Here is a 115,343-nt window from a genome sequence, read left to right on the forward strand (position 1 = left end):
GGCCCCGGGCACCTCGCCCCTCACGGCCGGCCCGACCCCGAGCCCCTCCCCCGGCCCGGCCCCGACCCTGCCCACCACCCGCTTGGACCGCCCGTACGAGCTCGGCGCCTCGGCCGGGATCGCCCGCCAGATCGCCACCGACCTGGACAACGCCAACGGCAAGGGCGGCAACAACCTCGCCGAGCACGCGAGCGGCGCGGCCGCGAAGATCCGCGGCTTCGCCTTCGGCGGCGCCCTCACCGGCTCCACCGAGCGCTGGCTGCAGCAGTGCAAGTCGCTGCACGACAAGCTCGCCGGCACGGCCGACAAGTTGGACGCCACCCAGCGCAACTACCAGGCCAACGAGCACTCCACGGCCGGCCAGTTCGGCCACTGAGCGCGCGGGCGCCGGGAGCGCCGAACGCAGCAGCACCGAGGACCAGCGAACCGCGAGAGGAATCCAGGGACATGGTGTCCTTCCAGGAACTGCACGAGGCCGACTTCTCCGGCGTCACCGAGACCGCCGAGGCCTGGGCCAACATGGCCAAGGCCCTCGACGGGCTCGACGGCCGGGTGGGCCGGGACCTCACCAACACCCCGCAGCGGGCCGGCTGGCAGGGAGGGGCGGCGGACGACGCGGGCCGGACCCTCCAGACCATCGACACGGACTTCACCCAGGCCGCGGGTGTCGCCCGGGCCCTCGCGGCGATCATCAAGGACGCCGCCGAGGACTTCACCGCCGCCCGCCGGGACCTCGACACGGCGCTCCACGACGCGGCCGAACAGAAGCTCACCGTCGCCGCCGACGGGGCGGTCAGCTGGCCGCCGATGTCCTCCGAAGGTCGCAACGACCCCGACTACCAGGAGGTCCAGCGCAAGTACCAGGAGGACATGAAGGGCAAGGCCGAGGCCATCTCCAACCGGCTGACCAAGGCCGTCGAGAAGGCCGCCGCAGCCGACCAGCGCGCCTCCACCGCCCTGCAGGGCGACGTCGGCACCGGCACCACCTCCTTCAACCCCCACCCGTACGGGGGCGGCGACGTCGCCGACGCCAAGCGCGCCACCGATCTGATGAGCAAGGGCGGCAGCCTCTCCGACGAGGAGCGCAAGCGGCTGCAGGACCTGATGGCCGCCAACTCCGGCTCCAAGGACTTCTCCACCACGCTGCTCAACGGCCTCAAGGCGGGTGACAAGACCGGCCCGGACGCGCTGCTGGTGTACGCGAAGGTCTACGGCGATCTGTCCCACGGGGACCGCAACGCCAAGGACTACCAGGACATCCACGGCAACCTCTCCCAGGTCCTCGCCACCGCCACCAAGGACGGCGGGATGGGCAAGGAGTGGGAGGACAACCTGCTGAAGGCCGCCCGCAAGCCAGGCGGTTCGGCCGCCGGCTTCAACGACAACTACCCGGCGCTGACCGAGCTGATGGGCGCCAAGGGCACCTACGACAAGGGGTTCCTGGAGAAGGTCGGCAACGACCTCGTCGACTACGAGCGCAACAGCAAGCGCAAGGGCGAGGAGCTCTGGGGCCCGCTCTACAGCGGCGTGACGGACAAGCAGGGCGATCCGATGGGCGGCCTGATGCGGGCGATGAGCCGCAACCCGGAGGCCTCCAAGGAGTTCCTCGACCCCGCCGCCAACAAGAACCTCGACTACCTGCTCAAGGAGCGGAAGTGGCCCAACCAGGGCTACGAGGACAAGCAGTTCGACGGCATCGCACGCAACACCTCCCGCGGCGCCTTCGGCGACGCCCTGGAGGCCGCCGCCACCGGCCGCGACCCGCACGGCAACCAGCCGCCCCGCCAGCACGACGCGGCGATGTCCCGGATCATGAACGAGACCGTCGCCACCCTGGGCGGCGACAAGGCCGGCGCCGAGAACAGCCTGCCCGCCGGCCTGCGCCGCCCGCTCGGCAACATGATCGCCGACTACGCCCCGGACGTGCACGAGATCCTCGGGAAGGAGATCCGCGGCGGCTCCGAGCCCGACGGCCTCACCTTCAGCCGCGAGCAGCTGCTGCGCACCATCCGCGGTGCCGCCGAGGACCCGGAGGCCTTCCGGGTCATCCACACCGCGGAGAGCCAGGAGATCGCCCGCCGGATGGACACCTACGGACCGGAGGACTTCAAGCCCGACGCGACCGGCCGGGTGAACCCGAAGTTCGCCGGCTTCACCCAGGAGGCAGGCCAGGCGCTCGGCGCCCTCGACGGCGTGCGCGGAGACGTCCTGATCGACCACCGGGAGGACGAGAAGTTCAAGAACAACTGGCAGTCGAAGATCGACTACCACATCTACGGCACGCCGGTGAACTACTTCCTCCCCGCCCCGTTCGGCGACATCGCCCAGCGCCTGGTCGACGTCGGCACCGCCGACTACGCCAACAAGGCCAACGCCGAGCTCGACACCAAGGCCCAGGGCGACCTCAGCAAGAACTACTCCGCGGGCGAGGAACAGCTCAAGGCCATGATCGAGTACAAGGCCGCCCTGTCGGGCCTCTCCCAGAAGGACATGGACGCGACCGGCGGCGTCCCGCAGCAGCTGATGGAGGAGGTCACGCAGAACTACTCGACCGCGATCGACCGCACCTACAACGGCGCACTCGGCAGGGGATGACGACAGCGTGACTGGAGAACGGAAACACGTGGACGAGCCGCACGGGGAGACCGAGACGGGCGGCGGACCCCTGCGGTGCGCCGACGACGCCCTCACCCGACGCGGGTTCACCACCCGGCGGCTGCGGCTGCGGGCGGCGGCCGTGATCGTAGCGATCGCGGCCGGTGTCTCGGGGGTGCTGCTGTACAAGCTGACCAATGTGCTCGGGCCGGACACGGTCTGCGGCGGCGCCGCGACCGCGGACCGGCTGCACGCGGCACTGGGGCCGGGACGGATCAGCGAGGAGAAGAGCGACGGCTACGCCCCCGGAGCCCACGACCGGACGGCCACCTGCGTGGCGAAGGTCTCGTCCGGGCTGTTCGGGGTGTCGGAGCGGACCGCGTCGTTCGCGCTCCAGGTCAACCCGGACGAGATCGCACCGCCGACGGCACCGGATGCCCGGCTGTTCGCCGGGGGTTCGGCCGGGGCCGTGCTGCCGTCCCGGGCCTGGGCCCTGCTCCCGGAGGGCTGCCCCCGGGGAATGCGCGCCGAGGTCGGTCTCGGCGGGGACACCGCGGACGGCGACCGCGGCCAGGAGCTGGCCGAGCTGGTGGTGGCCTACGCCGACACCGCCGCCAGGGCCAAGGGGTGCGGCACCGGGAAGCTGCCGGCGCCGACCGGACTCTCCGCGGCGGCCGCGCCGCAGCCGGTCGACTTCGGCAAGGTCTGCGGCCTGCCGGGGCTGGCCCCGACCCGCGGCCCCGGCGCCGACGGCGGCGGCTACCGGCAGCAGGCCACCACCGCGTTCGCGCCGGTGTGGTCCTGCGAGATCGGCTACGCGACCGCCGGCAGCCCGCTCGTCTCCTTGGCGATCGCCACCGACCCGCGGGCCACCGGCCTCGACCCGAAGGACGCGCGCACCGCGGCCTACGGGCGCGCGCAGTGGATCGGGGCGTCCGGCCACAACGTGGTCGCCGACTGCCAGGGCAGGCCGACGTACTTCCACCTGGACTGGCGGGGCGGTGCAGGCGTGGGCGACCGCGGGGTCTTCACGGACGGCGACGAGCTCTGGCGCCAGTTCCTCACCGCCGGGGGCAAGGCCGTCGGCTGCGAGCCGATCGTCCCGTAGCCGGGCGGCGGGCCGGTCGTCCGGGGGCGGACGCGCGTCGGGTGGCGGGCACGTGTCGGGTGGGTGGGCGCGCGTCGGGTGGCCGGGCCGGTCGTCGGGCAGGCGGCGGCGCCGGCCGGGGTCCGGGTCCGGGGAGGAGACCCGGGCCGGCGGATCCCCCGGCAGGGGGACGCGGATCGGGAGCCAGGGGGAGGCCGCGGCGGGCCCCTGCACGCAAGGGTGGGCCCATGACCACGGACAGTCCCCTCCCCCGGGTGCGTGCGGTGGCGGCCGGCACGGCCGTCGCCGCGACGGTGCCGTATCTGACGCTCAAGCTGCTCTGGCTGACCGGCCATCCGGTGGGGGCCGGTGGCACCACCGCGATGGACGACCTCTGGCTGGTCAACCTGCTGACCTTCGGCATGGACGCCGTCGCGGTGCTGCTCGCCCTCGCCTTCGTCCGGCCCTGGGGCCGGCGGGTCCCGGCCGGACTGCTGGCCTTCCCGATGTGGGTCGCGACCGGACTGCTCGGGACCATCCTGGTGGCGCTGCCCCTGATCCTGCTGAGCACGATGCTGCTCGGCCCCGACGCGTCCGCCGCCGACGACGGCCCGGGCGGCCTCAGCGACTGGGTCTTCACGGTGGTGTACGGCGGGTTCGCCGTCCAGGGCGTCGCGCTGATCCTCGGCTTCCTGCTCTACGCCCGGGAACGCTGGGGCGGCCTGTTGCGCGAGCGGATCGGCGACCTGCCCGATTCGCCCACGCTCACCGTGCAGCGGACCTTCGCCTGTGGGGCCGGCCTGCTCGCCCTCGGGGTGGCCGCGGCCCGGCTCTACTGGTCCGCCGGCGGGACGGCCGGGCTGCCCGCGGCCTGGGTCCAGGAGCGCAGCCGCAGCGTGGCGGTGATGGACCTGGTGACCGCCCTCATGGCGGTGGCCGCCACCGCGGCGCTGCTGGTGCTGGTGTTCCGGATCCGGCCGGAGCGGCGACTGCGAGTGCCGCTGGCCGTGGTGTGGACGGCGGCCGGGTCGCTGTTCGGCTGGGGCGCCTGGCAGTTGGTGGCCTTCGGGACCGTCACCCACGTGTCCGATCCGCGGAAGGCGGTGCCCGGGCTGCTCCCCCTCGTGGAGGCGGCGCAGGTGATCGCCGGGCTGCTGGTGCTGGCGGCGGGCGCGATCGCCCTGGCCGAGCGGGCCGCCGCGCGGGCGGCGGTGGCGCCGGCCGGGGCGGGCGCGGCGGTGGCGCCGGCCGGGCCTGCGGCGCTCCCCGCGGCCGTAGCTGACGTAGAGTCGGCCAGGTGAGCACCGGGGCGGGCGCAGCGGGAACAGGCACGGCAGCGGGCACGGAAGCAGCGGGGACGGGCACGGCAGCGGGCACGGGAGCAGCGGGAACAGGCACGGCAGCGGGCACGGAAGCAGCGGGGACGGGAGCAGCGGCGGCGACGGGCACCGGCCCCGGCACGGCACTCGGCCCAGGCCCCGAGCCGGGCCCGCCGCGGCACGGCCTCCGCCGCTGGCTGCGGCGGGCGGGGGGCGCCCTGCTCGGTCGGCGGGCCCGGCTGCGCTGGGTGCACCTGGTGCTCGGCGGGGCACTGCTGATGCCGTACTGGATGCTCTCCGTCGTCCTGCTCGGGGCGCTCGATCCGGAGAACGGCCCGCTGCACCAGGTCCTCCTCCAGCTCGCCTCGCTCGCCCTCTCCCTGCCGATGGCCGCCGTCACCGCGCTGGTGCCCACCGTCCGGGCGCTGGAGGGCGCGGCCGCCCTGGCGCTCGGCGCCCCGGAGCGGGCCGAGGAGGTCTCCACCGGGCCGGCCCGGTCCTGGGCGGCCCGGCGCCGCACCTCCACCTGGTACGTGCTGCACCTGCTGTTCGGCGGAGTGGTCAGCGGGATGACGCTGGCCGGGGTGCCGTTCGCCGTCGTGCTCATCTACTCACCGCTGGGCGGACCGCCGATCGACGACGCGCTGCGGTACTGGCAGGACCGCGGCGTCCCGGCCTTTCTGCCCGGCCCCGCGCTCGGTCTGGCCCTGTTGCTGCTGATCACCGCCGTCAGCGCGGGGCTCGGGGCGCTGCTGGCCCGCTGGGCGCCGGTGCTGCTCGGTCCGACCCCGGAGGAGCGGCTGGCGGCGGCCGAGCGGCGGGCCGCGGTGCTCGCCCAGCGCAACCGGCTGGCGCGCGAGCTCCACGACTCGGTCGGCCACGCACTCAGCGCCGTCGGCATCCAGGCCTCGGCGGCCGCGCGGGTGCTGCGCACCGACCCGGACTTCGCGGAGGAGGCGCTGCGGGCGATCGGCGAGACCGCGCGGGCCGCCGTCGCCGAGCTCGACGCCGTACTCGGCCTGCTGCGCGAGGAGGACCGGACCGACGCCGGGACCGCCGGCCCCACTCTGGCCGGGCTCGACGACCTGCTGCGCCAGCTGGCCGGCACCGGTCTGCGGGTCGATGCCGACCTCGCGCCCGGCCTGGACCGGCTGCCCACCGCGTTCTCCCGCGAGGCGTACCGGATCGTGCAGGAGGGCCTGACCAACGTGCTGCGGCACGCCGGGCCGACGGCGCCCGCCGGGCTCCGGGTGGGGCTGGCCGCGGGGCGGCTGGAGATCGAGCTGACCAACCCGCTCGGCACCGCCCGGCCCAGCCGGCCCGGCGGCGGGCGCGGGCTGCGCGGGATCGGCGAGCGCGCGGCCGTGCTGCGCGGCGAGTGCACGGCCGGGCCCACCGAGGACGGGGCGGACTGGCGGCTGTCCGTCCGGCTGCCGGTGGGAGGAGCGGGTTGAGCGGGCATTCGGCGGCGGGGCGCGGACCGGTGCCGGCAGCGCAGGCGGAAGCAGGACGGGTGAGAGCAGTGGAGACGAGAGCGGTGGAGGCGGGAGCGGTGGACGCGGGAGCGGTGCAGGCAGGAGTGACGGCCACGGGCGGGGCCGCGGTGGGCGGCCCGGGGTCGGCGGCCGGGTCCGTGCGGGTGGTGATCGCGGACGACGAGCGGCTCGTACGGATGGGCCTGCGGGTGGTGATCGACGCCGAGCCCGATCTGACCGTGGTCGGCGAGGCCGCGGACGGCGCCGAGGTCGTGCCGCTGGTGCGCTCGCTGCGGCCGGACGTGGTGCTGATGGACGTGAGGATGCCCGGCATCGACGGCATCCGCGCCACCGAGCAACTGGTCGGTGGGATGGACTCGCCGCCGAAGATCCTGGTGGTGACCACCTTCGAGCACGACGACCACGTGTACGACGCGCTGCGCGCGGGTGCCGCGGGGTTCCTGCTCAAGCGGTCCAGCGTGGAGGAGATGGTCCAGGCCGTGCGGCTCGTCGCGCGCGGGGACTCGCTGCTCTTCCCGGCCGCGGTGCGCGAGCTCGCGCTGCGGCAGGTCCCGGCCGGGCGGCGCGCCGCCGCCCCGCAGAAGGGCCCGATCGGCCGGCTCACCGAGCGGGAGGCCCAGGTGCTGCGGCTGATGGCCGCCGGGCTGAACAACGGCGAGATCGCCGGGCGGCTGGTGGTCAGCCAGGAGACGGTGAAGACCCACGTCGCCAGCGTGCTGGCCAAGCTCGGCGCCCGGGACCGTACCCAGGCGGTGATCGCCGCGTACGAGTCGGGCTTCGTGCTGCCGGGGTAGCGGGGGGCGGGGTAGCGGGGGCGGGGTGCCGGGGGCGGGGTAGCGGGGGGTGAGGTTCCGCCGGCCGGGCCCGGGGCGCAGGGGACGGCCCCGGGCCCGACCGGGTGTGCCGGAACGTTTCTTCCTTCTCGGACATACCAGCGAGTAGAGTGCGGCCTTCCCCCGTCTACCGCCCGATACCTCCCGTATCGGCCCGAACCGAACTGGTGGCCGCATGTCAGTCCGGACCAGCCCCGCGCTCTGGTGGCGCACGGGCATCGTGCTCTCGGCGGGCCTCGGCCTGACCCTCGGGACGTCGAGCCTGGTCTACTTCACCGTCCAGAGCAACGTGATCGTGCTCGGCTACTTCATCGGTGCGGTGTACTGGATGATCGAGCGCGGCACGGTCGACGCGCCCGCGCCCCGGCTGCGCGGGGCCGCCACGCTGTACATCCTGATAACCGGCCTGGTCTCGCACATCCTGCTGGAGCACGGCGCCAACCCGCTGCCGGGGCTGTTCGACGGGCCGGACAGGCTGCAGCACTGGTCGTCGTTCTTCCTGCACTACGTCACACCGGTGCTGGTGATCACCGACTGGCTGGTGCTGAAGCCGCGCAACGCCTCGGCCTGGCGGGACATCCCGCTCTGGCTGGCCTTCCCGCTCGGGTACGCGGCGATCGTCCTGACCCGCAACGCGCTGTTCTCGAACTACCCGCTGCCCTACCCGTACTTCTTCTTCGACCCGACCACCCGGGGCTACGGCTACGTCTGGGGCCAGATCGCGCTGTTGACCGTGGAGTTCATCGTGCTCGCCGCCGCCGTGGTGGGCCTGGACCGGCTGGGCACCCTGGTGGCCGGCCGGCTCCGCCCGGCCGCCGCGAAGCCCGGCACCGAGCCCGCGGCCTGACCCTCCGTCGCTCCGGCGTCGTCCGACCCTCCGTGGGCCGGTGTCGTCCGACCGTCCGTCGCGGCGGCCGCCTCAGATCCGCCAGCAACGGATCCGGTCGGCCGCCGCGTACACGTCCGCCCGCCCCTCGGCGATGTCCCGGGCCAGCTCCACCAGGGCGCCGTACGGCGGGTCGATGCCCTCCTTCGCGGCGTGCATGTACGCCGCAGTGGTCATGCAGGCGTAGAGGTTGTTGCGCACCGGCAGCGGCCGCAGCAGCACGATCGTGTGCATCAGCGTGGCCGCGCACCACGCCGGATCGGCGTCGTGGCCGAGCTGCGCGGTGTTGACCCGGTGCCGCGCCACCGCCGCCTGCAGCGCCGAGTAGTCCCGGACGCTCAGGTCCTCCGGCGAGGCCTGCTCCTGCACGTCGAGCAGCCAGCGCAGGTCGACGTGGAGCAGCGTCACCGCGGTACCCCTCCGCCGCCGTGCATCCCCGCGCCCGCCCGGCTCACGCCGCCGGCGCGTCCTCCGGGAACGCCGCGTCGAACTCCGCCCGGTGCGCCGTCCAGAACGCCACGGCGTGCTCGACGAAGTCCCGTCGCTGCTGCTCCCGCACGCTCAGGTCGTGGACATACGCCTTGACACTCTTACCGTCGGCGGCGGCCGCCGCCCGGATCGCGGCGAGTTCGTGCTCCGTGTACTCGATGTTGAGTGCAGGCATGGCGCCGATGGTACTGGAGCGGTACCGCCCGGGGAACCGGAACGGCGCCAACCGACCAGCGCGCCGGGCGGGTTGCGCGCCCCCGGCCGGATCGGCGATCCCTCCGGGGGCGCAGGCGCGCGCCTGCGCCCCCGGGGCCGAGGCCCGGACCGGGCCCGGGGACGGGGACGGGGCGGGGGCGGGGGCTGGCCCAGGGACTCGGCGCGCCCGCGGCCCGTCCCCCCTCGGCGGCGTCTCCCGCCGGTGACGCTCCGGCGACCGTCGTCCTACATCGGATCCACCGCCCGCAGTTCGCCGTCCAGCTCCAGCCAGCGGGTGATCCCCAGGCCGCGCAGGAACGGCAGGTCGTGGCTGGCGACGATCAGCGCGCCCCGGTAGGCGGCGAGCGCCTGGGTCAGCTGGCGGACGCTGGCCAGGTCGAGGTTGTTGGTCGGCTCGTCGAGCAGCAGCAGTTGCGGCGGCGGGTCGGCCAGCAGCAGGGCGGCCAGGGTGGCACGGAACCGCTCGCCGCCGGAGAGCGTGGCGGCGGGCTGGTCCGCCCGGCCGCCGCGGAACAGGAAGCGGGCCAGCCGGGCCCGGATCGCGTTGTCCCCCGCGTTCGGCGCGAACAGCTTGACGTTCCCCGCCACGGTGAGCCGGTCGTCCAGCAGGTCGAGCCGCTGCGGCAGGTGGCGCAGCGGCACCGGGGTGGTCACCTCGCCCTCCAGCGGGGCGAGTTCGCCGGCGATGGTGCGCAGCAGGGTGGTCTTGCCGGCCCCGTTGCGGCCGACCAGGGCGATCCGCTCGGGGCCGCGCAGGTCGAGGTCGGCGGTGGTGCCGTAGGGCAGCCGGACCTTCTGCAGGGTGAGCACCGTGCGGCCGGCCGGCACCTCCGTACGGGGCAGGTCGATCCGGATCTCGGCGTCGTCGCGGACGGCCTCCTCGGCCTCCGTGAGCCGCTGCCTCGCCTCCTCCAGCCGCTCGGTGTGCATGCCCTGGAGCCGGCCGGCCGTCTCCTGCCCCTGGCGTTTGAGCTTGCCGGCGAAGATGTGCGGGTCGTTGCGGGTGACCGAGCGCTTCTTGCCGTAGCTGGCGCTGCGCTCCAGCCGGATCCGGGCCTCGGCCAAGTCCCGCTTCTGGCGCTGGACGTCGGCCTCGGCGTTGCGCAGCAGCCGTTCGGCCGTCTCCTGCTGGGCGGCCAGGGTGCGCTCGTACTCGGCGAAGTTGCCTCCGTACCAGGTGACCTGGCCGTCCCTCAGGTCGGCGATCTGGTCGACGTGCTGGAGCAGCTCGCGGTCGTGGCTGACGATCAGCATCACGCCGTGCCAGCCCGCCACCGTCTCGTAGAGCCGCTCGCGGGCGGCCCGGTCGAGGTTGTTGGTGGGCTCGTCGAGCAGCAGCACGTCGGGCCGGCGCATCAGCAGGGCGGCCAGGCGCAGCAGGACGGCTTCGCCGCCGGAGAGCTCGGCGGTGGTCCGGTCGAGGCCGAGCCGCTGGAGCCCGAGCCGGTCGAGGGTGGCGCGGGCGCGCTCCTCGACGTCCCAGTCGTCGCCGACCGCGTCGAAGTGCTCCTGGCCGGTATCGCCGGAGTCGATGGCGTGCAGGGCCTCGCGGGCGGCCCGGATGCCGAGCGCCTCGTCGACCCGCAGCCCGGTGTCGAGGGTGAGGCCCTGCGGCAGGTAGCCGAGCTCGCCGCCGACCTTGACGGTGCCGGCGGTGGGGGTGAGCTCGCCCGCGATCAGGCGCAGCAGGGTGGACTTGCCGGCGCCGTTGAGCCCGATCAGGCCGGTGCGGCCGGGGCCGACGGCGAGGTGGAAGCCGTCCAGGACGGTCCTGCCGTCGGGCCAGTCGAAGGCGAGGTCGGTGCAGAGGACGGAGGTGCTGGGTTGTGCCATGAGTGGCCTCCCGGGTGGTTGCCTGCGGTCTGGGGAGCAACACGGGAGACACCGCGGGAGTGCGGGGAGCCTGGGGGGACGGCCGGGCCGTCACGGGGACGGGTGCCGGGCCGGCTCACCACTGAGGTCGCGCACTCGCACACTCGCACACCGCGCGCAGCGGGGCGCTGCACCAAGGCAACGGGCTGCACCAGGGCAACGGGCTGCATCGGGACAGCAGGGCTGCACGGGCAGCGCTGTCGCAGCACCGCTGCTTCGGCAGGCCTGCGTCAGCAGGGCTGCATCGCGGCGGGGGCGGTGTCTCGGGACCTCAGTAGAGCAACGGCCTTCTCCTGTTCCGGCGGGTGGCAGGGATCACGCTACGAAGGCCGGCCGGCGTCCGCAACGGGTTATTTCCGGCGCGCTTCGCGTGCCGATCACGTGCCGATCCGGTGACGGCCGCGTTCCAGTCCGGTCCGGGTGTAAGGACGCCTTTATCCGCATGGCAGACTCCTCCTGCCGTACCTGCGGGCCCGGGCGGTTCCGGTCCGTACGGCGTTCATCCACAGGGGGAATTGAACTCATGTCACCGATATCCCGGACGACGCGTGCCGCGCTGGGCGCCTCGGTCGTCGCACTGACGATGGTGGTCGCGACGGCGTGCGGGCCGGACAACGACCCGGCCGGGGCCCAGACCGCGGCTCCCACCGCCGCCGTCACCAGCACCGACAAGCCGGGCGCCGCCCCGATCAAGCTGCCCAGCCTCGACGAGCTGAAGAAGTGGAAGTTCGAGGACTGGGAGAAGTTCGCCCAGCAGAACGTGATCACCCCGGCCGTGAAGGGCTACTGGGACCTCCAGAAGATCCTGAAGGCCAAGCCGTCCAAGCCCGGCCCCGGCAACCAGCCCTCGGCGCAGCCCACCGCCCAGCCGACCGGTTCGGCGCCGGCCCAGCCGCCGGCGGACAACGGCAACGACCCGTTGCCGAAGCTGGTCGAGATGAAGCCGCTGCCCCACCCGTTCGCCAAGAACCTCCACGTGAACGGCAAGCTGTTCTTCCAGGACGGCAACCAGGAGTACGTCTGCTCCGGCACCGTGGTCTCCGACCCGGCCAACCCCGGCAAGAGCAACCTGGTCTGGACCGCCAGCCACTGCCTGCACGGCGGCAAGGGCGGCAAGTCCCACACCAACATCGTCTTCGCCCCGGCGTTCAACAGCAGCGGTGTGCTGAGCGGCGGCAAGCAGGCCTCCCTCGCGCAGGCCGAGCCGTACGGCGAGTGGGGCGCGGTCGCCGGCATCATCTCCCCCACCTGGGCGGGCGAGGCCGACGCGGAGTACGGCGGCGCCTGGAGCCAGTACGACTTCGGCATCATCAAGGTGGCCAACCCGGACGGCAGCAACAAGTCGCTGGAGGAGGTCGTCGGCGGCTCGGTGCCGGTCTGGTTCAACGCCCCCCGCGACCAGATCACCGCCGTGAGCAGCTACGGCTACCCGGCCGGCAAGCCCTTCGACGGCATGGAGCTGGACCGCTGCGAGGCCGGCAAGCCGGTCCGCCACACCATCGACCCGAGCCGTCCGGCGATGCTCACCATCGGCTGCAACGGCACCGGCGGCGACAGCGGCGGCGGCTGGTTCGCGGTGAAGGACGGCAAGCAGGTGCTGGTCTCGGACACCTCCATCGGGGGCAACGACAACACCTGGGAGGCCGGCCCGTACCTGGACGACGTCGCCCAGCACGCGCTGGAGTACATCTCCAAGAAGGCCAAGTGATCCCGGGCACGTCCTGAGGACGCGGGGGCCGCAGCCGACCGGCTGCGGCCCCCGCGCCGTTCCCCGCGCCGTCCCCGCGCTCCCGGCGACGCGCCCGCCTCTCCTAGAATCGGGGGCATCATGAGCGCCACACTCGTAGTCAAGGACCTCAGCGCCGGCCACGGCGACCGCACCCTCTTCTCCGGTCTGGACCTGGTCGTCGCCCCCGGCGACGTGATCGGGCTGGTCGGGGTGAACGGCGCCGGCAAGTCGACCCTGCTGCGGCTGCTGGCCGGGCTGGACACCCCCGAGGGCGGCTCGCTGCGGCTCAGCCCGGCGAGCGCCAACATCGGTCACCTGCCGCAGGAGCCGGAGCGCCGCGAGGGCGAGTCGGTCCGGCAGTTCCTGGCCCGCCGGACCGGCGTGGCCGCCGCGCAGGCGGCGCTGGACGAGGCCACCGAGGGCCTGGTCGAGGGCCGGCCCGGCGCCGACGACGCCTACGCGGCGAGCCTGGACCGCTGGCTGGACCTGGGCGGCGCCGACCTGGAAGAGCGCGCCGAGGAGGTCGCCGACTCGCTCGGGCTGAAGGTCTCGCTGGACCTGCCGATGACCGCCCTCTCCGGTGGCCAGGCCGCCCGGGCCGGCCTGGCCTCGCTGCTGCTCTCCCGCTACGACGTCTTCCTGCTCGACGAGCCGACCAACGACCTCGACCTGGACGGCCTGGAGCGGCTGGAGGCCTTCGTCAAGGGCCTGCGCGCCGGCACCGTGCTGATCAGCCACGACCGCGAGTTCCTGGCCCGCACCGTCACCCGGGTGCTGGAACTGGACCTCGCCCAGCAGCAGGTCAACCTGTACGGCGGCGGCTACGAGGCGTACCTGGAGGAGCGCGCGGTGGCCCGCCGGCACGCCCGCGAGGAGTACGAGGAGTACGCCGACACCAGGGCCTCGCTGGAGGCCCGGGCCCGGATGCAGCGCGGCTGGATGGAGCACGGCGTGCGCAACGCCCGCCGCAAGTCCAGTGACAACGACAAGATCGGGCGCGCGATGCGCGCCGAGTCCACCGAGAAGCAGGCCTCCAAGGCCCGGCAGACCCAGCGGATGATCGAGCGGCTGGAGGTGGTCGAGGAGCCCCGCAAGGAGTGGGAGCTGCGGATGGAGATCGCCACCGCGCCGCGCTCCGGCGCCGTCGTCGCGACCCTGCGCGGGGCCACCGCCCGGCGCGGGGACTTCGCCTTCGGCCCGGTGGATCTGCAGATCGACTGGGCCGACCGGGTCGCCATCACCGGCGGCAACGGCGCGGGCAAGTCCACCCTGCTGGCCGCGCTGCTCGGGCGTCTCGAACTCGACGCCGGCAGCGCCGTGCTGGGCTCCGGCGTGGTGGTCGGCGAGGTCGACCAGGCGCGGGGTCTCTTCCTGGGCGGCGAGCCGCTGGTGGAGGCCTTCGCCGCCGCGGTGCCGGAGCTCGCGCCGGAGGAGGTCCGCACCCTGCTGGCCAAGTTCGGGCTGAAGGCGGCGCACGTGCTGCGCCCGGCCGACACCCTCTCGCCCGGCGAGCGCACCCGGGCCGCGCTGGCGCTGCTCCAGGCCCGCGGGGTCAACCTGCTGGTGCTGGACGAGCCCACCAACCACCTGGACCTGCCCGCCATCGAGCAGTTGGAGTCCGCGCTCTCCTCCTACACCGGCACGCTGCTGCTGGTCACGCACGACCGGCGGATGCTGGACACGGTGGCGGTCAACCGGCGGCTCGAAGTCCGGGACGGGCGCGTCCACGAGAGCTGAACCGCCGCGGCGGGCGCTGCCCGGCCGCCCGGGGACCCTGACGGGCGGTCCGGAATTGGTCTCGACCTCTTCCCGGACCGCCCGTCATGTGCTGTGCTGTCGGCCATGGTTGACAGCACAGCAGCGGCCGGCACCTCGTACCCGAGCGTCCCGCACCGCCCGATGACGGTGCCCGCCCATGAGGCGGAGGCCCGCAGCAGGTCCTTCCACGACGTGATGGCGCAGCGCCGGACCGTTCGCGACTACTCGACGGCGCCGATCCCGGACGGCGTGCTGGAGTGGGCGGTCCGCACCGCCGGCACCGCACCCAGCGGCGCGCACGTCCAGCCCTGGCGGTTCGTGGTGATCACCGATCCGGCGCGCAAGCGGCGGCTGCGCGAGGCCGCCGAGGCGGAGGAGCGCGAGTTCTACGCGCACCGGGCGTCCGAGGAGTGGCTGGCGGCGCTGGCGCCGATCGGCACCGACTGGCAGAAGCCCTTCCTGGAGGACGCGCCCGCGGTGATCGTCGTCTTCGAGGTGCACAAGGGCCCGAACTCGCCACGCCCGTACTACACCAAGGAGTCGGTCGGCATCGCGGTCGGCCTGCTGCTCGCGTCGCTGCACCAGGCCGGACTGGCGACGCTCACCCACACGCCGAGCCCGATGAAGTTCCTCAACGAGGTCTGCGACCGGCCGGCGGAGGAGCGGGCCGCCTACGTCATCCCGGTCGGTTACCCGGCGGACGGCGCGCGCGTCCCCGATCTACGGCGCAAGGAGCTCGGCGACGTCCTGGTTCGCCTCTGACGCGCCCCGGGGCGGCGCCCGCGCTCCGGCGGTTCGCCGGTGGTCGCTTGACCGGACCACGACGATAATCGCCGCCATGAGCCGACCCACGCCACGGTCCTGTGAGAACGTCCCCGGCCACGCCGCCCGGACCGGCGCCGGCGGTCCCCCGGCGTGGACGCGCAGACCGGGCGAGGCCTCCCCCGGCCGTCCGCCGGAGCTGCTGCAGCTGGCCGGGGGCATCTCCCTGCACCGGCGTTCGGTCACGCACGCGGCCGCGCTCAACGCCGCCGTCCGGGCCAACCTGGAGCACCTGCGCCCCTGGCTGGAGTGGGCCGCCGCGGCGCCCAGCCCGGCCCAGACCGAGGAGCTGGCGCGGGCCGGCTCGGCAGCCTGGGACGCCGGCACCGACTTCATCTACCTGGTCGGCCTGGACTCCCGGCCCGGCAGCGTCATCGGCTCGTTCGGCCTGCACGGCCGGATCGGCCCGGGCGCGCTGGAGATCGGCTACTGGGTGAGCGCCGAGCACGTCGGCCGGGGCATCGCGACCACCGCCGCCGAGGCGCTGACCGCGGCCGCCCTCGCCCTGCCCGGCATCGAACGGGTGGAGATCCACTGCGACCAGGCCAACGGCGCCAGCGCCGCGGTGCCGCGCAAGCTCGGCTTCCGGCTCGACCGCACCACCGACGCGGCCGTGCGGGCGCCGGGCGAGACCGGACGCCAGCAGATCTGGGTCAAGGAGCGCTGAGGGGCGACGCGGGCCGGCGCCGGCAGGTTGCCGGTGCCGGCTCCCCTCCCCCGCCCACTCCGCCCCGCCCCGCCCGTCCCCGACGGCCGCGGCTCAGTAGCGGTCGCCGGTCGGCGCCGGCAGCGCGTCCAACTCGGCCAGGTCGGCCGCCGAGAGCACCACGTCCACCGCGGCCGCGTTGTCGGCGAGGTAGCGCGGCGTCCTGGTGCCCGGGATCGGCACGACGTGCCGGCCCTGCGCCAGCACCCAGGCCAGCGCCACCTGGGCGGGCGTCGCCCCGACCCGGGCGGCGACCTCCTGCACCTTGGCCACCAGCGCCAGGTTGGCCTTGAGCGCGTCCTGCTGGAAGCGCGGCAGCGACCGCCGGAAGTCGTCCTCGGGCAGCTCGTCGAACGAGGAGATGCCACCGGTCAGGAAGCCCCGGCCGAGCGGCGAGAACGGCAGGAAGGCGATCCCCTGCGCCTCGGTGTACGGCAGCACCTCGGCCAGCGAGTCCCGGGTCCAGAGCGACAGTTCGTTCTGGACCGAGGCCACCGGGTGCACCGCCTGCGCCCGCTCGATCTGCTCGACCGTCACCTCGGAGAGCCCGATCCGGCGCGCCTTGCCGGCCCGGACGGCCTCGGCGAGCGCGCCCCAGGTCTCCTCGATCGGCACCTCCGGGTCCACCCGGTGCAGCTGGTAGAGGTCCACGTGGTCGGTGCCGAGGCGGCGCAGGCTCTCGTCGATCGCACGCCGGACGTGCTCCGGCCGGCCGTCGTTGTCCGCCCGCCTGCCCCCGGTGCCGGGCACCAGGCCGACCTTGGTGGCCAGGAACGCCCGCCCCCGGTACGCGCCGGCCAGCGCGGCGCCGACGACCTCCTCGTTGTCGTACGGGCCGTAGATGTCGGCGGTGTCGATCAGGGTGACGCCGAGGTCCAGCGCCTGCCGGATCACCCGCACCGAGGCCTCGTCGTCACGGTTGCGGAGGTCGTAGGCCCAGGTCATCCCCATGCAGCCGAGACCGATGGCGCCGATCTCGGGCCCCTGGCTGCCGAATGTGGTGGTGCGCATGACGGTTCTCCGTTCGGGTGGCGGAACGCGCGGAAGGCGCGGCGAAGGTGCGGAAGGCGCGGGAAGGTACGGCCAGTGCGCCGGGTCCGCGCTGTCGAGCAACGGGATCCACCCTCCGCCTTCGAGTGCACTCGAGGTCAAGTCCGCTCCGCCGGAGCCCCTTCGAGCCACTCCCGCCAGCCGCCGTCCAGTACCAGCCCGGCCAGCCGCCGGTACCCGCCCGTGCCCGGGTGCGCGCCGTCGTCCGCGGTGGCCTCGGCCACCCACTCGGCGTCCTCGGCCAGCGTCCGGGTCACGTCGACGAACGGCACGCCGCGGGCGGCGCAGAGCTCGGCCTGCCCCCTGGCCAGCTCCAGCAGCCGTTCGAGGTGCTCCACGTCCCGGCCGACCACCGGCGGCGGCCCGACCAGCAGCACCCCGACGCCGCGTTCGCGGGCGCCGTCCAGCACGGCGGCGACGTTCGCCAGGCTCTGCTCGGCCGCCACCCGCGGCCGGCCGTCCTCGAGCGTGGCGTCGTTGCTGCCGACCGAGAGCACCAGCCGGTTGTCGGCCCCGGGCAGAAACCGGGAGCCGGCCTCGGTCCAGATCCGGGCCAGCACGTCGGCCGAGGTGTTGCGCCGGATCCCGAGGTTGAAGCCGGTGAGGTCGGACGGGGCCGCCGCCGGTACGCAGGTGGCCTGGAGCACCCGCCCGACCCACCCCCGGAACTCCGGGTCGCCCACGCCCTGCGTGAAGGAGTCCCCGGCGAAGCAGATACGCAGATCGCTGATCATCACGCCACCGTAGCGGCGGGGTCCCCGGCCCCGCCGAGGCGTCCACGGACGCGGCCACCCGGCCGCTGCGCGGGCAGGGAGGCGGAGCTCGTCGTTCACCCTGCCGCCTCCGGGCGCCGGGGGCCGGCGACCGTCCGCCCCGCTCCGCGCCCTGCCCGCTCCGCCCGGGGGGCCACCCCGCCGATAATGTGATCTCACTGCTACGGCGCGGCCGGTACAGTCCTGCCCACTGCCCGGGTGCGCGCGGCGACGGCGTCCACCCGGCAGGCCACGGTCCCGCGGCGGAGCGACCGCGCGCCGCCTCGGCCCGGACAGGGCCACAGGCGCTCGGCCGGCGGCGCGCGTCCGGTCGGGGCCACCGCAGCAGCGCACGAGGGGGCGGACATGACGGTCGGGACGGACCCGAGCACGGACTCGGACATGACGCACGAGGTCACCGCCGAGGAGCTGGCCGCGTTCGGCCGCACCCTCGGCCGCCTGCGCGCCATGCCCACCGACAGCCCGGTCCGGCAGCACGCCGAACGGCAGCTGAACTCCTACGTCCGCGAGAGCCGCAAGCGCCGGCGCCAGAGCGCCGTCGACGACGCCCGGCAGGCCGACGCCGCGCTGCTCGCCGCCACCGCCACCGGTGCCCACGACCGGCGCGAGGACGCCCCGCTCCGCGAGCGCGGCCGCGCGCCCCTCGGCGAGCTCCGACTGGGCCGCCGCTGCTACGTCTGCAAGCAGCCGTACCACCGGGTGGACGCGTTCTACCACATGCTCTGTCCCGCCTGCGCGGCCGACAACACCGCCCGGCGTGCCCTGGCCACCGACCTCCGCGGCCGCCGCGCGCTGCTCACCGGCGGCCGGGTGAAGATCGGCTACCAGCTCGCCCTGATGATGCTGCGCGACGGCGCCGAGCTGCTCGTCACCAGCCGGTTCCCGCACGACACCGTCCGCCGGTTCCGCGCCGCGCCGGGCTCCGCGGACTGGTGGGACCGGCTCACCGTGGTCGGCATCGACCTGCGCGATCCGCGCCAGGTGCTCGGCCTCACCGAGCGGCTCCGCTCCGACGGAGGGACGCTGGACATCCTGGTCAACAACGCGGCGCAGACCCTGCGCCGCCCGCCCGGGGCCTACGCCCGGCTGGCCGCGGGCGAGCAGGCCGCGCTGCCCGCCCGCGAGGCCGCCGCCGTGGTGCACGCACCCGGGTTCCGGCCGATGCCCGCGCTCGCCCCGGCCTGGCCCGTCACCGAACTCGCGGCGCCACCGGCGCCGTTGACGGCCGGGACCGGGCCCGTCGACGAGGCCGGACTGCTGCCCGACCTCGCGCCCGAGAACTCCTGGTCCGCCCGGCTGGGGGAGCTCGACCCGAGCGAGGTGCTGGAGACCCAGCTGGTCAACGCCGTCGCGCCCGCGCTGCTCTGCGACCGGCTGCTCCCGTTGCTGCTCGCCTCGCCGCACCCGCGCCGGTACGTCGTCAACGTCACCGCGGTGGAGGGCCGGTTCGCCGTCCGCAACAAGACCGGCGGCCACCCGCACACCAACATGGCCAAGGCCGCGCTCAACATGCTCACCCGCACCAGCGCCGCGGAGCTCGCAGCCCGGGGCGTGCACATGTGCGCGGTCGACACCGGCTGGATCACCGACGAGAACCCGGCTCCCAAGAAGGCACGCCTGGCGGACGCCGGTTTCCGCACCCCGCTGGACGTCGTCGACGGCGCGGCCCGCGTCTACGACCCGATCGTCCGCGGCGAGGCCGGCGCGCCGGTCTCCGGAGTATTCCTCAAGGACTACCGGGAGGCCGCCTGGTGACGGCCGCCTTCCCGGGCCGGGGCCCCGAGGCCCCGACCGCCTAGCATCGCCGCATGGGTGTGGACATCACGGTCCTGGTCGTGGACTGGGCGCGCTTGGCGGAGGTGCCCGCGGAGGACCGGCTGCGGGTGGTGCAGGAGGCGGCGTACGGGGACGACGACGCCGACGGAAACGGCGACGTCGTCGAAGGGTGGGTGTGGCCGGTCGCGGCGGAGCGGTCCTGGCTGGGGCGGTACGAGTTCCGGGGCACGCTCGGTTCGTACAAGCCGCACTTCTGGGCGGCGGAGGGCTGGGAGAAGGCCCGCGGCGCCGTCGGGGGCGAGGTGCGGGCGGCGCTGGACGAGTTCCTGGAGGGGCTGATCTGGTGGGGGCCGCGGGCCGACGCCGACGCCGAGCAGGTCGACCCCGGGGTGTTCCCCTCGGCGGAGGGACTGTGGAGGTCCGGCCCGCTGATCGTGCGCGGCCCGGAGACGGTGGCGCGGTTGTGGCGGAGGTGGTGCGAGGCCGCCCCGGGGCTGGAGGGCCTGCGGGTGCCGTACGGGGAGCTCGCGGCGCGGCAGCCGGGGCAGTGGATCGCCGGGTTCGAGGAGTTCGCCGAGCTGGTGCGCGGCTGGGCCGAGGTGGTCGGCGAGGCGGAGCGCAGGGAGTGGGGAGTGATCGGCCTGCCGATCTAGGCCTCCCTTCCGGATCCCGCCCGGCCCGCGCCGCCCGGCGGGATCCGGAAGGACGACCTAGGAACACCAGAACAGGAACTGCGTGCAGGTGGGCGTGGGCTTGGGGGGCGGGGTGGTCGAGGGCGGCGGGGTGGTGACCGGGGCCGTGCTCGGCGCCGGCCGGGAGGGCGACGCCGAGCCCTGGGCGCCCGGCTCCGGTGCCTGGGTGGTCTCCGGCCCGGCCGATGCGCCACCCTTGGCCGAGGCGGAGGCGGACGCCGCGGCCGAGACCGAGGCCGAGGCCGATCGGGACGCGGTGGTCGGGCGGGGACTGGGGCGCTGGGTGGCCGGCGCCGCCGTGGTCGCGCTCGGACTCGGCACGCCGGTGGGCGTGGTCGGTCCCGGGGCCGGGCCGCTCGGCGGCTCCGCCGAGGCCGGGCGGCCGGCACCCGGATCGGACGGCGCCGTCTCCGAGCCGTTGGCGGCCAGGGCCGCCGCTCCGAGCCCGATCACGGCCAGGCCGACCACGGAGACCACCAGCCGCCCCGGACGCCGCCCGGCCCGTCGCCCGCCGCGCCGGGCCGCGGGACGCCCGCCGGGGTGCTCGGCCGCCGGGGACACCGGCCGAGGCTCGGCGGGCGCCGGACGCGAGCCCGCCGCACCGCCCTCCGGCGCCGGGGGCACCGCCTGCTCCGGGGCGGCCGCGGGAGTCCCGCAGCCGGGGCAGGCCAGCGCGCCGTTGAGGTGGCGGCCGCAGGGTGCGCAGTAGTCCATGTGATCTTCCCGTGCTGCCGGAGTGCCGGGCCCTCGCCGGCCCCGCCGGTCGTCGTCCTTCGCCGCCGGCGCCGCGCACGCCGTCGTGCGCATGCGGAGCCTAGGCAGCACGCCTGTGGGGATTCCACACCGCCCGGTGAGGCTTCTGGAGAGATGCCGTGTCCCCCGCGGGACGCCCGCGGTGGGTGTGTCGTGGCACAGATCGTTCATCCGCAGTCCGGGCGGCCTGACCCGGAGCGGAGCCGTACGTCACCTGATGCCACTTCAGGGCGTTGTTCGACATGTCCGGGATGTCGGCGCCTTCCCGCCAGCCTGGCAGGTGTCTCCTCAAGGCCTCGCCAGCCTGGCCGGGAGGGCGCCGCCGCGCTCCTGATCCCGATCCGCATCCGGAAACGGCCGGAGGGGGGAACGTGAATCGCCGCCGTCGGCTCGGCTACGGGCACATCGCCGGCGCCCGCTTCACAGCCGATTCCGCGGGAATCCCTGCACGGAGTCCATCCGGCGGGCGGGGCCGCTAGGCCAGGTCGAGGAAGAACTTCTCGTCGGCCCCGCCGTTGGCGTTGATCTGGCAGTTCACCGTTCCGCCGGGGCCGGTGGCAGCGGTCACGCCGCTACCGGTGACCATACGCAGATAGATGTTCGGGAACGCCGTCGCCGACCCGAAGGAGAACGAACCGTCGGGCTGGGGGAGGAGGCTGAACATCTCGTAGGGGTGCGCCCCGAACTGGCAGTTGACCGTCCCGCCACCCGCCATGGTGCCGGGGACGCCGGCGCCGTCCATCCGCAGGAACACGTTGGGGAAGGCGACCGACTCGAAGGCGTACGACCCGTCACTCTGCGGGCGCACCCTCAACGACGTCCACGACCCGGCGCCGTACTGACAGTTGACCCGACCCCCGCCACTACCGGTGAAGGCGGTCACACCGGTTCCGTCCAGGCGAAGGTGCACATTCGGGTAGTGCGTCGAGTGGATCGTGACGGGGGTGTTTCCGAGCTTTGCGAGGTCGGCTGCTGACAGGGGCATGGTGGCCTCTCTTCTTCGGACCGGGCGTACCGCGGACGAGTGGATCCCCGCGCCGTTGGGGGCGGCCCTTTGCGGCGTGGAATTTCGAACCCTGGGGGGCGATGTCGAACCGGAAATCGCGATGCCGGATTACGCGGAGACATGTGAACCGCGCCAGGTTCCCCGCCGACTCCACGAGTCGCTCTTCGCGGAAACCCCGAACACGGCAAGGCAAAGCGGCGCCGTTCCTGCCGCTCTCGATTGCCGCCCCCTCTTGCCCCGCCTTCCCCCTCAGGCCCGACCGACTGTAATCCCACGGATACACGCTGTCCAGGTTCACTACCGGCTGTTTTGCGGGGTGGGGGTCGGCGGTGTGGATGAGACCTTTGAGGCGCCCGGAATCCATGGGTCGTGCGGGGCGGTGAATCTTTCCGTGCCCGCTGGGAATTGATCGAGCCGCTTCTCGCTGCCCGGCGTTTCCGGCCCCGGGGCAGGGCCCTGGAATTCGGCCGGCCGCCCGTGCACGACCTGCGGGACATCAGGGGCGACCGCCCTCATCCGCACTCTGTCGCAACCCCTGTCGTACCCCTGGGCAAACCGGCACGGCCTGCCGACAATGAGCATGCCACTCGCCCTCCCGTCCGCCCACGCCCAACGGGGGTACCACGCCGTGCCTTTGACCGCGCCTGCCGCGACGATGAGCCGCCGCACCTTCACCCGCGCCGCCCTGCTGGGCGCCTTCGCCGCCGCGGGTCTGACCGCCCGCCCCGCCGCGGCCGCCGCCGTCCCGGCGGCGAGCGACTGGCTGGCCGCGGTCGACCCGCAGGCCTCCCTGGCCCGGCTCACCCTCCCGGGCACCCACGACACCTGCTCGCTCTACGGCGGCCCCCTGACCCAGACCCAGAGCCTCTCCTTGCCCGACCAGTTGGCTGCGGGAGTGCGCTTCCTCGACATCCGCTGCCGGGCGATCGACGGGGTGCTGGCGATCCACCACGGACCGGTCTTCCAGAAGATCTTCTTCGGCGACGTGCTCAACCACTGCCTGGCCTTCCTCGCCGGCCACCCCGGCGAGGCCCTCGTGATGCGGGTCAGGCAGGAGTACTCCACCGTCTCCGACGCGGAGTTCGGCGCGCTCTTCGCCGGCTACCAGCAGCGCTGGCCGGGCCTGTTCTGGACCGGCGGCGAGATCCCCCGCCTCGGCGAGGTCCGTGGCCGGGTGGTCCTGATCGCCGACAACTCTGGCCTGCCCGGCCTGAGATGGGGCGGCTCCCACACCGACATCGAGGACGACTACGACATCGGCACCATCTTCGAGCTCAACTCCCGCAAGTGGCCCGAGGTCTCCGCGCACCTGGACGCCGCCCGCGCCGCCACGGATCCGCAGCGGCTCTTCCTCACCTTCACCTCCAGCTCGGGCTGGGGGCTCTGGCCGCGCCAGGCCGCCGACGCGATCACGCCCCGGCTGCGCGGCTACCTCGACCGCCTGGACCGGTCCGCCCGGCCGGTTCTGGGCACCGTCCCGATGGACTTCGTCACCGCGGACCTGGTGCGTTCGCTCTACGCGCTCAACTTCGGCGGCTGACCGGGCGGGCGGGGCCGAGGGGCGGACGGATCGCGACCGGGGCGGCCCGCCGGTTCCGCAGTCGAACGGCGGACTCAGCCCTTCTTCCGCAGCACCATGAACTGGTCCTGCCTGAGCAGATCCATGCTGTAGCGGAGGGTGCCGTCCGGCAGCACCGTGACCACGGTGAAGCCGATGTCGCCGAGCTTGCACGTGTCGCCGCCCGAGGCCCTGGTCACCATGGACGTGTAGGTGACCTTGCTCTCGTCGGCGTTGCTGGGCGTCCAGACGGCCTCGCACCAAGTGGCGCCGTCGGCCGTCTCCGTGCGGATCCTGCTCGTCTGCCGGCCCGGCGCCGACTGGCCGATGGTGAGGGTGACCGTGGTGGCGTCCCCGCCGGCCGTCCGGCGCTCACCGATCCACGTCCCGAGGAACTTCGCGGGGATGATGCCCGACGCCGGGTCGGCCGCGGACACAGCGGGTCCGGACTCGTCGTCGGTGGGCTCGGGGCTGTCCGACGCCGGGCCGACGGACGCCGTCCCGCCCGACGCCGGGGCGGACGCCGGGCCGGAGGCACCCACCCCCGGAGCGGGGCGCGCCGGGTACGACGCGGCGGCGGAGCCGCCGGTCTGCCGGTCCTCGTCCCTCAGCACCTGGAACAGCAGCAGTCCGCCGCCGGCCAGCAACACGGCGGCCAGCACGGCCGCCACCGCGCCGACCCGTCCGCCGCGCCGCGACTGCATGGCGTAGGCCCGCGCCGAGACCGGCGTCGACGGCGGTACGGTCGGGAACGGGTCTGTCGGCGGTGGGGTCGGGAACGGGGTCGGCGGGAACGGGGTCGGCGTCGACGTCGGCTCGAACGGTCCTCCGGGCGGCGGCCCGAAGCCGGGCGGCATCGCCGGGGGCGGCCCGGCCTGCCTGGCCTCGGTCGCCGCAGCCACCGCAGCCGCCCCGCTCACTGCGGCGTCCCCTTCCCCCTCCAGGTCCAGCAGTTGCACGGCGCTGCGCCCGACCGCCGCCGCCAGCCCGCCCGGCAGCCAGTCCCCGCGGCCCAGCCGGGCCGAGGCCGAGCCGTCACCGTCCAGCAGCTCCCGCAGCCGGTCCGGCGTCGGCCGGGCGGCCGGGTCCTTGGCCAGGCAGTCCCGCACGGCGGAGTGCAGCGTCCCGTCCAGTCCGGAGAGGTCCGGTTCCTCGTGCAGCACCCGGTAGAGCAGGACCGCCGCACTCACCCCGGAGCCGAAGGGCATCGTGCCCGTCGCCGCGTACGCGAGCACCGCGCCGAGCGAGAACACGTCGCTGGGCGGTCCCGCAGGCCGGCCTTCGGCCTGCTCGGGGGACATGAAGCCGGGCGAGCCGACGACGAAGCCGGACCGGGTGAGCGCGGTGGTGGCGTCCAGGGCACGGGTGATGCCGAAGTCGATCAGCCGCGGCCCGTCCAGGGTGAGCAGCACGTTCGACGGCTTGACGTCGCGGTGCACCAGCCCGAGCCCGTGCACATGAGCGAGCGCCTCGGCCAGGCCGACGCCCAGGGTCCGCACGGCCGGCTCGGGCAGCGGCCCGAACTCGGGCACCGCGGAGGCGAGCGCGGGCCCGGCCACGTACCCGGTGGCCACCCAGGGGTGCGTGCTCTCGGTGTCGGCGTCCAGGACCGGTGCCGTCCAGGCCCCGCCGACCCGTCCGGCCGCCGCGACCTCCTGCCGGAACCGGGCCCGGAAGTCGGTGTCCCCGGCCAGGTCGGGGCGGACCACCTTGACGGCCACCGTCCGCCCGCCCGGGGTCCGCCCCAGGTAGACCCGGCCCATCCCGCCCGCGCCGAGCTGTCGCAGCAACCGGTACTCGCCCACCTGCCGCGGATCGTCCGCTGCCAGCGGCTGCATGTCCACGCTCCCCTCGACGCCCGACGCGACATCCGCGTTCCTCACGCGTCCTGGAGCAGACGCTATCGGTCCTCGACCCGGTGGCGGGCGAGATCAAGGTCACGGAATCGTCGTCAGGTCATCACGGGACCGCCACGAACGGAGCCCCGGGATGGAGTTGTCACCGCGTCAGCCGCACTCCGCGTGGCTCACGCACCGCTCGGGCCCGGGGCAGGCCTCGCTCAGGCCCCGCTCTCCCGGAGCATGTCCTCGCGCTCGACCACCTTGACCCGCTCGCGGCCCTCCGCCGCGCCGAGCGCCCGTTCGTGCTCGTCGAGCCGGTGCCAGCCTTCCCAGGTGGTGTGGCGGACCCCCTGCTCGCGCAGGTGGGCGAGGACCGCTGCGGGATCGGGGTCGACGGCGCCCGGCAGGCGGCCGCCGGCGTGGTCGGCGAGCAGGCAGGCCACGGTCTCGTTGGCGTCGCCCTTGGTGTGGCCGATCAGGCCGACCGGGCCGCGCTTGATCCAGCCCGTGACGTAGGTGGCGCTCTGGTGGGAGCCGTCGGCGGCGAGGACGCGGCCGGCCTCGTTGGGGACGGTGCCGGAGACCGGGTCGAAGGGCAGCTTGGGCAACTCGTCGGAGTAGTAGCCCACGGCCCGGTAGACGGCCTGGACGTCCCAGTCGGTGAAGCGGCCCGTGCCCCGGACGTTCCCGGTGCCGTCGAGCTCGGTGCGCTCGGTGCGCAGCCCGACCACCCGCCCGTCCTCACCGAGCACCTCGACCGGCGACTCGAAGAAGTGCAGGTGGATCCGGTGCGGGCGGTCGCCCACGTCGCGGATCGCCCAGTTCTCCAGGGTGGCGGCGACCATGTCGACGTGCTTGGCGGCCCGGCGCTCGGCGATCGAGCCCGCGTCGTACTCGATGTCCTCGGGGGAGACGACCACCTCGATGGTCGGGGAGTGGTCGAGCTCGCGCAGCTCCATCGGGCTGAACCTGGCCTGCGCGGGGCCGCGGCGGCCGAAGACATGCACCTCGCGGGCCCGGTTGCGGGCCAGGCCGGCGTGGACGTTGGGCGGGATCTCGGTGGACAGCAGCTCGTCGGCGGTCTTGGCCAGGATGCGGGCCACGTCCAGGGCGACGTTGCCGACGCCCAGCACCGCGACCTTCTCCGCCTCCAGCGGCCAGCTCCGGGCGACGTCGGGGTGCCCGTCGTACCAGGCGACGAACTCCGCGGCGCCGTGGGAGCCGTCCAGCCCGACGCCGGGCAGGTCGAGCGCCCGGTCGGCCGTGGCGCCGGTGGCGAAGACGACGGCGTCGTAGAACCGGTGCAGGTCGTCCAGGGTGAGGTCGCCCGGGTAGTCGACGTTGCCGAACAGACGGATCTGCGGCTTGTCCAGGACCTGGTGCAGCGCGCTGACGATGCCCTTGATCCGCGGGTGGTCGGGCGCCACGCCGTAGCGGATCAGCCCGAAGGGGGCGGGCATCCGCTCGAAGAGGTCGATCGAGACCCCGGGGGCCTCGGCGGCGTCGGACTTCAGCAGGGCGTCTGCGGCGTAGATGCCGGCGGGGCCGGCACCGACGATCGCCACGCGGATCGGGCGGGACATGGTGGAGCGCTCCTCCAAAGTGGCGTGGGGCTGCGGACGGTTGAAGCAAATCCCGGCCGGGTGGGAGGCAGTAGGGGCGGTGGCCCTATGACCTCATAGAGCGCCCCTATGGGCGCGGCGGGAACTCCCCCGCCCGCAGCGAGCGCACCCCGGCCCGGGCGGCCGGTCCGCTCAGCAGGCCCGCCGCCGCACCGAGGGCGAGGCCGAGCAGGCTGTCCAGCACGTCCTGCGCGGTGCAGGCGTGGCCGATGCCCGGCAGCGCGTACTGGACGGCCTCGACCGCGAAGGGCAGCGCCGTCGCGCCCAGCAGGACCGCGGCGGCCCGGGCCCGGGTGCCGGCGAGCACCGCCGCCAGGCCGATCGTGACGTACAGCGCCACGTCCAGGCTGGTGGGGTCGACCGTGGTGAACTCGCGCAGCGGCCGGAGGCCGAAGCCGGTCAGGTCGCAGTGGCGCGCGGCCCGGCCGGAGGCGGCCCAGAACGGTCCCCGGGCGTCGGGCAGCAGGGTCAGCGTCACCAGCCCGCCGAGGGCGAGCAGCAGGACGAACGCCACCGCCCAGTGTGCGCGCAGCCACCGCCCGACCACCCGGTTCAGCAGCGCGGCCGGCACCAACGAGCAGAGCAGCCCGGGCCAGAACATCGGCATCGTGCCGAGGACAGCTTTGATCACTCCAGGACGGACGCGCTCGGGCGCCCGCCGGTTCTGACCGCTCCGCAGCCGGCACCGGTGCGGCAGCGACCGCGCCCCGCGCCGCCCCCGACCCCGCCCCGCGCCGGTCCCGGCCGCCCCCGACCCTGCCCCGCGCCGGTCCCGGCCGGCCCCGACCCTGCCCCGCGCCGGTCCCGGCCGGCCCCGGGCCCGCCGCCCGGGCCGGCACGCCAACTCCCGCCCGGCAGACGGCATATCGGCAGACAATCAGCTATCTCGCTCGATCGAGCGAAGTATCCCCACGATCGGGATTTCCACCGCCGGACGGGGGAACATCACCTCGTCCGCGCCCGTACCGACCAAGTCCGGGCGGCACCCGACCCCGGCCACCTGGATCAGCCCGTGACTACCTCCGCCCCCGTGTGGGACTGCCCCTTCGACCACACCGAAGGCCTGGAGTTCGACCCCCTGCTCAAGCGGCTGCTGACCGAGGAGCGGATCGCCAGGATCCGGCTGCCGCACGGCGAGGGGGAGGCCTGGCTGGCCACCCGCTACGAGGACGTCCGCGTCGTCACCACCGACCGGCGGTTCAGCCGGGCCGCCGGCATCGGCCGCGACCTGCCCCGGATGACGCCCGCCCCGATCGCCCAGGCCGAGGCGATCAACCTGATGGACCCGCCCGCCCACCACCGGCTGCGCCGGCTCGTCGCCAAGGGCTTCACCAACCGGCAGGTCGAGCAGCTGCGCCCGCGGACGCAGCGCACCGTCGACGCGTACCTGGATGCCATGGAGGAGCACGGCGCCCCGGCCGACCTGGTGCACCACCTCTCCGGCCGGCTCCCGATGACCACGATCTGCGAGCTGCTCGACATCCCCGGCGAGGACCGCGCCGAACTCCGCGGCCACGCCGTCGCGATGATGGCGATGGGCCCCGGCAGCGGTGACGGCCAGCTGCGCGCCAAGGCCGCCCTGCGCGCCTACTTCACCGAGCTGACCGCCGCCCGGCGCCGCGACCCCGGCGACGACCTGATCAGCGCCCTCGCGACCGCCCGGGACGAGGGGGAGCTGCTGGACGACCAGGAGCTCGCCGTCATGGCCATGGTGCTGCTGGTCACCGGCCACGACACCAGCACCTACCAGATCGGCAACATCGTCTACACCCTGCTCACCCACCCCGAGCAGCTGGCCGGGCTCCGGGCCCGGCCCGAAGAGCTGCCGCGCGCGATCGAGGAGCTGCTCCGCTTCATCCCCTTCCGGCAGGGCGTCGGCATCGCCCGGGTCGCCACCGAGGACGTCGAGCTGGGCGGGGTGTCGATCCGGGCCGGCGACGCCGTGCACGTCTCCTACCTGGCCGCCAACCGCGACCCGGCGGTGTTCGAACGGCCCGACGAGCTGGACCTCGACCGCGGCTCGGCCACCCACATGACCTTCGGCTACGGCACCCACCACTGCGCCGGCGCCCACCTGGCCCGGATGGAGCTCCAGGTGGCCATCGGCACGCTGCTGCGGCGCTTCCCGGGGCTGCGGCTCGCCGTGCCGCCGGCGGAGCTGGACTGGCGGACGGGCTCGATCTGGCGCTACCCGCGGACCCTGCCGGTCGCCTGGTGACCTCCTCCCCGCCGCGCCGTCCCGGCGCCCGCCCGACGCACCCGTAGGCCACCGCCCGCGCCGCCCACCCCACCGGCGCGGGCCACCAGGGAGACCTCCACCCATGGCAACACTCTGCCGACCCGCCGTCGCCGTACCCGAACACGTCATCACCCTCGGGCAGACCCTCGACCTGGCCCGCACCCTGCACGCCGACCACCCGCAACTCCCCCTGGCGCTCAGGCTGATCGAGAACACCGGGGTGCTTACCCGGCACCTGGTCCAGCCGGTCGAGGAGACGCTGCGGCACCCGGGCTTCACCGCCCGCAACGCCGTCTACGAGCGGGAGGCCAAGCGCCGCGTCCCCGAGGTGGTCGGGCGCGCCCTCGGGTACGCGGAACTGTCCGCCCGGGAGGTCGACCTGATCGTCTACGTGTCCTGCACCGGCTTCATGATGCCCTCGCTGACGGCCTGGCTGATCAACACCATGGGCTTCCGCCCCGACACCCGCCAGGTGCCGATCGCCCAGCTCGGCTGCGCGGCCGGCGGCGCCGCAGTCAACCGGGCGCACGACTTCTGCCGCGCCTACCCCGGCGCCAACGTGCTGATCGTCGCCTGCGAGTTCTGCTCGCTCTGCTACCAGCCGACCGACCTCGGCATCGGCTCGCTGCTCTCCAACGGCCTGTTCGGGGACGCGGTCGCCGCAGCCGTGGTGCGCGGCCGCGGCGGCACCGGCGTACGGATCGAGCGCAACGGCTCGCACCTGGTGCCGGACACCGAGGACTGGATCTCCTACGGCGTCAGGGACACCGGCTTCCACTTCCAGCTCGACAAGCGCGTGCCCGGGACCATGGAGATGCTCGCCCCCGCCCTGCGCACGCTGGCCGCCGAGCACGGCTGGAACGCCTCCGGGCTCGGCTTCTACGTGGTGCACGCCGGCGGTCCGCGTATCCTGGACGACCTCTGCCGCTTCCTGGAGTTGGCGCCGGCCGCCTTCCGGTTCAGCCGGGCCACCCTCACCGAGCGCGGCAACATCGCCAGCGCGGTGGTCTTCGACGCGCTGGCCCGGCTGTTCGAGGAGGGCTCGGTCGCCGACGGCGCCCAGGGCCTGATCGCCGGCTTCGGGCCCGGCATCACCGCCGAGATCTCGCTGGGCAGTTGGGTCGGCGCCCCGCTGCAGGCCGCGGTCCCGCACCGCCTGCGCAGCCACGACGACGGCGGTCTCACCCTCGCCGGACCGGCCGTCCCCGCGCGCCGCCCGGCCGGGACTACGATCACGGAATGACCGACACCACCGACCGACCCGAGACCACCGCCAGAGCGGCCGAACTCGCCGCACGGTTCCCCGCGTTGCACGCGCCGCAGTACTGGTCCTGGGGCCGCTACGACGCGGTCTTCTCGCTCGCCCTGCCGCCGGACGAACTGATCACCAACATCCACCTGGTGGGGTTCTCCGAGGGGCGCGTCGTGCTCTGCCGGGACGAGCGCGACCACTGGTTCCTGCCGGGCGGCACCCGGGAGCACGGCGAGTCGATCGAGTCGTGCCTGGTCCGGGAGCTGCGCGAGGAAGCCGGCGCCCGGCTGCTCGGCGAGCCGGCCTGGCTGGGCGCGCACCGCTGTGTCACCGACCTGCCGGAGCCGTACCGGCCGTGGCAGCCGCACCCCGAGAAGGCCTGGCTCTGGGGCTGGGCGGAGATCGCGGTGGAGTCCGCCCCGACCAACCCGGACGACGGCGAGCAGGTGGTCGAGGTACGGGCGGTCGAGCCGGCCGAGGCGCAGCGTCTGCTGGTGGGCGGCCGCGACGCGTGGTGGGGCGAACTGGTCGGGCTGGCGGTGGAGCTGCGGCAGCGGGCCGCGGCGGGCTGATCCCGCCCGGCCCCGGCGGGCAGCGGGCCAGCCCCGGCGGGCGGGGGCCGGCCGCGCCACCCTCCGGTGGACCGCCCGCACGGTATTCCCGGCGGTGCCGAAGATCACCGGGATGGCCGAACACCAGAGCGCGCTGTCCGATATGCGGTGATAAGACTCGTTTGAACTCGGGTTTGAACGCGAGTCCGCACCGACAGGAGCGTCATGGACAACTACCCGCTGCTGAACATCTTCTGGACGATGCTGGAGCTCTTCCTCTGGATCCTCTGGTTCTTCCTCCTGTTCAAGATCATCACAGACATCTTCCGCAGCCACGACCTCAGCGGCTGGGGCAAGGCGGGCTGGCTGATCCTGGTGATCCTGATCCCGCTGGTCGGTGTGCTCGTCTACGTCATCGCCCGCGGCAGATCGATGAGCGAGCGCGACGTCGCCCAGGCCCGGCGCAGCGCGTCCGCCATGGCGCTGTTGGCCGGCGCGGCCTGACCGCCCGAGCCCGAGCCGCCGCCCGAGCCGCCGCCGCGCCGGTCCTGCCGCGGCGGGCGCGCCTGCCGCCCGCCGCGGTCGCCCCCGCGCTCACCGGAACGGTCGCGGCCCCCGCCCGGGCGCCCGACCTCGTCGTCCAGCCGCAGCGTCAGCCCGATCCGCTTGCGCGGCACGTCCACCTGCGTCACCCGTACGGTGACGATGTCGCCGGGCTTGACCACCTCGCGCGGGTCCTTGACGAAGTTCTTCGACAGCGCCGAGACGTGGACCAGGCCGTCCTGGTGGACGCCCACGTCGACGAAGGCCCCGAAGGCCGCGACGTTGGTGACCACGCCCTCCAGCACCATGCCCACCTCCAGGTCGCCGATCTTGTCGACGCCCTCCTTGAAGGTCGCCGTGCGGAACGCCGGGCGCGGGTCGCGGCCCGGCTTGTCCAGCTCGCCGAGGATGTCGGTGACGGTCGGGACGCCGAACGTGTCGTCGGCGAAGTCCCCGGGCCTCAGCGCCCGCAGCGCACTGCTGTTGCCGATCAGCTGCCGCAGCTCCCCGCCGGTGGCGGCGAGGATCCGGCGCACCACCGGGTACGCCTCCGGGTGCACGCTGGAGGCGTCCAGCGGGTCGTCCCCGTCCGGGATGCGCAGGAAGCCCGCGCACTGCTCGAAGGCCTTCGGGCCGAGCCGGGCGACGCCCTTGAGCTCCTTGCGGGTGCGGAACGGGCCGTTGGCGTCGCGGTGCGCGACGATGTTGTCGGCCAGCGTCCCGGTGATGCCGGAGACCCGGGTGAGCAGTGGCGCGGAGGCGGTGTTGACGTCCACGCCGACCGCGTTCACGCAGTCCTCGACCACCGCGTCGAGCGAGCGGGAGAGCTTCACCTCGCTCAGGTCGTGCTGGTACTGGCCGACGCCGATCGACTTGGGGTCGATCTTGACCAGCTCGGCCAGCGGGTCCTGCAGCCGGCGGGCGATCGAGACCGCGCCCCGGATCGACACGTCCAGGTCGGGCAGCTCCTGGGAGGCGAACGCGGAGGCCGAGTAGACTGAGGCGCCGGCCTCGCTGACCATCGCCTTCGTGAGCTTCAGCTCCGGGTGGCGCTTGATGAGGTCCTCGGCCAGCTTGTCCGTCTCCCGGGAGGCGGTGCCGTTGCCGATCGCGACCAGGTCGACGGCGTGCCGCTTCGCCAGCGAGGCCAGGGTGGCCAGCGCGGCGTCCCACTTGTTGGCGGGCTGGTGCGGGTAGATCGTGTCGTGGGCCACCACCTTGCCGGTGGCGTCGACGACGGCGACCTTCACGCCGGTGCGGAAGCCCGGGTCGAGGCCCATGGTGGCGCGGGTGCCGGCGGGCGCGGCCAGCAGCAGGGCGCGCAGGTTGGCGGCGAAGACGCGCACCGCCTCGTCCTCGGCCTCCTGGCGCAGCCGGCCGCGCAGGTCGATGCCGAGCCGGACCAGGACCCGGGTGCGCCAGGCCCAGCGGACGGTGTCGCCGAGCCACTTGTCGGCCGGGCGCCCGTGGTCGGCGATGCCGAAGCGGGCCGCGATCCGCTGCTCGTAGTCGTTCTCGCCGGGGAGGTCGCCGGCCTCCTCGCCGTCGTACGGGGAGAGTTCGAGGTCGAGCACCTCCTCCTTCTCGCCGCGCAGCATCGCCAGGATCCGGTGCGAGGGGAGCTTGGTGAACGGCTCGGCGAAGTCGAAGTAGTCGGCGAACTTGGCGCCGTCCTGCTCCTTGCCCTCGCGGACGGTGGAGACCAGCCGGCCCCGCGTCCACATCCGCTCGCGCAGCGAGCCGACCAGGTCCGCGTCCTCGCCGAAGCGCTCGACCAGGATGGCCCGTGCCCCCTCCAGCGCGGCGGCCTGGTCGGCCACCGCCTCGTTGAGGTAGCCGGCGGCCAGCGCGACCGGGTCCTGCGTCGGGTCGGCGAGCAGGGTGTCGGCCAGCGGCTCCAGGCCGGCCTCCCGGGCGATCTGCGCCTTGGTGCGCCGCTTCGGCTTGTACGGGAGGTAGATGTCCTCCAGCCGGGCCTTGGAGTCGGCCGCGAGGATCCGCTGCCGCAGCGCGTCGTCCAGCTTGCCCTGCGCCTCGATCGACTCCAGGACGGCGGTGCGGCGCTCCTCCAACTCGCGCAGGTAGCGCAGCCGCTCCTCCAGGGCGCGCAGCTGCGCGTCGTCGAGCGAGCCGGTGACCTCCTTGCGGTAGCGGGCCACGAACGGCACGGTCGCGCCGCCGTCCAGCAGCTCGACGGCCGCCTTCACCTGGCCCGTGCGGACGCCCAGCTCCTCGGCGATCTTCCGCTCGATCGCCTGCTGCGCCTGCTGGGCCACCTGTTCGACTGGCGTGGTCACGAAGCCGGTCACCTTCTCCAGAGTTGCTGTTCCCCTACCCCGGCATTCTGGCAGGTGCCGGCGACGCACCCGCCCCGCCACGGCGGGGCGGGACCCGTGCGGTCGGCTCAGTACCGGTCCTCGACCGTGCGGTCCGGCCTGCCGTTCCCGGCGATGCGGATCAGATGGGTCCCCTGCTCCGTCACCAGGCGGAGCTGGTCCGGAGCGGTCCAGCCGAGCTCCCTGATGCTGTCGGCGTCGCCGTTGACGTACGCGACGTCCCACCGGCGGGTGCCGAGGCCCGTGCCCTCGTCGAGGTAGACCCAGAAGAGCGGGTCCGGCCCGAATCCCGCCGTGTCCTGCTGCACCACCAGCCTGCGGTCCGGCCGGCCGGGCGCCGCCTCGTCGCGGGTCGTCCGGCGGTCGCCCGAGAGGACGCCGGACAGGAGCCAGAGCGGCACCGTGCCCACCGCCAGCGCCACCACCACGGCGCCGAGCGCGCTGCGCGCCCAGACCTTCCCGCGCGAGGAGACCAGCGCCACGAAGAGCAGGGCCAGCACCAGCATCCCGAACAGCAACGGCCGGTCAAGCCACTCCCGCAGGACCAGGAGCCCGCCCGACCGGCGGTTCAGCCGGCCGGTGACGGCCGCGACCATCAGCGCCCCCGCACCGCCGAGCGCCCCCCACATGACCCGACGGTCCCACTTGGCCGCCATGGCACCCTCCCCGGTGTTCGAAATCCGGCCGATCGGCGCGATCCCGGCGGTACAGTGCCGGGCATGTGCGCTGCCGTCAGGATGCACGACGACCAACCGGACATCGACGCGGCCCTGGTGCGACGGCTGGTGGCCGCCCAGTTCCCGCAGTGGCGGAGCCTGCCGCTCTCGCCGGTCGCCGCCTCCGGGGCGGACCACGCCATGTTCCGGCTCGGCACCGAACTCGCCGTCCGGCTGCCCCGGGTGGCGTGGGCCTCGGCGGGCGTCGAACGCGAACGGCACTGGCTGCCACGGCTCGCGCCGCGCCTGCCACGGCCCGTACCCGTGCCGCTGGCGGCCGGGCGGCCGGGCGCCGGCTACCCGTGGGAGTGGTCGGTGCTGCGCTGGCTCAACGGCGCCAACCCGGTCGTCGGCGCGCTCGCCGCACCCCTCCAACTGGCCCGCGACCTGGCGGGGTTCGTCAACGCCCTGCGCGCGGTCGACCCCGCCGACGGCCCGCCGGCGGCACGCGGGGTGCCGCTGGCCGCGCGGGACGCGCCCACCCGGGCGGCGATCGGCCGGCTGCACGGGACGATCGACACCGCGGCGGCGACGGCGCTGTGGGAGAAGGCACTCCGCCTCCCGGAGCACCCCGGCGGACCGGCCTGGATGCACGGCGAGCTCGCTCCCGGCAACCTGCTGCTCGCAGGCCAACGGCTCAGCGCCGTGCTCGACTTCGGGGCGATGGGGGTCGGCGACCCGACCGTGGACCTGATCGCCGCGTGGAACCTGCTCCCGGCCGGGGCCCGCCCGGCCTTCCGCGCCGCCCTCGCCGCCGACGACGCCGCCTGGGAGCGCGGGCGGGCCTGGGCTCTGTCCATCGCGCTGATCCAACTCCCCTACTACCGCTCGACCGACCCGGCGCTCGCCGCCAACGCCCGCCACGTGATCCGCGAGGTGCTGGCCGACCGCAGCGTCTGAGCACCGCCACGGGCGGGGCGGCCCGCCACGCGGCCGCCCCGCCGGGACCGCCACCGGGCCCTGCGGGCGTCAGTGGTCCACGGTGACCACGATCTTGCCGACCTGCTCACCGGCCTCCAGGTACCGGTGGGCCTCGGCGATCTCCGCCAGCCCCCCGAACACCCGGTCCACGACGGGCGCGAACGCCCCGCTGCGCAGACCGGAGGCGACGAACGCCTCCGCCCGGGCCAGGCTCCGGCGGTCGCGGGTGACCTCGTGCAGGGTGTAGCCGCGGATGCTGCGCCCGGCCAGCAGGGCGAGCGGCGGCAGCGGCGCCTCCCGCCCGCTCAGCTCGCCGTACACGAAGAGCGTGCCGCCCGGGGCGAGCGCTCCCAGCAGCTCCGACACCCCCGGGCCGGAGACCGCGTCGAAGACGAACTCCGCGCCGCGCCCGCCGGTCAGGGCCAACACCCGCCCGGCGACGTCCTCCTCCGCCGTGACCACCACCTCGGCCGCACCGGCCTTCAGCAGCGCGTCCCGCTTGGCCGCCGTACGGGTCGTCGCGATCGGCACCGCGCCGACCCGGTTGGCGATCCGGATGGCCGCCAGGCCCACGCTGCTGGACGCGGCGGTGACCACCACGGCGTCCCCGGCGCGCAGCCGGCCGGCCTCCACCAGCGCCCCGTACGCGGTCACGTACGGCATCCAGACCGCTGCGCCGCCGACCGCGTCGAGCCCCTCGGGCCGGTGCAGGACGGCCCGCGCGGGGACGATCGCGCGCTCGGCGTAGACGGCGTGGTCGTTCATCGAGAAGGCCGGCACCACGCTGACCGCGTCGCCGACGGCGAACCCCTCGACACCCTCGCCGAGCACCTCGACCACCCCGGCGGCCTCGCTGCCGAGCCGTGCCGGGAACTCCCGTACCGGCTCGATGTACCGGCCGCTGCGGAAGAGCACCTCGGCCCGGTTGAGGCCGATGGCGTCGACCCGGATCAGCAGCTCGCCCGGGCCGGGGGCACCGATCCCGGCCTCCTCCAGCCGCAACACCTCGGGCCCGCCCAGCTCGTGGAACAGCACCGTCCTGACCATCGTTCAACTTCCTTTCCCCACCGAAAGATGCGGCGCGGGCGACCGCGCCGGCGGTACCGACCCAACCCCAAAGTACGGACGCTGTCAAACTTCGACGCCATACGTACTTTGACCATCGCCATACTTCGGCCTGCGCCGTACGATGGCGGCGGGAAGACGGCACTCAGGGAGGACGACGGGACGATGGCGGCGACATCAGGAACGGCAACACCCGTGGCGGCGAAGGCCGGGCCGACGACGGCACCGCCACGACGGACCGGCCGGGACCGCGTCCCGCCGCACCCCGACGTCCGGACGGTCGGACTCCAGCAGGCCATGGAGGCCCTGGTGGACCCGGTCCGCCGGCTGATCGTCCGTGAACTGCACGCCGCGCGTCGGGACCTCGCCTGCGGCGCGATCGACCTGCCGGTCGGCAAGTCCACGGCCACCCACCACTTCCACGTGCTGCGCGAGGCCGGGCTGATCCGGCAGTACTACGTGGGCACCTCGCGGATGAACGCACTGCGCGCGGAGGAGTTCGACGAAGCCTTCCCGGGCCTGCTGGGCGCCGTCGTGGGCGCACCCGAACAGCGCTGAGCCCCCGGAGCGGGAAACCGGCCGGAAGGGGAAACCGGCCGGTCCGGCTTCCCCCTCCCGGTCCGGTGATCGAACGTAGCCCCTAGGGTGCGAACATGACACGCCATCTGACCTTCGACGGCCCGTTCAACTTCCGCGACCTGGGCGGGTACCAGGGCACCGGCGGGCGGGCGGTCCGCTGGGGCCTGCTCTACCGGTCGGACTCGCTCGGCAAGCTCGCCACGCCTGCCGACCTGGGACGGTTCCGGGCCCTCGGCATCGGGACCGTGATCGACCTGCGCTACCCGTGGGAGATCGCCCGCAGGGGCCGGATCCCCGAGCTGGAGGGCGTGGCCTACCACAACCTGTCCATCGAGCACCGGCCCTACGACCAGGCGGAGATCGACCCGGACGTCGACCCCTGGCGCTACCTGGCGGACCGGTTCGCGGAGGTGGCCGCCGACGGCGTCGCGGAGATCCGGCAGGTCCTGGAGCTGATCGCCGCGGCCGACCGTCCGGTGGTGTTCCACTGCGCCTCGGGCAAGGACCGCACGGGGCTGATCGCCGCCCTGGTGCTCGCCCTGCTGGGGGTAGCGGAGGACGACATCGCGGCCGACTTCGCGCTCACCGAGCTGGTCACCGCACGCCTGGTCGCCGACTGGCACGCCGCCAACCCGGGGCGGACGCTGCGCTGGCCGTCGTTCGGCCGGGCACCCGAGCAGGTGATCCGGCTCACGCTCGCCGACCTGGCGGCCGCCCACGGATCGGTCCGCGCCTACGCCGCCGGCACCCTCGGGATCGACGAGGAGCTGGTCGGCCGGCTGCACGCCCGCCTGCTCTCGGCCTAGGTGTACTGCGTCGGAGGTCGGCCGGGCCGACCCCCCCCCCCGGCGGCAGGCCCCGCCGAGAACCGGCTCAGCCGCGGCCGGGCCTGCCCGGGCGGCCCCCGCCGCGCCCGTCCCGGCCCCGCCCGTCCCTGTCCTGCCCTCGCCCGTCCCTGTCCTGTCCGCGGCCGCTGGCGGACCCGCGCTGCCCCCGGCCGCCGGCCTGGCGGCCGTCCCCGGACGCACCACCACCGGAACGGCCGCCGGAGCGCCCGCCCTGGGCACCACCGCCGGAACGCCGGCCACCGGACCGGCCCGCGCCCGTACTCCCGCGCGTCCCTGCGGCCTCGCCCGCCGCCGGGCCGGCCGGGGCCGTCCGCGGCCAGTGCGCGGGGCGGGTCAGGCCGGCCGGGAGGCGCGTGGTCGCATCGCCCCGGGCCGCGTTGAGCTGCGCCTGGGTGAGGAAGAGCGCGTCGGTGAGGTCGGCCCCGGCCACGTTCGCGTCCCGGAGGTCGGCGCCGATCAGGTCGGCGAGCCGCAGGTCCGCGCCGGCGAGGTCGGCCGCGACCAGCAGGGCCCCGCGCAGGTTGGCCCCGCGCAGGTCCGCGCCGCGCAGGCGGGCGCCGAACAGGTCGGCGCCCCGGTGCTCACGACGGCGCGGGACGCCGGCCCGGACCAGCTCGCTCGCCTTCAGCAGCAGCTCGGCGACGGTCTGGCGGTGCGCGGGCACGTCCACCGCGAGGATCTCCTCCGGGGTGCCGGCGGCGAGCCGGTCGGTCTCGGCCAGCGCGCGGCGCAGCTCGGGGTGGACCGGGCGGGCGGGTGCGAGGGAGAGCGCCTCGGTGAGGTAGCGGAGCAGCTCGTGCAGCTGCCGGACCACCGGGAACACCTCGAACATGCGAGACGCGGCCGGCGGCTCCTCGCGCCAGCTCCGGCCGCCGTAGGTGACCTGGGACACCCGCTGGCCGGCGCCGAAGCAGTCGTACACCGTGCAGCCCTGGAAGCCGCTGTCGCGCAGCCGGGCGTGGATGCCGCAGGTGAAGTCGGTCTGCAGGTTGCGGCAGGGGGTGCCGGCCGACTTGTCGACGGCGAAGTCGGCGCCCGCGGCGAAGGGCAGCGCGACGCAGCAGAGCCCGAAGCAGCTCCCGCAGTCGGACACCAGGCTGACGGGCGTGGGATCGGGCGCGGTCACTGTGTTCCTGTCCTCCGTACGACGCGATGGTGCGAGGTAGAGCCTACCGAGCGGCCGCCCGCCCGGAGCCGGAGCAGGACCGGGGGCCGAGCCGGCCGGCCGGCCGGCCGCGGGAACCGACGGGCCGGTCGCGGCAGTCGGTTAGTGTGGTCGGCCGGTGCCGTCCGGGTCCGCACGGGATCGGGGGGGTACCGGCAGGACCCGATCGACCGAACCACCGGAGGAGAGCAGGCATGTCCCGGCACGACGTGACGCCGTACCCGGACATCGAGGATCCGACGGGTGTCCCGGGTCCTCGGAGCACCGGCGACACCGTGGCAACCGCGGACACACCGCCCGCCCCCGCCGGGGCCCTGCGGCTCTCCCCCCGTGCCCGCACCGCCGCCCTCACCCTGCTCTGCTTCGCGGTCTGCCTCGGCATCGCCTTCCAGCAGTGGACCGCCCTCCAGCTCGGCGGCTTCGACCTCGGCATCTTCGACCAGGGCGTGCGCGGCTACGCGCACTTCGGCCTGCCGGTCTCCTCGCTGAAGAGCTTCCACCACGAGTTCCCGGCGGACTTCTCGCTCCTCGGCGACCACTTCTCCCCGGTGATCGCGCTGATGGCGCCGCTCTACTGGCTCTGGGACGACCCGCGCTCCCTGCTCATCGGACAGGCGCTCTGCTTCGCGGCCGGCGTGCCGCTGATCCGCCGGGTGGCGGCCCGCTGCTTCGCCGACGCCGAGCCGCGCACCGCCCGCCGCGCCGCCGACCTGGCGGCGCTCGCGTACGGGCTGGGCTGGCCGCTCCTGGTGGCCTCGCGCGGCGGGTTCCACGAGGTGGCCTTCGCCGTCCCGCTCACCCTGCTGATGCTGGAGCGCGGCACGGCCCGCCGCTACGGCACGGCGGCGCTGGCCGGACTGCTGCTCTGCTGCACCAAGGAGGACCTGGGGCTGGCGGTCGGCGCGTACGGGCTGGTGCTGATCCTGCGGGGCCGCCGGGACGGCGACCCGGGCCGGCGCCGGCAGGCCGTCCGCTGGGGACTCGGCCTGCTGCTCGGCGGGCCGCTCGCCTCGGCCCTCGCGATCGGCCTGCTGATCCCGGCGATGGGCGGTGCGCCGGGCTACTACTGGAACTACCAGTCGCTCGGCACGGACGGCGGCGACGCCCTCGGCCACGTCCTCCGGAACCCGACCGTCCTCGTCTCCACCCTCGTCGACGCCCCGCTGAAGCCGCTGCTGCTGCTCTGGATCTTCGGCACCCTGTTCGCCCTCCCGCTCCGCTCGGCGACGGTCCTGTGCGCCGTGCCGCTGCTGGCCGAGCGGGTGCTGTCCAGCAACCCGAACCACTGGTCGATCGCCCGCCACTACGACGCGTTCCTCTGGCCGATCCTGCTGGTCGCGGCGGTGGAGGTGCTGGGCCGCCGGCACACGAGCGGGCGCACCCTGCGGCTCGGGGTGGCGGCGGCCGCCGTGACGGTGGCGGCCGCGCTGCCGCTCGGGGCGGCCGACCTGTTCGTGCCGGCCTACTGGCAGCCGAAGCCGAGCGAGGCGGCGCTGCTCCGCGGCGCCGAGCGGATCCCGGACGGCGCGAGCGTCGAGGCCGACAACCAGGCCGCGCCCCGGCTCTCCGCACGGACCGACGTCGTCCTGGTGGACGAGAAGCCGCGCGGGCGCGAGTACGTCCTGATCCGCTCCGACAAGCGGGCCTTCCCGTTCAGGACCGACCGCGAGCAGGCGGCCCGGATCGAGCTGCTGCTGGCGCACGGCTACCGGCAGGTCTGGTCCGAGGACGGCGTGGTGCTGCTGCACCGCGAGGGCTCCGAGCCGGTTCCCGGTGAACACGTCCCCGGTCCGGGCAGCACCCCGTACCAGGACGAGGTGCCGAGCGACGTGGGGCACAACCTCTTCCGCGGCTGACGGCCCCCGCCACCCGGACGAGCCGGCCCGTCACCGCGGGGGTGCGGTGACGGGCCGGGGTGTCGGCAGATGGGCAGGGGCTCGCGGCGCCCGCGGACCTCTTCGCCCCGGCCGGCGCGAGCGTCACGCGCCCGGGTACGGGGCGAGCGCGGGGCGCTTGGGCGGGCGGCCGTCACCGGAGGAGCGGCCGGTGAGGCGGCGGCCGATCCACGGGCCGAGGTGGGTGCGGACCCAGCGGGCGTCCGCGGCCAGCTTCTCGCCGCGGCTCGGCGGGGCGGCGGCCGGCAGGGGGGCGCGCCAGTCGAAGCCGGCCGGGCGGCCGAGCGCCTCCAGTACGGCCTCGGCGACCCGGCGGTGGCCCTCGGGCGAGAGGTGCAGGCGGTCGTCGGCCCAGAGCCGGCGGTCGTCGAAGCAGGGCGCGGAGAACAGGTCGACCACCGCGACGCCCGGGTCCTGGCCGAGCTCGTGCACGAAGGCCTTCATCCGCAGGATGGCCGGCAGCAGCCGCGCACTGCCCGCCATCCGGCGGGTCGGGTCGGTGCTGGTGAACAGCACCACGGTGGCGCCGGTGGCGCGCAGCGCGGTCGCCGAGCGGCCGAGCAGCTCCTCGACGCGGGCGATGTCGCAACGCGGCCGCAGGACGTCGTTGAGCCCGCCGGCCAGGGTGACCAGCTCGGCGCCCATGGCGACGGCGGGCGCGAGCTGCTCGTCGTGGATCTGGCCGATGAGCTTGCCGCGGACGGCGAGGTTGGCGTAGCGGAAGCCGTCGCCGGGCTGCTCGGCGGCGAGCCGCCCGGCGACCCGGTCGGCCCAGCCGCGGAACTGGCCGTCGGGCAGGACGTCGTCGCACATGCCCTCGGTGAAGGAGTCCCCGAGGGCGACGTAACTGGCGTAGCCGGTGTACCTGGTGGGCGCGGTGCGCGCGCTGTTCTCCGCAGTGTTCTCCATGGCCCGACGATCGTACGCGCAGGGCCCGACGGACCGGCGGCTCCCCCGGCTAGCCGGCCGGGGCGGTCACCCAGTGGGCCCGGACGGCGTCGGTGGGCCGCTGCTCGCCGAGCGACGGCAGGCCCCAGGCGCCGAGGGCCTCGATCACCTGCCGGAGCGCCGCCCCGCGCTCGGTGAGCTCGTAGACCGTGGCGTTGGCCGGCCGTTCGAGCCGCCGGCGCAGCACCAGGCCCTCGCCCTCCAGCTGCTTGAGCCGCGCCGCGAGGATGTCGGTGGAGACGCCGGGCAGGTCGGCGTGCAGGTCGGTGTAGCGGCGCGGACCGGCGAGGAGTTCACGGACGATCAGGAGGCTCCAGCGCTCCCCCACCGCGTCCAGGGCGCGGGCAACGGCGCAGTACTGGTCGTAGCTTCGGCGTGACATGTGGATCAGCATAGCCAAAAGGTTGGACTTTCCAAGTGGTTGCTTGGTAGAACAAAGCAACCAGGACGGCGTGCCGGTCGGCGCGCAGCAGCGACGGCGGGCGACGGTCGGGAGGCCGCAGATGGAGTTTCGGCAGTCCAGCAAGTTGAAGGACGTGTGCTACGAGATCCGCGGCCCGGTGGTCGACCGGGCCAACGCGCTGGAGGAGGCCGGGCACAGCGTGCTCCGGCTGAACACCGGCAACCCGGCCACGTTCGGCTTCGAGGCGCCGGAGGAGATCGTCCAGGACATCATCCGCAACCTCCCCAACGCGCACGGCTACAGCGACTCCCGCGGCATCCTGCCGGCCCGCCGCGCGGTCGTGCAGTACTACCAGCAGCGCGGCGTCTCCGGGGTCACCGTCAACGACGTCTTCCTCGGCAACGGCGTCTCCGAGCTGATCCAGATGGCCGTCACCGCGCTGGTCGACGACGGCGACGAGGTGCTCGTCCCGATGCCGGACTACCCGCTCTGGACGGCCGTGGTCCGGCTGGCCGGCGGCAAGGCGGTGCACTACGTCTGCGACGAGGAGGCGGAGTGGTACCCCGACCTCGACGACATCGCCGCCAAGATCACCGCCCGGACCAGGGCCATCGTCGTCATCAACCCCAACAACCCCACCGGCGCGGTCTATCCGCGGGAACTGCTGGAGGGCATCCTCGACCTCGCCCGCCGGCACGGGCTGATGGTCCTGGCCGACGAGATCTACGACAAGATCCTCTACGACGGCACCGAGCACCACTGCCTCGCCGCGCTCGCCGACGACGTGCTCACCCTCACCTTCAACGGCCTCTCCAAGTCCTACCGGGTGGCCGGCTTCCGCAGCGGCTGGCTGGTCGTGTCCGGGCCGAAGCAGCACGCGGCCGACTACCTGGAGGGCCTCACCATGCTCTCCGGCATGCGGCTGTGCCCCAACGTCCCGGCCCAGTACGCGGTACAGGCCGCGCTCGGCGGCCACCAGTCCATCCAGGACCTAGTGCTGCCCGGCGGCCGGCTCACCGAGCAGCGCGACGTCGCGTACAAGGCGCTGAACGAGATCCCGGGCGTCAGCTGCGTCAGGCCCAAGGGCGCGCTGTACGCGTTCGCCAAGCTCGACCCGGCGGTGCACCGGATCGTCGACGACGAGCAGTTCGTGCTGGACCTGCTGCTCCGGGAGAAGATCCACGTCGTCCAGGGCACCGGCTTCAACTGGCCCCGCCCGGACCACTTCCGTTTCGTCACCCTCCCCCGGGCCGACGACCTGGAGACGGCGATCAACCGGATCGGGCGCTTCCTCGCCACCTACCGCCAGGTCTGACCCGGCGCCGGCCACCGGAGGGCGCCCGGGACACGACGCCGAGGAACACGCCGAGGAACACGACGCCCGGACCCCGCGGACACCGCGGGCCCGGGCACGTTCCGCGGCCGCCGTCGTCCGTAGGCTTGGCGACCATGACCGTCCTGCGCTCCGCCGCCCTGTTCGCCCTCGCCGCCCTCGCCGAGATCGGCGGCTGCTGGCTGATCTGGCAGAGCGTGCGCGAGTCCCGGCCGTGGTGGCTGGCCGGGCTGGGAGTGGTCGCGCTCGGCGGGTACGGCTTCGTCGCCGCCCTCCAGCCGGACAGTCAGTTCGGCCGGGTGCTGGCCGCCTACGGCGGAGTCTTCGTCGCGGGCTCGCTGCTCTGGGGCGTGCTGGTGGACGGCTTCCGGCCGACCCGCCACGACGTCCTCGGGGCGCTGATCTGCCTCGCCGGGGTCGCTGTGATCATGTACGGGCCCCGGCGCTGAACCGCTGCTCGGCGTTCGGCGCCGGGGCCCGCGGGGATCGCCGCAGGGGATCGCCGCAGGGGGCGGGCTACCAGCCCCAGCCACCGCCCTCGCCGTCGTCGTCGCGGTCGCCGTCCCAGCCCTCGCCGACCGTGCGCAGGATCGTGTAGTGGTCCACCTGCGTGCCGTCCTCGGCCAGCGCGGTCACCTTCATGGACGACTTCGCGCCCAGGTGGGCCGGGGTCACGTCGACCTTGACGAACGAGTAGCCGGTGTAGCGGACCCGCGACCACTCGACCTTCTCGGTCACCTTGCCGCCGCCCTTGGCGAAGTAGTAGGTGTCCACCGAGTCGAGGCGGTTCTCGTGGCCCTCGTAGGTGTCCGGGGCGTCGAAGCGGTAGAGGCTGCGGCCGGCCGCGCCCGCCGTCACGTACACCACGCCGTCCGTGGCCGGCTCGACGGTGGCGCCGCTGGGCACCGCCTTGGCGACCTTGTTGCCGAGGATCGCGTCGGTGCGCTCGTAGACGTGGTTGTGACCGTTGATCACCAGGTCGACCCGGTACTTCTCGAACAGCGGCACCCAGGCCTCGCGGACCCCGCCTTCGGAGGCGTGCTGGTGGGTGGTGGAGAAGGCGCAGTGGTGGAAGAAGACCACGATGAAGTCGATGGTCTCGTCGCTGCGCAGGTCCTTGAGCGTGCGCTGCAGCCACTTGGTCTGCTTGCCCGCCGAGACGCCCAGGTTGGCCGGGATCTCGTAGGAGACGTCGTTGGCGTCCAGGGAGATGACGCCGACGTTCTTGTACCGGAAGCTGTAGACGCCGGGGACGGTGCGCGGGTCGGGGCCGTTGTCGGGCAGGTGGAAGCGGGCGCTCTCGCCGCCGTAGCCGTTGTGCGAGTACCAGGCCTCCATGTCGTGGTTGCCGTAGGAGACCATCCACGGCACCTTCGAGGCCACCGTCTCGGTCTGCACCAGGAAGGCGTCCCAGGTACGGGCGTCGTAGACCGACTTGTCGGAGTCCTGGCCGGAGCCCGCCGGGTCGGCGTAGCAGATGTCGCCGGCGTGCAGGTGGAAGGCCGGGTTCTGGGCCAGGATGACGTGGTCGTTGCCGGCCGCGTGGGAGCTGACGCCCTGGTCGCCGAAGGCGGTGAAGGTGAACGGCTCGTAGACCTTGCCCCAGCGGTGGTCGCGCGAGGGGGCGGTGCGGAAGGTGCTCAGGGTGGAGATCGCCTGCTGCGAGGCGGGGTCGAAGCCCTGGTGGCCGACGCCGTAGTAGTACGTGGTGTCGGGCTCGAGGTCCTCCAGCGCCACGTGCAGGTAGTACTGGTCGACCGGCCGGCCGGTCGGGGTCAGCGCCGGGGTGTGCAGGGCGCGCACCTCGGCCGGGACCTTGTGGCCGAGGTCCCACGGGTGCTTTCCGAAGCGCAGGAATGGCTTCTTGACCGGGGCCGGGACCTGCCAGGAGACGCGGAACTGGGTGTCCGGCTCGGGTCCGAAGGCGAGGTGACGGCCGATCGGGGCGACCAGCGCGCCGTCCACGCCGTCGGCGGTGCCGCCGGTCAGCAGTTCGGGGGAGGCCGGGGTGGCGGTCGCGGTGCCGCCGCCCAGCGCACCGCCCACCGCGAGGGCGCCGACGCCTACGGCCCCGGCGCGCAGCATCCGGCGGCGGGAGAAGCGGGCCCGCAGGTACTCGTGCTGCTCGGCCATGCTCATGCGGTCGGCGAGCTTCGCGGGCACGCCCATGTTGGGGATATCCATGGCCGGGACTCTCCCACCGGCGAGTTGACCGGACACGGACGTACGGTGAACGAGCCCCGGCGCGCCGGTCAGTCGAACGCCAATGTTCGACCATGCCTCGGCAAAGCCGCCCCCTCGGAACCGGTCGCGGCCGGATCATCGCCCGGGGCCGGGTCCCTGACGTGCTGTCGGGGGCGCGTACGACGACGGGCGGGACCGGCGGCCGGAGGGAACGGCGGGGCCCGTGGCGCGGACGCCGGGTCAGGCGCTCTCGTCCCAGGTGGAGGCCGCGCGGTTGCCGGTGCCGTCGCAGGTGCGGCAGATCTCGTCACGGTAGGCGTGCTTGGCGCCGGCCGCGTCGACCCGGTAGCGCACGTAGACGCCGGTGCCGTCGCAGAGGAAGCAGTTGCCGCCCCCGCCGCCGACCTCGGTGGTGCCGGTGCCCTGGCAGGTGCGGCAGCTGAGGCCGGCGGTGCGGCCGGTGCCCGCGCAGATGCGGCAGACCGTGGTCACGTCGTCATTCCTCCCAAGCCGGGGCGCCCCGGGAAATGGTAGTGCCCCGGCCCGCCGGCCGGGCCGGGTCCGACGGCGGCCGGGCGGCGGGCCCTGCGCCGCCCCGGTCAGCCCGGGCGGCCGCTCCGGTCAACCCGGGAGGCCGCTCCGGTCAACCCGGGAGGCCGTCCCGGACCCGCCGGGAGACGCTGATCAGCTGGAGGTCGAGCAGGCCCGGCGGGTCGGCGAGGCCGGGGCCGCCGGCGTGCACCCACTCGGCTATCTCGCCGACCATGTCGTCCTCCAGCACCCAGCCGAGCCAGACCGGGCGGCCACCGGCCGCGCGGCCCTCGCTGGACGGGCCGACCACCACCACGTTGGAGTGCGCGCACGCGTCCAGGCACTTCACCGCCCGGACGGTGCCCGCCGAACCGACCGCCTCGCGCAGCCGCTCGAACTGGCCGGCGTGGTCCACGCCCGGGTGCTTCTCCTGGGTGCCGCAGCAGCAGCCGCGGCAGACGGTGACGGTCACCGGGGCTCCGGCCCCGGCCCGCCCGCGCGTCTGCTCCCGCTCACGGTCCCGGTTCCGACGGCTCATCGGTTCAGCTCTCCTCCCGGCCCAGGGCCTCGTGCGGCAGGGCCCGCCGCCACGCCCGTTCGCGCAGCAACCGCAGGCCGTTGAGGCCGACGATCACGGTGGAGCCCTCGTGCCCGGCGACGCCGAGCGGCAACGGCAGCGTACCGGCCAGGTCCCAGACCACCAGCACCGCGATGCAGGCCCCGGCGATCACCAGGTTCTGCACGACCAGGCGACGCGCCCGCCGGGAGAGCGCCACCACGGCCGGGACGGCGGCCGGTTCGTCCCGTACGACGACGACGTCGGCGGTCTCCAGCGCGAGGTCCGCGCCGACCCGGCCCATCGCGACGCCGCTGTGTGCGGCGGCCAGTGCGGGCGCGTCGTTCACCCCGTCACCGACCATCAGCACCCGGTGCCCTCCGGTGGCGAGGTCGCGCACCGCGGCCAGCTTGTCGTGCGGCAGCAGCCCGCCCCGGACGTCGGTCAGGCCGACCTCGCGGGCCAGCCGCTCGGCGGCGCGCGGGTTGTCGCCGGTGAGCAGCACCGGCGGACGCCCGGTCAGGGCGGCCAGACCGCGAACCGCGGCGGCAGCCTGCGTGCGCGGCCGGTCGGCGAGCCCCAGGACCCCGACCGGCTCGCCGTCGCGCAGCACCACGACCGCGGTCCGGCCGGCCTCCTCCAGCTCGGTGACCGCGGCGACGGCCGGCCCGCGGGATCGGTGCGGGCCGGGCGCGCCCACCGCGACCACCGATCCGCCCACCAGCGCCCGCACCCCGACACCGGGGGTGGCGGTGAAGCCCTCGGCCGCCGGCAGCGGCAGGCCGCGCCCACGGGCGGCGGCGACCACGGCCCGGCCCAGCGGGTGCTCGGAGGCGTGCTCGGCGGCGGCCGCGAGGGCGAGCAGCTGCTCCTCCGTCACCCCGTCGAGCGGGCGCAGCTCGGTGACCTCGGGCGTGCCCTCGGTGAGGGTGCCGGTCTTGTCCAGGGCGACGGCGTCGACCTGCCCGAGGCGTTCCATCACCACCGCCGACTTGACCAGCACACCGTGCCGGCCGGCGTTGGCGATGGCACAGAGCAGCGGCGGCATGGTGGCCAGCACCACCGCGCACGGCGAGGCGACGATCATGAAGGTCATGGCGCGCAGCAGGGCGCCGTCCAGTTCGGCGCCGAGCACGAGCGGAACGGCGAACAGCAGCAGGGTGGCCGCCACCAGCCCGGCGGCGTAGCGCTGCTCGATCCGCTCGACGAAGAGCTGCGTGGGTGCCCTGGTACCGGAGGCCTCCGCCACCAGGGCGACGATCCGGGCGATCACGGTGTCGGCGGCGTCCCGGCCGACCCGGACCCGCAGCGCGCCGGAGCCGTTGAGCGTTCCGGCGTACACCTCGTCGCCGACCGCCTTGGCGGCGGGCAGCGGTTCGCCGGTGACGGTGGACTGGTCGACCTCGCTCGCGCCGTCCAGGACCGTCCCGTCGGCACCGACCCGCTCGCCCGGGCGGATCAGCACGACGTCGCCGACGGCCAGCTCCGCGGTGGGGACGCTCTCCTCGCCGCCGTCCTCGCGCAACCGGGTGGCGGTGGCGGGGGCGAGGTCGAGCAGGCCGCGGACGGAGTCGGCGGTCCGGGCCGTGGCGAGCGCCTCCAGGGCGCCGCTGGTCGCGAAGATCACGATCAGCAGGGCGCCGTCCACCACCTCGCCGATGGCGGCGGCGCCGAGCGCGGCGACCACCATCAGCAGGTCGACGTCGAGCGTGCGCGCGCGCAGGGCTGCCAGTCCGGCCAGGGCCGGCTCCCAGCCGCCCGCCAGGTAGGCGGTGGCGTACAGCGCGGCGGCGACCCACCCCGGGCCGTCGAGCAGGTGGACGCCGAGCGCGGCCAGGAAGGCGGCGGTGGCCGCGGCCGCCCAGCGCGCCTCCGGCAGGGCCGACACCCGGGTGCGGCGCGGTCGCGGTGGCACGGGGGCCGCGGGGGCGGGCGGCCGGGTGAGCAGGGCGCTGGACGCAGGGGTGGCGGGCATGGACGCCACCATACAGGAACACATGAACAAGCTTTCATACGTTGATAACACTGCAGCATTCGCCAAGGGCGGCCCCGGACCGGCCCCGTAGGATTCCCCCATGGGACACGCAGCCGCCGAGAACGCCGTGCCGCAGATGCGCCTGGACGCCTCCAACGCGGCCAAGGTGGCGAGCACCCTCCAGGCCCTCGCCACCCCCTCCCGCCTGCTGATACTCGCCCAGCTCCGGGAGGGGCCGCGGGCCGCCACCGAACTCGCCGACGCCGTCGGCATGGAGCAGTCCGCCTGCTCCCACCAGCTGCGCCTGCTGCGCAACCTCGGCCTGGTCGTCGGCGAGCGCCGCGGCCGCTCGGTGGTCTACTCCCTGCACGACGACCACGTCGCCGCCCTGCTGGACCACGCGGTCTACCACGTCGACCACCTGCGCCTCGGCCTGACCGACGAGCGCTGAGCGACCGGCCCTGAGCGGCCCTGACCAGCCTGACCAGCCTGACCGGCCCTGAGCGATCAGCCCGGCGAGCGGCCCGGCGACCCATCCCTGGGCGACGCGTCCTGACCGGGGCGCGCCGCCGGGCACCCGCCGGACGCTACGCCGTCGCGGCCGCCGCCGCCCGGCCCGCCGTCCGCCCGGAGAACAGGCAGCCGCCGAGGAACGTCCCCTCCAGCGAGCGGTAGCCGTGCACCCCGCCGCCGCCGAAGCCGGCCGCCTCGCCCGCCGCGTAGACGCCCTCCAGCACCTCGCCGCCGGGCCGCAGCACGCGGGCCGAGAGGTCGGTCTCCAGCCCGCCGAGCGACTTGCGGGTGAGGATGCCCAGCCGGACGGCGATCAGCGGGGCGGCGGCCGGGTCGAGGATCCGGTGCGGCGCCGCGGTGCGGATCAGCTTGTCGCCCAGGTAGCGGCGGGCGCCGTGGATCGCGGTGACCTGGAGGTCCTTGGCGAAGGGGTTGGCCAGCTGCCGGTCCCGGGCCTCGACGGTGCGGCGCAGGTCGTCCGGGTCGATCAGCGGCTCGCGGGTCTTGGCGTTCATCCCGCGGACGAGGTCCCCGAGGTTGCTCGCGACCACGAAGTCCGGCCCGTGCCGCAGGTGGGCCCGGACCGGGCCGGGGGCACCGGGCAGCGCCCGGCCGAGGACGCCGCGCACCGAACGGCCGGTGAGGTCGGGGTTCTGCTCGGAGCCGGAGAGGGTGAACTCCTTCTCGATGATCTTCTGGCTGAGCACGAACCAGGTGTGGTCGTACCCGGTGGAGCGGATGTGCTCCAGGGTGCCGAGGGTGTCGAAGCCGGGGAAGAGCGGGACGGGCAGCCGGCGGCCGCGCGCGTCGAGCCAGAGCGAGGACGGGCCGGGCAGGATGCGGATGCCGTGCCGGGCCCAGATCGGGTCCCAGTTCTCTATGCCCTCGGTGTAGTGCCACATCCGGTCGCCGTTGATCAGGCTGGCCCCGGCCTCGCCGGCGATGCCCAGCATCAGCCCGTCCACGTGTGCGGGGACTCCGGAGAGCAGCCGCTCCGGCGGGGTGCCGAGCCGGGCCGGCCAGGACTTGCGGACGAGGTCGTGGTTGCCGCCGATGCCGCCGGAGGTGATGACCACGGCCTGGGCGCGCAGCTCGAAGTGGCCGGCCACGTCGCGCGAGCTGGCCTCGCCGCGCCCCGCAGGGCTGGGCACCAGCAGTTCGCCGCTCACCGTGTCGGTGACCCCGGCCGTCGCGGACAGGCCGGTGACGCGGTGACGGAAGCGCAGGTCGACCAGGCCGCGCCGGGCGGCGTCGCGGACCCGGCGGACGAACGGTTCGAGCAGTCCGGGGCCGGTGCCCCAGGTGATGTGGAAGCGCGGCACGGAGTTGCCGGGGCCGTCGGCGTGCAGGCCGCCGCGCTCGGCCCAGCCGACGACCGGGAAGAACCGGACGCCCATCCCCCGCAGCCAGGCCCGCTTCTCGCCGGCGGCGAAGGCGACGTAGGCCTCGGCCCAGCGGCGCGGCCAGGCGTCCTCGGTGCGGTCGAAGCCGGCCGTGCCGAGCCAGTCCTGCCAGGCGAGCGCGTGCGAGTCGCGGATCCGCATCCGGCGCTGCTCGGGCGAGTCGACCAGGAAGAGGCCGCCGAAGGACCAGTGCGCCTGGCCGCCGAACGAGGCCGCGGGCTCCTGGTCGAGCAGGATCACCTTCCGTCCGGCGTCGGCGAGTTCGGCGGTCGCGGCGAGCCCCGCGAGTCCGGCTCCGATGACGATGACGTCGGCGTCCAGGGCCATGCGGGATCCTCCATCGGTGCTCCGGCAGTGCGGTGTGCGCCCGATACTGCGGCGTGCGCCCGATACTGCGGCCTGCGGCGACGGCCAGTCAACCGGCCGGTAACCGGACCCGCGGGCAATTTCGCTCCACCGCGTACCGGAAATACCTCCGATACACCGTGGAGCGAAATTCGAAATACCATCTGACGGAATTTCGGAAATTTCGGTGGAAGGCATGGACGCCCACGAAACCTGGAAGTAACTTACCTGTGAGTAGCTGTGGCCGCGGCTGGCACGACCCCCACCCACCGTCGTTTCTCTCCCCCAGGAGGAACCGTGCTCCGCCCTGCCCGGAAACTCGGCACCGCCCCCGGCCCCCACCCCGCCCGGAACTCCTCGCCGAACTCCCGGACCCCCCGGAACTCCCGGAAGTCCGCCCTGCTCGGCGCCGCCGCAGTGGGCGCCGCGCTCGCGCTGACCTCCACCAGCGCGCAGGCCGCCACCCCCGCGCCGCGCCACTACGTCGCGCTCGGCGACTCCTACGCCGCCGGCGCCGGGGTACCCGGCCAGTCGGCCGGCCTCTGCCTGCGCTCGGACCGCAACTACGGCCACCTGGTGGCCGCCGCGCTCCAGGCCGCGAACTACACCGACGTCACCTGCGCGGCCGCCAAGGTGAAGGCGATGACGCAGGCCCAGTACGACGCGTTCATCCGGGTCAACGACCCGCAGCTGGACGCCGTCACCCCCGACACCGACCTGGTGACCCTGGGCATCGGCGGCAACGACCTCGGCGTCACCGACCTCGGGCTCGGCGACCTCGTCGCCACCTGCATCGCCGGCGCGGTGGTCAACCCGCTCGGCACCCCCTGCAAGGACGTCTTCCACCACGGCCACTGGGACTGGTCCAGCTGGTCCTGGCAGTACGGCGACGACGACCTGGCCGACCGGATCGAGGCGGCCCGGCCGCAGGTCGCCGACGTGCTGAAGCGGATCCACGCCAAGGCCCCGAACGCCAGGGTGCTGCTGGTCGGCTACCCGTCCGTGCTGCCGGCGGACGGCGCGTCCTGCGTCTTCCGCCAGCCGATCGCCCCGGGCGACGTCCCGTACCTGCACGGCGTACTGGGCGAGCTCAACGCGATGCTGAAGTCCACCGCCGCCGCCAACGGCGCCACCTTCGTGGACACCGCGGCCCCGACCGCCGGACACGACGTCTGCTCGGACGACCGGTGGATCGAGGGCGCGCTGCCCGGCTCCCCCGCCGTCCCGTTCCACCCGAACGCGACCGGCGAGAAGGTGATGGCGGACGCGGTGCTCGCGGCGCTGCGGTAGCCGGGCGACTCCGACGGCCCTGCGGCGGCCGGGCGGGCCCGCAGCCCGGCGGCGGCCGCGCCGCGGCCGAAGACCCCGAGGGGGCGGTGACCGGACCCCGGTCACCGCCCCCTCGGTCACGCCCCGACGGGCGTCACGGCTTGATGCGGACCACCTGCGGGTCGTGGTCGCTCGCCTGCTGGGCGAACTCGCTGTTGATGTGCACCACGTCGTACTTGGCGTACCCGACCTCGGGGCTGACCAGGATGTGGTCCAGGACCTGCGAGTTGCCCTGGTAGACGTACGAGTACTGCTCCTTCTCCGGCAGCTCGTTCACCAGGTCGCGCAGGACGCCGTCCTTGGTGAGCGTGGCCAGCGCGGGCGAGAACTGGTAGTCGTTGAAGTCGCCGAGCGAGACCACCTTGGCCTCCTTGTCGGCGGCCAGCAGCTTGGCCACGAAGGCCTGCTCGACGGTCGCCTGCTTGATCCGCTGCACCTCGGAGCTGCGGGTCGGCTCCTGGAACCGGCTGTCGATGCCCTGGTCGCCACCCTTGCTGTTGAAGTGGTTGGCGATGACGAAGACCTTCTTGCCGCGGAAGGAGAACTGGCCCACCAGCGGCTTGCGGCTGTTGACCCAGGCCTCGTCGGCCGGGGAGATCCGGCCGGGCGAGGCGGTCAGCGCGGTGGCGGCGCCGGTGCCGGCCACGTCCACCGCGGTGGTGGCGTTGCCGCCGGGGATGTCGGTGAACGAGACCCGCTGCGGGTTGAACAGGAACACCTGGCGGATGTTGCCGCCGGGCTCGCCGCCGTCCTTGCCGTTCTCCGGGTCGATCGAGCGCCACTCGTACGCCGGGCCGCCGGCCGCCTTGATCGCGGCGATGAACTTGGCCACGGTCTGGCTCGCGTCCACGGTGCCGTCGTTCTTGGCGCCGTTGTTGTCCTGGATCTCCTCCAGGGCGACGACGTCGGGCGAGCGCAGGTTGGTGACGACGGCCTGGGCCAGCTCGGCGAACTTGCCGTCCGGGTTGCCCGGGGCCAGGTTCTCGACGTTGTAGGTCGCGACGGTCAGCTCGCGGTCGGTGGCCGGGGCGGTCACCTCGCGCTGCAGGTGGTTGTCCTGGAGCGCGCCGAGGGTGCCGGCCACCAGGGTGTAGCCGCCGAACTGGTTGTAGTCCAGCGGGCCGCTGGTGGTGCCGGTGAGCACGTCGCCGACGTTGGCGACCGGGAACGGCTGCTGGGCGGCCGGCGCCTGCTGCTGCACCATCAGGCGGCCGACGTTGGGCTCGGCGTAGGACTCGTAGAGCACACCGCCGCGCCTGCTCTTCTGGTCCTGCTTGTCGGCGGCGACCCAGAGCTCGTTGTACTTGTCGGTCGCCTGGATCACCCGGACGTCCTGGACCTCGACGAGCATGCCCTCCAGCGACTCGTAGAAGTCCAGGGTGTACTTCTCCGGGTTCAGCGCCAGGCCCTCGATGGTGGTGGCGCCGGCCGGGGTCCGCGGGGCGTAGGTGCCCGGGATGTTGCGGGTGTCCACCACGACGGGGGCGGGCAGGGGGTTGCCCGAGGAGAGCACCGTGACGGCCGGGGAGCTGATCTCCGTGAGCGACTGCGAACCACCGTTGAAGTTCGGGTAGTACTCCGTCACCTTGCCGCTGACCAGCACCGAGTCGCCCACCTTGACGGTCGGCGCGCTGCCGGTGAAGACGAAGACGCCCTCGCTGGTCGCCGGGTCGGCGTCCGGGTTCGGGTCCTGGATCCAGAAGCCCTTGGAGCCGTACGCGCGCACGCCGGTGACGATGCCGGGCACGCCGGTGACGGTCTTGCCGGCCTGCGGCGATATCCGGGTGCCGCCCTGGACGTCGTGGATGCGCAGGCTGCCGGGCTCGGTCGGCCCGGCGGCGGTCGCTGCGGAGGCCGTCGGCAGCGGGACGAGCACCAGCGAGGCAGCCAGGCCGGCCGGGACGAGGGTCGTGCGCAGCAGCGCACGGCGCGGGCGGCGGGAGGCGGAGGGCGTGGTCACCGGGCAGGACTCCTTCGTTCTGCCGGCCGGCGTGGCCGTGGCAGGCGGTGGGGGTGGCACTTGACGTCCGTCCGGCGTGGGACCGGGGGACCGTGAGGGTGGGTCAGAGGTGGTGCAGCTGGGCGCAGATGGTGCGCTACTCGCGTAGAAGGCAGCACGGGAGCCGGAACGCCCCCCGCAGCGCTAGAAGATACGCGCGTAGAAAATGACGCGACAAGACCCCGGCGGTGAACTTTTGATTCCGCCGCAGGAGTGAAAGACCACACTGTGAGCTTGACTACAGCCCCATTGCCCGGTTACAGCCCATTTCCGCAGATCAGGCCCTACAACCAGCCGCGCTGAGCCGCCTTCAGACCGGCCTCGAAACGGCTGGCCGCCTCGAGACGCTCCATCAGCGCCGCCATCTGCCGGCGCACCGTCCGGACGGAGACGCCCAGCCGCTTGGCCGCCGCGTCGTCGGTGAGGCCGGTGGAGAGCAGCCGCAGCAGCTCGCGCTCGCCGGCGCTCAGGCCGGTGCCGGCGTCCTCGGGCTGGTCCGCCCCGAGCGGGACGGCCGTCTCCCAGGTCTGCTCGAACAGCGCGACCAGCGAGGCGACGATCCCCGGCTCCTCGGTGCACAGCGCGCCGAGCCGGGTGTTCTCCGGGTCGATCGGCACCACCGCGGTGGCGCGGTCGAAGACCAGCATCCGCGGCGGGAGCACCGGCGCGGTGCGCACCTTGCCGCCGAGGCCGGTCATCCACCGCACGTACCCGAAGGTCTCGGGGTCGTTGCGGACGCTGTCCTGGTAGATGGTGCGCAGGGTCACCCCGCGGACCAGGGCGTCCTCGTCCAGCGGGCGGGAGGCGGCCAGGCTCGCGGCGGACTGCGCACCGCCGGGCATCACGGCCAGGCACTCGCCGGTGAGCCGGGCGGTCAGCACCTCCAGCTTGGCCTGGATCGCGTCCAGGCCGACCAGCCGCTCGCCACCGTCCACCAGGCTGCTGGTGCGCAGCGTCGCGTACTCGGCGACGGCGCGTGCGACGGCCGCCTTGGAGACGGCCAACTCCTGCTGCCGCCTGACGAGTTCCTCCTCCTGCCGGCGCAGCAGCAGCTCCAGCCCGCGCTCCGGGCTGACCGGCCAGAGCGCGCCGGGGCGCTCCCGGGACGCGCGCAGCAGGGTGAGGTCGGCGAGCCGGTCCAGGGCCTCGCGGACGGCGGACTCGGGGAGCCGGAGGCGGGCGCAGAGTTCGGGGACGCCGCCTTCGGGGTCGGTCAGCATCTCGCGGTAGACGGCTTCGGCGACGGAGTCCAGCCCCAGCAGTTCCAGCACTTTCAACGACCCCTGAATCGTCGTGGAGGGATGTGAGGGAATGTCCGATCGGTCCGCCGGTCCCGATCATGCCGCCGGGTGGAGCGACACGACAAGACATGATCCGGTCACGCGATCTGACGCGGGGTCGGCGCTCGGACCGGGCGCGCGATCCAGCCACTCACGCACCCCGCGCGCTGCCATTCGCTCCCGGGGTGCGCGGCCGCACTCCCAGGCGTCGCCGAACCAGCCGCTCGGGGGGTTGCAGCATCCTGCCTGTCCTGATGCTGCCCGCAGCCTCCCCTCCCGCCGACGCGTCCGTACCGGAAGGATCTCCCCTGCGCGCACCCCCTCCACCGCACCGCCACCCTTCCGTTCCACCCTCCCCCCGTTCCACCACCCGTCCCCCGCCTGTTCCACCACCCGTTCCACCGCCCTGAACCGAGGCTGAACCGCCCCGCACAGAACAGGACCCGTCGTGCCCGAGACCGTCCGTCTGCTCGCCGCCACCGCCCTCGCACTCGCCGCCGCCACCGCCGTCGCACCCGCCGCCCCCGCCGTCGCCACCGCCGTCGCCGACCGGCCCGCCGCCCCGGGCGTCGTCGCCATCGCCGCCACGGACGGCGGGGGCATCGGCTGGGACACCCCGCCCGCCGGCACCCCCGCCCGCGGACCGATCGGCTGGGACGTCGCACCGGCCGGAACCCCGGGCATCGGCTGGGACTGACCCCCGCCTGCTCCGGCCCCTCCACGGGCCCTCCCGGCCATCTCCACCGGCCCACCCCGGTCGTCTCCACCGACCCGTCCCGGCCATCGCCACCGACCCATCCGGTCGCCTCCACCGACCGCCTCCACCGCGCCGACGGGCGGGGAGCAGGCGGTCTTCCGTACGGGTTTCCACCGATCCCGCCCCTTCGGAAACTTGGCCGATTCACGTCGGCCGCCCTTCCGAAGCCTAATGACATATCCACGACAAGGCCCACGTACCTCACCCCACCGCACCGTTCAGACCGTCGAGGAGTTCCATGTCACGCCCCAACGGCGACCCCCGGCCCCGGGCCGGGGACGCCGCCCCGCCCGTACCGTCCGCACGCCGCCGACGCGGCGTCCTCAGCAGGACCGCCGTCGCCCTCGCGGTGGTGCTGGCCGCCGAGTCCGCCGCCGTCGTCATGACGACCGGTCAGGCCGTCGCGGTGACCCCGGAGGCCCCCGCCCCCAAGCCGGCCCGGGCGTTCGGCCCGGCCGAGGCCAAGGACCTCGCCACCGCCCACCTCAAGGCCCGGCTGGAGAACCGCCGGATCGAGGTGGTCGACGAACGCACCGAGTCCACCACCACCTGGATCAACCCGGACGGCACCACCACCCTGGACATGGCCTCCGGCCCGGTCCGGTACAAGGACAAGTCCGGCAAGCTGCAGCCGATCGACGTCGATCTGGCCAAGCAGGCGGACGGCAGCGTCAAGGCCAAGGGCCACCCGCTGAACCTCGCCCTCGCCGGCGCCACCCCGGCGGCCGCGGCGTCGAAGTTCAAGGCCGCCGGCGCCCCCGCGGGCGACGCCCAGGCCCCCGCCACCCCGCTGGTCTCGGTGGACAACGGCAACGGCACCAGCATGTCGCTGTCCTGGCGCGGCGCCCTGCCCGCGCCGACCGTCGACGGCACCAGGGCCCGGTACGCCGACGCGCTGACCGCCACCGACCTGGTCATCGAGTCCACCCGCACCGGCTTCGAGCAGTTCCTGGAGCTCAAGGACCGCTCGGCGGTGGCCGCCAACGGCAGCGTCACCCTCACCCTGGACGCGGCCGGCCTCCAGGCGCGCCTGAACGCGGACAACTCCGTCTCGTTCATCGACCCGAGGACCGGCCAGGAGGCCGGCCAGCTGCCCGCACCGATGATGTGGGACGCCCAGGTCGACGAGCGCAGCGGCGACCGCACCCACACCGCCCCGGTCGGTCTGAAGGTCACCCAGAACGGCGACGCCGTCGACCTCACGCTCACCCCGGACGCGGCGTTCCTGAACGACCCGAGGACCAAGTACCCCGTCACCGTCGACCCGGCGGTCAACATCGGCGTCGGCTTCGACACCTTCGTCCAGCAGGGCTACGCCACCGACGTCTCCTCGCAGACCGAGCTGAAGCTGGGCAACAACGGCTCCGGCCAGGTCGCCCGCTCGTTCCTGCAGTTCCCGATGGCCCAGATCGCCGGGAAGCAGGTCACCAGCGGCAAGCTCAACCTGTGGAACTTCCACTCCTGGTCCTGCACGGCCAAGAGCTGGGAGGTCTGGGACACCAACTCGGCGAGCACCGCCACCCGGTGGACGGCGCAGCCGACCTGGAACCGCAAGTGGGCCACCTCCACGGCCACCAAGGGCTACTCCAGCTCCTGCAACGACGGCTGGGTGAACACCGACATCACCTCGCTGGTGCAGGCCTGGGCCGCCAACGGCAAGTCCAACAACACCCTGGGCATCCGGGCCACGGACGAGACCGACCCGTACGGCTGGAAGAAGTTCAACTCCGGCAACGCGTCCTCCAACACGCCGTACCTGTCGGTCACGTTCAACACCGCGCCGGGTGTCTCCACCCTGGTCTCCCCGGCCGACGCCGCGCTGACCGGCGACTCCACGCCGACGCTCTCCGCCAAGGCGACCGACCCGGACGGCGGCAACGTCGCGCTGGACTTCGAGGTCTGGGCGTCCAACGGCACCGCCGCGCTGCAGTCGGGCCGCACGGCCATGGCGGCTTCCGGCTCCACCTTCACCTGGACGCCGGGCACCGCGCTGCCCGCCGGCAGCTACAAGTGGCGCTCCCGTTCCTGGGACGGCACGGCGAACAGCGCCTGGTCCGCCTTCCGCACCTTCACGGTGGACACCACCGCGCCCGGCGCCACCACCATCGCCTCCGGGGACTTCCCGGCCGGCCAGTGGGCCGGCGCCCCGGACGCCAACGGCGACTACAGCGGCAACTTCACCTTCACCCCGCCCACCGGCGACGTGAAGGACGTGCAGTACAAGCTGGACGGCGGCGCCTGGGTGACCGCGGCCACCACCGGCGCCCCGGTCACGGCCAAACTCACCTTCAAGGCGGGCGCCCACACCGTCACCGCGCACACCCGGGACGCCGCGGGCAACGTCTCCGCCGACCGGACGTACGCCTTCTTCGCGGGCAAGGGCTCGGCACTGGTCGCGCCCGGCGCCGGCGAGCGCCCGGCCCGCCGCACCTCGCTGCGGGCCGAGGGCAACTCCACCTACACCGGCGTGCGCTACCAGTACCGCCGCGGCGAGACCGACGCCTGGAAGGACGTCCCGGTCGCCAACGTCACCACCACCGACGGCAAGCCGGTGGCCGCCTGGCCGTTCGCCGCCCCCGGCGGCAAGCCGGCCGCGCTGAACTGGAACATCACCGACACCCTGGCCGAGAACGGCCCGGTGGACGTCCGCGCCGTCTTCACCGACGGCACCGCCACCGACGCCACGGAGCCGAACACCGTCACGGTGGACCGCAACGCCGGCACCGCGCCGGAGACCAAGGTCGGCCCGGGCGAGGTGAACACCCTCACCGGTGACCTCAGCCTCTCCGCCACCGACGCCGAGGGCTTCGGCCTGAGCGCCGAGCGCTCCTTCTCCTCCCGCCGGCCGCTGAACGGCTCGGCCCAGGAGGGCCAGGCCGCGATCTTCGGCCCGCAGTGGAGCTCCGGCACCACCGCCGAGCTCACCGACGCCGACTACTCCTACGTCCGCCAGACCTCGGCGACCTCGCTCTCGGTGGTCTCCGCGGACGGCTCCGAGGTCGGCTTCACCGCCACCGGCGCCGGCGGCTGGAAGCCCGAGCCCGGGGCCGAGGACCTCACCCTGACCGGCGCGCTCAGCGGTTCCTTCACCCTGAAGGACACCGCCGGCACCACGGTCACCTTCGCCAAGGTCGACCCGGCCGCCACCACCTGGCAGGCCTCCGGCTCCTCGCTGCCCAGCGACAACTCCACCACCTCGGTGGTCTCCGAGAAGGTCGTGGCCGGCGGCAAGACCCTGGCCCGCCCCAGGTACGTGGTCGCGCCCACCTCGGCGACCGCGTCCGCCAACTGCGCCGCCGTGCCGTCCACCGCCGGCTGCCGGGTGCTGGAGTACGTCTACGCCGACACCACCACCGCCACCGCGTCCGCGTTCGGCGACACCGCCGGCCAGGTGAAGCAGATCCGGCTCTGGTCCACCGACCCGGGCGCCTCCGCCGCCACCCCCGTCGTGGTCTCGCAGTACGCCTACGACGACCAGGGCCGGCTGCGCGAGGTCTGGGACCCGCGGATCAGCCCGGCGCTGAAGACCGCCTACTCCTACGACGCCTCCGGCCGGGTCACCACCCTGACCGAGGCCGGCGAGCTGCCGTGGACCCTGGAGTACGGCAAGGCCGGCAACGCCGCCACCGCGGGTGACGGCATGCTGCTCGCCGCCTCCCGGCCCACCCTCAAGCAGGGCAGCAAGGACGTCACCGACGGCACCGCGACCACCTCGATGGTCTACGACGTGCCGCTGAGCGGCGCCAACGCGCCCTACCCGCTGGCGCCGTCCGACGTCGCGGCGTGGGGCCAGACCGATGCCCCGACCGACGCCACCGCGGTGCTGCCGCCCGACGCCGTCCCGGCGGGCCACGACGGCAAGGCGCTCGGCACCGCCGCGTACGCCCGTGCGTCGCTCACCTACACCAACGCCTCCGGGCGCGAGGTCAACACCGCCACCCCCGGCGGCGGCATCACCACCACCGAGTACAACGCCTACGGCAGCCCGGTGCGGACCCTCTCCGCGGAGAACCGCATCCTCGCCCTGGCCACCACCGGTGAGGGCCTGGCCAAGCTCCAGGCGCTCGGGATCGCCGGCCGCTCGACCGCCGACCGCGCCCAGCTGCTCTCCTCGGCCTCGGTCTTCTCCGCCGACGGCAAGCGCCTCACCGAGCAGTACGATCCGCTGCAGCTGGTCACCCTGGAGCACGACCTGGCCGCCTCCGGCAGCAGCCCGGCCCTCACGGCCGGCGCCGAGGTCGCCGCCCGCGCCCACACCGTGACCGGCTACGACGAGGGCCGCCCGGCCGGGGCCGCGGTGAGCGACCGCGCGACGTCCAGCACGGTCGGCGCCCGGATCGACGGCTACACCGCCGATGCCGACACCCGCACCACCGCCACCTCCTACGACTGGGCCCAGGGCCTGCCCACCCAGTCCGTCCAGGACCCGGCCGGTCTGAAGATCACCACCGCCACCGGCTACGACGCCAGCGGCCGGGTGACCTCGCAGAGCCGCCCGAACTCCAACGGCTCCGACGCCGCCACCACGGTGACCGCGTACTACGGCGCCACCGGCACCGGCGCCTGCGCCGGCCACCCGGAGTGGGCCGACCTGGTCTGCTCCACCGGGCCGGCCGCGCCGATCGCCGGCGGCGGCGCCAACCCGCTGCAGGTGCCGACCAAGACCTACCAGTACGACCGCTGGGGCAACGTCTCGGTCGTCACCGAGGTCGCCAACGGCGTCACCCGCACCACCACCCGCAGCTACGACGCCGCCGGCCGCCCGGTGAAGGTCTCGGTCAGCGGCGGCACCGGCACCGCCGTGGCGGACACCGTGCTCGGCTACGACCCCGCCAACGGCGAGCTGGCCACCGTCGCCAACGGCAAGGCCACCATCACCCAGGGCTACGACAGGCTCGGGCGTCTGGTCTCCTACGACGACGGCGCCGGCGCCACCACCACGACCGAGTACGACCGGCTGGACCGGGTGGTGAAGAAGTCGGACTCCGTGCCGTCCACCACCACCTACGGCTACGACACCGCCAAGGACCCGCGCGGTCTGCCGACCTCGCTGACCGACTCGGTGGCGGGCACCTTCACCGCCTCCTACGACGTCGAGGGCCGGCTGGTCTCGCAGACCATGCCGGGCGGCAACACCCTGACCAACACCTACGACAGCCGGGGCATCCAGACCGGCAAGACCTACACCAGCCAGGCGGGCACCGTCCTGCTGGCCGACAACGCGGACCACACCGTCCACGGGCAGCAGGCCGGCCGGACCCAGTCCGACGGCAACAGCACCACCAGCACCTACGGCTACGACTCCACCGGCCGCCTGGTCAGGGCCGCCGACAGCACCGGTCTGGCGTGCGCCACGCGGTCCTACGCGTTCGACAGGAGCAGCAACCGGACCAACCGCACCGTCGTCACCGACGACTGCGACCCCGCCACCGCCGACGCCGTCACCAAGTCCGAGAGCCACGGCTACGACACCGCCGACCGCCTCACCGACGCCGGCTACGTCTACGACGCCTACGGCCGCACCACCGCCCTGCCGAAGGGCACCCAGCTGAGCTACTACGTCAACGACCTGGTGCGCAGCGAGACCCTCGGCGACACCCGCAAGACCTGGGACCTCGACGCCTCCGGCCGCCTCGCGGTCAGCACCACGGAGACCAAGGGCGCGGACGGCACCTGGGCCGTCACCGACCTGTCGACCAACCACTTCGACGGCGGCAACGACAGCCCGGCCTGGCAGCAGGACGCGGCCGGCCGGCTGACCCGCCACGTCCAGGACCTCACCGGCCAGCTCACGGCCGCCACCGGCACCGACGGCGGCGCGATCCTGCTGCTGACCAACCTGCACGGTGACGTCTCGGTCCAGATGTCCCCCGACGGCACGCAGGACCTCGCCGTCTACCACTACGACGAGTACGGCAACGTCGTCGACGCCACCGGCTCGACCGAGTACGGCTGGCTGGGCGGCTCGCAGCGCGGGTCCGACAGCCTCTCCGGCCTCACCCTGATGGGCGTGCGCCTCTACGACGCCACCACCGGCCGGTTCCTGCAGACCGACCCGGTGCTGGAGGGCTCGCCGAACGCCTACGGCTACCCGGTCGACCCGATCACCATGGACGACCTGACCGGGATGTCCTGGCGGAAGAAGTGGACCGCCTACTTCAGCCGGTCCGAGGGCAACACCATCGGCACCCTGCTGTACATCTCCGGCAAGATCGGCCAGGGCATCTCCAAGATCCTGCGGAAGCTGCCGCACTGGGCCGCCCGGGCCGCCGGCTACGTCCTGTGGGCGCTGTCCTACCTGATGAAGCGGATCGGCAAGCAGTTCCTCAAGGCCGCCAACAAGCGCGGCAGCCACGGGGTGAAGTTCGTCTTCGGGATCTGGCGCTCCAGCCACTGGTGGGTGCCGGACCGCCCGATCTACCGGGTCAGCCCGCGGTACTGAGGCGCAGCCGACGGCCCGCCGAGGTGAGACGGGAAGGCCGGCCCGGGGTTCGCCCCGGGCCGGCCGCTTCGTGTTGCCCGCCCCGCTCCGCTCCGCCTGCTCGGCGTGCTCCGCCCGCCGCGCCCGTTCTCTCGCTCCGCCCGCTCCGCCGGCTGCGCCCGCTCTCTCACTCCGCCCGCTCGGGCTACTCGGCCTTCTCGGCCGCCGCGGCCAGCCCGGCCGACCACTTCTCCTCGACGTTGCCGAGCTTCCAGTAGGCGATCGCCGCCGCCCAGGTGAGCACGAAGAGGCCGACGATGGCGTAGCCGACGAAGTTGAGGTCGAGCTCGCCGATCCAGGCGACCGGGCCGCTGGTGACCTCCAGCTTCTCGCCGAGCAGGCCGATCAGCTCGATCGAGCCGATGACGAGGGCGACCACCACGGAGAGCCCGGTCACGGTCAGGTTGTAGTAGATCTTGCGGACCGGCTTGGAGAACGCCCACTCGTAGGCGAAGTTCATGAACGAGCCGTCGATGGTGTCCAGCAGGCTCATCCCCGCCGCGAACAGGACCGGCAGCACCAGCAGGGCGTACCAGGGCAGTTGGAACGCCGCCGCGCCGCCCGCCAGCACCAGCAGCGAGACCTCGGTGGCGGTGTCGAAGCCGAGCCCGAAGAGCAGGCCCACCGGGTACATGTGCCAGGACTTGGTGACGGCCCTGGTCACCCGCCCCAGGATGCGGTTCATCAGGCCGCGCTTCTCCAGCTGCTCCTCCAGCTCGGCCTCGTCGAACTCGCCCTCGCGCATCTTGCGGAACACCCTGAGGATGCCGTTGAAGGCCCCCAGGTTGATCAGGCCGAGCGCGAGCAGGAACGTCCCGGAGACGGTGACGCCGATCAGGCCGGTCGCCTCGTGCAGGGTGGAGTCGTCGGCCTCCAGCTGCCCGGCGAGCGACTTGATGCCGAAGGCGAGCAGGGCGCAGAGGCCGAAGACGATGGAGGAGTGACCGAGCGAGAACCAGAAGCCGACCGACAGCGGCCGCTTGCCCTGGCCCATCAGCTTGCGGGTGGTGTTGTCGATGGCGGCGATGTGGTCCGCGTCGAAGGCGTGCCGCATGCCGAGGGTGTAGGCGGTGAGGCCCATGCCCGCCCCGAAGACCTGGCCGCCCACGTCGTAGTGCTCGGGCGCGATGACCGCGAGCAGCGTGAACCAGCCGATCACGTGCAGGGCGAGGATGAATCCCCCCATGCCGGCCAGGCGGATCCATTCCTCACGGGTGAGCCGGTCGCGCCAGCGGGGGCCGGTCATCGTTTCGTCCTTTCCTGGGCCTTTCGAGCTGGGCCATCTTTCCCCCAGGAGGGAAGTAGTTGCAAGTCATGTGCAACTACGAGCCGGTCACCTTCACCGCGCGACCACGCCCGCAGCACTCGTCATGAACCGTACAAACGCTCGTAACCTCCAGGGCCTTTCGGTCGCCCGTCTACGCGCGGATACTCGACCTCTACGCGCGAATACTCGGCGCCGCCCCCTCAACTCCCCACGGAGGAACGGCACATGAACCGCACTCGAACGGCTGCCGCGCTGGCCTCGTCGGCCCTGTTCGCGGCCGGCCTGACCACGCTGGCCCCCACCGCGTCCGCCACCCCGACCGCCGGCGTCGCCCCCACCGCGGCCACCGCCGCCCTGACCGCCACCCCCCACCGGGTGCTGTTCGACAACAGCAAGGGCGAGACCGCCGGGAACGCCGACTGGATCATCTCCACCGCCCAGCCCGACCCGCTCGCCCAGAACGCCAGCCCCACCACCGAGAAGAGCTGGACCGGCGCGCTCTCCGCCTGGGGCGTCGCCCTCCAGAAGACCGGCCAGTACAGCCTCAAGACCCTCCCGGCCGGCTCCACCATCAGCTACGGCACGGGCGCCGCCCTGGACCTCGCCAAGTTCGACACCTTCGTGGTCCCCGAGCCGAACATCCGGTTCAGCGCCGCCGAGAAGGCCGCGCTGATCCGCTTCGTGCAGAACGGCGGCGGGCTCTTCCTGATCTCGGACCACACCCAGAGCGACCGCAACAACGACGGCTGGGACTCCCCCGCGATCATCAACGACCTGTTCACCGACAACGGCGTGGACGACGACGACCCGTTCGGGATCTCGGTCGACGTCAAGAACATCTCCACCGACAACCCGCGCGCCGTCGCCGACGCCGCCGACCCGGTGCTGCACGGCCCGTTCGGCACCGTCACCGGCTCGATCCTGCGCTCCGGCACCACCTTCACCCTCGAGCCGGCCGACAACCCGAACGTCAAGGGCCTCGTCTACCGGACCGGCTACAGCGGCACCACCGGCGCCTTCTTCGCCACCAGCACCTACGGCTCCGGCCGGGTCGCGGTCTGGGGCGACAGCTCCCCGGCCGACGACGGCACCGGGCAGCCGGGCAACAACCTCTTCAACGGCTGGAACGACCCGGCCGGCACCAACGCCGCCCTGGCGCTGAACGCCACGGCGTGGCTCAGCAAGGCCTGACGGCGGGGCCCCGCCGTCCTGGTGGGCCCGGCCCGGGCCGGGCTCACCAGGACAGCGCCCGCCGCCTCCCCTAGGGTCGGAATGCTGACGCCCGCGGCGCGGGGCCGCTCCGGCCACCCCGCCCCACGGGCCCGCCGACCGGGACCGCTGGGAGCCGCCATGTCGCACCCGACCCCCTCGTACCCCTTCCGCACCACCCGCGAGGACCTGCGCATCCCCCTCTCCGACGGCACCGAGCTCCGCGCGCGGCTCTGGCGCCCGGTGACCGACGCACCGGTGCCCGCCGTGCTGGAGTACTCCGCCGGCCGCCTCACCGACTGGACCGCCACCGACGACGCCCGCCGCCACCCCTGGTACGCCGGCCACGGCTACGCCTGCCTCCGGGTCGACGCCCGCGGTCACGGCAACTCCGGCGGCCGGCCCGCCGGCACCGGCGAGCCCGCCCCGGCCGACCCGTCGGCCGTCGATTCGGCGGACGGCGCCGAGGTCCTCACCTGGCTGGCCACCCAGCCCTGGTGCAGCGGCCGGATCGGTCTGCTCGGCACCGGCGCCGCCGGCCGCACCGCGCTGCTCCTGGCCGCCCGCGCCCCGGACGCCGTCCACGCCGTGGTCGCCGCCTGCCCCGAGGTCGGCGACCGCCTCGGCGGCGCCGTCCCGGCCGCCGACCTGCACGTCCGCGCCACCGCCCGGCTCGCCGACGCGGCCCGCCCGCCGGACCCGCAGTACGTCGGCGACGACTGGGCGCGGATGTGGCGCGAGCGGCTGGAGTCGCTGGAGCCGTCCTTCCCGCAGCGGCTCGCCGCCGCGACCGGGCAGCCGGCGCCCGGGGAGCCGCCCGGCACCGCCGTCGTCCCCACCTTCGCCGTCGCCGGCTGGGGCGACCCGTCCTGCTCCGCCGTCCTGGGGCTGCTCTCCTCCGGCCCCGTCCCGGTCCGCGCCGTGCTCGGCCCCTGGCCGCACGGGCTGCCCGACGAGGTCCTGCCGGAAACGCTGCGCTGGTGGGACCACTGGCTCCGGGACGTCGACAGCGGCGCCCTGAAGACCCCCGTCCTGCGCAGCTGGATCAGCGGCCGCTGGACCGGCGAGGAGGCCTGGCCCTCCCCCGACGTCCGGGACATCCACTACGGCCTCGACGGCCCGCTGCGCACCGCCGGCACCGCCTCCGACGACCGCTACGTCCAGGTCCGCTCACCCCAGCACACCGGTCTCAACGCCGGTGCGTACGTCCCGCTCGGCCGCCCCGCCGACCTGCCGCCGGACCAGCGCGAGGAGGACGGGCGCTCGGTGTGCTTCGACTCCCTGCCGCTGCCGGAACCGCTCGAACTGCTCGGCGTCCCGTCCCTGCAGCTGCGGCTGCGCCCCTCGGCAGGCGCCGGCCTGGTGGTCGCCCGGCTCTGCGACGTCGCCCCGGACGGCACGTCCGCGCTGGTCACCCGCGGCGCGCTGGCCGCGCCCCCGGCCGGGGACCCGGCGCCCGACGCCGTCGTCGAGCTCGCCGCGACCGGCCACACCGTGCCGGCCGGGCACCGCCTGCGGCTCGCGCTCTCCTCCACCTACTGGCCGTGGCTCTGGCCGGACCCCGAGCCCGCCGGCTTCGGCCTCGACCCCTCGCACAGCACCCTCACGCTCCCGGTGCGCCACCTGGCCGCGGACTCCGGCGCCGAGCCCGTCGGCTTCGCCTCCCCCACCCTCCCGCTGCCCCCGCCGCTCCACATCACCGAACCGCTCACCGCCCGCCCGGAACGCCTCACCGTCCACGACATCGGCCGGCACGAGTGGCGCACCGAGCTCTCGCCCGCCGGCGACGGCACCCGCACCCACCCCGACGGCCTGGTCCGCGACGAGCACACCGTCACCGCCTACCGCATCCTCACCGGTGCCCCGCTCAGCGCCCAGGCCCGCACCGACCACAGCGTCCGGCTCGAACGCCCGGCCATCGGCTGGGACGTCACCATCCACACCCGCACCGAACTCCGCTGCACCGCGACCCACTTCCTCGCCCACACCCACCTGACCGCCCTCGAAGCCGGCACCACCGTCTTCACCCGCGACTGGCAGCACCGCATCCCGCGGAAGGGCGCCTGAGCGAGGCGAGGACGCGCGCCGCCCGGCACGGGCTCCCCTGTGACCCGTGCCGGGCGACGACGACCGTGGTGGCTGCCGGTCAGCGCCGCCAGGACGGGGCGGTGGCGATGGCCTTGAGCTGGTCGAGGCCGAGGGCCGGGGTGCCCGGGCGGAAGGTGTAGCCGTTCTCCCCGTTCCACTCGTTGATCTCGATGGCCCGGCCGTCGGCGTAGTGGACCGCCGCCGACCAGTGCAGGATCGGGTCGACCGCCGTCTTGCCGTTCCCGAACATGTTGGTGACGACGGTGCTGCCGTCCGGCCGGCGTTCCCGGACCGCCAGCGGGCCCGCCGAACCCTCCGACTCCGCGTACTCCTTGTCGCTGATGCCCCGCTCGCCCGGCTCGGTGACGCTCACCGAGAGCATGCTGGTGCGGCCCTCGTACGTCACCGTGAGGTGCGGTCCGTTCCGGCCGTCCTGCCCGGACGGCACGGCGCCCGGGGGGAGCAGCGGGACGAGCGCCGCCAGCAGCTCCTCCGCCTTCGGACCAGGTTCGGGCGTCGGCGGCTTGGGCGCGTTCTCCCGCGCCGGCAGGGCGTCGAAGAGCCGCTCCCAGGCCGGCGCGGTCACCAGGGCTCGCAGCTGCTCGGCGTCGAGCGGCGGGCTCTCCCGGTTCGGCGTGGCCGGCTGCCCGTTGTGCTCGGTGATCATCACCTGTCGGCCGTCCGGCGCCGCCCAGGTGGCGCGCCACTCGCGGTGGTCGTCGGTGTTGCGGTCCTTGAGCTTGTCGACCACCAGCGCGGAGCCGTCGGGGGCGACGGTCCGCTCGCAGGACTCCTGCGGCATGGTGAAGCCGTCCATGCAGACGGCGCCCGCCTCCGGAGTGAGCTCGGTGCGGCTGACGGTGTAGGAGATGAGGCTCTCCCCCTTGCCGTCGTCGAACAGGACCGTGCCGCCGGTCTGGTACCGATCGCCGTTCGGTGCGCCCTCGGCGGGCGTGGCCGCGAACAGCACCCGGGACTTCCCCTGCGGCAGCAGCGCCGTGAACAGGTCGATCGACTCCTCGGCGGTCATCGGGCGGACCGGCTCGGTGGCCGGATGTGCCGCGTGCGAGCCGGGCCAGCCGACGACGGTGGTGAGACCCGCGGTGACCACCAGCGCGGCCGCCAGCCCGCCGGCGACCAGGGCACGCCGCTGGTTGCGCCGGCGCCGGCCACGGCGCTCGGCGGCGGCTGCGAGCGTGTGCAGCCCCGGTTCGGGCGCGAGCGCCACGGCGCCGCGCAGGGCCTGGGCGAATTCGTCCTCAAAGGACACGACCGAGCACCGCCTTCCTGCCAGTGGGATCCGTTGTCGCGAGGCCGCCGGTGCCGCCGCTGTCGCCCCCGGCCTCCCCGCCGTCGCCGAGGCTCTCGCCGAGGGTGGCGCGCATCCGGGCCAGCGCCCGGCTGCTGCGCGAACGCACGGCCGTACTGCTCAGCCGCAGCGCCGCCGCGGTCTCCTCGACGCTTCGGTCCTCCCAGAACCGCAGCACGAGTACCGCGCGGTCCTGCGCCGGGAGCTCGCCGAGGGCGCGCAGCAGGGTGAGCCGCAGCGCCGGGTCCGGGCCGTCCACCGCGATGTCCGGAAGGGTGTCGGTCACCCGCTCCGAGCTGCTGCGCCGCCGCCGGTACGACAGGAAGGTGTTCACCAGCACGGTCTGGGCGTACCCGCTCGGGTTGTCCAGGCGGGATATCCGGCGCCACTTCACGAAGACGCGCCCGAGCGCCTCCTGGACCAGGTCCTCGGCCAGGTGGGCGTCTCCGCCGGTGAGAAGGAAGGCGGTGCGCAACAGGTGTCGGCCCCGCGAGACCGCGAAGGCCGGGAAGTCGGGCGGCACCGGCTCGGCCGGCTGTTCCGCGCTCGTTGAGTGGTCCATGCCCTTCTAACGCTGTGGACACGCCGTCATGTGGCAGCGGTGGGGGAGGATCCTTTCACGGGTGCGTACCGGCGAGCCGGCGGGCCGCCGCAGGACGGCCCGGACGCACGCCGCGGCCGCCCGGTCGGGACCGGGCGGCCGCGGGTCTCACCACGGGTGCGTCAGCTGGTGGCGATCGAGGTGTCGTCGATCACGAAGCTCGTCTGCAGCGAGGAGTCCTCGGTGCCGTTGAACTTCAGGGTGACGGACTGGCCCGCGTAGGCCGACAGGTCGAAGGTGCGCAGCTGGTAGCCGGCGGCGGCGTCCACGTTGGAGTAGGTCTTCAGCGTGGTGCCGTTGACGGTCACGGTCAGCTTGTCGTACACGGTCGAGCCGGACTCACCGGTGTCGATGTGCAGGTAGAAGCTGAGGGTGGCCTTGCAGCCGGACGGGATGGTGACCGTCTGGGAGAGGCTGTCCGTGTGGGTCGAGCCGTAGCCGTTCAGCCAGGCCTTCCAGGACCCGCCGTGCGCGGCCTGCGAGGAGCTGTTGTCGACCACACCGCTGCTGGCCGTCCACGGCGTGGCCGCGCCCGACTCGAAGCCCGCGTTGCCCAGCAGCTGAGCCGGGGTGCAGGTGCCGCCACCGCCGTTGACCGTCCAGGTGAAGCTGGTGCTCCCGGTCTTGTTCGCGGCGTCCTTGGCCGTGACGGTGACGTTGTACGTCCCCGTCGCGGTCGCGGTGCCGGAGATCAGGCCGGTGGAGGCGTTGATCGACAGACCGGTGGGCAGGCCGGTGGCCGAGTAGCTGAGCGGGGCGGTGCCGCCCCCGGCCGAGATCTGCAGGCTGACCGAGCCGTTGACCGCGGTGGTCTGGTCGCCCGGGTTGGTCACCGAGACCGCGCCGCTGCCGGCCGGCTTGGTGAGCAGGCAGCCGCTGACGTTGAGGTCGATCACGCGGCCGTTGCCGAGGCAGGTGGTGAACCAGTACGTCTGCTCACCGTAGCTCTGGCCCTTGACGACCTTGGTGGTGCCGTCGGCGGCCACCTCGCACGGGTTGTTGAGGGTGCACATCGCACCGTCGTCGTTGCCGGTGTTGTTGATGCCGACGATCTTCTTGGTGGCGGCGTCGACGATCGGCGAACCGGACGTGCCGTGCGTGGTGTTGCAGCCCGTGCTGTAGCGGATCGAGTCGTGCCAGGTCCACTCGTCCTCGCGCAGCGTGGGGACGAAGCCGTTGATCGAGCAGTTCCACACCTGCTTCCAGTACGACGACGGTATGAACATCGCCGAGCCGTCGGCCGGGTGGGTGTCACTGATCGTCAGCGCCGTCGCGCCGTACTTCGAGCCGATCGTCGCGAAGGTGTCGGTCAGCTGGTACAGCGCGACGTCGGTGCCGGTCATCGTGGCGTAGAGCACCTTGTCGGCCTGGACGGTGCCGAGCGAGCCGCCGGAGGCGTTCAGCAGCGTGCCGCTGCGGCTGGCGGTCTGGTTCTGGATGACCACGCCGGACGCCGGCATGGTCGGCAGGCAGTGGCCGTTGGTGAGCATCATCGCCCGGTCGGTGTCGACCGAGGAGGGGTAACGCACCAGCGAGGCGGAGCAGTTGCTCAGTGCGATGGTGGACGTCAGGTCGCCGGCCTGGACCGCCTGGGCGGGGGTCGCGGCCAGGGTCAGGCCACCTGCGATGACCGCTCCGGCACCGGCCAGAGCGGCAAATCTCTTCAACATGGCTCTCCTTGTGGGGGATTGCGGGGCGTACGACCGGTCGCGGACGCCCGCGCCGCATGAAAGTGCCATGACCACTTCAATGCGGTCAACCATGCCGACAGAACTCGCGCCCTCGATTCCGCCCCGCGCACCACCGTCACGACGGCGGCCCGCCACCCCCGCCATCACGAACACCCCTACCGGACAGGGGAGATGCCGAAACCTTCCACCCCGTGCAGGAACCTGCCGGATCCGCCGCGCCACTGGCCGCGCGGTCAGCGCCGGGCGCCGGCCGCCCGGCGCCCGGCGCCCGGCACCCACCCACCGACCCCGTAGGATGCGGCCGGCACCGACAACCGGCTGCGCACGGGAGATTTGATGATGAGTCAGTGGATCACGCTCGGCGAGCCGGGCGGCATCGAGGCGTACCTGCACCGCCCGGAGGGCCAGGTGCGTGGCGCCGTGGTGGTCTGCTCGGAGCTGTACGGGGTGAACGACTACGTCCGGCAGACCTGCGCGGACCTGGCCCGCGCCGGATACGCCGCGCTGGCGCCCGACTACTACTGGCGCAACGCCCGCCGTACCGCGCTCGGTTACTCGCCGGAGGAGCGCGAGTCCGGCCTGGTGCTGATGCGTGCGCTCGACCGGGACGAGCTGGTCGCGGACGCCGCGGCCGCCCTCGCGGCGGCCCGCACCGAGGCCGGCGGCCGGGGTGTGGCCTTCCTGGGGCTGAGCATGGGCGGGCACGTCGCGGTGCGCGCGGCCACCGCGCTGCGCTTCGAACTGGCCGCCGTGTTCTACCCGGGCTGGCTGCTCAACAGCGGGTTCCCGCTGGTCGGCCCGACGCCCCCGCTGGAGACCGCCGACCGGATCGCCGCCAACGGCGCCTTCCTGCTGGGGTTCTGCGGCGAGCTGGACCACATCATCCCGGCCGAGGAGTGGCAGCAGGCCGAGCAGCGCCTGGCCGAGGCCGAGGTCCCGCACGAGCTCGTCTCCTACCCCGGCGCCCGCCACGGCTTCGCCTGCTCCGACCGCCCGGCCGACTACGACCCGGAGGCCGGCGCCGACGCCTGGCGCCGGGTGTACGCGGCCCTGGCCGACCACCTGTAGGCGGCCCGGTGGGCGACCCGCCCACCGCACCCGTACAGGTGGCAGGGCGCCGCCGGTCGGTCCGACCGGCGGCGCCCCGCCCGCGCTCGGCCCTCGTGGGCCCTCGGGTCCCCGCGAGGGCCCGGCTACGGCTCCGGGAAGGTGTCCTCGTCCACGTCGCTGGTCTTCGCGTTGCCGCCCACCGTCGGCTGCAGCGTGATCGACCACGAGGTGTAGGTGCGGCCGGTCTCGAAGGCCATGGTGTCGTCGAACTTACTGAAGTCGCAGCTCTGGGTGAACGTCTTGAGCGACGGGTCCCAGTCGATGCCGCCGGAGAAGTAGACGTCGTAGGTGCCGTCCTCGACGCCCTCGATGGACGCCTTCTTGCCCTTGCCGACGTAGACCGAGTGGATCGACTTGCCGTTCTGCGCGAGCGAGACCACGGCGTCGGAGCTGCCGCCGTTGTCGACGTTGAGCACGCCCTCGCCCTTGAGCCGACCCTCGCGGACCATCGTTCCGTTGCCCAGCGAGCGGGTCTGCAACTGGCCCGTCTCCGGGGCGTTGTACGTCGTCGGGTACCCGGCGGCGGCCATCTGCTGGAGGGCCGCCGGGATGCCCTTCAGGCCGGCGGACTGGCCGATCTTCGCGAGTGCCGCGCCGGGGGTGCAGTAGCTCTTGCGCTTGATCCCGCTCTTGGCCGAGTCCAGGTCGGTGGCCAGCTGGTTGAGCGCGATCACCAGCTGGCGCCGGGCGGTGGTGACGGTGGCGGGCTCGTTGGCGTAGTCCAGGCCGGTGGCGGCCGACCGCACGGCGGTGGCGGCCTCCCCCACGGAGGTGGAGAAGGCGTCGAGACTGGCGGACGGGTTGAGCTTGCCGAGGGCGGCGTTCACCTTGTCGATCTGGACCGTCAGGACCGGGCCGTACGGCGGCTTGGTCGGCGTCGGCGTGGGCGTCGGCGTGGGCGTCCGGGTGGCGGTCGGGCTCGCGGTCGCAGCCGAGGTCGCCGGGTCGCTCTTCCCCTGCCCCAGGCCGAAGGCGTCCGAACCCCCGGACCCGCCGCTGGAGCACGCCGCCAACAGCAGCGCGGTGCCGGCCGCCAGGCCGGCCTTCGTGATGGACCTCATCCGCTCCCCCGGTGATCTCTCCTGCACGCTCCGTGCATTCCCCGCCGCCATGATCCCGAGCCGGTGGGACGCGGTCAACAGGGCGTACAGACGGCGTACGGAAGCATATGCGGGGCGCGAGAGGGGGCGCACGATGGGGCACTCACCGTCAACTACGATCGGCTCGTGCTCAGGCTTACGGGACTCCCCCTCCAGATCATCGCCTCCGTCGTCGCGATCGGCGTCTTCGCCGCCACGATGTGGCTCTGGCCGAGATTCGGCGGGCGGAGCTGGAAGGCCTGGCTCGGCCGGATCGGCACCTTCCTCGCCACCCAGATCTCGGTGCTGGTCGCGATGGGCCTGATCGCCAACGGTTACTTCGGCTTCTACAGCTCCTGGACCGACCTGCTCGGCACCAACGGCGGGCCGGGCACGGTGGTCGACCACCAGCCGAACGCCGCCGTCGCCATCACCGGCGAGCAGAAGTTCTACGCGCAGCAGGGCTCCAACCCGGAGCGCGTCGGCCTGATCCACAAGGTCGACGTCAAAGGGGCCACCACCGGCCTGAGCACCGACGGCTTCGTCTACCTGCCGCCGCAGTACTTCCAGCCGGAGTACGCCAAGCAGAAGTTCCCGATGGCGCTGGTGCTGGCCGGCTACCCGGGCACGCCGGAGAAGCTGATCTCGCTGATGCAGTACCCGGCCTCCACCCTGGAGGCGATCGAGCAGAAGAAGCTGCCGCCCACCGTCCTGGTGATGATGCGCCCGACCCTCGTCGGCAACCGGGACACCGAGTGCGTCGACGTCCCCAACGGCCCCCAGGTGGAGACCTTCTTCACCAGCGACCTGCCGAAGGCGCTCGCCGGCGAGTACCGCATCGGCACCGACGCCGGCTCGCGCGCCGTGATCGGCAACTCCACCGGCGGCTACTGCGCGCTCAAGTTCGCGCTGCGCAAGCCGGACGCCTACCGGGCCGCCGTCTCGCTGTCCGGCTACTACACCGCGCCGATCGACGAGACCACCGGCGACCTGTTCGGCGGCAGCCCGCAGCTGAAGCAGGAGAACGACCTGCTCTGGCGGCTGCAGAACAAGCCGGCCGCGCCCGTCTCGCTGCTGCTGGCCACCGCGTACGACGAGAACAACTACGCGGCCACCCAGGACATGGTGAAGGCGTTCAAGGCACCGACCAAGCTCTCCACCATCACCCTGGACACCGGCGGCCACAACTTCCACACCTGGACCAGGGAGATCCCGCCCGCGCTGGAGTGGCTGGGCAAGCACCTGACGATGCCGCAGGCCGCCTGAGGCCGGTCGGCCTGCCGATCCGCCCGCGCGGCCGCAGCACCGGGCCCGGCCCGGGGCGGGCCCGAGACCCGGGCCACCCGGGAGATCACAGGCGGCTCATACCCGCGTCTCACGCTCCTCTCAGCCGGGCGGCCGAGCGTAGCGCCCATGACCACGACCAGCTTCACCCCGCCGGCCGGGGACCCGTGGCCCGAGGCGTCGGTCCACCCGCCCGAGGTGCCGCAGCCCGCGCCGGAGCACCGGGAGCCGGCCGGCGGGCCGCTCTTCCCGGAGTACCCGCTGCCGCCCGCCGGCCCCAGGGGACCGGCCTCCTGGACCGGCCGACTGCGCACCCTCCCGGCCCGCACCCTGCGGGGCCGTGCCGACGACCCGCGCTGGGTCCGGCCCGCCCTGCTCGCCCTGCTGGCCGCGACCGCCGTCCTCTACCTCTGGGGCCTGAGCGCCTCCGGCTGGGCCAACTCCTTCTACTCGGCCGCCGCCCAGGCCGGCAGCCAGAGCTGGAAGGCCTTCTTCTACGGCTCCTCCGACGCCGGCAACTTCATCACCGTCGACAAGCCCCCGCTCTCGCTCTGGCCGATGGCGCTCGCCGCCCGGATCTTCGGCCTCTCCTCCTGGTCGGTACTGGCCCCGCAGGCGCTGATGGCGGTCGCCACCGTGGCCACCCTGTACGCGACGGTGCGCCGCCGCTTCTCGCCGCTCGGCGGGCTGCTGGCGGGCGCCGCGCTGGCACTGACCCCGGTGGCGGCGCTGATGTTCCGCTTCAACAACCCGGACGCGCTGCTCGTCCTGCTGCTGACCCTGGCCGCGTACGGGCTGGTGCGGGCGATCGAGGCGGCGGGCACCCGCTGGCTGGTGTTCACCGGCGTGATGTTCGGGCTGGCCTTCCTCACCAAGACCCTCCAGGCCTTCCTGGTGCTGCCCGCCTTCGCACTGGTCTACCTGGTGGCCGCACCGACCGGCCTCTGGCGCCGGGTGCGCCAACTGCTCGCCGCCGGAGTGGCCATGGTGGTCGCGGGCGGCTGGTGGGTGGCGATCGTCGAGCTGGTGCCGGCCTCGGCGCGGCCCTACGTCGGCGGCTCGCAGGACAACAGCTTCCTCTCGCTCACCTTCGGCTACAACGGGATCGGACGCCTCAACGGCGACGAGACCGGCAGCGTGGGCGGCGGCGGTCGGCTGCCGGCCGGCATGGAGGCGCCGGCCGGCGCCGGCCGGGGCATGGGCGGCTGGGGCGAGACCGGGATCACCCGGCTGTTCGACGGTGACATCGGCGGGCAGATCGCCTGGCTGATGCCAGCCGCGCTGCTCCTCCTGCTGGTCGGCCTCTGGGCCACCCGGCGTCACACCCGGACGGACACCGCCCGTGCGGCCTTCCTGGTCTGGGGCGGCTGGCTCGTCTGCACCGCGCTCGTCTTCAGCTTCATGTCCGGCATCTTCCACCAGTACTACACGGTGGCGCTTGCCCCCGCCGTCGCAGCGCTGGTCGGCATGGGTGTCGACGGGCTCTGGCGGGCCCGGCACCGGCTCCCGTACGCCGCGGTGCTGGCGGGCACGCTGGCCGTCACGGCGGTCTGGTCCTACGTGCTGCTCGGGCGCAGCGCCGACTTCCTGCCCTGGCTGCGCTGGGCGGTGCTGGTCGGCGGGCTGACCGCGGCCGCGGCGCTGCTGCTGGCCGGGCGGCTGACGGCCGGGCTCGCGACCGTGGTCGGCCTGGTGGGCCTGGCGGCGGCGCTCGGGGGCCCGGCGGCGTACGCGGTGGACACCGTCGGAACGCCGCACACGGGCTCGATCGTGACGGCCGGTCCGGCGGTGCAGGGCGGTTCCTCCGGCCCGGGCGGCCGGGGTCCGCGCGGCGCGGGCGGGCCGGGCGGCGGGCCGTTCCCCGTCAACGGCCGGGTCTTCGTTCCCGGCCCGGGTGGCCCCGGCGCTCCGGGTTTCCCGGGTGGCCAGAGCACTGCGAACGGGCAGGGCGCTGCGAACGGGCAGGGGTTCCCGAACGCCCAGGACGGCCAGGGGACCCAGGACGGCCGCGGTGGCGGGATGCCCCAGGGCGGCCGAGACGGCCGGGCCCCAGGCGGCGCACCCGGCACCGGTCAGAACGGCGGGGCCTTCGAAGGGGCGGGCGGCCCCGGCGGCTTCGGCGGGCTGCTGAACGGCGCCAAGGTGAGCGACGAGGCCGCCGCCGCCCTGCGGCAGGACGCCGACCGTTACACCTGGGCCGCCGCCACCAGCGGCTCGCAGAACGCCGCCAGCTACCAACTCGCCTCCGGCGAGCCGGTGATGGCCCTCGGCGGCTTCAACGGCACCGACCCGTCGCTGAGTCTGAGCGCCTTCCAGCAATACGTGAAGGAGGGCAAGGTGCACTGGTTCATCGGCGGCGGCTCCCGCCGCGGGGGCGGCGCCGGTGCCGGCGGCGGTGCCGAGGAGACGCAGACCGCCCGGATCGAGGAGTGGGTGACGAGCCACTACACCGCCCGGACGGTCGGCGGCTCGACCTTCTACGACCTGAGCCGGCCGCCCTCCTCCTGACCCGTCGCACACCGAAGGGGCGCACCCCGGCCACCGGCCGCGGTGCGCCCCTCGCGCGTCAGGCCCCCCGGACGCCGGTGGTGCGACGACGGGCCCGAGCCCGCGCCCGCGCCGTCACCGCGCCGGGTCGCTGGCGCAGCGCGTCCCGACGGCCGGTACCGTGCCGTCCACCAGGTAGGTGTCGACCGCGGTCCGGATGCAGGCGCTCCAGCCGTAGCCGGTGTGGCCCTCGCCCTCGCGGGTGAGCAGCACGGCCTTGCCGAGCTGGGCGGTGAGCTTCTCGGCCGAGGCGTACGGCGTTGCGGCGTCGCCGGTCGAGCCGACCACGACGATGGTGGCGTCGCTCTTCGAGACGATCGGGTGCGCCTTCTCGGTGGAGCGGAACGGCCAGGCCCGGCAGTCGGGGTCGAACACCGCGAAGCCGGGCTCGTGCCGGGTGAGCAGCGGGGCCTTGGTGGCCATCTCGGCGTAGGCGGCCTGCAGCGCCTCGCCGGTCGGCACGTCGGTGGCGCCGTCGGCACAGTGGATGGCGGTGTAGGCGTCCGCGGAGACGGAGTAACGGCCTTCCTTGTCGCGGTGGTTGGAGTCGTCGGCACGGGCGAGCAGGGCGTCGCCCTTGCCCCGGACCATGGCCGAGCCGATGTCGTTGCGCAGCGACTCCCAGCCCTGCTCGTCGCCGTAGAGACCGTCGATGACGGCGGTCCAGGCCGCGTTGGCGGTGAGCTTGCGCCCGCTCGCAGCGGTCAGCGGCTTCTCCTTGAGGCCGTCGAGGAAGTCGGCGAGCTTGTCGGCGGCCTTCTCCGGGTCCTTGCCGAGCGGGCAGGGGTTCTTGCCGGTGCAGTCGGCGGCGAAGGCCTTGAGCGAGCGCTCGAACGCCGCGTACTGCGCGATGTTGTGCTGGACCAGCGGCACGGACGGGTCGACCGCACCGTCGAGCACGACCCGGCCGACCCGGTCCGGGAACTCCTCGGCGTAGAGGCTGCCGAGGTAGGTGCCGTAGGACATGCCGAGGTAGTTGAGCTTCCGGTCGCCGAGGGCGGCCCGCAGCACGTCCATGTCACGGGCGGTGTTGCGGGTGCCGACGAAGGGCAGCACCTTGCCGTACTTGGCCTGGCAGGCGTCGGCCAGGACCTTGCCGTGGTCGGCGCCGGGCGCGTCGGTGGTGCTCCACTCGTCCCGGGTGCGGTCGTCGAGGCAGTTCAGCGGGGTGGTCTCGCCGACGCCGCGCGGGTCGAAGCCGATGGTGTCGAAGCGGTCGTGGAGCGGGCCCACGAACCGCCCGGGGTTGCGCTTGACCATGCCGACGCCGGAGCCGCCGGGCCCGCCGGGGTTGAGCAGCAGGGAGCCGACCCGCTGGTCCTGCTTGACGGCCGGGTCGCGGACGACGGCGACCTCCAGGGTGTCGCCGGCCGGGTCGGCGTAGTCCAGCGGGACCCTGAGCTTGCCGCACTGCACCGTCGACTCGTCCACCTTGTCGGTCGCCGGGTCGTCCGCGCAGGGCGCCCAGGCGATCCGCTGCCCGTAGAACGGCTTGAGCGCCGGGTCGGCCTCGCCGGTGGGCCTGGGCGTCGGGGTGGGCGTGGCGGTCGGGGTCGGCGCCGCGCCCGGCGTGCCGGTGGTGGCGGCGGGCGACGCGGTGCCGGTGGCCGCGCCGGTGGTTCCGGCCGAGCCGGAACAGCCGGCCAGCAGGGCGGCGGCGACGGCGGCGGGCAGGGCTCCCCGGGAGAACCGGGTGATCATCGAGTGCACCGCACACGAATATCACCCGGTTATCACATCAGTCACATCCTTATTGCCGGGCGGCCGGACGACGGCGGGCACCGCGGGCGGCCCGGCAGTGGGCCCAACGGCACTGCACGGTACGGCCAGTGCACGGCGGGCAGTGGACGGTACAGGCAGTGGACGGTACAGGCAGTGCACAGTACCGGCATTGGGCCCAACCGGCCTTGATGAAACGTTTCATCACCCGTCGCACTGCTGCAGCATGGCCTTCTTGTCGGCCTCGGTGACCGGGAGTCGGTACTTCAGGGAGACCTGGGCGAAGCGGACCGCGTAGGCGCAACGGATGGCGGGGTCGGCCGGCAGCCAGGCGGCCGGGCCCGAGTCGCCCTTGGCGGCGTTCTGCGATCCGTCGGCCGGGAGGAGGTTGAGCGGGTCGTTGGCGATCTGGACGCGCTTGGCCTTGTCCCACCGGGAGGCGCCCATCTGCCAGTCGTAGGAGAGCGGCATCACGTGGTCGATCTGGATCTTCGACGCCTGCTGCTTGGTCCACCGGACGGTCTTGCCGGTGTACGGGTCGTGGATGGTCATCGCGGTCACCACGCAGGCCGAGCCGTCCTTGCGCTCGACCGCACGCCCGTCCCGGGCCAACAGGTCGTTGCGCGTGTCACAGTTGTTGTGGCCGCCCGGCACGCCGTCCACGTTGTCGGTCCACGCCGGGCCGAACTCGTTGCGGTCGTAGCCGTCCTTGGGGCCTGCGGCGGCGGTGGTGACCCCGGCGATGAGGTCGCGGCCGGCCTTCCGGTCGTCCGGCGAAGTCAGCGGCGCCAGGCCGGGCTTGGTGCCGTCGGGGTTCTGCAGCGGGTTCGTGCCGACGCTCCCGCCGGGCGCCGCGGCGTCCGCGGCGGGCTTCTCGGCGCCGCCGGAGCAACCGGCCAGCGCCACGGTGGATATCAGGAAGACGGCGGCGGCGGACACCGCGGTTCGGCGGGCGGGCACGGAGGACTCCCGGAGTGGGGGGCGGCTGACGGCGAACCAGCAGATCAGCCGCCCCACACCGCGTCAAGGCGGCGCAGCACCGGTGCGTTCGAGCATGTCGAAGCTCACACCCGGCGCCGAAGCTCGCACCCGACGCCCGGCCCCGCCCTGCCGTGCGGCGGCGCGCGGCGTCACGGGCCGCCCCGCGGAGCGGCGCTGCACCCGCAGCCGACCGCCGTGACGGGTCGGGGCGTCCCCGGGACCTACCCTCCGATCGCCGACATCGGCCGGTCCGGCTGGACGAAGTCGCCCGAGCCGATGTCGTGACCGGGGCCCTTGCGGGCGACGGCGGCGCGCCAGGCCCGCTCGATCCGGTCGTCGTCGGCACCGCCGCGCAGCAGCGCGCGCAGGTCGGATTCCTCCGTCGCGAAGAGGCAGTTGCGCAGCTGGCCGTCGGCGGTGAGCCGGACGCGGTCGCAGCCACCGCAGAACGGGCGGGTGACGGAGGCGATCACGCCGATCACGGTGTCGGTGCCGGCGATCCGCCACTCCTCGGCGGGGGCGTTCCCGTGCCGGCCGACCGGGACGAGGTCCCACCGGGCACCGAGCACGTCGAGGATCTCCTCGGCCGTGATCATCCGGTCCCGGTGCCAGGCGCCCTGGGCGTCCAGCGGCATGGACTCGATGAACCGCATCCGGTAGCCGTGCTCGGCGGCGAACTCGACCAGGGGGACGAGCTCGTCGTCGTTGACCCCGCGCACTGGCACCGCGTTCACCTTCACCGGCGCGAGGCCGGCGGCCCGGGCGGCGGCCAGACCGGCGAAGACGTCGGCGATCCGGTCCCGGCGGGTGATCTCCGCGTACCGCTCGGGGCGCAGGGTGTCGAGGCTGACGTTCACCCGGTGGAGCCCGGCCGCCTCGAGTGCCGCGGCCGTGCGGGCCAGCCCGATGCCGTTGGTGGTCAGCGAGACCTCGGGGCCGAGCTCGGTGATCCGGCCGACCAGGTCCGGCAGGCCGCGCCGCAGCAGCGGTTCGCCCCCGGTCAGGCGCACCGTGGCGATGCCCAGCCGCCGGACGGCGATCCGCACCAGCCGGACCACCTCGTCGTCGCCGAGCACCTCGGCCTTGGGGAGCCAGTCGAGGCCCTCCGCCGGCATGCAGTAGGTGCAGCGCAGGTTGCAGCGGTCGGTGAGCGAGACCCGCAGGTCGGTGTGGACCCTGCCGAAGCGGTCCAGCAGCGGGCGCGGTGCGGTGTTCATCGACTCAGTACAGGGGCACTCGGCCCGGAGATCCAGCGGCCGAACCACCGGGGGCCCGCCGCCACCTGCGGGTTCGCCTTGTGCGTTCGTCCAACTGTGGCTTCGTACGGCTGCGCCGGGCGGACCGGCCGGGCAGGCTGGGCCCATGCAGAGCAGTGACCGGCCCGCCCCCACCACGGACGCCCCCGCCGGGGGCGCGGCCGCCGCCCCCGCCGCGGGCGCCGCCCCGGTGGCCGCCCTCGTGCTCGCCGCCGGCGGCGGACGCCGGCTCGGCGGGCGTCCCAAGGCGCTGCTGCGGTACGGAGGTCGTCCGCTGGTGGAGCACGCCGTGGCGGTGGTCCGGGCCGGCGGCTGCGCGACGGTGACGGTGGTGCTGGGCGCCGCCCGCGACCGGGTCCGCTCCACCGCCCACCTGCCGGGCTGCCGGCTGGTCGCCAACCCGGACTGGGCCGGCGGCATGGGATCCTCGCTGCGGGCCGGGCTGGCCGCGCTGCCGCCGGAGGCCTCGGCCGCGCTGGTGATGCTGGTGGACACGCCCGGCGTCACCCCGGCCGCGGTGGCCCGGTTGCTGGCCGCGCACCGGGCGGGCGCCGAGCTGGCCGCGGCCGCGTACGACGGGCGACGGGGGCACCCGGTGCTGATCGGCGCCCGGCACTTCGCCGAGGCGGCGGCGGGCGCCACCGGCGACTCCGGTGCGCGGGCGCTCCTGACGGCGCACGCCGAGGAGATCGAGCTGGTCGAGTGCGCCGACGTCGCCGTCCCGGACGACCTCGACACCCCCACCGACCTGGCGCGCTGGTCGGCGGGTTGAACCGGACGACGGGCCGACCGGCGCCCGATCCCCCGTTCGATGTGCCCCGGTCTCCTCCTCCCCGGCGAGGAATCGGCCGCACACCCCTGATCTGTCCCTGAGGATTGCCCCATTCCGCGCCGCTACTCCCCGGTTTCGGGGAGCATGGGTCACGTCCTTCCACCCCGACTCGAACGGACGGTGCTCGCGATGTCCGGACTGCCCGACGACTTCACCGGCCGCGACTCCGCACCGCACGGGCCGGGGCCGGCCGCCGGCGCCCGGGCGATCCGCTGCCCCGCCTGCCGCCGCGAGCACCTGTACGAGCCCCCGTCGCTGCCGTGCCCGTGCGGCGCCTCGCTCAAGGTGCCGCTGCTGCGCGGCGGTGTGCCGGTGCAGGTGCGGTTCCGCTCCTGGGAGGACTCCTGGCTGAACATGCGCTGCCCGCACTGCGGCCGGTCCGACCAGTGGCCGCAGCCGGAGTTCACCTGCAACTGCGGCGCCACCGTCCGGCTGCCGGTCGACCGCACCACCCGTCTCGGCGGCGGAACCACCGGACAACTCGGCGCCGCCGCCCCGCTCGGCACGGCCGGGCCGCAGCCCTCCCGCCCGCACACCTCCCACCCGTTGAACACGCCCGTCCCCGCCCCGCCCGCCGGGTCCGGCGCCGCGGCCACGCCGTGGCGCCGGCGGGCGCCGTTCCGCCCGCACCCGGTGCGCACCTCGCAGGACGCGGTGTTCACCGCCGCGCGCTACCTGGAGTGGCTCGGCTTCGACGACCTGGAGCTGACGGAGGCCCAGGAGCGTGACGGCGTCACCCTCCTGGGTAGCCGCATGGTCGCCCAGGTGGACACCTGGACCGAGCCGGCCGACGTGAAGTCCGTGGAGTGCCTCTGGCTGCAGACCCTGCACGCCGAGGAGATGGCGGCCGCGATGTTCACCCTGGCCGGCTACTCCCACCAGGCCACGGTCCGCGGCGAGCAGCTGCTGGTCGCCCTGTTCAGCCTGGACCTGGCCGGTGTGCCGCAGCCGGCCAACGGCGCCGCCGAGGCCCTGATGGAGACCGGCTGGACGTCCTGACCCCGGGGGGCCGGCGCCCCGCCGACCCATAGATCATTCCGCCGCCGGGCGCAACAACCTGCGCTCGTGATCTGGTGCACAAGCTCACCCCCGTGTTGAATTGCCGCCACGGCGCGGTCCTGGGGTCCGCGTCCTGCTGGATGGCGCGCACAAGGAGGTGGCGTTGTCGGAGCACGGATGGGACCCGGACGGCCGGACCGGACAGGACGGGCGCGGGCAGGACGGATTCGGGCGGGACGCCTCCGGACCGGACGGGCGCGGGCGGGCGGCGCCCCGGGGGCCGGGGGACACCGTGTGGCGGCTGCGGTCCCGGGCGTGCTGGCAGGAGGCCGCCGAGCTGTTACGGCCGGCCGCCGAACGCGATCCGACCGCCGCCCTCGGCCGGGCCGAACTCCTCATCGAACAGTGCCTGTTCACCGCCGCCCACTGGACCGCCGCGGAGCAGGCGCTGCGCCTGGCCGAGGCTCTGGCCGGCGGGCCGGAGGAGCGCGCGGCCGCCGCCTGCGCCCGCGGGTTCCTGGCGTACGTCGCCAGCGTGCTCGGCGCACGCGACCGGCTCGACGAGGCCCAGGCCGCGCTCGGCCGGACCTCCGCGCTGCTGCCACCGGACGCACCCGGCCGTCCGCTGCTGGACTTCCGCCGCGGCCTCGTCGCGGAGAACCTGCTGCGCGACCGGACTGCGGCCTGGATCGCCTACCGCCGCGCCCACGAGGGCGCCGGCGAACGCGGGGACGAGCTGCTCCGCTCCTACACCTGGCGGCACCTGGCCGCGCTGGCCCAGGCGGCCGGGGACCGCGACCGGGCCAGGGAGGGGTTCGACGCCTCGCTGCGGTTGCGCGAACAGCTCGGCTTCACGGTCGGGGTCGCCCCCGCACTGGCAGCCCTGGCCGAGGTCTCCGCTCCGGCCGAGGCCGCCCGGATGCGGGCCGAGGCGGCGCGGCTGGTGCAGGCGCTCGGAGGCGTTCCGGTCTGGCTCGCGCGCCAGCTGGGCGCGGCGCGCACGCCGGGCGCTCCCCCGGACGGGCTCATCGGGCGGGAGGCACGGGGGACCATCAGCTAAGGTGAGGCTAACCTGGCCGGGGGGAGCAGTGCCTCGGCCGGGTTCGCCTTGCCGTTCCCGGGCTCCGCCAGGCCCCGGCCGGTCGGGCCCGGCCACGGGTGCCCGCCACCCGCACCCGGGACGGGCCGGACGGACCGGTACGGGCGCCGGTCGACCCGATGGGGCCCGCACCATGACCGTGAGCAGCACCCGGCCCGGCCGCACACCGCGGGACCCGGCACCCGACGCGCACGACGCGGCGCCGGCACCGACCTCAGCCACCGTTCCCACCGTTCCCACCGCGGCCACCGTTCCCACCGTTCCCACCGCGGCCACCGCGGCCACCGCGGCCACCACGCCAGGCTCCCCGCGGCCCTGCGCCGCGAGCTACCACCGGCTCGGCGAGTCGTTCCCCGCCCTCCGGGTGCACCACGCGCCCCCGCGCACCGGCAACGGCTGGCTCACCGGCGCCGACCTGGTCGCCCGCCCGGAGGCGCTGCGCGAACTGATCGCCCACGACGCCCGCCAGGCCCTGACCCGGTACGGACGGCCGCTGCGCCCGGACGTGGCGGCCGGCTTCGGCCTGCACCGGCTCACCTGGGCCGTCTCGCTGCTGTTCACCCTGCCGTGGTTCCTCGAACGCCGGGTGCCGCTGCTGGCGCCCGGGGACGTCTCCGTCCGCCGCCGCACCGGTGAACTGACGGCCCGCCCGGGTGCCTTCCTCTGCCTGTCCGACGACCCGGCGGCCGGCCGGCCCGGCGCCCGGCCGGCGACCGGCGAGCCCGCACTGGCCGCCGGGCTGCGCACCGCGCTGGCCGGCTTGCTGACCCCGGTGCTGGCCGCGTTCCGCCCGGAGGTGCGGCGCGGCCCGCGCACGCTCTGGGCGATGGCGACGGACGCGGCGGTGGAGGGCCTCTGGTACGTCGGCGGGCTGCTCGGGGAGGAGGAGCGGGCCCGCACCGAGCTCACCGCCCTGTTCGCACCGGAGCCCGCGGCGTGCCCGGAGGGCGCGCCGACCGGGCCGCGCCCGTCGGTCGCGCCGTTCACGCCCGGCGCGGGCTTCGCCCCTGCGCGGCCGGACGCACCCGCGCATCCGGGCGCCCCCACCCGGCCGGCCACCCCGGCCTGCCCGGACACCGCGCTGCCGGAGCGCGCCCGGGCCAGCTGCTGCCTCCTTTACACCGTCCTCCCCGAGGCGATGTGCGGTGGTTGCCCCCGCGTCACGCGAGGTTGACCGGATTCCGCTCCCGGGCGGACGCGTCGGGCCCGGAATTCCGGCGAATTCCCGTCGCTAAATTGTCAGACAATGCGACTTCTCCCACATCAGAAATCCCCCTCCTCAGCGCATTGACGGCGAATCAGCCATTCGAGAGCCGAGCATCCGCCATGATGGTCCCCGCCATCACGACGCAGGAAAGCGAGGCTGGTGCAGGCGATGAAATTGTCCGACATACCGCTCGGTTGGGCCGTCACCGGCATTGCGGTGCTGCTGGTCACCGCCCTCCTGGTCGCCCTGGCCCGGGGCCGGGGAGGCACCGCCGGATCGGGCGGCACGGATTCCTGGGAGCGCTCCGAGGAGCGCCGCCGCCACAAGGAGTCCCTGTACGGCGCGGCCTCGTACACGCTGCTGTTCTGCTGCGCCGCGGTCGCGGCCGCGCTCTCGTTCCACGGCCTGGTCGGCTTCGGGGTGCAGAACCTCAGCCTCTCCGGGGGCTGGGAGTACCTCGTCCCGTTCGGCCTCGACGGCGCGGCGATGTTCTGCTCCGTCCTCGCCGTCCGGGAGGCCAGCCACGGTGACGCCGCGCTCGGCTCGCGCCTGCTGGTGTGGCTGTTCGCGGGCGCCTCGGCCTGGTTCAACTGGGTGCACGCGCCGCGCGGCTTCGGCCACGCCGGCGCCCCGCAGTTCTTCGCGGGGATGTCGCTCTCGGCGGCCGTGCTGTTCGACCGCGCGCTCAAGCAGACCCGCCGGGCCGCGCTGCGGGAGCAGGGGCTGGTCCCCCGCCCGCTGCCGCAGATCCGGATCGTCCGCTGGCTGCGCGCGCCGCGCGAGACCTACGCGGCCTGGTCGCTGATGCTCCTGGAGGGCGTCCGCAGCCTGGACGAGGCGGTCGACGAGGTCCGCGAGGACAGACGGGAGCGGGTCCGGGAGAAGGAGCGCCGCAGGCTGGCCGGGCGGCGCGAACGGGCCGAGATCCGCGCCATCAACCGCACGAACAGCGTCTGGCGCCAGCGCGGCGCGACCCGGCAGCTCGAGTCCGGCCAGGAGCCCGCCATAGCCGGCGGCCCGGCGGCGGAGCGGCCCGCCGTCGAGCCGCCGGTGCCCGCCGAGGGCGCCGTGGCGCAGCCGGGGCTGCCGGCCCGTCCGGAGCGGCGCACCGTCGACCTCACCATGGAGGAGGACACCGTGGCGCTGCCCCGGCTCGACTCGCTGGAGCGCAAGCTGAAGGACCTGGAGCAGCAGTTCGGCTGAACCGGGCCCCCGGGGCCGGTCAGGCGGCGGGGGCGGCCGTGAGCTCGAACCACATCCGCTTGCCCGAGCCGCGCGGCTCCACGCCCCAGCCGTCCGCCAGCGCCTCGACCAGCATCAGCCCGCGGCCGGAGGAGGCCTGCTCCCCCGGCGTCCTGCGCGTCGGCCAGAGGTCGGACTCGTCCTCCACCTCGACCCGCAGCCGGGCCCGGCCGCCCTCGCCGTCGCCGTCCGCCTCCCGGTAGAGCCGGGCGGTGAACATGGCGTCCCGGTCGGTGTGCCGGATCGCGTTGGTGACCAGTTCGGAGGAGAGCAGCTCGGCGGTGTCGATCAGCTCGGCCACGCCCCAGCGGCGCAGCGCGTCGCGCAGCTCGGCCCGCACCTCGGCGATCCGGGCGAGGTCGGCCTGGCCGATCCGGCGGCGCAGCTGCTGGGCGGCCAGGCCGCCCTCCGGTCCGTCCCAGCGGAGCAGCAGCAGCGCTATGTCGTCCTCGCGCTCGCTGGAGTCGGCCGCCTGGGAGGCGATCCGGTCCGCGAGGTCCTCCAGCGGGTCGCGGCCGCCCTCGTCACGGGCGGCGAGCGGGTGGGAGAGCACCGCGGCGAGGCGGGCGACGCCCTCGTCGAGGTCCATGCCTCGGGCCTCGACCAGGCCGTCGGTGCAGAGCACCACCGTCTCCCCCGGATCCAGGCTGAACCGGGTGACGCGGTACTCCTCGTCCGGGGCGATGCCCAGCGGCAGGCCGCCGGCGACCGGCACCACGGTGGTGGAGCCGTCGGCGCGGCGGACCACCGGGTCCAGGTGGCCGGCCCGGACGGCGTAGACCACGCCGTAGTCGACGTTCACCTCGGCGTAGGTGCAGGTGGCGAAGTGGTCGGTGTCCAGGTCGGCGAGGAAGCGCGAGGCCCGGGCCATCACGGCGGCCGGCGGGTGGCCCTCGGCGGCGTAGGCGCGCAGCGCGATCCGCAGCTGGCCCATGATCCCGGCCGCGTGCACGTCGTGCCCCTGGACGTCGCCGATCACCAACCCGACGTGCCCGCCGGGCAGCGGCACCACGTCGTACCAGTCACCGCCGATCTGCAGGCCGGAGCCGGCCGCGAGGTAGCGGACGGCGGTGGTGACGCCCGGCACCGAGGGGACGGTGCGCGGCAGCATCACCCGCTGCAGACCGGCCGCCAGCTCGTGCTCGGCGTCGTGCAGGCGGGCCCGGGCCAGCGACTGCGCGACCAGGCCGCCCAGGGTGGAGAGCAGGGTGCGCTCGTCGGCGTCGAGCTCCCGGTCGTCGTCGAAGCTGACCAGACAGACGCCGATCGCCCGCCCGCTGGCCACCAGGGGAAGGAAGGCCCAGGAGGAGCGGCCGGTGCGGCTGTTCGGCGTCCACACCTCGGGGAGGCGCTCGTGGTACTCCTCGCGGCTGGCGATGAAGACGGGGGCGCGGTTGCGCAGTGCCTCGGCCGCGGGGTGGGCGGGGGGCAGCACCGAGCGGTCCCAGAAGGCGAGCTCCTCCGGCCGGTAGCCGGTGGCGCCGAGGATCTGCACCCGGCCGGCCTCGAAGGAGGCCAGCACCAGGCCGTCCGGGGGCAGGCCGGGCAGCGGCAGCTCGGTGAAGACCCGGGCGACGTCGCGCACGGTGACGGCCTCGGAGAGGGCGCGGGCGGCCTCCTTGATGAACCGGGAGCGCTCCTCGCGCAGCAGGGCCATCCGGTCGGCGCGGTCGCGCTTGTGCAGCTCGACGGTGGCGTCCCAGACGAAGCCGACCATCCGGGAGGCGCGGCCGAAGGCGTCCGCGAGGACCCGGCCGCGGAACCTGACCGCGCGCATCGTCCCGTTCGGCCCGACCGTGCGGTAGTAGGCGCCGCACTGGCCGAGCTCGGCCACCGCGCGCTCGACCCGGCGGCGCACCACGGGCGCGTCCTCGGGGTGCAGCAGGGCCAGGAAGGAGGCCGAGGTCCGGTCGAAGTCGGTCTTGTCCGCGCCGTCCAGGCCGACGATCGTGCAGGCGCGCTGGTCGCCCTCCAGGACGTCGCGGCGGATGTCCCAGTCGAAGGAGCCGATGCCATTGGCGGCCATCGCCGGCTCCAGCCAGTCCGGCATGGAGTCGCCCGAGGCGACCGGCAGGCCGCCCGGGAGCATCGGCGCAAGCCGCCCGGCGGCCAGACCCGGCGCCGACCGCAGGGCGTGCCGGCGCACCGCCTGGGCAGGGGGTCTCACCCGCCCCGCCCCGGCCGTGGACGAGCCGGGAGGAAGCGCCGGCCCCGGGGACTCGGGCTCTGTGGGCATACTGCTCCTGCCGCTGCCGTGGCGGGTCCGCTCCGGTCGTCCGGCCGGACCGCGTGGCGGTGTGATGGGTGTGCTGGATCGGACGGTGCCGACCTGCGGTGGTCAGTCGAGGTGGGCTTTCCCCGCTGCTTCGCGCACGTGGGCACACATTCCCACCATCCTGGCCAATGTTCGGCCAAGCGGCAATGGCAACGGGCCGGAAATCTTCCGTCCGGGCGGCCCTCCGGCGCCAGGTTCGTCGGCGAACGAGCCTGAATTCCGGCTCTTCCGGCCAGTCCGCCCCGGCGCGCGGGACGGGAGCTCGGGGATCGGGGTTCGAGGTTCGGCCCCGGGAGCTCGGGGCTCGGCGGGAGCTCGGGGCTCGGCGGGAGCTCGGGGCTGCTCGACCCTAGGGCGTGGCCAGCTCGAACCAGGTGACCTTGCCGTCGCCACGCAGCTGGACCCCCCAATCGTCGGCCAGCGCCTCGACCAGCATCAGCCCGCGCCCCGAGGTGGCGTACTCCGCGTCCGGGTCGCGACGGCGGCCCGGCATCCGGGCGGCGCTGTCCTGCACCTCGATCCGCAACCGCAGGTCGGCCCCGAGCACCGCCTCGAAGACCGCGCCCCGGCCGGTGTGCAGCAGGGCGTTGGTGACCAGCTCGGAGGAGAGCAGCTCGGCCGTGTCGGCCAGCTCGGGCACCCCCCAGCGGCTGAGCGCGGAGCGCAGCCGGTGGCGGACCGCGCCGACGGCGACCAGGTCGGCCGGGTCGAGTGCCAGCTGGAGCCGGCGGTGCAGGGCGCAGCCCGGTGACGGGGCGCCGGGCCCCTGCGCCTGACCCCCCGCGCCGGCCGTTCCGGCCGCACCGGCCTGGCCGGTCTGGCCGGCGGCACCGGTGGGACCGGCGGTGCCGGCCGCGCCGGGGAGACCCGGCGTACCCCCCTGGGCCCTCGGACGGAAAACGTCCCCCGAACCCGTCCGCTGCCGCGGGAATCGCGACTGACCGTCCATCAACACATGCCCCCGCCCTCATTCCGGGACCTGCAAAGCCGGTCCCCCCGCCGACCGGGTGGCCCCCTCGTTCTGACCATCATCCTCATGCCCAGCTTTCGGCGTTTGCAACAGTGTGCGTGCGATCACCCGAGGTGAAGGGGGCACGGGACGGCTCCCGTGATCCAACTGGCGATGCCGGACAGGTTTGCGAAGCGTACCGGCCGATTTTCGAGGTCTTCCGGCCACCCGAAAGTGCTCGCCCGGCCCGCTCCCGCCGGGCCCTGCGACCGCCGTTCCGGGCGCCAGCGCAACCCGCGCGGGCCCCGCGCCACCAGGCGCGCCGGGCGCACGCCGGACCGTGACCGGCGCCGGGGACCCGATGGCGGCGCCCGGCGAGCCGAACACTCCAGGACGGGCAACGCTGGACAGGGCGGCCGGGTCCGGGTTCAATGGCCCGAGACGTTTGAACGCCGTTCTAACTCCATCTCCCTCCCACCGGCGACCGCGAGCGAGGAACCGTGCGACTGACTCCCACCGAGCGGGACCGGCTGCTGATCTTCACAGCAGCCGAGCTGGCCCGCGCCCGCCGCGCCCGGGGCGTCCGCCTGAACGTCCCCGAGGCGCACGCCCTGATCGCGGACACCGTCTGCGAAGCCGCCCGCGACGGCCGGCGCCTCGCCGAGGCCATCGAGGCCGGCCGCTCCGTCCTGACCGCCGACGACGTCCTCCCCGGCGTCCCCGACGTGGTGACCGTCGTCCAGGTCGAGGCGGTCTTCGAGGACGGCACCCGGCTGGCCGTGGTCAACGACCCGTTCAAGGGCGCCGGCTCGCTCGGCGACGAAGCCCCCGGCGGCGCGCTGATCGGCGCGGGCACCGGTTACGACCCGATGGAGGAGACGGTCGTCCTGCCCGTCCACAACACCTCCGGGGTGCCGATCTCGGTCACCTCGCACTTCCACTTCTTCGAGGCCAACCCGCGGCTGGCCTTCGACCGCGCGGCCGCCTACGGCACCCACCTCGCGGTGCCGGCCGGCTCCTCGGTGCGCTTCGACCCCGGAGCCACCGTCGAGGTCGGCCTGGTGCCGATCGGCGGCGCGCGGGTCGCGATCGGCTTCGCCGGACTGGTGGACGGCCCGCTCGACGCACCGGGCGCCAAGGAGGCCGCGCTGGCGAAGGCCCGCGCGACCGGCTACCTGACCGGCTTCGACGACGCGGAGGTTCCGTCATGACCGCGATCACCCCGCACGACTACATCTCCGTGCACGGGCCGCGGGCCGGGGACCGGATCCGGCTCGGCGACTCCGGGCTGATCGTCCGGGTGGAGTCGGACTCCCAGGCTCCGGGCGACGAGTTCCTGGCCGGCTTCGGCAAGACCGCCCGCGACGGCCTCCACCTCAAGCCCGCCGCCGTCCGCGACACCTGCGACGTGGTGATCAGCAACGTGCTGGTGATCGACGCGATCCAGGGCGTCCGCAAGACCTCGATCGGTCTGATCGACGGCCGGATCGCCTCCATCGGCCGGGCCGGCAACCCGGACACCCTCGACGGTGTGGACGTGGTCGTCGGCACCGGCACCACGATCGTCTCCGGCGAGGGGCTGATCGCCACCGCCGGCGCCATCGACACGCACGTCCACCTGCTCTCGCCGCGGATCATGGAGGCCTCGCTCGCCTCCGGCGTCACCACGATCATCGGCCAGGAGTTCGGCCCGGTCTGGGGCGTCGGCGTCAACTCGCCCTGGGCGCTGCGCCACGCCTTCAACGCCTTCGACGCCTGGCCGGTCAACATCGGCTTCCTCGGCCGCGGCTCGTCCTCCGACGCGGCGCCGCTGGTCGAGGCCCTCGCCGAGGGCGGTGCCTCCGGCTTCAAGGTCCACGAGGACATGGGCGCCCACACCCGGGCGCTGGACACCGCGCTGCGGGTCGCGGAGGAGTACGACGTCCAGGTCGCGCTGCACACCGACGGCCTGAACGAGTGCCTCTCCGTCGAGGACACCCTCAAGGTCCTCGAAGGCCGCACCATCCACGCCTTCCACATCGAGGGCTGCGGCGGCGGCCACGTCCCCAACGTCCTCAAGATGGCCGGCGTCCCCAACGTCATCGGTTCCTCCACCAACCCGACCCTGCCGTTCGGCCGGGACGCCCTCGGCGAGCACTTCGGGATGATCGTCTCCGCGCACGACCTCAAGGTCGACCTGCCCGGTGACGCCGCCATGGCCCGCGACCGCATCCGCGCCGGCACCATGGGCGCCGAGGACGTCCTGCACGACCTCGGCGCCATCGGCATCACCTCCTCCGACGCCCAGGGCATGGGCCGCGCCGGCGAGACCGTGCGCCGCACCTTCGCCATGGCCGGCAAGATGAAGGCCGAGCTCGGCCCGCTGGACGGCACCGGCTCCTACGGCACCACCGAGGCCGGCGACGACAACGAACGCGTCCTGCGCTACATCGCCAAGCTCACCATCAACCCCGCCATCGCCCACGGCCTGGCCCACGAGGTCGGCTCCATCGAGATCGGCAAGCTCGCCGACATCGTGCTCTGGCGCCCCGACCACTTCGGCGCCAAGCCGCAGCTGGTGCTGAAGGCCGGCTTCCCCGCCTACGGCGTCGTCGGGGACCCGAACGCCTCCACCGACCGCTGCGAACCCCTCGTCCTCGGCCCCCAGTTCGGCGCCCACGGCGCCACCGCCGCCGACATCTCGGTGGCCTTCGTCGCCCAGGCCGCCGCCGACGGCGCCTACCCGGACCGGCCGGCCGACGGCCTGCCGACCCGGCGCCGCCGCGTCGGCGTCCGCAACACCCGCGGCATCGGGCCGCGCGACATGGTGCGCAACGCGCGGATCGGCAACGTCGAGGTCACCGAGACCGGCCTGGTCTCGCTGGACGGCGAACCGCTGCGTTCCGAGCCGGCCGAGAGCGTCTCGCTCAGCCGCCTCTACTTCCTCTGACCCGCCCTCACCTCACCCCCTTCCCCTAGGAAACCCCGATGACCACCCCCACCCCCGCCTCGCTCGGCTACCGGATGCCCGCCGAGTGGCACCCGCACGACCGCACCTGGATGGCCTTCCCGACCGCCAACCCGACCTTCGACAGCGCCGAGCACCTGCACGCCGGCCGGGAGGCCTGGGCGGCGGTCGCCAACACGATCGTCCGGTACGAGCCGGTCACCCTGGTGGTCAACACCGGCGAGACCGCGGAGGCCCGGAAGTACGTCGCCGAGCAGGTCGAGATCGTCGAGCGCCCGCTGGACGACGCGTGGATGCGCGACATCGGTCCGTCGTTCCTGATCGACGGCAAGGGCGGCCTGGCCGCCGCCGACTGGATCTTCAACGGCTGGGGCGCCCAGGGCTGGGCCCGCTGGGACAACGACCAGCACATCGCCGAGCACATCAGCGAGCTGACCGGCGTCCGGCGCTTCGCCTCCCGGCTGATCAACGAGGGCGGCGGCATCCACGTCGACGGCGAGGGCACCGTGCTCGTCACCGACACCGTCCAGCTCGGCGAGGGCCGGAACTCCGACTGGACCCGCGAGGAGGTCGAGGCCGAGCTGCACGCCTTCCTCGGCACCACCAAGGCGATCTGGCTGCCGCGCGGACTCACCCGCGACTACGACGAGTTCGGCACCCGCGGCCACATCGACATCGTGGCCTCCTTCGTCCGCCCGGGCGTCGTGGTCGCCCACGTCCAGCCGGACCCGGCCCACCCGGACCACGAGGTGTGCAAGGAGCTGGTGGCGATCCTGCGTGCCTCGACCGACGCCCGGGGCCGTGCCCTGGAGGTCATCGAACTGCCCGCCCCCACCGTCCTGCTGGACGAGGAGGGCGAGCCGGTCGACTACTCCTACATCAACCACTACGTGGCCAACGGCGCCGTGATCCTCTGCGCCTTCGCCGACCCGCGCGACCAGGAGGCCAAGGCCATCCTGGAGAAGGCCTACCCGGGCCGGACCGTCGAGCTGGTCGACGCCCGCGAGATCTTCGCCAACGGGGGCGGCATCCACTGCATCACCCAGCAGCAGCCGCAGGCCTGACCCATACGGGCCCGAGTGGCCGGGCCCGGCCGGCCACCACCCAGGTGGGCGGCCGGGCCCGGCCAGTATGGTGTGGGCCCCAGTGGCACAAGAGGAGAACAGCAGATGGCGGACCCCCGCCCGCGCCGCCCGGCGCGCCCCCGCGAGGAGGTCTTCGCCACCGCGCGTGCCGCGATCGCCGAACACGGGCTCGCGAAGCTCACCATGGCCGGCCTCGGCAAGCAGCTCCAGATGAGCGCCGGGCACCTGCTCTACTACTTCGGCAGCAAGGACCAGTTGCTGCTGGAGACGCTGCGCTGGAGCGAGGAGCAGCTCGGCAGCCGCCGCCACGAGGCCATGGCCGACGGCGCCCGCGACGTCTGGGACCGGCTGTCCGAGTACACCCGGCTCTATCTGCCCGAGGGGCCCGGCGACCCCCGCTGGATCCTCTGGGTCGAGGTGTGGGGCCGCTCCCCCGCCAGCGAGGAACTACGGCGGGGGCAGCTGGAGATCGAGGCGCCGTGGGACGCCGACCTCGTCGCCCTGCTCGACGAGGGCGCCGCCTCCGGCCGCTTCACGCCCGGCGCCGCCGCCGAGCGCGCCGCCCAGATCCGCGCCCTGCTCGACGGCCTCGCCGTCCCGCTGGCCCTCGGCCTCCCCGGCGCCGGGCGCACCCGAGCCCTGGCCCTGGCCGGGTCGGCCTGCGGCACGCTGCTCGGCGCCGAGGGCTGACGGCTCACACCGCCGGGCCCCCGGCACGGCCGTCACTCGGCCCTCGCTCGGCCCTCGCTCGGCCCTCACTCGGTCCAGACGGCGGCCGCCGTGCGGTCGTCGGCGTAGCCCTTGGCGCGGACCTGCACCTGGCGCAGGAAGTCCACGGTGCCCGGCGGGTGCGGGTGCGCCCAGTGGGTGGACAGGAAGTGGGCGACGGCCGGCTCCTCCGCGATCGGCCGGGCCAGGCCCGGAGTGCAGAGCAGCAGGATGTCGCCCGGCGTCGCCGGGACCATCCGGAACCGGAACGGCCGCGGCTCCACCACCGGGGCGTCCGGGACCGGAGGCTGGCCGTCCGGGTGGTGCAGCAGTCGCGCCGCGTACGCGTCGATCCAGTGGCCGGAGCGCAGCAGGTAGAGCCCGCCCGGACCGACCCCGAAGGCCACCCGGTAGGAGGCCGCCGGATCGAGCGAGACCAGCAGGCAGTGCAGCGCGGCGGGGGACGGCTCGCCCTCGTCCTCCGGCCGGGGCGCGAGCGCCCGCAGCGGGGCGGCGGCGCTGGTGGCGAGGCGCTGCAGGCCGTACCGGAGCCGGTCGCGGGCGCCGGACCGCAGGTCGGCGGCCAGTCCGGGCCGGCTCCGTCCGATCGCACCGGCGAGCTGACGGCAGGCCTCGGCCGTGGCGGCGGCGACCGCCTCGGGGGCCGCCTCGTCGCCGCCGGTCCGGTCGAAGCCCCCGATCGCGGCCAGCAGCAGTCCGTCGGGAGCTTCGCCGAACCTGGTCACCAGCAGCGTGTCCCGCCGGGGCTCCCCCCGGTAGCGGGCGGAGTCGCCACGGACGGAGACGGCGCGCAGGATCGCGCTGCCGTACTGCGCGCCCTCCAGCACGGTGTCCGGCACGACGGCGCCGAGCGCGCCGGGGTCCGCCTCCGGCACGGCGGTCGGCTCGGGCCCGTACGTGGGCGGGCGTTCGCCGACGTGCGGCATCACGGGCCCTCCCGCGGCGAGCGAGGAGCGGGCGGCGGTGGGGCCGGTCCCGGGCGGCACGGCGGGGGCGGTTCCGGGTGCCGGCTCGGCTTCGGCCGCCGGCTCGGGGGCGGACTCCGACAGCGGCTCGGGCTCGGGCTCGGGAACGGGCTCGGGCTCCGGCTCGGGCTCCGGCTCCGGCTCCGGCTGGGGCTCGGGGACGGGCTCCGGCGTCTCTTGCAGGACGGGCGCCGGAGCAGGCTCGGGCTCCGGCTGTGGCTCGGGCACGGCTGCGACAGCCGGTTCCGGCTCCGGCTCGACCGCCACCGGCTCCGGTTCCGGCTCGACCGCCACCGGCTCCGGTTCCGGCTCGACCGCCACCGGCTCCGGCTCGCGGGGGGCGTCGGCCCAGGCGGGGGCCGGGAACCTGTGCGTCCCCGTCTGCTCCCCCGTGTACTCGGGTCCGATCACGCCGGCCGCGGTGTCGAACCAGTCGTCGATGCTGTCCCGTTCCAGCAGCGCTTCACCGGCGGGGCCGTCCCCGCCCGCGGAGGCGACCGTCTCCGCCTCCGCCACCGGACCGTCCGTCGGCACCTCGGCCGGTGCCTCCGCCGCGGCGCCCGCCGCCGCGTCCGCCGCCTCGCCCGTGCGCTGCGGGCCGATCAGCCCGGCGGCCGTCTCGAACCAGTCGTCGACGCTCCCCTCCCCCGCTGCCGCGCCCGGGGTGTCCGGGAGGGTGCCCGCCGGCCCTTCGTAGACCGTGTCCCACCAGCTGTCGTCCGGCCGGTGGGGCTGTGCGGGTGCACCCGTCGTGGTCATCTGGCGGCTCCTGGTCGGTCCGTGGTCGCGCCGCCCCCGGCGGGGCCGGACTCGCGTCATTGTCTCCAAGTGCCGAGGACGCTGTCCGGCTTTCGGCGACAAACCGTGCACTGATCGGATGATCTGGGTCACCGGATTCACCCCGCGTTCCGGTTCCGTTCCGTCCGCGCTTGCCGGAACTGCCCCGGCCAGGGTGTTTACGGGGTGTTCGCCCCCTCAGGGTGCCGAAAATGGGGTCCAAGGAGGGGCATCGCTTCACTCGTTCGGCTGATTAAATGTGCGCATGACCGCGTCGGCCCCCAGTTCGCCCCGACCGGGGAGGGCCGCACTCGCGGGCCGCCCGGTGGGTGCGCTGTTGGTCCTGCTGCTGGTCGGACTGCTGACGGCGCTGCCGTGCGCGGGCCAGTCCGCGGCCGTCCCGGCCGACCGTTCCGCCCCGCAGCCGGCCGCCGCGGCGAGCACCGTGGCCGGTCCCACCGCGGAAGGCCCGGCCGGCGCACCGCCGCACCACGCGGGCCCGCGCACCGACCGACCCCGCGCCGACGCCCGGTACGCCGACGGTCCGCGGCACCGGACGCTGTGCTCCGCCGACGGCGAGCCGCCGCACCGCGACAACGGCTGCTCCGGCCACCCGTACTGCGGGCAGGACGCCCAGCTCCCCAACCCGCCGCCGCAGCCCCAGCCCGCCGTGACGCCCGGCACCGAGCTGCCCGAGGCCCTGCCCCGGGTGGTGCCGACCGGGCTGCTGGACGGTCCGCACCCGGCACCCGACCTGCACGAACTCCAAGTACACCGGTCCTGAGCGGAACCCACCGCCGGTCCTGCCCCCTGCCCGCCCGAGCGGCCGGCACGACGGGCGCCACCGACGGATCCGCCCCTCCGCCCCCTCTTCAGACCGCCGCGCCACGAGCGCGCGGCGGGGACAAGGACACCACATGGGTTCCGCCTCCAAGCAGTCGAACAAGCCCGGCGGGAAGGCCGGCCTCGACCGCCGCGCCAGGATCGCCGAGCTCCGCGCCGCCGAGCAGCGCCGTGACCGCCGCAACAAGATCATCGCCTCGGTCGTCGTCGGCGTCCTGGTGATCGCTGCGATCGCCACCGGCACCTGGATCGTGATGGACGCCAACAAGGACAAGAAGGCCAAGGAGGCCGCCGCCAGCGCGCCGATCGACGGCGTCCAGACCTTCGGCGACCTGAGCCGCAACCACGTCAAGGAGAAGGTCACCTACCCGCAGACCCCGCCGGTCGGCGGCGACCACAACGCGGTCTGGCTGGACTGCATGGGCCACGTCTACGACCAGCCGGTCGAGAACGAGCGCGCCGTCCACTCGCTGGAGCACGGCGCGGTCTGGGTGACCTACAACGGCAAGGCCACCCCCGAGGACATCAAGACCCTCTCCGACAAGGTGAAGGCCACCCCGTACTCCCTGATGAGCCCGTACCCGGACGAGAAGGGCACCATCACCCTCAGCGCCTGGAGCACCCAGCTGGTCGTGGACAGCGCCAGTGACCCCCGGGTGAACGCCTTCTTCACCAAGTACGTGCAGGGCCAGCAGACCCAGGAGCCGGGCGCGTCCTGCACCATGGGGTCGATGTGACCGCGGACGCGGTGACCCCCGCGGAGGAGGACGGCGGGGCGCCCCGGGCGTCCTCCCGTCGGCGCCTGTGGTGGCCGGCCGTGCTGGCCGCCTCGCTCGCCCTCGCCCTCGGCGTACCCGCCCTGGTGGCCGGCGGGACGTCCGCCTCGGGCTCGTCGGCGCTCAGCGTGCCGGCGGACGACTCCCCCGAGGCCGGCTTCGCCCGTGACATGGCGACCCACCACCAGCAGGCCGTCGACCTGTCGTTCGTCGTCCGGGACCGGACGAGCGACGAGCCGGTCCGCACCCTCGCCTTCGACATCATCAACACCCAGGCCAACCAGCGCGGGATGATGATGGGCTGGCTCGACCAGTGGGGGCTCTCCCAGCACTCCGCGGCCAAGCCGATGGCGTGGATGAACATGCACCACGCCTACGAGGCGCACGACGGCTCGCTGATGCCGGGCATGGCCACCAACGCCCAGCTCGGCAAGCTGCGTTCGCTGAGCGGGCGGGACGCCGAGGTGTTCTACCTGCAGCTGATGCTGGAGCACCACAAGGGCGGGGTCGCGATGGCCCAGGGCTACGTCGACATGGCGAAGAACGAGACCGAGAAGCGGCTCGCGCAGTCGATGGTGAACGGGCAGACCTCGGAGATCCAGCTGATCACCGACATGCTCCATGAGCGCGGCGCCGCCCCGGGCGTCCCCGCCTCCTGACGGTTCGCACGCACCACCCGGCCGGGGTGCGGAGGACGGCTCGACCGTCCGCCGCACCCCGGTTCCGTTTCCCGCCCCGCCGGCCCGCCCATGCCCAGCCCGCCCGCGCCGACGCCGGACGGGGTGAGCGGCACGCCGGACGGGGTGAGCGGCACGGCGGCCGGGCTCAGCGGCGCCGGGCCGGGCGCGACGCCGCCACCGCGAGGCCCGCGACCGCGACGAGCGCGAGCAGCACCGCCCGCCCCCCGGTCGCCCCGCCCGCCAGGTGGACGCCGAGCACGGGCAGCGCGGTGCCGAGGGCCGTGCCGAGGCTCCGGGCCGTGTTGACCATGCCGCCGCCGACCGCCGAGCACTCCGCCGGCACCGCCCGCATCACCAGCGCGTTGTTGGCGGGCAGCAGCAGCCCCAGCCCCCAGCCGGCGATCGCCAGCGCGGCGGCGACCGGCAGCGGACCGCTCACCCCCGCGGCGCCCGGCCCCGCACCGCGGACCGGCAGCAGGGCGAGCAGCAGCAGCCCCGCGCCGGCGACCGCCGCACCGAGCCGGCAGCGGGCCGGGTCCGACCAGCCCCGCGGCAGCAGCGCGCCGCCGGCGGTCGCGGCGACCGCGAACGCGGCGGGCAGCAGCGTGACCACCAGGCCCACCCGGGAGGCCGGCACACCGGCGCCGCCGAGCAGGACGGGGGCCAGCACCAGCGGGCAGAACAGCAGCAGGTAGCCGATCAGCGAGACCACCAGGCCCGAGCGCACCCCCGGGGTGTTCAGCAGGCCCGGTGCCAGGATCGGCCGCGCCGCGCGCCGCTCCTGCCGCACCAACCCGAGCGTGCACACCACCGCGGCGAGCAGCAGCACGCCCGCCGCCCAGCCGGGCAGCGGCAGCCCGGAGGCGGTGGAGAGGGCCAGCAGCAGCGCGCTGGTCGCCCCGGTGAGCAGGAGCAGTCCGGCCAGGTCGAAGCGGCCGCCGCCGTGCTCCCGCGCCCGGACGCGGGGCCCGCGCCGCACACCCCGCGGCTGCCGCGGCTCCTCCGCCCCCGGGCCCGGCACGCCCTCGGGGCGGGTGCGGGGCAGCAGGAACCAGCCCGACAGGACGCCCAGCACACCGATCGGCACGTTGATCCAGAACACCCAGCGCCAGGAGGCGTGCTCCACCAGCAGGCCGCCCAGGCTCGGCCCGAGCGCCAGGCCGAGGCCCTGCGCGGCGGCCTGCACGCCCAGCGCCCTGCGCATGGCGGGCTCGGGAACACCGCGCGCCACCAGCGCCACGCTGTTGGCCTGCATCATCGCGCCGCCGACGGCCTGGACGGCCCGGCAGGCCACCAGCGCCCAGAGGCCGCCGGCCAGTCCGGCGCCGAGCGAGGCCAGCGCGAAGACGGCGAAGCCGCCGAGGTACACGGTCTTGCGCCCGACCAGGTCGGAGAGCCGGCCGATCGGGGCCAGCAGGGCCACCAGCACCAGCAGGTAGGCGAGCGCGACCCACTCGACGGAGGCGAAGCCGGCGTCGAAGTGCCGTCCGAGGGCCGGGAAGACGAGGGCCGTGATGCTCGCCGTGAGCTGTCCGAGGAACGCCCCGAGGCAGACCGTGCCGACCGCCAGCCAGGGGGCGTACCGCCACCGGGCCACGCGGCGCGGCCGGGGACGCTCGGTGAGCAGCCGGGAGGCTAGGGCCGCGGTGTCCATAGTGGGAAATATATCGGATGCAGATATGTTCTCTCTACGATCTGATCGTTGTCCGACCGGCTGCGGGGGCGGCCGCCACCAGGCGATACGCTGTCCGCCATGTCGCCGTCGCCGTCCGTACCCGCCCCCGCCGCCGGACCCGCCGAAGGCCGGGCGGGCCACGGGGCGCCGGCGGACCTCGCGTCACCCGCGGAGCTCGCGCCCCCGGCGCTGGAGCGCGCCCGGCGGCTGACCGACGTGGTGACCCGGCTGCGCCGCGCCCTGCGCAGCAGCATCCGCACCGACTACCCGTGGGAGTCCCTGCCGATGGCGCAGGTCGAACTCCTCCAGACGCTCGCCGCCGCCCCGCTGCGGGTCGGCGAGCTCGCGGACCGCCAGCGGCTCGCCCCGAACACCGTCAGCGGACTGGTCGGCAAGCTGCTGGAGGCCGGCTTCGTCGACCGCCAGGCCGACCCCGGCGACCGCCGCACCGCCCGGATCGCCCTCACCCCGGCCGGACGGCGCCAGCTGGACGACTGGCAGCACGCCCACGAGCGCCGCATCGCGGCCGCGCTCGGCACCCTTTCCCCCGCCGACCGCGAGGCCGTCATGCAGGCGCTGCCCGCGCTCGACAGCCTGGCCCGCGCCCTGGCCCGCCCGGCCGGCCCCGAGTAGTCCGCCGCGGGGCGCGAAAATCCGGTGTCCACCGGGCCCCGGCTCCGGCTAGCGTCCCGCCATGACCGCCGCACGGATCCGCATCGAGCCCTGGACGGACGCCGACCTCGCGCTGCTGCGCCGGGTGAACACCCCGGGGATGAAGAAGCACGTCGGCGGCCCGGAGACCGAGGAGCAGCTGCTCGTCCGCCACCAGCGCTACCTGGACTTCGTCCCGTCCGGCCTGGGCTGCATGTTCCGCATCGTCCTGGCCGGGGAGGCCGAGCCCGTCGGCACGGTCGGCTACGGCACCCGTACCTGGCACGGCGAGCGCGTCCACGAGATGGGCTGGAACGTCCTCCCCGACTACCAGGGCCGGGGCATCGCGGTCGCCGCCGCCCGCGCCGCGGTGGCCGAGGCACGGGCGACGGCCCGGCTCCGGTACCTGCACGCCTTCCCCTCGGTGGACAACCCCGCCTCCAACACCGTCTGCCGCAGGGCCGGCTTCACCCTGGTCGGCGAGACCGACTTCGAGTTCCCCGCCGGCCGCTGGATGCGCAGCCACGACTGGCGCGTCGACCTCACGGCGAGCGTCTAGGGGCCGGGCCCGCCCGGCCTTCCGGGGACCACCCGCCGCCCGAAGGCCGGCGCCTCAGAACAGCGCGCCGCTCTCCAGGTCCAGCAGCCAGCGCTTGCGGTCGACCCCGGCCGCGAAGCCGGTCAGCGCGCCGTTGGCGCCGACCACGCGGTGGCAGGGCCGGACGATGAGCAGCGGGTTGGCGCCGACCGCGCCGCCCACGGCGCGGACGGCCTGCGGTGCGGCGCCGGCGAGCGCGGCCAGCCGGCCGTAGGTGACCGTCTCGCCGTACGGGATGGCGTCCAGGGCCGCCCAGACCTTCTGCCGGAAGTCGGTGCCGGCCGGGGCGAGCGGGAGGTCGAAGCTGGTGCGCTTGCCGGCGAAGTACGCGGAGAGCTGTGCGACGGGCTCGGCGAGTGCGTCCGGATCGTGGAGCCAGTGGTCCGCGGGCTCGGCCAGCGCGTACCGCTGGCCCGGGGCGGTGACCGTGGCCAGGGCGGCCGGTCCGCCCTCCGCCGGCCGGACGCCGCTCAGCAGCAGGCGGCCGAGGGGGCTCTCCATGACGGTGAAGACGGTGGTGCTCATGCGCGGGTGTTCTCCGTTCCGGTGCTGGTGTCAGGGGTGGCGCCCGCCCAGAGCCGGTGCACGGCGTAGGAGCGCCAGGGTGCCCAGGACTCGGCGGTGCGGGCGGCCGACTTGGGGTCTCCCGGGGCGCCGAGCGCCGTGAGGCCGTGGCGGATGCCGACGTCGCCCGGCAGGAAGACGTCCGGGTCGGCGAGCGCCCGCATCCGCAGGTAGCCGACGGTCCAGGGGCCGATGCCCGGCAAGGCGAGCAGCCGAGTCGCCGTCTCCTCCCGGTCGACGCCACCGTCCAGGCGGACGACGCCCTCGGCGAGAGCTGCGCAGAGGCCCGTGAGCGCCTTCCGGCGGGCGGCCGGCATGGCGAAGTCCGCGGGGTCGGCCACCGCCAGGGCGCCGGCGGTCGGGAAGAGCAGGCGCAGGCCGCCGTCGGGCTCGGGCAGTGCGGTGCCGTACTTCTCGGCGAGCCGGCCGGCCAGGGTGCGGGCGGCGCCGACGCTGATCTGCTGCCCGAGCACGGCGCGGACGGCCAGCTCGTGCGGGTCGACGTGGCCGGGCGAGCGCAGGCCCGGCCGGCCGCTCACCAGCGCGCCGAGCAGCGGGTCGGCGCCGAGCTGCTCGTCCACCGCGTCCGGGTCGGCGTCCAGGTCGAACAGGATGCGCAGCCGCTGGACGGCGGTCGGCAGATCGCGCAGGTCGGCGAGGAACAGTCGGCAGTCCAGCCAGCCGCGGGTGCGCGGGTCCGCGGGCGCGAGCCCGTCCACCTCGGCGATGCCGTGCCCGTACGGGAGGGCGAGGGTCCGCCGGTAGGTGCGGACGCCGGGGCGCACGGCGGGGACGACCTCCTCGACGCCGGGGACGGCCCGCAGGGCCAGGAAGTCGATCAGGTGGTCGCTGTCCAGGGCGCCCCGGTAGGCGAGGCGCAGGGTGAGGCCGCCGGCCGGGGTGGCGCTGCGCCGCCCGGCGGCGACCTCGGCGCGCAGCCCGCTCGGCGTGCGGTCGTAGACCTCGCGGACGGTGTCGTTGAACTGCCGGACGGAGGCGAAGCCGGCCGCGAAGGCGATCTCGGTGATCGGCAGCTCGGTGGTCTGCAGCAGCAGCCGGGCGGTCTGGGCCCGGCGGGCGCGGGCCAGGGCGATCGGCCCGGCGCCGAGTTCGGCGGTGAGCTGGCGCTGGAGCTGCCGGGCGCTGTAGCCGAGGCGCTGGGCGAGGCCGGCGACGCCCTCCCGGTCGACCAGGCCGTCGCCGATCAGCCGCATGGCGCGGCCGACCAGGTCGGCCCGGTGGTTCCACTCCGGCGAGCCGGGCACCGAGTCCGGGCGGCAGCGGCGGCAGGCGCGGAATCCGGCGCCCTGGGCAGCGGCCGCGCTGGGGTAGAAGGTGCAGTTGGCACGTTTGGGGGTCACGGCGGGGCAGCTCGGTCGGCAGTAGATGCCGGTCGAGGTGACGGCCGTGAAGAAGACGCCGTCGAAGCGGGCGTCGCGGCTGTCCACGGCTCGGTACCGGATGTCGTCGTCGATCACGTTGTCCAGTCTGCGGCACCCGCGGCCGACCGACTGGCGGAAATCGGACGTGGGCGTGAGTGGCCATACGGTGGCCGCCCCCGGTCCTGCGGCCGGCCGGGGACTCGGGCGGAAAACCACGCGCCGCCCGCCCGGGTCGGCGGATACGCTGGCCGACACCCACCCCCGGTGCGCCCCGCCACCTGCGCGCCGACCCGCGGCAGACCGGCCGCCGTCCGGACAGGAGCCCCATGAGCGAGCAGCCGAACGAGCAGCCGTACACCGGTCCGGACGACCCCCGGGTTTCCGCGCTGCGGATCGAGGAGTTCGCCTTCCCCGGCCCGCTGCGCGACCAGCTGGTCGCGGCCGTGCTGAGCGGTGCCAAGACCAGCACCACCGGCCTGGTCGCCGACTACGAGCACGAGAACGAGCCGCTGCCGCAGGCCGGGGTGCGCTCCGCGGTGATCGACTCCGCCGGCACGGTGGTGGCCGTGACCGAGACGACGGAGGTGCGGGTCGTGCCGCTGGCCGAGGTCGACCTGCAGCACGCGCTCGACGAGGGCGAGGGCTACACGACGGTGGCCGAGTGGCGGGAGGTCCACGAGGGGTTCTGGCACGGTCCGCAGATGCGGGCCGCGCTGGGCGACCCGGAGTTCACGGTGCACGACGGCACGCCGGTCGTCCTGGAGCGGTTCCGGCTGGTCGCCGACCTGCGCCGGGAACCGGCCGGCGACCCGCGCTGACGGGCGCCCGTGCCGCGCTGCCCGGAAGGCGTCCGGACAGCGCGGCACGCGCGTCAGCGGAACGGCCGGCCGTGCGTCACCACTTCACGGTGCCGCCCGCGGCGCGCATCGACTTGGTGAGGGCCTTCCACTTCTTCACCCGGGCCGTGGCGAGCCGGGCGTCCGAGCGGGAGGCGATCCAGTCGTTCTCGCGCTGGAGCTTGCGGTAGCTCTCCATCCGACGCTCCGGCAGCGTGCCGTCGGCCAGCGCCTCCTGCACGGCGCAGCCGGGCTCGCTCGCGTGCCCGCAGTCGTGGAACCGGCAGGACTCGGCCAGCTCCGCGATGTCGGCGAAGGCCAGGGCCACCCCCTCGCCACCGTAGAGGCCGACCTCGCGGAGGCCGGGCGTGTCGATCAGCACGCCGCCGCCGGGCAGCGCGATCAGCTCGCGGGTGGTCGTGGTGTGGCGGCCCTTCTGGTCCACCGCGCGGGCCTGCTGGACGGCCATCACGTCGGCACCGGCGAGGACGTTGGTGAGGGTGGACTTCCCGACACCGGACTGGCCGATGAACGCGGTCGTGCCGGGGATGCAGGCGCGCAGCACGTCCACCCCCTCGCCGGTCTCGGCGCTGACCACCAGCACGGTGACACCGGGGGCGGTGGCCTCGACGTCGGCGCGGATGAACTCAGCGTCGTGGACCAGGTCGGCCTTGGTGAGGACGACCACCGGCTCGGCGCCGGACTCCCAGGCCAGCGCCAGAAAGCGCTCGATCCGGCCGAGGTCCGGCTCGGCCGCGAGCGAGGCGGCGATCAGCACGGTGTCGACGTTGGCGGCCAGGACCTGGCCGTCGGAGCGCTTTCCGGCCACCTTGCGGATGATCGCGGTGGAGCGCGGCAGCAGCGCGGCGACGGCCGTCATCGGCCGGGCCGCGAGGTCCACGGCCGCCCAGTCGCCGGTGCACGCGCAGTTGATCATGTCGGCGTCCGCGACCGGTCGCGTGTCGGCGCGGACGGTGCACAGCTCGCCGTTCTCCGGGTCGACCAGGACGGCGTCGCACTGGCCGCGGTCGACCCGGACGATGCGGGCCGGCGTCAGCCCGGCCTCGGCGAACGGGGCGAACTGCTCCGCGAGCTCGTCCGTCCAGCCGTAGGCGGCCAGCGGGGAGCCCGGAGTGTCGAGCGGGGAGGGAGAAGAGGAGGAGAACGGAACGGAAGCAGCGTTGGACAACGCAGGGGGCCCTTCGGGAGGAATGTGATCCCGCCGGGCTGCGGCTGCGCGCGTCGGAAGAGCGGCGTCAGCCGGCGGCCGGGAGGGAGAGGTGAGTGCGAGCGCTGCCCAGGGCAGCCGTGAGGACCGTGACAGTCATCGGGCCCACCTCCTGTGTCTCTCCACGGGCCGCGAGAACGGCGGCCCTTCGAACCGGACTGATCACACCGTAGCGAGCCGCTCCGGCCCTGCCAACCGGTTTTTCACCCGGGGCGTTGACCTTCCACGCCCCGGAACGGGGCCTCCGGATCCTTCACCGCCCGCCGCCCGCCGCCGCCCACCGGCGTCCACCGGCGTCCACCGCCGTCCACCGGCCGTCCACCGGCCGTCCACGGACCGGACACCGCCGCGGACGCGGACCTCGGCCTCAGCGCTGCTGGTCCCACGGCGGCCGGGGCGGGTGCCCGGGCAGCGGACGCTCCGGCGGCGGCGCGGTCGGCCGGTCGCTGTCCGGCGGCGGCGGGGCCGGCCGGTGGTGCGGGCCGCCGCGCGCGGTGAGCCGGGCCCGCACGTTGTCGGCGGCCAGCACGTCGGCCCAGCGCTCCGGGTACTCCGAGGGGACGTCCACGTCCTCGCCGTCGTCCTCCCAGGACTCCTCCTCGGCGCCCTCCGCGAGACCCAGCTCGCGCGCCCGCCGGGCCCGCTCGACGGCGCGGCGGGCGGCCACCTCGCGGACCACCGCGGCCGCCGCCTCCTCGTGGGCGCGCTCGTTCTCGGCGCGCGCGTCGGCGGTCTCCAGCGTGGGCCAGCGGCGGTCTATGGCGGCGTTCATCGCGGCGCCGATCAGCACCGCGAGCGCGACCACGAAGATCCACAGCAGCACGGCCACCGGCGCGGCCAGCGAGCCGTACGCCGAGCGGCCCTCCACCGAGCTCACCAGGTAGAACCGGAGCCCGACGCTGCAGAAGACCAGGACGACCAGGGCCACCAGGGCGCCGGGGATGTCTTCGCGCCACGGGGTGGAGACCGGCACGGCCAGGTGGTAGAGCGTGGTGAGGGAGACGATCAGCAGCAGGATCGCGACCGGCCAGTAGAAGGCGTTGACCACCGACGCGAGGCCGACGCCCACCGCGTTCTGCACCAGGCCCGGACCGGCCAGCAGCAGCGGCAGCACCAGCGAGCCGATCACCAGCGCGCCGAGGTAGAGGCCGAGCGACATCGTCCGGGTCTTGACGATGCCGCGCTTGCCGTCGAGCCCGTACATCACCGTGATGGTGTCGATGAAGATGTACAGCGCGCGCGAGCCGGACCAGAGCGAGAGCAGGAAGCCGAGCGAGACGAGGTCCGGCCGCCGGTGGTTGAAGACGTCGTCCAGCAGCGGGACCACGACCGCCTTGACCGACGAGTCGGTGAGGACGGTCCCGGAGGCCTTGAGGATGTCCTGCCGCAGCGAGTCGATGGTGCCGGCGCCGACGAAGTCGTCCAGGTAGCCGAGCGTTCCGGCCAGGCAGAGCAGCAGCGGCGGGATGGAGAGCAGGGTGAAGAACGCCGCCTCGGCGGCGAGCCCGGTGACCCGGTACTCGACGCACGTGTTGGTGGTGTCCTTGACCAGGGCCCAGGCGGTACTGCGCCAGGTGACCTGCTTGGCCGCCCGCCGGGAGCCCTTGCCCCGACGACGGGAGGGCCGCTCGGGGTTCGGTCTCGTCGTCTCGCCTGCTGCTTGCACAGGCCCAACGTTATCGGGCCGGGGCCGGTCCCTTGATCTCCGGACCGCCGAGCGGCGACGGCGGGCCGAAAGCGGGGAGCGGCGGGAACGCTCGGTTGTCTCGTGATTCGAAACCAACGCGTCCACAATACGGACGTTAGTGGACCGCGAGTCATGCGCCGTGCGAATCTCTTGCCATGCCAAGCGCCGGAACCACCCTGGTAGGTCGACTCCACGTCGACCTCCTCCGCGTGTCCAGCGCCATCTGTCCGGTGACCTGAGCCCACCCCGCGACACCCACCGCACCCGGCGCCCACCACCCCCGCCGCAACCGCCGAAGCGGATGCGCAGGCGCCCGCCCGGCCCCGGTCACTGCTCTCCCGGCCCTGAGAACCCCGCAGGTCACAGCAGCACCGAACCGCCGAGCACGCACCGCGACCGACCCGGCGTCAGAGCCACCTGCCCCGAAGGACTTCACCATGGCCACCACCCCCGAGACTGCCGAGCCCACGGCCGACGGCGCCGCCGCGCGCCGCCCCGTCGCGGCCCGCAAGGCGACCCGCCACCGCGGTGAGGGCCAGTGGGGCATGGGCCACTTCACTCCTCTGAACGCCAACGAGCAGTTCAAGAAGGACGACGACGGTCTCAACGTGCGGACACGCATTGAGACGATCTACGCGCACCGCGGCTTCGACTCGATCGACCCGGCGGACCTGCGCGGCCGGATGCGCTGGTGGGGTCTCTACACCCAGCGCAAGGAGGGCATCGACGGCGGCAAGACCGCGATCCTGGAGCCGCACGAGCTGGACGCCGAGTACTTCATGCTCCGCGTCCGCATCGACGGCGGCCGGCTGACCGTCGCCCAGCTCCGGGCGATCGCCGAGGTGTCCGAGCTGTACGGCCGCGGCACCGCCGACCTGACCGACCGCCAGAACGTCCAGTACCACTGGATCCGGATCGAGGACGTCCCGGCGATCTGGCAGAAGCTGGAGGCCGTCGGCCTCTCCACCACCGAGGCCTGCGGCGACACCCCGCGCGTCATCCTGGGCTCCCCGGTGGCGGGCATCGCCGAGGACGAGATCATCGACGGCACCCCCGCCATCGAGGAGATCTACCGCCGCTTCATCGGCAACCCCGAGTTCTCCAACCTGCCGCGCAAGTTCAAGTCCGCCGTCTCCGGCTCCCCGCTGCTGGACGTCGCGCACGAGATCAACGACATCGCCTTCGTCGGCGTGAACCACCCGGAGCACGGCCCCGGCTTCGACCTCTGGGTCGGCGGCGGCCTCTCCACCAACCCGAAGCTCGGGGTGCGCCTGGGCGCCTGGGTCCCGCTGGACGAGGTCGCGGACGTCTACGGCGGCGTGATCGGCATCTTCCGCGACTACGGCTACCGCCGCCTGCGCAACCGCGCCCGGCTGAAGTTCCTGGTCGCCGACTGGGGCCCGGAGAAGTTCCGTCAGGTGCTGGAGGACGAGTACCTCAAGTACCGGCTGGTGGACGGCCCCGCGCCGGAGGAGCCCAGCGGCCGGTGGCGCGACCACGTCGGCGTGCACCGGCAGAAGGACGGCCGGTACTACGTCGGCTTCGCCCCGCGGGTGGGCCGGGTCAACGGCAAGCTGCTCGGGCGGATCGCCGACCTCGCCGCCGAGCACGGCAGCGACCGCCTGCGCACCACCGCCGAGCAGAAGATGCTCGTCCTCGACATCGCCGAGGACCGGGTCGAGTCGCTGGTGGCCGGCCTGGAGGCGCTGGACCTGCGGGTCAACCCGTCGCCGTTCCGCCGCGGCACCATGGCCTGCACCGGCATCGAGTACTGCAAGCTCGCCATCGTCGAGACCAAGGAGCGCGGCCGCACGCTCATCGACGAGTTGGAGGAGCGCCTCCCGGACTTCGACGAGCCGCTCACCATCAACATCAACGGCTGCCCGAACGCGTGCGCCCGGATCCAGGTCGCCGACATCGGTCTCAAGGGCCAGCTGGTCACCGACGAGAACGGGGACCAGGTCGAGGGCTACCAGGTCCACCTGGGCGGCGCGCTCGGGCTGGAGGCCGGGTTCGGCCGCAAGGTCCGCGGCCTCAAGGTCACCAAGGACGGCCTGCCCGACTACGTCGAGCGCGTGCTGACCCGCTACCGGGCCGGCCGCACCGAAGGCGAGCGCTTCGCCCAGTGGGCGGCCCGGGCCGACGAGGAGCAGCTGTCATGAGCGAGAGAGCGGCACCGTTCTTCTGCCCGTACTGCGGGGACGAGGACCTGCGCCCGTCCGAGGCCGGGCACGGCGCCTGGGAGTGCCACGGCTGCCGCCGCGCCTTCCAGCTGAAGTTCCTCGGCCTGCTGTCACCGACCAACGGGGGTACGCCACGTGACCGGCACGACGACTGACCACCGGGCGGCGGCGGAGAAGGCCGGCCGCGAGCTGGAGGAGGCGACCCCGCAGGAGATCCTGCAGTGGGCCGCCGACACGTTCGGCAAGCGGTTCTGCGTCACCTCCTCCATGGAGGACGCCGTCGTCGCCCACCTCGCCTCCTCGGTGCTGCCCGGCGTGGACGTGGTGTTCCTGGACACCGGCTACCACTTCGCGGAGACCATCGGCACCCGGGACGCGGTGGCGGCGACGATGCCGGTCAACGTCATCACCCTCACGCCGCGGCTGACCGTGGCCGAGCAGGACGCCGAGTACGGGCCGAACCTGCACGACCGCGACCCGGACCTCTGCTGCTCGCTGCGAAAGGTCGAGCCGCTGAACCGCGGACTCGGCGGGTACGACGCCTGGGCCACCGGACTGCGCCGCGACGAGTCCCCCACCCGGGCGGACACCCCGGTGGTGTCCTGGGACCCGAAGCGCCGCAAGGTCAAGATCGCCCCGATCGCCCGGTGGACGCAGGAGGACGTCGACGCGTACGTCGCCGCCCACGGGGTGCTGCTCAACCCGCTGCTGTGGGAGGGCTACACCTCGATCGGCTGCTCGCCGCTGTCCTGCACCCGCAAGCCGGCCGAGGGCGAGGACGCCCGGGCCGGCCGCTGGTCCGGCTCCGGCAAGACCGAGTGCGGCATCCACCTCTGATCCCCCGCTGATCCCCCACCACCCCCCTCCTGGAGACCCCACCGTGACGACAGTCCACACCCCGGCCGCCGACGGAGCCGCAGAGGCGGCCCCCGCGGCCGCCCCCTGCGAGCGCGGCGCCACCGTGTGGCTGACCGGGCTGCCCAGCGCCGGCAAGACCACGCTGGCCTTCGCCCTGGCCGAGCGGCTGCGCACCGAGGGCCACCGGGTCGAGGTCCTGGACGGCGACGAGATCCGCGAGTTCCTCTCCAAGGGCCTCGGTTTCACCCGCGAGGACCGGCACACCAACGTCACCCGGATCGGCTTCGTCGCCGAGAAGCTGGCCGCCAACGGGGTCAAGGTGCTCGCCCCGGTGATCGCCCCCTACGCCGACTCCCGCGCCGCGGTCCGCGCCCGGCACGCCGCCAACGGCACCGCGTTCCTGGAGATCCACGTCGCCACCCCCGTCGAGCTCTGCGCCGAGCGCGACGTCAAGGGCCTGTACGCCAAGCAGGCGGCCGGCGAGATCTCCGGCCTCACCGGCGTGGACGACCCCTACGAGGCCCCGGCCGACCCGGAGCTGCGCCTGCAGACGCAGGGCCGCGCGGTCGCCGAGTCCGCCGCCGAGCTGCACGCCTTCCTGACCGAGAGGGGCCTCGCATGACCACCGCGACCGACAGTCCCGTTCACACCGACGCCCGGGACGGGAGTTCCGGGGGCCCCTTCGCGCTGTCCCACCTGGACGTGCTGGAGGCCGAGTCGGTGCACATCTTCCGCGAGGTCGCGGGGGAGTTCGAGCGCCCGGTGATCCTCTTCTCCGGCGGCAAGGACTCCATCGTCATGCTGCACCTGGCGCTCAAGGCCTTCGCCCCCGCGCCGATCCCGTTCTCCCTGCTGCACGTCGACACCGGCCACAACTTCCCCGAGGTGATCGCCTACCGCGACCGCGTCGTGGCCGAGCACGGCCTGCGCCTGCACGTGGCCCACGTCCAGGACTTCATCGACGACGGCCGGCTGCGCGAGCGCCCCGACGGCACCCGCAACCCGCTGCAGACCGTCCCGCTGCTCGACGCCATCGAGGGCAACCGCTTCGACGCCGTCTTCGGCGGCGGCCGCCGCGACGAGGAGAAGGCCCGCGCCAAGGAGCGCGTCTTCTCGCTGCGCGACGAGTTCGGCGCCTGGGACCCGCGCCGCCAGCGCCCCGAGCTCTGGTCCCTCTACAACGGCCGGCACGCCGTCGGCGAGCACGTCCGGGTCTTCCCGCTCTCCAACTGGACCGAGCTGGACGTCTGGCAGTACATCGAGCGCGAGGGCATCGAGCTCCCGGAGATCTACTACGCGCACGAGCGCGACGTCTTCTCCCGCAACGGCATGTGGCTGACCGCCGGCGAGTGGGGCGGCCCCAAGGACGACGAGCCGGTCCAGCGCCGCCTGGTCCGCTACCGCACCGTCGGCGACATGTCCTGCACCGGCGCCGTCGACTCCGACGCCACCGACATCCAGGCCGTCATCGCCGAGATCGCCGCCTCGCGCCTCACCGAGCGCGGCGCCACCCGCGCCGACGACAAGCTCTCCGAGGCCGCGATGGAAGACCGCAAGCGCGAGGGATACTTCTAATGAGCACCACCACCGAGACCGGCGCCACGTCCCTGCTGCGCTTCGCCACCGCCGGCTCCGTCGACGACGGCAAGTCCACCCTGGTCGGCCGCCTGCTGCACGACTCCAAGTCGGTGCTGGCCGACCAGCTGGAGGCCGTCGAGCGCGTCTCGCTGGGCCGCGGCCAGGAGGCGCCCGACCTCGCGCTGCTCACCGACGGCCTGCGGGCCGAGCGCGAGCAGGGCATCACCATCGACGTCGCCTACCGCTACTTCGCCACCCCGCGCCGGCGGTTCATCCTCGCCGACACCCCCGGGCACGTGCAGTACACCCGGAACATGGTGACCGGCGCGTCCACCGCCGAGCTCGCCGTCGTCCTGGTCGACGCCCGCAACGGCGTGGTCGAGCAGACCCGCCGGCACGCGGCCGTCGCCGCCCTGCTGCGGGTGCCGCACGTCGTGCTGGCCGTCAACAAGATGGACCTGGTCGACTACGCCGAGCCCGTCTTCGCGGCCATCGCCGCCGAGTTCACCGCCTACGCCGCCTCGCTCGGCGTCAAGGACGTGGTGGCGGTGCCGATCTCGGCCCTCGCCGGCGACAACGTCGTCGAGCCGTCCGCCCACATGGACTGGTACGGCGGCCCGACCCTGCTGGAGCACCTGGAGACCGTGCCGGTCGGCAGCGACCCCGGCGTCGAGCCGGCCCGCTTCCCGGTCCAGTACGTGATCCGGCCGCAGACCGAGGAGCACCCCGACTACCGCGGCTACGCGGGCCAGCTGGCCTCCGGCGTGCTGCGCGTGGGCGACGCCGTCACCGTGCTGCCCTCCGGCCACACCACCACCGTCACCGCGATCGACGCGCTCGGCAAGGAGACGGACATCGCCTGGGCCCCCCAGTCGGTCACCGTCCGCCTCGCCGACGACATCGACATCTCCCGCGGCGACCTGATCGCGGCCGGCCCGGCCCCCGTCCCCACCAAGGACGTCGAGGCCACCGTCAGCCACCTCAACGAGCGCCCGCTGCGCGCCGGCGACAGGGTGCTGCTCAAGCACACCACCCGCACGGTCCGCGCGCTGGTCAAGGAGATCTCCTACCGCATCGACATCGACAGCCTCGAACAGCGCTCCGGCGCCGAGGGGTTGAACGTCAACGACATCGGCCACGTGGTGCTGCGCACCGCCGAGCCGCTGGCGCTCGACAGCTACTCCGACAACCGCCGGACCGGCTCGTTCCTGCTGATCGACCCGGCCGACGGCACCACGCTCACCGCCGGCATGGCGGGCGAGGCGTTCGACACCGTACGCACCGGTGCCCCCGAGGCACCCGACGAGGAGGACTGGGTCTGATGCCCATCGAGGCGTTCTCGGGCATGGACAAGGAAGGCGGCCGCATCGGCAGCGGCGTCCTCGGCAGCGGCCAGGGCGGCCTGACCCGATGTGTGGGCCGACAGGGCTGAGAACGCCCTGTCACCGGACCGGCCGCCGTCCCTCCCCACCCGTCGGAACAGCAGCGCCGATCCGGCTTGCCCGGCATCCCCCGATGCCGCAAGCACCACCTTGACCGACTTCCCTCCCGAGACCGTCCCCTGACGGTCCGTCCGTGAACAGGACTCCTGCCATGGCACCGAACCGGCCCCTCCCGCACGCCTCCGCCCCGCATACCCCCGCACACCCGGCCGCCGGCCGGATCAGACGCACCGCCGCTGCCGCCCTGGCCGGCCTGACCGCCGTGACGCTGCTCTCCGCCTGCGGCTACGGCTCGAAGAGCGCGGACAAGGCGTCCGCCTCCGCCGCCCCCGCCGGGGGTGCGTCCTCGGCGGCCTCCGGCGCGAAGCTCTCCGCCGACACCGTGAAGATCGGCTACTTCGCCAACCTGACCCACGGCACCGCCCTGGTCGGGCTGCAGGAGGGCCTCTTCCAGAAGGAGCTCGGCAGCACCCAGATCAAGACCCAGGTCTTCAACGCCGGCCCGGCCGAGATCGAGGCACTGAACGCCGGCTCCATCGACATCGGCTGGATCGGCCCCTCCCCGGCGATCAACGGCTACACCAAGTCCGAGGGCAAGTCGCTGAAGATCATCAGCGGTTCGGCCTCCGGCGGGGTCAAGCTGGTGGTCAACCCGGACAAGGTCGCCTCCCTGGACGACCTCAAGGGCAAGAAGATCGCCACCCCGCAGCTGGGCAACACGCAGGACGTGGCGCTGCTCAACTACCTGGCCGGCAAGGGCTACAAGGTCGACGCCCAGTCCGGCGCCGGCGACGTCTCCGTGGTCCGCTCGGACAACAAGGTCACCCCGGACGCCTACAAGCAGGGCTCGATCGACGGCGCCTGGGTGCCCGAGCCGACCGCCTCCAAGCTGGTCACCCTCGGCGCGAAGGTCCTGCTCAACGAGAAGGACGTCTGGCCGGACAAGAAGTTCGTGATCACCAACATCATCGTCTCGCAGAAGTTCCTGGGCGAGCACCCGGACGTGGTGGAGGCCGTGCTGCGCGGCTCGGTGGCCGCCAACGCCTTCATCAAGGCCAACCCGGAGAAGGCCAAGGCCGACGCCAACGAGGCCATCAAGAAGGAGGCCGGCAACGCCCTGGAGCCGGCCGTCCTCGACCCGGCCTGGGCCGACGTCGACTTCCTGGACGACCCGCTGGCGGGCACGCTGCAGGCCGAGGCCGACCACGCCGTCACCGCGGGCCTGCTCAAGAAGCCGAACCTGAACGGGATCTACGACCTGACCCTGCTCAACAAGGTGCTCGCAGCCTCGGGCCGGAGCCCGGTGGCGGACGCCGGACTCGGCAGCAAGTAGCCCCGCCCGCGGCGACCCCGCGCCGCCGCGGCCAAGCCCCGCGGTCCGGAACCCCGCCCGCCCGGTCGATGCCCGATCGATGCCCCAGCTACGGGACGGGCGGGGGCCGGACCCCGGTCCCCGACTTCGCCACCCTCCCTCCGACCCCGCCGACCGGCCGGAGGAACCTGACCGCCACCAGCCTTCGGCTGGGAGGTGTCCCCAGATTCAGGAGGTGCCCATGACCCCGGCACTGACCACCACGGAAGACGCCCCGCGCACCGAGGCCGTGGACGGATCGCCCGCCGTCCGGATCTCGCACGTGCACAAGTCCTTCGGGCGCGCCGGCGCGCAGACCCACGTCCTGGACGACATCACCCTGGACGTCGCGCCCGGCGAGTTCGTCACGCTGCTCGGAGCCTCGGGCTGCGGCAAGTCCACCCTGCTCAACCTGGTCGCGGGCCTCGACCGGCCCACCGCGGGCACGATCGAGGTGCCCGGGGGTCGCCCCGCGCTGATGTTCCAGGAGCACGCGCTGTTCCCCTGGCTCACGGCCGGCAGGAACATCGAGCTCGCCCTCAAGCTCGCCGGCGTCCCGCGCACGGAGCGCCGGCCCGAGGCCGAGCGCCTGCTGGAACTGGTCCGCCTCGCCGGCTCCTACGGCAAGCGCGTGCACGAGCTCTCCGGCGGCATGCGCCAGCGCGTCGCGATGGCCCGCGCCCTCGCCCAGGGCGGCTCGGTGCTGCTGATGGACGAGCCCTTCGCGGCCCTCGACGC

Annotated in this window: 91 protein-coding genes and 6 pseudogenes (1 of these 97 only partly in view); 58 read left to right on the forward strand and 39 right to left on the reverse strand. The window is 74.2% G+C overall.

What is annotated here, in order from left to right:
* The 7 genes and pseudogenes from MCM47_RS00990 to MCM47_RS01020 all read left to right on the forward strand — a co-directional run.
* Positions 1-376, forward strand: a pseudogene (locus MCM47_RS00990) (hypothetical protein); the annotation flags it as partial.
* 71 nt (positions 377-447) lie between these two features.
* On the forward strand, positions 448-2,595 hold the full coding sequence (locus MCM47_RS00995; protein ID WP_238740010.1) for a DUF6571 family protein: 2,148 nt from the start codon (positions 448-450) through the stop codon (positions 2,593-2,595).
* A 28-nt stretch (positions 2,596-2,623) separates the two neighbouring features.
* Entirely contained in the window at positions 2,624-3,703 is a 1,080-nt protein-coding gene (locus MCM47_RS01000; RefSeq protein WP_238740011.1) for a hypothetical protein, read from the forward strand.
* Between the two features lie 227 nt (positions 3,704-3,930).
* Complete coding sequence (locus MCM47_RS01005; RefSeq protein ID WP_238740012.1) at positions 3,931-4,983, forward strand: hypothetical protein; 1,053 nt, start codon at positions 3,931-3,933, stop codon at positions 4,981-4,983.
* 266 nt (positions 4,984-5,249) lie between these two features.
* The gene (locus tag MCM47_RS01010) at positions 5,250-6,455 is read left to right on the forward strand and encodes a sensor histidine kinase (RefSeq protein WP_238740013.1); all 1,206 of its coding nucleotides are present in this window, start codon (positions 5,250-5,252) and stop codon (positions 6,453-6,455) included.
* A gap of 149 nt (positions 6,456-6,604) precedes the next feature.
* On the forward strand, positions 6,605-7,291 hold the full coding sequence (locus tag MCM47_RS01015) for a response regulator transcription factor (protein ID WP_308222280.1): 687 nt from the start codon (positions 6,605-6,607) through the stop codon (positions 7,289-7,291).
* A 214-nt stretch (positions 7,292-7,505) separates the two neighbouring features.
* Entirely contained in the window at positions 7,506-8,177 is a 672-nt protein-coding gene (locus tag MCM47_RS01020; RefSeq protein WP_238740014.1) for a Pr6Pr family membrane protein, read from the forward strand.
* A 72-nt stretch (positions 8,178-8,249) separates the two neighbouring features.
* On the opposite strand, the gene MCM47_RS01025 is transcribed toward MCM47_RS01020, so the two are convergent.
* The 3 genes from MCM47_RS01025 to MCM47_RS01035 form a co-directional block, all read right to left on the reverse strand.
* Positions 8,250-8,624, reverse strand: coding sequence for a toxin Doc (locus MCM47_RS01025; protein ID WP_238740015.1), 375 nt, complete (start codon positions 8,622-8,624; stop codon positions 8,250-8,252).
* 43 nt (positions 8,625-8,667) lie between these two features.
* Entirely contained in the window at positions 8,668-8,880 is a 213-nt protein-coding gene (locus MCM47_RS01030) for a hypothetical protein (protein WP_238741434.1), read from the reverse strand.
* 266 nt (positions 8,881-9,146) lie between these two features.
* Positions 9,147-10,754, reverse strand: coding sequence for an ABC-F family ATP-binding cassette domain-containing protein (locus MCM47_RS01035; protein ID WP_238740016.1), 1,608 nt, complete (start codon positions 10,752-10,754; stop codon positions 9,147-9,149).
* 562 nt (positions 10,755-11,316) lie between these two features.
* On the opposite strand from MCM47_RS01035, the gene MCM47_RS01040 reads away from it, so the two are divergent.
* The 4 genes from MCM47_RS01040 to MCM47_RS01055 all read left to right on the forward strand — a co-directional run bounded on the left by MCM47_RS01040 (position 11,317) and on the right by MCM47_RS01055 (position 15,769).
* Entirely contained in the window at positions 11,317-12,501 is a 1,185-nt protein-coding gene (locus tag MCM47_RS01040) for a hypothetical protein (RefSeq protein ID WP_238740017.1), read from the forward strand.
* Positions 12,502-12,621: 120 nt separating this feature from the next.
* Entirely contained in the window at positions 12,622-14,259 is a 1,638-nt protein-coding gene (locus MCM47_RS01045; protein ID WP_238740018.1) for an ABC-F family ATP-binding cassette domain-containing protein, read from the forward strand.
* A gap of 105 nt (positions 14,260-14,364) precedes the next feature.
* A complete protein-coding gene (locus MCM47_RS01050; RefSeq protein ID WP_238740019.1) occupies positions 14,365-15,042 on the forward strand; it encodes a nitroreductase family protein in 678 nt (225 codons plus the stop codon).
* Between the two features lie 76 nt (positions 15,043-15,118).
* On the forward strand, positions 15,119-15,769 hold the full coding sequence (locus MCM47_RS01055; protein ID WP_238740020.1) for a GNAT family N-acetyltransferase: 651 nt from the start codon (positions 15,119-15,121) through the stop codon (positions 15,767-15,769).
* A gap of 93 nt (positions 15,770-15,862) precedes the next feature.
* Here the strand turns inward: MCM47_RS01055 and MCM47_RS01060 are convergent, their stop codons facing one another.
* Together MCM47_RS01060 and MCM47_RS01065 are read right to left on the reverse strand one after the other, a co-directional pair.
* On the reverse strand, positions 15,863-16,819 hold the full coding sequence (locus tag MCM47_RS01060) for an aldo/keto reductase (protein WP_238740021.1): 957 nt from the start codon (positions 16,817-16,819) through the stop codon (positions 15,863-15,865).
* Between the two features lie 137 nt (positions 16,820-16,956).
* Positions 16,957-17,592, reverse strand: coding sequence for a GDSL-type esterase/lipase family protein (locus MCM47_RS01065; protein ID WP_238740022.1), 636 nt, complete (start codon positions 17,590-17,592; stop codon positions 16,957-16,959).
* Between the two features lie 384 nt (positions 17,593-17,976).
* Between MCM47_RS01065 and MCM47_RS01070 the strand changes: the two genes are divergently transcribed.
* The 3 genes from MCM47_RS01070 (at position 17,977) to MCM47_RS01080 (ending at position 20,808) form a co-directional block, all read left to right on the forward strand.
* Positions 17,977-19,386, forward strand: coding sequence for an SDR family NAD(P)-dependent oxidoreductase (locus tag MCM47_RS01070; protein WP_238740023.1), 1,410 nt, complete (start codon positions 17,977-17,979; stop codon positions 19,384-19,386).
* Between the two features lie 53 nt (positions 19,387-19,439).
* Positions 19,440-20,060 (forward strand): hypothetical protein, encoded by a 621-nt coding sequence (locus MCM47_RS01075; protein ID WP_238740024.1) that lies wholly within the window; start codon positions 19,440-19,442, stop codon positions 20,058-20,060.
* Between the two features lie 88 nt (positions 20,061-20,148).
* Entirely contained in the window at positions 20,149-20,808 is a 660-nt protein-coding gene (locus MCM47_RS01080; protein WP_238740025.1) for a hypothetical protein, read from the forward strand.
* 519 nt (positions 20,809-21,327) lie between these two features.
* Here the strand turns inward: MCM47_RS01080 and MCM47_RS01085 are convergent.
* Positions 21,328-21,837, reverse strand: a complete 510-nt coding sequence (locus MCM47_RS01085; RefSeq protein WP_238740026.1) for a hypothetical protein — start codon at positions 21,835-21,837, stop codon at positions 21,328-21,330.
* 655 nt (positions 21,838-22,492) lie between these two features.
* Here MCM47_RS01085 and MCM47_RS01090 point away from each other — a divergent pair.
* On the forward strand, positions 22,493-23,398 hold the full coding sequence (locus MCM47_RS01090) for a phosphatidylinositol-specific phospholipase C (protein ID WP_238740027.1): 906 nt from the start codon (positions 22,493-22,495) through the stop codon (positions 23,396-23,398).
* Between the two features lie 74 nt (positions 23,399-23,472).
* On the opposite strand, the gene MCM47_RS01095 is transcribed toward MCM47_RS01090, so the two are convergent.
* The 3 genes from MCM47_RS01095 to MCM47_RS01105 form a co-directional block, all read right to left on the reverse strand.
* Entirely contained in the window at positions 23,473-25,254 is a 1,782-nt protein-coding gene (locus tag MCM47_RS01095; protein ID WP_238740028.1) for a serine/threonine-protein kinase, read from the reverse strand.
* Positions 25,255-25,475: 221 nt separating this feature from the next.
* Positions 25,476-26,840 carry an FAD-dependent oxidoreductase gene (locus MCM47_RS01100; protein WP_238740029.1) on the reverse strand — a complete coding sequence of 455 codons (1,365 nt, stop codon included), beginning with the start codon at positions 26,838-26,840 and terminating at the stop codon, positions 25,476-25,478.
* Between the two features lie 106 nt (positions 26,841-26,946).
* Positions 26,947-27,510 (reverse strand): hypothetical protein, encoded by a 564-nt coding sequence (locus tag MCM47_RS01105; protein WP_238740030.1) that lies wholly within the window; start codon positions 27,508-27,510, stop codon positions 26,947-26,949.
* Positions 27,511-27,891: 381 nt separating this feature from the next.
* Between MCM47_RS01105 and MCM47_RS01110 the strand changes: the two genes are divergently transcribed.
* The 4 genes and pseudogenes from MCM47_RS01110 to MCM47_RS01125 all read left to right on the forward strand — a co-directional run.
* Positions 27,892-29,097, forward strand: a complete 1,206-nt coding sequence (locus tag MCM47_RS01110) for a cytochrome P450 (protein ID WP_238740031.1) — start codon at positions 27,892-27,894, stop codon at positions 29,095-29,097.
* Between the two features lie 103 nt (positions 29,098-29,200).
* Positions 29,201-30,361, forward strand: a complete 1,161-nt coding sequence (locus MCM47_RS01115; RefSeq protein WP_238740032.1) for a type III polyketide synthase — start codon at positions 29,201-29,203, stop codon at positions 30,359-30,361.
* Positions 30,358-30,942 (forward strand): NUDIX domain-containing protein, encoded by a 585-nt coding sequence (locus MCM47_RS01120; RefSeq protein WP_238740033.1) that lies wholly within the window; start codon positions 30,358-30,360, stop codon positions 30,940-30,942. Before MCM47_RS01115 ends, MCM47_RS01120 begins: the two co-directional genes overlap by 4 nt.
* Before the next feature lie 204 nt (positions 30,943-31,146).
* Positions 31,147-31,398: pseudogene (locus MCM47_RS01125) on the forward strand (PLDc N-terminal domain-containing protein); the annotation flags it as partial.
* Here the strand turns inward: MCM47_RS01125 and MCM47_RS01130 are convergent.
* The gene (locus MCM47_RS01130; RefSeq protein WP_238740034.1) at positions 31,329-33,761 is read right to left on the reverse strand and encodes a Tex family protein; all 2,433 of its coding nucleotides are present in this window, start codon (positions 33,759-33,761) and stop codon (positions 31,329-31,331) included. The pseudogene MCM47_RS01125 and the gene MCM47_RS01130 overlap by 70 nt on opposite strands.
* A gap of 107 nt (positions 33,762-33,868) precedes the next feature.
* Positions 33,869-34,456, reverse strand: a complete 588-nt coding sequence (locus MCM47_RS01135) for a hypothetical protein (RefSeq protein ID WP_238740035.1) — start codon at positions 34,454-34,456, stop codon at positions 33,869-33,871.
* A 63-nt stretch (positions 34,457-34,519) separates the two neighbouring features.
* Here MCM47_RS01135 and MCM47_RS01140 point away from each other — a divergent pair, with 63 nt between their 5' ends.
* A complete protein-coding gene (locus MCM47_RS01140; RefSeq protein WP_238740036.1) occupies positions 34,520-35,416 on the forward strand; it encodes an aminoglycoside phosphotransferase family protein in 897 nt (298 codons plus the stop codon).
* Between the two features lie 69 nt (positions 35,417-35,485).
* Here the strand turns inward: MCM47_RS01140 and MCM47_RS01145 are convergent, their stop codons facing one another.
* Positions 35,486-36,484, reverse strand: coding sequence for a zinc-dependent alcohol dehydrogenase family protein (locus MCM47_RS01145; protein WP_238740037.1), 999 nt, complete (start codon positions 36,482-36,484; stop codon positions 35,486-35,488).
* 213 nt (positions 36,485-36,697) lie between these two features.
* On the opposite strand from MCM47_RS01145, the gene MCM47_RS01150 reads away from it, so the two are divergent.
* Entirely contained in the window at positions 36,698-37,060 is a 363-nt protein-coding gene (locus tag MCM47_RS01150; RefSeq protein ID WP_238740038.1) for a helix-turn-helix transcriptional regulator, read from the forward strand.
* Between the two features lie 95 nt (positions 37,061-37,155).
* Positions 37,156-37,887: a tyrosine-protein phosphatase gene (locus MCM47_RS01155; protein ID WP_238740039.1), complete on the forward strand. Its 732-nt coding sequence runs from the start codon at positions 37,156-37,158 to the stop codon at positions 37,885-37,887.
* Positions 37,888-38,245: 358 nt separating this feature from the next.
* Here the strand turns inward: MCM47_RS01155 and MCM47_RS01160 are convergent.
* Positions 38,246-39,055, reverse strand: a pseudogene (locus tag MCM47_RS01160) (pentapeptide repeat-containing protein); the annotation flags it as partial.
* A 233-nt stretch (positions 39,056-39,288) separates the two neighbouring features.
* On the opposite strand from MCM47_RS01160, the gene MCM47_RS01165 reads away from it, so the two are divergent.
* A complete protein-coding gene (locus tag MCM47_RS01165) occupies positions 39,289-40,950 on the forward strand; it encodes a DUF2079 domain-containing protein (RefSeq protein WP_238740040.1) in 1,662 nt (553 codons plus the stop codon).
* Between the two features lie 123 nt (positions 40,951-41,073).
* Here MCM47_RS01165 and MCM47_RS01170 read toward each other — a convergent pair whose 3' ends face one another.
* Together MCM47_RS01170 and MCM47_RS01175 are read right to left on the reverse strand one after the other, a co-directional pair.
* Complete coding sequence (locus tag MCM47_RS01170) at positions 41,074-41,898, reverse strand: SGNH/GDSL hydrolase family protein (RefSeq protein ID WP_238740041.1); 825 nt, start codon at positions 41,896-41,898, stop codon at positions 41,074-41,076.
* A 58-nt stretch (positions 41,899-41,956) separates the two neighbouring features.
* Positions 41,957-42,319 (reverse strand): annotated as a pseudogene (locus MCM47_RS01175) (winged helix-turn-helix transcriptional regulator); the annotation flags it as partial.
* A 121-nt stretch (positions 42,320-42,440) separates the two neighbouring features.
* Here MCM47_RS01175 and MCM47_RS01180 point away from each other — a divergent pair.
* Positions 42,441-43,655, forward strand: coding sequence for a pyridoxal phosphate-dependent aminotransferase (locus MCM47_RS01180; protein WP_238740042.1), 1,215 nt, complete (start codon positions 42,441-42,443; stop codon positions 43,653-43,655).
* A gap of 134 nt (positions 43,656-43,789) precedes the next feature.
* Positions 43,790-44,122, forward strand: coding sequence for a YnfA family protein (locus MCM47_RS01185; protein WP_238740043.1), 333 nt, complete (start codon positions 43,790-43,792; stop codon positions 44,120-44,122).
* A gap of 67 nt (positions 44,123-44,189) precedes the next feature.
* On the opposite strand, the gene MCM47_RS01190 is transcribed toward MCM47_RS01185, so the two are convergent.
* From MCM47_RS01190 to MCM47_RS01205, 4 genes are all read right to left on the reverse strand, one after another.
* A complete protein-coding gene (locus MCM47_RS01190; RefSeq protein WP_238740044.1) occupies positions 44,190-45,857 on the reverse strand; it encodes a metallophosphoesterase family protein in 1,668 nt (555 codons plus the stop codon).
* Between the two features lie 240 nt (positions 45,858-46,097).
* Positions 46,098-46,349 carry a hypothetical protein gene (locus tag MCM47_RS01195; protein WP_238740045.1) on the reverse strand — a complete coding sequence of 84 codons (252 nt, stop codon included), beginning with the start codon at positions 46,347-46,349 and terminating at the stop codon, positions 46,098-46,100.
* 151 nt (positions 46,350-46,500) lie between these two features.
* Complete coding sequence (locus MCM47_RS01200; protein ID WP_238740046.1) at positions 46,501-46,926, reverse strand: (2Fe-2S) ferredoxin domain-containing protein; 426 nt, start codon at positions 46,924-46,926, stop codon at positions 46,501-46,503.
* Positions 46,927-46,930: 4 nt separating this feature from the next.
* Positions 46,931-48,919, reverse strand: a complete 1,989-nt coding sequence (locus MCM47_RS01205; RefSeq protein ID WP_238740047.1) for a heavy metal translocating P-type ATPase — start codon at positions 48,917-48,919, stop codon at positions 46,931-46,933.
* 100 nt (positions 48,920-49,019) lie between these two features.
* Between MCM47_RS01205 and MCM47_RS01210 the strand changes: the two genes are divergently transcribed.
* A complete protein-coding gene (locus tag MCM47_RS01210; protein WP_238740048.1) occupies positions 49,020-49,370 on the forward strand; it encodes a metalloregulator ArsR/SmtB family transcription factor in 351 nt (116 codons plus the stop codon).
* Between the two features lie 136 nt (positions 49,371-49,506).
* On the opposite strand, the gene MCM47_RS01215 is transcribed toward MCM47_RS01210, so the two are convergent.
* A complete protein-coding gene (locus MCM47_RS01215; protein ID WP_238740049.1) occupies positions 49,507-51,162 on the reverse strand; it encodes an FAD-binding dehydrogenase in 1,656 nt (551 codons plus the stop codon).
* Between the two features lie 315 nt (positions 51,163-51,477).
* Between MCM47_RS01215 and MCM47_RS01220 the strand changes: the two genes are divergently transcribed.
* Positions 51,478-52,470 (forward strand): SGNH/GDSL hydrolase family protein, encoded by a 993-nt coding sequence (locus tag MCM47_RS01220; protein WP_238740050.1) that lies wholly within the window; start codon positions 51,478-51,480, stop codon positions 52,468-52,470.
* A gap of 133 nt (positions 52,471-52,603) precedes the next feature.
* On the opposite strand, the gene MCM47_RS01225 is transcribed toward MCM47_RS01220, so the two are convergent.
* Positions 52,604-54,469: an endonuclease/exonuclease/phosphatase family protein gene (locus MCM47_RS01225; RefSeq protein WP_238740051.1), complete on the reverse strand. Its 1,866-nt coding sequence runs from the start codon at positions 54,467-54,469 to the stop codon at positions 52,604-52,606.
* Positions 54,470-54,792: 323 nt separating this feature from the next.
* The gene (locus tag MCM47_RS01230) at positions 54,793-55,779 is read right to left on the reverse strand and encodes a LuxR C-terminal-related transcriptional regulator (RefSeq protein ID WP_238741436.1); all 987 of its coding nucleotides are present in this window, start codon (positions 55,777-55,779) and stop codon (positions 54,793-54,795) included.
* A 457-nt stretch (positions 55,780-56,236) separates the two neighbouring features.
* On the opposite strand from MCM47_RS01230, the gene MCM47_RS01235 reads away from it, so the two are divergent.
* Both MCM47_RS01235 and MCM47_RS42480 read left to right on the forward strand, forming a co-directional pair.
* On the forward strand, positions 56,237-56,485 hold the full coding sequence (locus tag MCM47_RS01235) for a hypothetical protein (RefSeq protein ID WP_238740052.1): 249 nt from the start codon (positions 56,237-56,239) through the stop codon (positions 56,483-56,485).
* Between the two features lie 298 nt (positions 56,486-56,783).
* Entirely contained in the window at positions 56,784-62,987 is a 6,204-nt protein-coding gene (locus MCM47_RS42480) for a DNRLRE domain-containing protein (RefSeq protein WP_305067928.1), read from the forward strand.
* Positions 62,988-63,171: 184 nt separating this feature from the next.
* Here the strand turns inward: MCM47_RS42480 and MCM47_RS01250 are convergent, their stop codons facing one another.
* Positions 63,172-64,272 (reverse strand): HoxN/HupN/NixA family nickel/cobalt transporter, encoded by a 1,101-nt coding sequence (locus MCM47_RS01250; protein ID WP_238740054.1) that lies wholly within the window; start codon positions 64,270-64,272, stop codon positions 63,172-63,174.
* Positions 64,273-64,518: 246 nt separating this feature from the next.
* On the opposite strand from MCM47_RS01250, the gene MCM47_RS01255 reads away from it, so the two are divergent.
* Together MCM47_RS01255 and MCM47_RS01260 are read left to right on the forward strand one after the other, a co-directional pair.
* Positions 64,519-65,484 carry a DUF4350 domain-containing protein gene (locus MCM47_RS01255; RefSeq protein ID WP_238741546.1) on the forward strand — a complete coding sequence of 322 codons (966 nt, stop codon included), beginning with the start codon at positions 64,519-64,521 and terminating at the stop codon, positions 65,482-65,484.
* Between the two features lie 159 nt (positions 65,485-65,643).
* The gene (locus tag MCM47_RS01260; protein ID WP_238740056.1) at positions 65,644-67,569 is read left to right on the forward strand and encodes a CocE/NonD family hydrolase; all 1,926 of its coding nucleotides are present in this window, start codon (positions 65,644-65,646) and stop codon (positions 67,567-67,569) included.
* A gap of 79 nt (positions 67,570-67,648) precedes the next feature.
* On the opposite strand, the gene MCM47_RS01265 is transcribed toward MCM47_RS01260, so the two are convergent.
* The 4 genes and pseudogenes from MCM47_RS01265 to MCM47_RS43935 form a co-directional block, all read right to left on the reverse strand.
* A complete protein-coding gene (locus MCM47_RS01265; protein ID WP_238740058.1) occupies positions 67,649-68,860 on the reverse strand; it encodes a hypothetical protein in 1,212 nt (403 codons plus the stop codon).
* The gene (locus MCM47_RS01270; protein WP_238740060.1) at positions 68,850-69,461 is read right to left on the reverse strand and encodes a SigE family RNA polymerase sigma factor; all 612 of its coding nucleotides are present in this window, start codon (positions 69,459-69,461) and stop codon (positions 68,850-68,852) included. Before MCM47_RS01270 ends, MCM47_RS01265 begins: the two co-directional genes overlap by 11 nt.
* Before the next feature lie 161 nt (positions 69,462-69,622).
* Positions 69,623-70,348 (reverse strand): annotated as a pseudogene (locus MCM47_RS43930) (putative Ig domain-containing protein); the annotation flags it as partial.
* 204 nt (positions 70,349-70,552) lie between these two features.
* Positions 70,553-71,335: pseudogene (locus MCM47_RS43935) on the reverse strand (serine protease); the annotation flags it as partial.
* Between the two features lie 195 nt (positions 71,336-71,530).
* Here MCM47_RS43935 and MCM47_RS01280 point away from each other — a divergent pair.
* Entirely contained in the window at positions 71,531-72,259 is a 729-nt protein-coding gene (locus MCM47_RS01280) for a dienelactone hydrolase family protein (protein ID WP_238740062.1), read from the forward strand.
* A 125-nt stretch (positions 72,260-72,384) separates the two neighbouring features.
* Here MCM47_RS01280 and MCM47_RS01285 read toward each other — a convergent pair whose 3' ends face one another.
* On the reverse strand, positions 72,385-73,362 hold the full coding sequence (locus MCM47_RS01285) for a hypothetical protein (RefSeq protein ID WP_238740064.1): 978 nt from the start codon (positions 73,360-73,362) through the stop codon (positions 72,385-72,387).
* Between the two features lie 165 nt (positions 73,363-73,527).
* Between MCM47_RS01285 and MCM47_RS01290 the strand changes: the two genes are divergently transcribed.
* On the forward strand, positions 73,528-74,646 hold the full coding sequence (locus MCM47_RS01290; RefSeq protein WP_238740066.1) for an esterase family protein: 1,119 nt from the start codon (positions 73,528-73,530) through the stop codon (positions 74,644-74,646).
* 147 nt (positions 74,647-74,793) lie between these two features.
* Complete coding sequence (locus MCM47_RS01295; RefSeq protein ID WP_238740068.1) at positions 74,794-77,172, forward strand: glycosyltransferase family 39 protein; 2,379 nt, start codon at positions 74,794-74,796, stop codon at positions 77,170-77,172.
* A 114-nt stretch (positions 77,173-77,286) separates the two neighbouring features.
* Here MCM47_RS01295 and MCM47_RS01300 read toward each other — a convergent pair whose 3' ends face one another.
* From MCM47_RS01300 to moaA, 3 genes are all read right to left on the reverse strand, one after another.
* Positions 77,287-78,912, reverse strand: a complete 1,626-nt coding sequence (locus tag MCM47_RS01300) for an alpha/beta hydrolase (RefSeq protein ID WP_238740070.1) — start codon at positions 78,910-78,912, stop codon at positions 77,287-77,289.
* Between the two features lie 222 nt (positions 78,913-79,134).
* Complete coding sequence (locus MCM47_RS01305; RefSeq protein WP_238740072.1) at positions 79,135-79,890, reverse strand: HNH endonuclease family protein; 756 nt, start codon at positions 79,888-79,890, stop codon at positions 79,135-79,137.
* A 242-nt stretch (positions 79,891-80,132) separates the two neighbouring features.
* Positions 80,133-81,128: a GTP 3',8-cyclase MoaA gene (gene moaA, locus MCM47_RS01310; RefSeq protein ID WP_238740074.1), complete on the reverse strand. Its 996-nt coding sequence runs from the start codon at positions 81,126-81,128 to the stop codon at positions 80,133-80,135.
* Positions 81,129-81,357: 229 nt separating this feature from the next.
* Between moaA and MCM47_RS01315 the strand changes: the two genes are divergently transcribed.
* From MCM47_RS01315 to MCM47_RS01335, 5 genes are all read left to right on the forward strand, one after another.
* Positions 81,358-81,939 carry an NTP transferase domain-containing protein gene (locus tag MCM47_RS01315; RefSeq protein ID WP_238741440.1) on the forward strand — a complete coding sequence of 194 codons (582 nt, stop codon included), beginning with the start codon at positions 81,358-81,360 and terminating at the stop codon, positions 81,937-81,939.
* 189 nt (positions 81,940-82,128) lie between these two features.
* Complete coding sequence (locus MCM47_RS01320) at positions 82,129-82,998, forward strand: hypothetical protein (RefSeq protein WP_238740076.1); 870 nt, start codon at positions 82,129-82,131, stop codon at positions 82,996-82,998.
* 292 nt (positions 82,999-83,290) lie between these two features.
* Complete coding sequence (locus MCM47_RS01325) at positions 83,291-84,058, forward strand: hypothetical protein (RefSeq protein ID WP_238741442.1); 768 nt, start codon at positions 83,291-83,293, stop codon at positions 84,056-84,058.
* 172 nt (positions 84,059-84,230) lie between these two features.
* Positions 84,231-85,271 (forward strand): (2Fe-2S)-binding protein, encoded by a 1,041-nt coding sequence (locus tag MCM47_RS01330; RefSeq protein ID WP_238740078.1) that lies wholly within the window; start codon positions 84,231-84,233, stop codon positions 85,269-85,271.
* 201 nt (positions 85,272-85,472) lie between these two features.
* Positions 85,473-86,507 (forward strand): DUF2637 domain-containing protein, encoded by a 1,035-nt coding sequence (locus MCM47_RS01335; RefSeq protein ID WP_238740080.1) that lies wholly within the window; start codon positions 85,473-85,475, stop codon positions 86,505-86,507.
* Between the two features lie 19 nt (positions 86,508-86,526).
* Here the strand turns inward: MCM47_RS01335 and MCM47_RS01340 are convergent, their stop codons facing one another.
* Both MCM47_RS01340 and MCM47_RS01345 read right to left on the reverse strand, forming a co-directional pair.
* Positions 86,527-88,713: a SpoIIE family protein phosphatase gene (locus tag MCM47_RS01340; RefSeq protein WP_238740082.1), complete on the reverse strand. Its 2,187-nt coding sequence runs from the start codon at positions 88,711-88,713 to the stop codon at positions 86,527-86,529.
* Between the two features lie 457 nt (positions 88,714-89,170).
* Positions 89,171-89,770, reverse strand: coding sequence for an ATP-binding protein (locus MCM47_RS01345; RefSeq protein ID WP_238740084.1), 600 nt, complete (start codon positions 89,768-89,770; stop codon positions 89,171-89,173).
* A 500-nt stretch (positions 89,771-90,270) separates the two neighbouring features.
* On the opposite strand from MCM47_RS01345, the gene MCM47_RS01350 reads away from it, so the two are divergent.
* From MCM47_RS01350 to MCM47_RS01365, 4 genes are all read left to right on the forward strand, one after another.
* Entirely contained in the window at positions 90,271-90,981 is a 711-nt protein-coding gene (locus MCM47_RS01350) for an urease subunit gamma (RefSeq protein ID WP_238740086.1), read from the forward strand.
* Positions 90,978-92,699: an urease subunit alpha gene (locus MCM47_RS01355; protein ID WP_238740088.1), complete on the forward strand. Its 1,722-nt coding sequence runs from the start codon at positions 90,978-90,980 to the stop codon at positions 92,697-92,699. Before MCM47_RS01350 ends, MCM47_RS01355 begins: the two co-directional genes overlap by 4 nt.
* A 38-nt stretch (positions 92,700-92,737) precedes the next feature.
* Positions 92,738-93,781: an agmatine/peptidylarginine deiminase gene (locus tag MCM47_RS01360; protein WP_238740090.1), complete on the forward strand. Its 1,044-nt coding sequence runs from the start codon at positions 92,738-92,740 to the stop codon at positions 93,779-93,781.
* A 105-nt stretch (positions 93,782-93,886) separates the two neighbouring features.
* The gene (locus MCM47_RS01365) at positions 93,887-94,492 is read left to right on the forward strand and encodes a TetR/AcrR family transcriptional regulator (RefSeq protein ID WP_238740092.1); all 606 of its coding nucleotides are present in this window, start codon (positions 93,887-93,889) and stop codon (positions 94,490-94,492) included.
* 65 nt (positions 94,493-94,557) lie between these two features.
* Here MCM47_RS01365 and MCM47_RS01370 read toward each other — a convergent pair whose 3' ends face one another.
* A complete protein-coding gene (locus MCM47_RS01370) occupies positions 94,558-96,255 on the reverse strand; it encodes a protein phosphatase 2C domain-containing protein (protein WP_238740094.1) in 1,698 nt (565 codons plus the stop codon).
* A 283-nt stretch (positions 96,256-96,538) separates the two neighbouring features.
* Between MCM47_RS01370 and MCM47_RS01375 the strand changes: the two genes are divergently transcribed.
* The 3 genes from MCM47_RS01375 (at position 96,539) to MCM47_RS01385 (ending at position 98,551) form a co-directional block, all read left to right on the forward strand.
* Positions 96,539-97,057 carry a hypothetical protein gene (locus MCM47_RS01375; protein WP_238740097.1) on the forward strand — a complete coding sequence of 173 codons (519 nt, stop codon included), beginning with the start codon at positions 96,539-96,541 and terminating at the stop codon, positions 97,055-97,057.
* Between the two features lie 133 nt (positions 97,058-97,190).
* Positions 97,191-97,853 (forward strand): DUF3105 domain-containing protein, encoded by a 663-nt coding sequence (locus MCM47_RS01380; protein ID WP_238740099.1) that lies wholly within the window; start codon positions 97,191-97,193, stop codon positions 97,851-97,853.
* Entirely contained in the window at positions 97,850-98,551 is a 702-nt protein-coding gene (locus MCM47_RS01385) for a DUF305 domain-containing protein (protein WP_308222268.1), read from the forward strand. Before MCM47_RS01380 ends, MCM47_RS01385 begins: the two co-directional genes overlap by 4 nt.
* A 166-nt stretch (positions 98,552-98,717) precedes the next feature.
* On the opposite strand, the gene MCM47_RS01390 is transcribed toward MCM47_RS01385, so the two are convergent.
* A complete protein-coding gene (locus MCM47_RS01390; protein WP_238740100.1) occupies positions 98,718-100,226 on the reverse strand; it encodes an MFS transporter in 1,509 nt (502 codons plus the stop codon).
* A 99-nt stretch (positions 100,227-100,325) separates the two neighbouring features.
* Here MCM47_RS01390 and MCM47_RS01395 point away from each other — a divergent pair, with 99 nt between their 5' ends.
* A complete protein-coding gene (locus MCM47_RS01395) occupies positions 100,326-100,880 on the forward strand; it encodes a MarR family winged helix-turn-helix transcriptional regulator (protein ID WP_238740102.1) in 555 nt (184 codons plus the stop codon).
* A gap of 61 nt (positions 100,881-100,941) precedes the next feature.
* On the forward strand, positions 100,942-101,457 hold the full coding sequence (locus MCM47_RS01400; RefSeq protein WP_238740104.1) for a GNAT family N-acetyltransferase: 516 nt from the start codon (positions 100,942-100,944) through the stop codon (positions 101,455-101,457).
* Positions 101,458-101,511: 54 nt separating this feature from the next.
* Here the strand turns inward: MCM47_RS01400 and MCM47_RS01405 are convergent, their stop codons facing one another.
* Together MCM47_RS01405 and MCM47_RS01410 are read right to left on the reverse strand one after the other, a co-directional pair.
* The gene (locus MCM47_RS01405; RefSeq protein WP_238740106.1) at positions 101,512-102,021 is read right to left on the reverse strand and encodes a methylated-DNA--[protein]-cysteine S-methyltransferase; all 510 of its coding nucleotides are present in this window, start codon (positions 102,019-102,021) and stop codon (positions 101,512-101,514) included.
* Positions 102,018-103,538, reverse strand: coding sequence for an AlkA N-terminal domain-containing protein (locus MCM47_RS01410; RefSeq protein ID WP_238740108.1), 1,521 nt, complete (start codon positions 103,536-103,538; stop codon positions 102,018-102,020). The genes MCM47_RS01405 and MCM47_RS01410 overlap by 4 nt, the downstream gene beginning before the upstream one ends.
* 230 nt (positions 103,539-103,768) lie before the next feature.
* Between MCM47_RS01410 and MCM47_RS01415 the strand changes: the two genes are divergently transcribed.
* Entirely contained in the window at positions 103,769-104,260 is a 492-nt protein-coding gene (locus tag MCM47_RS01415; RefSeq protein WP_238740110.1) for an ASCH domain-containing protein, read from the forward strand.
* 76 nt (positions 104,261-104,336) lie between these two features.
* On the opposite strand, the gene rsgA is transcribed toward MCM47_RS01415, so the two are convergent.
* Both rsgA and MCM47_RS01425 read right to left on the reverse strand, forming a co-directional pair.
* Complete coding sequence (gene rsgA, locus MCM47_RS01420; protein WP_374209043.1) at positions 104,337-105,467, reverse strand: ribosome small subunit-dependent GTPase A; 1,131 nt, start codon at positions 105,465-105,467, stop codon at positions 104,337-104,339.
* A 406-nt stretch (positions 105,468-105,873) separates the two neighbouring features.
* Entirely contained in the window at positions 105,874-107,172 is a 1,299-nt protein-coding gene (locus tag MCM47_RS01425) for a YihY/virulence factor BrkB family protein (RefSeq protein WP_238740111.1), read from the reverse strand.
* Between the two features lie 176 nt (positions 107,173-107,348).
* On the opposite strand from MCM47_RS01425, the gene MCM47_RS43940 reads away from it, so the two are divergent.
* The 9 genes from MCM47_RS43940 to MCM47_RS01470 form a co-directional block, all read left to right on the forward strand.
* On the forward strand, positions 107,349-107,432 hold the full coding sequence (locus MCM47_RS43940; protein ID WP_310593185.1) for a putative leader peptide: 84 nt from the start codon (positions 107,349-107,351) through the stop codon (positions 107,430-107,432).
* Positions 107,433-107,630: 198 nt separating this feature from the next.
* On the forward strand, positions 107,631-109,355 hold the full coding sequence (locus MCM47_RS01430) for a nitrite/sulfite reductase (protein ID WP_305067929.1): 1,725 nt from the start codon (positions 107,631-107,633) through the stop codon (positions 109,353-109,355).
* Positions 109,352-109,531, forward strand: a complete 180-nt coding sequence (locus MCM47_RS01435; RefSeq protein ID WP_238740113.1) for a hypothetical protein — start codon at positions 109,352-109,354, stop codon at positions 109,529-109,531. The genes MCM47_RS01430 and MCM47_RS01435 overlap by 4 nt, the downstream gene beginning before the upstream one ends.
* Positions 109,512-110,213: a phosphoadenylyl-sulfate reductase gene (locus tag MCM47_RS01440; protein WP_238740115.1), complete on the forward strand. Its 702-nt coding sequence runs from the start codon at positions 109,512-109,514 to the stop codon at positions 110,211-110,213. The genes MCM47_RS01435 and MCM47_RS01440 overlap by 20 nt, the downstream gene beginning before the upstream one ends.
* Before the next feature lie 43 nt (positions 110,214-110,256).
* Positions 110,257-110,856, forward strand: a complete 600-nt coding sequence (gene cysC, locus MCM47_RS01445; RefSeq protein ID WP_308222269.1) for an adenylyl-sulfate kinase — start codon at positions 110,257-110,259, stop codon at positions 110,854-110,856.
* Positions 110,853-111,809 carry a sulfate adenylyltransferase subunit CysD gene (gene cysD, locus MCM47_RS01450; protein ID WP_238740117.1) on the forward strand — a complete coding sequence of 319 codons (957 nt, stop codon included), beginning with the start codon at positions 110,853-110,855 and terminating at the stop codon, positions 111,807-111,809. The genes cysC and cysD overlap by 4 nt, the downstream gene beginning before the upstream one ends.
* Entirely contained in the window at positions 111,809-113,134 is a 1,326-nt protein-coding gene (locus tag MCM47_RS01455; protein ID WP_238740119.1) for a sulfate adenylyltransferase subunit 1, read from the forward strand. Before cysD ends, MCM47_RS01455 begins: the two co-directional genes overlap by 1 nt.
* A 271-nt stretch (positions 113,135-113,405) precedes the next feature.
* Positions 113,406-114,587, forward strand: a complete 1,182-nt coding sequence (locus MCM47_RS01465) for an aliphatic sulfonate ABC transporter substrate-binding protein (RefSeq protein WP_238740123.1) — start codon at positions 113,406-113,408, stop codon at positions 114,585-114,587.
* Positions 114,588-114,807: 220 nt separating this feature from the next.
* Positions 114,808-115,343: the 5' portion of an ABC transporter ATP-binding protein gene (locus tag MCM47_RS01470; protein ID WP_238740125.1), read on the forward strand. Its footprint extends 268 nt past the window's final position; 536 of the gene's 804 nt are visible here — the first part of the coding sequence; it begins with the start codon at positions 114,808-114,810; its stop codon lies beyond the right edge, outside the window.

It is taken from the genome of Kitasatospora sp. A2-31 (assembly GCF_022288725.1).
Classification (GTDB): Bacteria; Actinomycetota; Actinomycetes; order Streptomycetales; family Streptomycetaceae; genus Kitasatospora.

Excerpts from the sequence above, each read along its gene's own strand:
- MCM47_RS01050 (WP_238740019.1), top strand. The coding sequence starts at position 14,365 with ATGGTTGACAGCACAGCAGCGGCCGGCACCTCGTACCCGAGCGTCCCG.
- MCM47_RS01335 (WP_238740080.1), top strand. The coding sequence starts at position 85,473 with ATGAAATTGTCCGACATACCGCTCGGTTGGGCCGTCACCGGCATTGCG.
- MCM47_RS01365 (WP_238740092.1), top strand. The coding sequence starts at position 93,887 with ATGGCGGACCCCCGCCCGCGCCGCCCGGCGCGCCCCCGCGAGGAGGTC.
- MCM47_RS01190 (WP_238740044.1), bottom strand. The coding sequence starts at position 45,857 with ATGGATATCCCCAACATGGGCGTGCCCGCGAAGCTCGCCGACCGCATG.
- MCM47_RS01200 (WP_238740046.1), bottom strand. The coding sequence starts at position 46,926 with ATGAGCCGTCGGAACCGGGACCGTGAGCGGGAGCAGACGCGCGGGCGG.
- MCM47_RS01095 (WP_238740028.1), bottom strand. The coding sequence starts at position 25,254 with ATGCAGCCGCTGGCAGCGGACGATCCGCGGCAGGTGGGCGAGTACCGG.
- MCM47_RS01430 (WP_305067929.1), top strand. The coding sequence starts at position 107,631 with ATGGCCACCACCCCCGAGACTGCCGAGCCCACGGCCGACGGCGCCGCC.
- MCM47_RS01400 (WP_238740104.1), top strand. The coding sequence starts at position 100,942 with ATGACCGCCGCACGGATCCGCATCGAGCCCTGGACGGACGCCGACCTC.
- MCM47_RS01395 (WP_238740102.1), top strand. The coding sequence starts at position 100,326 with ATGTCGCCGTCGCCGTCCGTACCCGCCCCCGCCGCCGGACCCGCCGAA.
- MCM47_RS01280 (WP_238740062.1), top strand. The coding sequence starts at position 71,531 with ATGAGTCAGTGGATCACGCTCGGCGAGCCGGGCGGCATCGAGGCGTAC.
- MCM47_RS01320 (WP_238740076.1), top strand. The coding sequence starts at position 82,129 with ATGTCCGGACTGCCCGACGACTTCACCGGCCGCGACTCCGCACCGCAC.
- MCM47_RS01255 (WP_238741546.1), top strand. The coding sequence starts at position 64,519 with ATGAACCGCACTCGAACGGCTGCCGCGCTGGCCTCGTCGGCCCTGTTC.
- MCM47_RS01085 (WP_238740026.1), bottom strand. The coding sequence starts at position 21,837 with ATGCCCCTGTCAGCAGCCGACCTCGCAAAGCTCGGAAACACCCCCGTC.
- MCM47_RS01250 (WP_238740054.1), bottom strand. The coding sequence starts at position 64,272 with ATGACCGGCCCCCGCTGGCGCGACCGGCTCACCCGTGAGGAATGGATC.
- moaA (WP_238740074.1), bottom strand. The coding sequence starts at position 81,128 with ATGAACACCGCACCGCGCCCGCTGCTGGACCGCTTCGGCAGGGTCCAC.
- MCM47_RS43940 (WP_310593185.1), top strand. The coding sequence starts at position 107,349 with ATGCCAAGCGCCGGAACCACCCTGGTAGGTCGACTCCACGTCGACCTC.
- MCM47_RS01070 (WP_238740023.1), top strand. The coding sequence starts at position 17,977 with ATGACGGTCGGGACGGACCCGAGCACGGACTCGGACATGACGCACGAG.
- MCM47_RS01295 (WP_238740068.1), top strand. The coding sequence starts at position 74,794 with ATGACCACGACCAGCTTCACCCCGCCGGCCGGGGACCCGTGGCCCGAG.
- MCM47_RS01035 (WP_238740016.1), bottom strand. The coding sequence starts at position 10,754 with ATGGCACAACCCAGCACCTCCGTCCTCTGCACCGACCTCGCCTTCGAC.
- MCM47_RS01005 (WP_238740012.1), top strand. The coding sequence starts at position 3,931 with ATGACCACGGACAGTCCCCTCCCCCGGGTGCGTGCGGTGGCGGCCGGC.
- MCM47_RS42480 (WP_305067928.1), top strand. The coding sequence starts at position 56,784 with ATGTCACGCCCCAACGGCGACCCCCGGCCCCGGGCCGGGGACGCCGCC.
- MCM47_RS01075 (WP_238740024.1), top strand. The coding sequence starts at position 19,440 with ATGGGTGTGGACATCACGGTCCTGGTCGTGGACTGGGCGCGCTTGGCG.
- MCM47_RS01040 (WP_238740017.1), top strand. The coding sequence starts at position 11,317 with ATGTCACCGATATCCCGGACGACGCGTGCCGCGCTGGGCGCCTCGGTC.
- MCM47_RS01185 (WP_238740043.1), top strand. The coding sequence starts at position 43,790 with ATGACCGTCCTGCGCTCCGCCGCCCTGTTCGCCCTCGCCGCCCTCGCC.
- MCM47_RS01210 (WP_238740048.1), top strand. The coding sequence starts at position 49,020 with ATGGGACACGCAGCCGCCGAGAACGCCGTGCCGCAGATGCGCCTGGAC.
- MCM47_RS01155 (WP_238740039.1), top strand. The coding sequence starts at position 37,156 with ATGACACGCCATCTGACCTTCGACGGCCCGTTCAACTTCCGCGACCTG.
- MCM47_RS01380 (WP_238740099.1), top strand. The coding sequence starts at position 97,191 with ATGGGTTCCGCCTCCAAGCAGTCGAACAAGCCCGGCGGGAAGGCCGGC.
- MCM47_RS01060 (WP_238740021.1), bottom strand. The coding sequence starts at position 16,819 with ATGCGCACCACCACATTCGGCAGCCAGGGGCCCGAGATCGGCGCCATC.
- MCM47_RS01405 (WP_238740106.1), bottom strand. The coding sequence starts at position 102,021 with ATGAGCACCACCGTCTTCACCGTCATGGAGAGCCCCCTCGGCCGCCTG.
- MCM47_RS01360 (WP_238740090.1), top strand. The coding sequence starts at position 92,738 with ATGACCACCCCCACCCCCGCCTCGCTCGGCTACCGGATGCCCGCCGAG.
- MCM47_RS00995 (WP_238740010.1), top strand. The coding sequence starts at position 448 with ATGGTGTCCTTCCAGGAACTGCACGAGGCCGACTTCTCCGGCGTCACC.
- cysD (WP_238740117.1), top strand. The coding sequence starts at position 110,853 with ATGACCACCGCGACCGACAGTCCCGTTCACACCGACGCCCGGGACGGG.
- MCM47_RS01135 (WP_238740035.1), bottom strand. The coding sequence starts at position 34,456 with ATGGCGGCCAAGTGGGACCGTCGGGTCATGTGGGGGGCGCTCGGCGGT.
- MCM47_RS01300 (WP_238740070.1), bottom strand. The coding sequence starts at position 78,912 with ATGATCACCCGGTTCTCCCGGGGAGCCCTGCCCGCCGCCGTCGCCGCC.
- MCM47_RS01390 (WP_238740100.1), bottom strand. The coding sequence starts at position 100,226 with ATGGACACCGCGGCCCTAGCCTCCCGGCTGCTCACCGAGCGTCCCCGG.
- MCM47_RS01020 (WP_238740014.1), top strand. The coding sequence starts at position 7,506 with ATGTCAGTCCGGACCAGCCCCGCGCTCTGGTGGCGCACGGGCATCGTG.
- MCM47_RS01030 (WP_238741434.1), bottom strand. The coding sequence starts at position 8,880 with ATGCCTGCACTCAACATCGAGTACACGGAGCACGAACTCGCCGCGATC.
- MCM47_RS01165 (WP_238740040.1), top strand. The coding sequence starts at position 39,289 with ATGTCCCGGCACGACGTGACGCCGTACCCGGACATCGAGGATCCGACG.
- MCM47_RS01065 (WP_238740022.1), bottom strand. The coding sequence starts at position 17,592 with ATGATCAGCGATCTGCGTATCTGCTTCGCCGGGGACTCCTTCACGCAG.
- MCM47_RS01045 (WP_238740018.1), top strand. The coding sequence starts at position 12,622 with ATGAGCGCCACACTCGTAGTCAAGGACCTCAGCGCCGGCCACGGCGAC.
- MCM47_RS01330 (WP_238740078.1), top strand. The coding sequence starts at position 84,231 with ATGACCGTGAGCAGCACCCGGCCCGGCCGCACACCGCGGGACCCGGCA.
- MCM47_RS01180 (WP_238740042.1), top strand. The coding sequence starts at position 42,441 with ATGGAGTTTCGGCAGTCCAGCAAGTTGAAGGACGTGTGCTACGAGATC.
- MCM47_RS01170 (WP_238740041.1), bottom strand. The coding sequence starts at position 41,898 with ATGGAGAACACTGCGGAGAACAGCGCGCGCACCGCGCCCACCAGGTAC.
- MCM47_RS01260 (WP_238740056.1), top strand. The coding sequence starts at position 65,644 with ATGTCGCACCCGACCCCCTCGTACCCCTTCCGCACCACCCGCGAGGAC.
- MCM47_RS01345 (WP_238740084.1), bottom strand. The coding sequence starts at position 89,770 with ATGGACGGTCAGTCGCGATTCCCGCGGCAGCGGACGGGTTCGGGGGAC.
- MCM47_RS01100 (WP_238740029.1), bottom strand. The coding sequence starts at position 26,840 with ATGTCCCGCCCGATCCGCGTGGCGATCGTCGGTGCCGGCCCCGCCGGC.
- MCM47_RS01215 (WP_238740049.1), bottom strand. The coding sequence starts at position 51,162 with ATGGCCCTGGACGCCGACGTCATCGTCATCGGAGCCGGACTCGCGGGG.
- MCM47_RS01145 (WP_238740037.1), bottom strand. The coding sequence starts at position 36,484 with ATGGTCAGGACGGTGCTGTTCCACGAGCTGGGCGGGCCCGAGGTGTTG.
- MCM47_RS01115 (WP_238740032.1), top strand. The coding sequence starts at position 29,201 with ATGGCAACACTCTGCCGACCCGCCGTCGCCGTACCCGAACACGTCATC.
- MCM47_RS01285 (WP_238740064.1), bottom strand. The coding sequence starts at position 73,362 with ATGAGGTCCATCACGAAGGCCGGCCTGGCGGCCGGCACCGCGCTGCTG.
- MCM47_RS01205 (WP_238740047.1), bottom strand. The coding sequence starts at position 48,919 with ATGCCCGCCACCCCTGCGTCCAGCGCCCTGCTCACCCGGCCGCCCGCC.
- MCM47_RS01465 (WP_238740123.1), top strand. The coding sequence starts at position 113,406 with ATGGCACCGAACCGGCCCCTCCCGCACGCCTCCGCCCCGCATACCCCC.
- MCM47_RS01355 (WP_238740088.1), top strand. The coding sequence starts at position 90,978 with ATGACCGCGATCACCCCGCACGACTACATCTCCGTGCACGGGCCGCGG.
- MCM47_RS01140 (WP_238740036.1), top strand. The coding sequence starts at position 34,520 with ATGTGCGCTGCCGTCAGGATGCACGACGACCAACCGGACATCGACGCG.
- MCM47_RS01435 (WP_238740113.1), top strand. The coding sequence starts at position 109,352 with ATGAGCGAGAGAGCGGCACCGTTCTTCTGCCCGTACTGCGGGGACGAG.
- MCM47_RS01270 (WP_238740060.1), bottom strand. The coding sequence starts at position 69,461 with ATGGACCACTCAACGAGCGCGGAACAGCCGGCCGAGCCGGTGCCGCCC.
- MCM47_RS01375 (WP_238740097.1), top strand. The coding sequence starts at position 96,539 with ATGACCGCGTCGGCCCCCAGTTCGCCCCGACCGGGGAGGGCCGCACTC.
- MCM47_RS01455 (WP_238740119.1), top strand. The coding sequence starts at position 111,809 with ATGAGCACCACCACCGAGACCGGCGCCACGTCCCTGCTGCGCTTCGCC.
- MCM47_RS01120 (WP_238740033.1), top strand. The coding sequence starts at position 30,358 with ATGACCGACACCACCGACCGACCCGAGACCACCGCCAGAGCGGCCGAA.
- MCM47_RS01055 (WP_238740020.1), top strand. The coding sequence starts at position 15,119 with ATGAGCCGACCCACGCCACGGTCCTGTGAGAACGTCCCCGGCCACGCC.
- MCM47_RS01415 (WP_238740110.1), top strand. The coding sequence starts at position 103,769 with ATGAGCGAGCAGCCGAACGAGCAGCCGTACACCGGTCCGGACGACCCC.
- MCM47_RS01370 (WP_238740094.1), bottom strand. The coding sequence starts at position 96,255 with ATGACCACGACGGGTGCACCCGCACAGCCCCACCGGCCGGACGACAGC.